Source organism: Flagellimonas lutimaris (genome assembly GCF_051494225.1).
Classification (GTDB): Bacteria; Bacteroidota; Bacteroidia; order Flavobacteriales; family Flavobacteriaceae; genus Flagellimonas; species Flagellimonas lutimaris_A.
This window is the reverse complement of record NZ_JBNPYE010000006.1, coordinates 115343-228621: the sequence shown is the minus strand read 5'-3', so window position 1 is coordinate 228621 and position 113279 is coordinate 115343. Positions and strand designations below refer to the sequence as shown.

The 113279-nt window shown below is 40.0% G+C and carries 120 protein-coding genes and 2 tRNA genes (2 of these 122 running past the window's edge); 81 read left to right on the top strand and 41 right to left on the bottom strand.

Annotated elements, in window-relative coordinates; genetic code table 11:
* Positions 1–939: the 5' portion of an acyl-CoA dehydrogenase gene (locus ACQQ5U_RS13230; protein WP_437398197.1), read on the bottom strand. 204 nt of this gene lie to the left of the window's left edge; the window shows 939 of its 1143 coding nt (coding positions 1–939); it begins with the start codon at positions 937–939; its stop codon lies beyond the left edge, outside the window.
* 235 nt (positions 940–1174) lie between these two features.
* Between ACQQ5U_RS13230 and nhaD the strand changes: the two genes are divergently transcribed.
* The 8 genes from nhaD to ACQQ5U_RS13190 all read left to right on the top strand — a co-directional run bounded on the left by nhaD (position 1175) and on the right by ACQQ5U_RS13190 (position 10774).
* On the top strand, positions 1175–2560 hold the full coding sequence (gene nhaD, locus ACQQ5U_RS13225; protein WP_437398195.1) for a sodium:proton antiporter NhaD: 1386 nt from the start codon (positions 1175–1177) through the stop codon (positions 2558–2560).
* Positions 2561–2617: 57 nt separating this feature from the next.
* Positions 2618–3310: a MotA/TolQ/ExbB proton channel family protein gene (locus tag ACQQ5U_RS13220; protein ID WP_437398194.1), complete on the top strand. Its 693-nt coding sequence runs from the start codon at positions 2618–2620 to the stop codon at positions 3308–3310.
* A gap of 9 nt (positions 3311–3319) precedes the next feature.
* Positions 3320–3706 (top strand): ExbD/TolR family protein, encoded by a 387-nt coding sequence (locus tag ACQQ5U_RS13215; RefSeq protein WP_100816272.1) that lies wholly within the window; start codon positions 3320–3322, stop codon positions 3704–3706.
* The gene (locus tag ACQQ5U_RS13210; protein WP_437398192.1) at positions 3706–4584 is read left to right on the top strand and encodes an energy transducer TonB; all 879 of its coding nucleotides are present in this window, start codon (positions 3706–3708) and stop codon (positions 4582–4584) included. The genes ACQQ5U_RS13215 and ACQQ5U_RS13210 overlap by 1 nt, the downstream gene beginning before the upstream one ends.
* The gene (locus tag ACQQ5U_RS13205) at positions 4584–5795 is read left to right on the top strand and encodes a bifunctional folylpolyglutamate synthase/dihydrofolate synthase (RefSeq protein ID WP_437398190.1); all 1212 of its coding nucleotides are present in this window, start codon (positions 4584–4586) and stop codon (positions 5793–5795) included. The genes ACQQ5U_RS13210 and ACQQ5U_RS13205 overlap by 1 nt, the downstream gene beginning before the upstream one ends.
* Positions 5796–5865: 70 nt before the next feature.
* Positions 5866–5940 (top strand) — tRNA-Val (locus ACQQ5U_RS13200).
* Between the two features lie 188 nt (positions 5941–6128).
* The gene (locus ACQQ5U_RS13195; RefSeq protein WP_437398188.1) at positions 6129–10070 is read left to right on the top strand and encodes a BspA family leucine-rich repeat surface protein; all 3942 of its coding nucleotides are present in this window, start codon (positions 6129–6131) and stop codon (positions 10068–10070) included.
* Positions 10067–10774, top strand: coding sequence for a hypothetical protein (locus ACQQ5U_RS13190; RefSeq protein ID WP_437398187.1), 708 nt, complete (start codon positions 10067–10069; stop codon positions 10772–10774). Before ACQQ5U_RS13195 ends, ACQQ5U_RS13190 begins: the two co-directional genes overlap by 4 nt.
* Positions 10775–10829: 55 nt before the next feature.
* Here ACQQ5U_RS13190 and ACQQ5U_RS13185 read toward each other — a convergent pair whose 3' ends face one another.
* Positions 10830–11513: a metal-dependent hydrolase gene (locus tag ACQQ5U_RS13185; RefSeq protein ID WP_437398185.1), complete on the bottom strand. Its 684-nt coding sequence runs from the start codon at positions 11511–11513 to the stop codon at positions 10830–10832.
* Between the two features lie 178 nt (positions 11514–11691).
* On the opposite strand from ACQQ5U_RS13185, the gene ACQQ5U_RS13180 reads away from it, so the two are divergent.
* A complete protein-coding gene (locus ACQQ5U_RS13180) occupies positions 11692–12105 on the top strand; it encodes a 6-carboxytetrahydropterin synthase (RefSeq protein WP_437398183.1) in 414 nt (137 codons plus the stop codon).
* Positions 12106–12131: 26 nt separating this feature from the next.
* Positions 12132–12206 (top strand) — tRNA-Val (locus ACQQ5U_RS13175).
* A gap of 6 nt (positions 12207–12212) precedes the next feature.
* Here ACQQ5U_RS13175 and ACQQ5U_RS13170 read toward each other — a convergent pair.
* The gene (locus tag ACQQ5U_RS13170; RefSeq protein WP_437398182.1) at positions 12213–12374 is read right to left on the bottom strand and encodes a hypothetical protein; all 162 of its coding nucleotides are present in this window, start codon (positions 12372–12374) and stop codon (positions 12213–12215) included.
* Positions 12375–12539: 165 nt separating this feature from the next.
* On the opposite strand from ACQQ5U_RS13170, the gene ACQQ5U_RS13165 reads away from it, so the two are divergent.
* Entirely contained in the window at positions 12540–12746 is a 207-nt protein-coding gene (locus ACQQ5U_RS13165) for a helix-turn-helix transcriptional regulator (protein ID WP_437398180.1), read from the top strand.
* Positions 12747–12766: 20 nt separating this feature from the next.
* On the opposite strand, the gene ACQQ5U_RS13160 is transcribed toward ACQQ5U_RS13165, so the two are convergent.
* Together ACQQ5U_RS13160 and gldJ are read right to left on the bottom strand one after the other, a co-directional pair.
* Positions 12767–14041, bottom strand: a complete 1275-nt coding sequence (locus ACQQ5U_RS13160) for a UDP-N-acetylmuramoyl-tripeptide--D-alanyl-D-alanine ligase (RefSeq protein WP_437398178.1) — start codon at positions 14039–14041, stop codon at positions 12767–12769.
* A 63-nt stretch (positions 14042–14104) separates the two neighbouring features.
* Complete coding sequence (gene gldJ, locus ACQQ5U_RS13155; protein WP_437398176.1) at positions 14105–15754, bottom strand: gliding motility lipoprotein GldJ; 1650 nt, start codon at positions 15752–15754, stop codon at positions 14105–14107.
* 385 nt (positions 15755–16139) lie between these two features.
* On the opposite strand from gldJ, the gene porV reads away from it, so the two are divergent.
* The 9 genes from porV to ACQQ5U_RS13110 all read left to right on the top strand — a co-directional run bounded on the left by porV (position 16140) and on the right by ACQQ5U_RS13110 (position 25605).
* Positions 16140–17285: a type IX secretion system outer membrane channel protein PorV gene (gene porV, locus ACQQ5U_RS13150; protein ID WP_437398174.1), complete on the top strand. Its 1146-nt coding sequence runs from the start codon at positions 16140–16142 to the stop codon at positions 17283–17285.
* A 77-nt stretch (positions 17286–17362) separates the two neighbouring features.
* Positions 17363–17854 carry a cytidine deaminase gene (cdd, locus tag ACQQ5U_RS13145; RefSeq protein ID WP_437398172.1) on the top strand — a complete coding sequence of 164 codons (492 nt, stop codon included), beginning with the start codon at positions 17363–17365 and terminating at the stop codon, positions 17852–17854.
* Positions 17855–17936: 82 nt separating this feature from the next.
* Positions 17937–18935, top strand: a complete 999-nt coding sequence (gene pdhA, locus ACQQ5U_RS13140; protein WP_437398171.1) for a pyruvate dehydrogenase (acetyl-transferring) E1 component subunit alpha — start codon at positions 17937–17939, stop codon at positions 18933–18935.
* A 4-nt stretch (positions 18936–18939) separates the two neighbouring features.
* On the top strand, positions 18940–20574 hold the full coding sequence (locus ACQQ5U_RS13135; RefSeq protein ID WP_437398169.1) for a 2-oxo acid dehydrogenase subunit E2: 1635 nt from the start codon (positions 18940–18942) through the stop codon (positions 20572–20574).
* Between the two features lie 109 nt (positions 20575–20683).
* A complete protein-coding gene (locus ACQQ5U_RS13130) occupies positions 20684–21664 on the top strand; it encodes a M28 family metallopeptidase (protein ID WP_437398167.1) in 981 nt (326 codons plus the stop codon).
* A gap of 41 nt (positions 21665–21705) precedes the next feature.
* On the top strand, positions 21706–22383 hold the full coding sequence (locus ACQQ5U_RS13125; RefSeq protein WP_437398165.1) for an SDR family NAD(P)-dependent oxidoreductase: 678 nt from the start codon (positions 21706–21708) through the stop codon (positions 22381–22383).
* Positions 22384–22429: 46 nt separating this feature from the next.
* On the top strand, positions 22430–23041 hold the full coding sequence (locus tag ACQQ5U_RS13120) for a SprT-like domain-containing protein (RefSeq protein ID WP_437398163.1): 612 nt from the start codon (positions 22430–22432) through the stop codon (positions 23039–23041).
* 26 nt (positions 23042–23067) lie between these two features.
* Entirely contained in the window at positions 23068–24147 is a 1080-nt protein-coding gene (locus ACQQ5U_RS13115; protein ID WP_437398162.1) for a mannose-1-phosphate guanylyltransferase, read from the top strand.
* Between the two features lie 3 nt (positions 24148–24150).
* Positions 24151–25605, top strand: a complete 1455-nt coding sequence (locus ACQQ5U_RS13110) for a DUF389 domain-containing protein (protein WP_437398161.1) — start codon at positions 24151–24153, stop codon at positions 25603–25605.
* Positions 25606–25636: 31 nt separating this feature from the next.
* Here the strand turns inward: ACQQ5U_RS13110 and ACQQ5U_RS13105 are convergent, their stop codons facing one another.
* Positions 25637–26404 carry an ABC transporter ATP-binding protein gene (locus ACQQ5U_RS13105; protein WP_119606741.1) on the bottom strand — a complete coding sequence of 256 codons (768 nt, stop codon included), beginning with the start codon at positions 26402–26404 and terminating at the stop codon, positions 25637–25639.
* Positions 26404–27141 carry an MlaE family ABC transporter permease gene (locus tag ACQQ5U_RS13100; protein WP_437398159.1) on the bottom strand — a complete coding sequence of 246 codons (738 nt, stop codon included), beginning with the start codon at positions 27139–27141 and terminating at the stop codon, positions 26404–26406. The genes ACQQ5U_RS13105 and ACQQ5U_RS13100 overlap by 1 nt, the downstream gene beginning before the upstream one ends.
* A gap of 116 nt (positions 27142–27257) precedes the next feature.
* Here ACQQ5U_RS13100 and pafA point away from each other — a divergent pair, with 116 nt between their 5' ends.
* Complete coding sequence (gene pafA / locus ACQQ5U_RS13095) at positions 27258–28934, top strand: alkaline phosphatase PafA (protein ID WP_437398157.1); 1677 nt, start codon at positions 27258–27260, stop codon at positions 28932–28934.
* Here the strand turns inward: pafA and ACQQ5U_RS13090 are convergent, their stop codons facing one another.
* The 4 genes from ACQQ5U_RS13090 to gcvP form a co-directional block, all read right to left on the bottom strand.
* A complete protein-coding gene (locus ACQQ5U_RS13090; RefSeq protein WP_437398156.1) occupies positions 28935–29777 on the bottom strand; it encodes a glycosyltransferase in 843 nt (280 codons plus the stop codon).
* Positions 29778–29814: 37 nt separating this feature from the next.
* The gene (locus tag ACQQ5U_RS13085; RefSeq protein WP_437398154.1) at positions 29815–30342 is read right to left on the bottom strand and encodes a methyltransferase; all 528 of its coding nucleotides are present in this window, start codon (positions 30340–30342) and stop codon (positions 29815–29817) included.
* Complete coding sequence (locus ACQQ5U_RS13080; RefSeq protein ID WP_437398152.1) at positions 30343–31401, bottom strand: 3-oxoacyl-ACP synthase III family protein; 1059 nt, start codon at positions 31399–31401, stop codon at positions 30343–30345. It lies immediately after the preceding gene.
* A 169-nt stretch (positions 31402–31570) separates the two neighbouring features.
* Positions 31571–34423: an aminomethyl-transferring glycine dehydrogenase gene (gcvP, locus tag ACQQ5U_RS13075; protein WP_437398150.1), complete on the bottom strand. Its 2853-nt coding sequence runs from the start codon at positions 34421–34423 to the stop codon at positions 31571–31573.
* A 125-nt stretch (positions 34424–34548) separates the two neighbouring features.
* Between gcvP and ACQQ5U_RS13070 the strand changes: the two genes are divergently transcribed.
* Positions 34549–35373, top strand: coding sequence for a hypothetical protein (locus ACQQ5U_RS13070; protein ID WP_437398148.1), 825 nt, complete (start codon positions 34549–34551; stop codon positions 35371–35373).
* On the opposite strand, the gene ACQQ5U_RS13065 is transcribed toward ACQQ5U_RS13070, so the two are convergent.
* The 6 genes from ACQQ5U_RS13065 to ACQQ5U_RS13040 form a co-directional block, all read right to left on the bottom strand.
* Positions 35370–35600 (bottom strand): hypothetical protein, encoded by a 231-nt coding sequence (locus ACQQ5U_RS13065; RefSeq protein ID WP_437398146.1) that lies wholly within the window; start codon positions 35598–35600, stop codon positions 35370–35372. The genes ACQQ5U_RS13070 and ACQQ5U_RS13065 overlap by 4 nt on opposite strands.
* Before the next feature lie 2 nt (positions 35601–35602).
* Positions 35603–36157, bottom strand: coding sequence for a sigma-70 family RNA polymerase sigma factor (locus ACQQ5U_RS13060; RefSeq protein ID WP_437398145.1), 555 nt, complete (start codon positions 36155–36157; stop codon positions 35603–35605).
* 545 nt (positions 36158–36702) lie between these two features.
* The gene (locus ACQQ5U_RS13055) at positions 36703–38730 is read right to left on the bottom strand and encodes a M3 family metallopeptidase (RefSeq protein WP_437398144.1); all 2028 of its coding nucleotides are present in this window, start codon (positions 38728–38730) and stop codon (positions 36703–36705) included.
* A gap of 5 nt (positions 38731–38735) precedes the next feature.
* Complete coding sequence (locus ACQQ5U_RS13050; RefSeq protein WP_437398142.1) at positions 38736–39128, bottom strand: hypothetical protein; 393 nt, start codon at positions 39126–39128, stop codon at positions 38736–38738.
* A gap of 18 nt (positions 39129–39146) precedes the next feature.
* The gene (gene purE, locus ACQQ5U_RS13045) at positions 39147–39638 is read right to left on the bottom strand and encodes a 5-(carboxyamino)imidazole ribonucleotide mutase (RefSeq protein ID WP_437398140.1); all 492 of its coding nucleotides are present in this window, start codon (positions 39636–39638) and stop codon (positions 39147–39149) included.
* A gap of 3 nt (positions 39639–39641) precedes the next feature.
* Positions 39642–40796, bottom strand: a complete 1155-nt coding sequence (locus ACQQ5U_RS13040) for a 5-(carboxyamino)imidazole ribonucleotide synthase (RefSeq protein ID WP_437398138.1) — start codon at positions 40794–40796, stop codon at positions 39642–39644.
* A gap of 117 nt (positions 40797–40913) precedes the next feature.
* Between ACQQ5U_RS13040 and ACQQ5U_RS13035 the strand changes: the two genes are divergently transcribed.
* The 6 genes from ACQQ5U_RS13035 (at position 40914) to ACQQ5U_RS13010 (ending at position 45927) form a co-directional block, all read left to right on the top strand.
* The gene (locus tag ACQQ5U_RS13035) at positions 40914–42020 is read left to right on the top strand and encodes an adenylate kinase (RefSeq protein WP_437398206.1); all 1107 of its coding nucleotides are present in this window, start codon (positions 40914–40916) and stop codon (positions 42018–42020) included.
* Between the two features lie 34 nt (positions 42021–42054).
* On the top strand, positions 42055–43056 hold the full coding sequence (gene obgE / locus ACQQ5U_RS13030; RefSeq protein ID WP_437398136.1) for a GTPase ObgE: 1002 nt from the start codon (positions 42055–42057) through the stop codon (positions 43054–43056).
* A 64-nt stretch (positions 43057–43120) separates the two neighbouring features.
* The gene (locus ACQQ5U_RS13025) at positions 43121–43645 is read left to right on the top strand and encodes a DUF4136 domain-containing protein (RefSeq protein ID WP_437398134.1); all 525 of its coding nucleotides are present in this window, start codon (positions 43121–43123) and stop codon (positions 43643–43645) included.
* 236 nt (positions 43646–43881) lie between these two features.
* A complete protein-coding gene (locus ACQQ5U_RS13020) occupies positions 43882–44091 on the top strand; it encodes a hypothetical protein (protein WP_437398132.1) in 210 nt (69 codons plus the stop codon).
* A gap of 166 nt (positions 44092–44257) precedes the next feature.
* A complete protein-coding gene (locus tag ACQQ5U_RS13015) occupies positions 44258–45205 on the top strand; it encodes a sensor histidine kinase (protein WP_437398131.1) in 948 nt (315 codons plus the stop codon).
* Positions 45202–45927, top strand: coding sequence for a LytR/AlgR family response regulator transcription factor (locus ACQQ5U_RS13010; protein WP_437398129.1), 726 nt, complete (start codon positions 45202–45204; stop codon positions 45925–45927). The genes ACQQ5U_RS13015 and ACQQ5U_RS13010 overlap by 4 nt, the downstream gene beginning before the upstream one ends.
* 2 nt (positions 45928–45929) lie before the next feature.
* On the opposite strand, the gene ACQQ5U_RS13005 is transcribed toward ACQQ5U_RS13010, so the two are convergent.
* Positions 45930–46715, bottom strand: coding sequence for an SDR family oxidoreductase (locus tag ACQQ5U_RS13005; protein WP_437398128.1), 786 nt, complete (start codon positions 46713–46715; stop codon positions 45930–45932).
* 2 nt (positions 46716–46717) lie between these two features.
* The gene (locus ACQQ5U_RS13000; protein ID WP_437398126.1) at positions 46718–47029 is read right to left on the bottom strand and encodes a cupin domain-containing protein; all 312 of its coding nucleotides are present in this window, start codon (positions 47027–47029) and stop codon (positions 46718–46720) included.
* Between the two features lie 95 nt (positions 47030–47124).
* Between ACQQ5U_RS13000 and ACQQ5U_RS12995 the strand changes: the two genes are divergently transcribed.
* Positions 47125–48018 carry a Mur ligase domain-containing protein gene (locus ACQQ5U_RS12995; RefSeq protein ID WP_437398125.1) on the top strand — a complete coding sequence of 298 codons (894 nt, stop codon included), beginning with the start codon at positions 47125–47127 and terminating at the stop codon, positions 48016–48018.
* Positions 48019–48295: 277 nt separating this feature from the next.
* Here the strand turns inward: ACQQ5U_RS12995 and ACQQ5U_RS12990 are convergent, their stop codons facing one another.
* Positions 48296–48748, bottom strand: coding sequence for a DUF1569 domain-containing protein (locus tag ACQQ5U_RS12990; protein WP_437398123.1), 453 nt, complete (start codon positions 48746–48748; stop codon positions 48296–48298).
* A 54-nt stretch (positions 48749–48802) separates the two neighbouring features.
* Between ACQQ5U_RS12990 and radC the strand changes: the two genes are divergently transcribed.
* Genes radC through ACQQ5U_RS12960 form a run of 6 tightly spaced genes read left to right on the top strand, consistent with a single transcriptional unit; the run spans position 48803 to position 54407 of the window.
* Positions 48803–49501: a RadC family protein gene (radC, locus tag ACQQ5U_RS12985; RefSeq protein WP_437398121.1), complete on the top strand. Its 699-nt coding sequence runs from the start codon at positions 48803–48805 to the stop codon at positions 49499–49501.
* Between the two features lie 3 nt (positions 49502–49504).
* Positions 49505–50800, top strand: coding sequence for a polysaccharide deacetylase family protein (locus ACQQ5U_RS12980; RefSeq protein ID WP_437398119.1), 1296 nt, complete (start codon positions 49505–49507; stop codon positions 50798–50800).
* A complete protein-coding gene (locus tag ACQQ5U_RS12975; protein ID WP_437398118.1) occupies positions 50793–51482 on the top strand; it encodes a YjjG family noncanonical pyrimidine nucleotidase in 690 nt (229 codons plus the stop codon). The genes ACQQ5U_RS12980 and ACQQ5U_RS12975 overlap by 8 nt, the downstream gene beginning before the upstream one ends.
* Positions 51483–51539: 57 nt before the next feature.
* Positions 51540–52088 (top strand): hypothetical protein, encoded by a 549-nt coding sequence (locus ACQQ5U_RS12970; protein WP_437398116.1) that lies wholly within the window; start codon positions 51540–51542, stop codon positions 52086–52088.
* A complete protein-coding gene (locus ACQQ5U_RS12965; protein WP_437398115.1) occupies positions 52088–53545 on the top strand; it encodes a DUF5723 family protein in 1458 nt (485 codons plus the stop codon). The genes ACQQ5U_RS12970 and ACQQ5U_RS12965 overlap by 1 nt, the downstream gene beginning before the upstream one ends.
* Before the next feature lie 13 nt (positions 53546–53558).
* Positions 53559–54407 carry a hypothetical protein gene (locus ACQQ5U_RS12960; RefSeq protein ID WP_437398113.1) on the top strand — a complete coding sequence of 283 codons (849 nt, stop codon included), beginning with the start codon at positions 53559–53561 and terminating at the stop codon, positions 54405–54407.
* Here the strand turns inward: ACQQ5U_RS12960 and ACQQ5U_RS12955 are convergent.
* On the bottom strand, positions 54404–55681 hold the full coding sequence (locus ACQQ5U_RS12955) for a replication-associated recombination protein A (protein ID WP_437398111.1): 1278 nt from the start codon (positions 55679–55681) through the stop codon (positions 54404–54406). The genes ACQQ5U_RS12960 and ACQQ5U_RS12955 overlap by 4 nt on opposite strands.
* A gap of 119 nt (positions 55682–55800) precedes the next feature.
* Between ACQQ5U_RS12955 and ACQQ5U_RS12950 the strand changes: the two genes are divergently transcribed.
* On the top strand, positions 55801–56523 hold the full coding sequence (locus tag ACQQ5U_RS12950) for a rhomboid family intramembrane serine protease (protein WP_437398109.1): 723 nt from the start codon (positions 55801–55803) through the stop codon (positions 56521–56523).
* A gap of 3 nt (positions 56524–56526) precedes the next feature.
* Here ACQQ5U_RS12950 and rlmB read toward each other — a convergent pair whose 3' ends face one another.
* The 7 genes from rlmB to ACQQ5U_RS12915 all read right to left on the bottom strand — a co-directional run bounded on the left by rlmB (position 56527) and on the right by ACQQ5U_RS12915 (position 69061).
* On the bottom strand, positions 56527–57267 hold the full coding sequence (gene rlmB / locus ACQQ5U_RS12945) for a 23S rRNA (guanosine(2251)-2'-O)-methyltransferase RlmB (protein WP_437398107.1): 741 nt from the start codon (positions 57265–57267) through the stop codon (positions 56527–56529).
* A 66-nt stretch (positions 57268–57333) separates the two neighbouring features.
* The gene (locus ACQQ5U_RS12940) at positions 57334–58074 is read right to left on the bottom strand and encodes a hypothetical protein (RefSeq protein ID WP_437398105.1); all 741 of its coding nucleotides are present in this window, start codon (positions 58072–58074) and stop codon (positions 57334–57336) included.
* A 59-nt stretch (positions 58075–58133) separates the two neighbouring features.
* Positions 58134–61469: a VCBS repeat-containing protein gene (locus ACQQ5U_RS12935; protein ID WP_437398103.1), complete on the bottom strand. Its 3336-nt coding sequence runs from the start codon at positions 61467–61469 to the stop codon at positions 58134–58136.
* 103 nt (positions 61470–61572) lie between these two features.
* On the bottom strand, positions 61573–62922 hold the full coding sequence (locus ACQQ5U_RS12930; protein ID WP_437398101.1) for an aryl-sulfate sulfotransferase: 1350 nt from the start codon (positions 62920–62922) through the stop codon (positions 61573–61575).
* A gap of 284 nt (positions 62923–63206) precedes the next feature.
* Positions 63207–64148, bottom strand: a complete 942-nt coding sequence (locus ACQQ5U_RS12925) for a hypothetical protein (protein ID WP_437398100.1) — start codon at positions 64146–64148, stop codon at positions 63207–63209.
* Positions 64149–64165: 17 nt separating this feature from the next.
* A complete protein-coding gene (locus ACQQ5U_RS12920) occupies positions 64166–65812 on the bottom strand; it encodes a SusD/RagB family nutrient-binding outer membrane lipoprotein (RefSeq protein WP_437398098.1) in 1647 nt (548 codons plus the stop codon).
* Between the two features lie 24 nt (positions 65813–65836).
* Positions 65837–69061 (bottom strand): SusC/RagA family TonB-linked outer membrane protein, encoded by a 3225-nt coding sequence (locus ACQQ5U_RS12915; RefSeq protein ID WP_437398096.1) that lies wholly within the window; start codon positions 69059–69061, stop codon positions 65837–65839.
* 528 nt (positions 69062–69589) lie between these two features.
* On the opposite strand from ACQQ5U_RS12915, the gene rpsL reads away from it, so the two are divergent.
* From rpsL to ACQQ5U_RS12735, 36 genes are all read left to right on the top strand, one after another.
* Positions 69590–69964, top strand: coding sequence for a 30S ribosomal protein S12 (gene rpsL / locus ACQQ5U_RS12910; protein ID WP_014032016.1), 375 nt, complete (start codon positions 69590–69592; stop codon positions 69962–69964).
* A gap of 19 nt (positions 69965–69983) precedes the next feature.
* Entirely contained in the window at positions 69984–70460 is a 477-nt protein-coding gene (gene rpsG / locus ACQQ5U_RS12905; RefSeq protein WP_014032015.1) for a 30S ribosomal protein S7, read from the top strand.
* Positions 70461–70468: 8 nt separating this feature from the next.
* Positions 70469–72595, top strand: coding sequence for an elongation factor G (gene fusA / locus ACQQ5U_RS12900; protein ID WP_437398093.1), 2127 nt, complete (start codon positions 70469–70471; stop codon positions 72593–72595).
* 11 nt (positions 72596–72606) lie between these two features.
* Complete coding sequence (rpsJ, locus tag ACQQ5U_RS12895; RefSeq protein WP_014032013.1) at positions 72607–72912, top strand: 30S ribosomal protein S10; 306 nt, start codon at positions 72607–72609, stop codon at positions 72910–72912.
* Between the two features lie 165 nt (positions 72913–73077).
* Positions 73078–73695, top strand: coding sequence for a 50S ribosomal protein L3 (gene rplC / locus ACQQ5U_RS12890; protein ID WP_437398092.1), 618 nt, complete (start codon positions 73078–73080; stop codon positions 73693–73695).
* The gene (gene rplD / locus ACQQ5U_RS12885) at positions 73695–74324 is read left to right on the top strand and encodes a 50S ribosomal protein L4 (protein WP_437398090.1); all 630 of its coding nucleotides are present in this window, start codon (positions 73695–73697) and stop codon (positions 74322–74324) included. Before rplC ends, rplD begins: the two co-directional genes overlap by 1 nt.
* A 7-nt stretch (positions 74325–74331) precedes the next feature.
* On the top strand, positions 74332–74622 hold the full coding sequence (rplW, locus tag ACQQ5U_RS12880; protein WP_119606780.1) for a 50S ribosomal protein L23: 291 nt from the start codon (positions 74332–74334) through the stop codon (positions 74620–74622).
* A gap of 9 nt (positions 74623–74631) precedes the next feature.
* On the top strand, positions 74632–75456 hold the full coding sequence (gene rplB, locus ACQQ5U_RS12875; protein ID WP_437398089.1) for a 50S ribosomal protein L2: 825 nt from the start codon (positions 74632–74634) through the stop codon (positions 75454–75456).
* 11 nt (positions 75457–75467) lie between these two features.
* Positions 75468–75746: a 30S ribosomal protein S19 gene (rpsS, locus tag ACQQ5U_RS12870; RefSeq protein WP_014032008.1), complete on the top strand. Its 279-nt coding sequence runs from the start codon at positions 75468–75470 to the stop codon at positions 75744–75746.
* Between the two features lie 7 nt (positions 75747–75753).
* Positions 75754–76161: a 50S ribosomal protein L22 gene (gene rplV / locus ACQQ5U_RS12865; protein ID WP_163626142.1), complete on the top strand. Its 408-nt coding sequence runs from the start codon at positions 75754–75756 to the stop codon at positions 76159–76161.
* A 9-nt stretch (positions 76162–76170) separates the two neighbouring features.
* Positions 76171–76881: a 30S ribosomal protein S3 gene (gene rpsC, locus ACQQ5U_RS12860; RefSeq protein WP_437398086.1), complete on the top strand. Its 711-nt coding sequence runs from the start codon at positions 76171–76173 to the stop codon at positions 76879–76881.
* A gap of 20 nt (positions 76882–76901) precedes the next feature.
* Positions 76902–77321, top strand: a complete 420-nt coding sequence (rplP, locus tag ACQQ5U_RS12855; protein ID WP_119606784.1) for a 50S ribosomal protein L16 — start codon at positions 76902–76904, stop codon at positions 77319–77321.
* A 19-nt stretch (positions 77322–77340) separates the two neighbouring features.
* Positions 77341–77532: a 50S ribosomal protein L29 gene (rpmC, locus tag ACQQ5U_RS12850; RefSeq protein WP_100816201.1), complete on the top strand. Its 192-nt coding sequence runs from the start codon at positions 77341–77343 to the stop codon at positions 77530–77532.
* A 13-nt stretch (positions 77533–77545) separates the two neighbouring features.
* On the top strand, positions 77546–77803 hold the full coding sequence (gene rpsQ, locus ACQQ5U_RS12845) for a 30S ribosomal protein S17 (protein ID WP_014032003.1): 258 nt from the start codon (positions 77546–77548) through the stop codon (positions 77801–77803).
* A 2-nt stretch (positions 77804–77805) separates the two neighbouring features.
* On the top strand, positions 77806–78174 hold the full coding sequence (gene rplN / locus ACQQ5U_RS12840; RefSeq protein ID WP_014032002.1) for a 50S ribosomal protein L14: 369 nt from the start codon (positions 77806–77808) through the stop codon (positions 78172–78174).
* A 16-nt stretch (positions 78175–78190) separates the two neighbouring features.
* Entirely contained in the window at positions 78191–78502 is a 312-nt protein-coding gene (gene rplX, locus ACQQ5U_RS12835; protein WP_437398083.1) for a 50S ribosomal protein L24, read from the top strand.
* A 2-nt stretch (positions 78503–78504) separates the two neighbouring features.
* Positions 78505–79056: a 50S ribosomal protein L5 gene (gene rplE / locus ACQQ5U_RS12830; protein WP_108246819.1), complete on the top strand. Its 552-nt coding sequence runs from the start codon at positions 78505–78507 to the stop codon at positions 79054–79056.
* 1 nt (position 79057) lies between these two features.
* Complete coding sequence (gene rpsN / locus ACQQ5U_RS12825) at positions 79058–79327, top strand: 30S ribosomal protein S14 (protein WP_014031999.1); 270 nt, start codon at positions 79058–79060, stop codon at positions 79325–79327.
* Between the two features lie 18 nt (positions 79328–79345).
* Positions 79346–79744, top strand: a complete 399-nt coding sequence (gene rpsH / locus ACQQ5U_RS12820; RefSeq protein WP_119606786.1) for a 30S ribosomal protein S8 — start codon at positions 79346–79348, stop codon at positions 79742–79744.
* A 19-nt stretch (positions 79745–79763) separates the two neighbouring features.
* Complete coding sequence (gene rplF, locus ACQQ5U_RS12815) at positions 79764–80306, top strand: 50S ribosomal protein L6 (RefSeq protein WP_437398081.1); 543 nt, start codon at positions 79764–79766, stop codon at positions 80304–80306.
* An 11-nt stretch (positions 80307–80317) separates the two neighbouring features.
* The gene (gene rplR, locus ACQQ5U_RS12810; protein ID WP_414460910.1) at positions 80318–80671 is read left to right on the top strand and encodes a 50S ribosomal protein L18; all 354 of its coding nucleotides are present in this window, start codon (positions 80318–80320) and stop codon (positions 80669–80671) included.
* A gap of 6 nt (positions 80672–80677) precedes the next feature.
* Positions 80678–81202, top strand: coding sequence for a 30S ribosomal protein S5 (gene rpsE / locus ACQQ5U_RS12805; protein ID WP_119606789.1), 525 nt, complete (start codon positions 80678–80680; stop codon positions 81200–81202).
* A gap of 12 nt (positions 81203–81214) precedes the next feature.
* Positions 81215–81394 (top strand): 50S ribosomal protein L30, encoded by a 180-nt coding sequence (gene rpmD, locus ACQQ5U_RS12800; protein WP_119606790.1) that lies wholly within the window; start codon positions 81215–81217, stop codon positions 81392–81394.
* Positions 81395–81407: 13 nt separating this feature from the next.
* The gene (rplO, locus tag ACQQ5U_RS12795) at positions 81408–81860 is read left to right on the top strand and encodes a 50S ribosomal protein L15 (RefSeq protein WP_437398079.1); all 453 of its coding nucleotides are present in this window, start codon (positions 81408–81410) and stop codon (positions 81858–81860) included.
* A gap of 10 nt (positions 81861–81870) precedes the next feature.
* Positions 81871–83214 carry a preprotein translocase subunit SecY gene (gene secY, locus ACQQ5U_RS12790; protein ID WP_437398077.1) on the top strand — a complete coding sequence of 448 codons (1344 nt, stop codon included), beginning with the start codon at positions 81871–81873 and terminating at the stop codon, positions 83212–83214.
* 3 nt (positions 83215–83217) lie between these two features.
* On the top strand, positions 83218–83433 hold the full coding sequence (gene infA / locus ACQQ5U_RS12785) for a translation initiation factor IF-1 (protein ID WP_014031991.1): 216 nt from the start codon (positions 83218–83220) through the stop codon (positions 83431–83433).
* A 4-nt stretch (positions 83434–83437) separates the two neighbouring features.
* Positions 83438–83554, top strand: coding sequence for a type B 50S ribosomal protein L36 (ykgO, locus tag ACQQ5U_RS12780; protein WP_010519235.1), 117 nt, complete (start codon positions 83438–83440; stop codon positions 83552–83554).
* Between the two features lie 2 nt (positions 83555–83556).
* Positions 83557–83931: a 30S ribosomal protein S13 gene (gene rpsM, locus ACQQ5U_RS12775; protein ID WP_437398074.1), complete on the top strand. Its 375-nt coding sequence runs from the start codon at positions 83557–83559 to the stop codon at positions 83929–83931.
* A 102-nt stretch (positions 83932–84033) separates the two neighbouring features.
* A complete protein-coding gene (rpsK, locus tag ACQQ5U_RS12770; protein WP_437398072.1) occupies positions 84034–84426 on the top strand; it encodes a 30S ribosomal protein S11 in 393 nt (130 codons plus the stop codon).
* A gap of 108 nt (positions 84427–84534) precedes the next feature.
* Positions 84535–85140, top strand: a complete 606-nt coding sequence (gene rpsD / locus ACQQ5U_RS12765) for a 30S ribosomal protein S4 (protein WP_437398071.1) — start codon at positions 84535–84537, stop codon at positions 85138–85140.
* A 21-nt stretch (positions 85141–85161) separates the two neighbouring features.
* Positions 85162–86154, top strand: coding sequence for a DNA-directed RNA polymerase subunit alpha (locus ACQQ5U_RS12760; protein ID WP_437398070.1), 993 nt, complete (start codon positions 85162–85164; stop codon positions 86152–86154).
* 60 nt (positions 86155–86214) lie between these two features.
* The gene (gene rplQ, locus ACQQ5U_RS12755) at positions 86215–86721 is read left to right on the top strand and encodes a 50S ribosomal protein L17 (protein ID WP_437398069.1); all 507 of its coding nucleotides are present in this window, start codon (positions 86215–86217) and stop codon (positions 86719–86721) included.
* Positions 86722–86818: 97 nt separating this feature from the next.
* On the top strand, positions 86819–87931 hold the full coding sequence (carA, locus tag ACQQ5U_RS12750; protein WP_437398067.1) for a glutamine-hydrolyzing carbamoyl-phosphate synthase small subunit: 1113 nt from the start codon (positions 86819–86821) through the stop codon (positions 87929–87931).
* A 117-nt stretch (positions 87932–88048) separates the two neighbouring features.
* Complete coding sequence (gene eno, locus ACQQ5U_RS12745; RefSeq protein WP_437398065.1) at positions 88049–89341, top strand: phosphopyruvate hydratase; 1293 nt, start codon at positions 88049–88051, stop codon at positions 89339–89341.
* 119 nt (positions 89342–89460) lie between these two features.
* Positions 89461–90999, top strand: coding sequence for a glycogen synthase (locus ACQQ5U_RS12740; protein ID WP_437398064.1), 1539 nt, complete (start codon positions 89461–89463; stop codon positions 90997–90999).
* A 119-nt stretch (positions 91000–91118) separates the two neighbouring features.
* A complete protein-coding gene (locus ACQQ5U_RS12735; protein ID WP_437398063.1) occupies positions 91119–92402 on the top strand; it encodes a citrate synthase in 1284 nt (427 codons plus the stop codon).
* Between the two features lie 63 nt (positions 92403–92465).
* Here ACQQ5U_RS12735 and ACQQ5U_RS12730 read toward each other — a convergent pair whose 3' ends face one another.
* Positions 92466–92933: a hypothetical protein gene (locus ACQQ5U_RS12730; protein ID WP_437398061.1), complete on the bottom strand. Its 468-nt coding sequence runs from the start codon at positions 92931–92933 to the stop codon at positions 92466–92468.
* Between the two features lie 285 nt (positions 92934–93218).
* On the opposite strand from ACQQ5U_RS12730, the gene ACQQ5U_RS12725 reads away from it, so the two are divergent.
* The 3 genes from ACQQ5U_RS12725 to ACQQ5U_RS12715 all read left to right on the top strand — a co-directional run bounded on the left by ACQQ5U_RS12725 (position 93219) and on the right by ACQQ5U_RS12715 (position 95808).
* On the top strand, positions 93219–94133 hold the full coding sequence (locus ACQQ5U_RS12725; protein ID WP_437398059.1) for a dimethylarginine dimethylaminohydrolase family protein: 915 nt from the start codon (positions 93219–93221) through the stop codon (positions 94131–94133).
* 81 nt (positions 94134–94214) lie between these two features.
* The gene (gene ctlX / locus ACQQ5U_RS12720) at positions 94215–95120 is read left to right on the top strand and encodes a citrulline utilization hydrolase CtlX (RefSeq protein ID WP_437398204.1); all 906 of its coding nucleotides are present in this window, start codon (positions 94215–94217) and stop codon (positions 95118–95120) included.
* A gap of 70 nt (positions 95121–95190) precedes the next feature.
* Complete coding sequence (locus tag ACQQ5U_RS12715; protein ID WP_437398058.1) at positions 95191–95808, top strand: Pr6Pr family membrane protein; 618 nt, start codon at positions 95191–95193, stop codon at positions 95806–95808.
* Positions 95809–96106: 298 nt separating this feature from the next.
* Here the strand turns inward: ACQQ5U_RS12715 and ACQQ5U_RS12710 are convergent, their stop codons facing one another.
* The 3 genes from ACQQ5U_RS12710 to ACQQ5U_RS12700 all read right to left on the bottom strand — a co-directional run bounded on the left by ACQQ5U_RS12710 (position 96107) and on the right by ACQQ5U_RS12700 (position 98582).
* Positions 96107–96298 carry a hypothetical protein gene (locus ACQQ5U_RS12710; RefSeq protein WP_437398057.1) on the bottom strand — a complete coding sequence of 64 codons (192 nt, stop codon included), beginning with the start codon at positions 96296–96298 and terminating at the stop codon, positions 96107–96109.
* Between the two features lie 140 nt (positions 96299–96438).
* Entirely contained in the window at positions 96439–97950 is a 1512-nt protein-coding gene (locus tag ACQQ5U_RS12705; RefSeq protein ID WP_437398056.1) for a carboxypeptidase-like regulatory domain-containing protein, read from the bottom strand.
* 206 nt (positions 97951–98156) lie between these two features.
* A complete protein-coding gene (locus ACQQ5U_RS12700) occupies positions 98157–98582 on the bottom strand; it encodes a hypothetical protein (protein ID WP_437398055.1) in 426 nt (141 codons plus the stop codon).
* Positions 98583–98675: 93 nt separating this feature from the next.
* Here ACQQ5U_RS12700 and argS point away from each other — a divergent pair, with 93 nt between their 5' ends.
* The gene (gene argS / locus ACQQ5U_RS12695) at positions 98676–100454 is read left to right on the top strand and encodes an arginine--tRNA ligase (protein ID WP_437398054.1); all 1779 of its coding nucleotides are present in this window, start codon (positions 98676–98678) and stop codon (positions 100452–100454) included.
* A 56-nt stretch (positions 100455–100510) separates the two neighbouring features.
* On the opposite strand, the gene ACQQ5U_RS12690 is transcribed toward argS, so the two are convergent.
* The 4 genes from ACQQ5U_RS12690 to ACQQ5U_RS12675 form a co-directional block, all read right to left on the bottom strand.
* Positions 100511–100879, bottom strand: a complete 369-nt coding sequence (locus tag ACQQ5U_RS12690) for an endonuclease domain-containing protein (protein WP_437398052.1) — start codon at positions 100877–100879, stop codon at positions 100511–100513.
* 92 nt (positions 100880–100971) lie between these two features.
* Positions 100972–103539: a TonB-dependent receptor gene (locus ACQQ5U_RS12685; protein WP_437398050.1), complete on the bottom strand. Its 2568-nt coding sequence runs from the start codon at positions 103537–103539 to the stop codon at positions 100972–100974.
* On the bottom strand, positions 103517–104431 hold the full coding sequence (locus ACQQ5U_RS12680) for a FecR family protein (protein ID WP_437398048.1): 915 nt from the start codon (positions 104429–104431) through the stop codon (positions 103517–103519). Before ACQQ5U_RS12680 ends, ACQQ5U_RS12685 begins: the two co-directional genes overlap by 23 nt.
* 77 nt (positions 104432–104508) lie before the next feature.
* On the bottom strand, positions 104509–105009 hold the full coding sequence (locus ACQQ5U_RS12675) for an RNA polymerase sigma factor (protein ID WP_437398047.1): 501 nt from the start codon (positions 105007–105009) through the stop codon (positions 104509–104511).
* A 113-nt stretch (positions 105010–105122) separates the two neighbouring features.
* On the opposite strand from ACQQ5U_RS12675, the gene ACQQ5U_RS12670 reads away from it, so the two are divergent.
* The 3 genes from ACQQ5U_RS12670 (at position 105123) to folD (ending at position 109270) form a co-directional block, all read left to right on the top strand.
* On the top strand, positions 105123–106889 hold the full coding sequence (locus tag ACQQ5U_RS12670) for a hypothetical protein (RefSeq protein WP_437398045.1): 1767 nt from the start codon (positions 105123–105125) through the stop codon (positions 106887–106889).
* A 106-nt stretch (positions 106890–106995) separates the two neighbouring features.
* Positions 106996–108324: a signal recognition particle protein gene (ffh, locus tag ACQQ5U_RS12665; RefSeq protein WP_437398043.1), complete on the top strand. Its 1329-nt coding sequence runs from the start codon at positions 106996–106998 to the stop codon at positions 108322–108324.
* Positions 108325–108391: 67 nt separating this feature from the next.
* The gene (gene folD, locus ACQQ5U_RS12660) at positions 108392–109270 is read left to right on the top strand and encodes a bifunctional methylenetetrahydrofolate dehydrogenase/methenyltetrahydrofolate cyclohydrolase FolD (RefSeq protein ID WP_437398041.1); all 879 of its coding nucleotides are present in this window, start codon (positions 108392–108394) and stop codon (positions 109268–109270) included.
* Positions 109271–109274: 4 nt separating this feature from the next.
* Here folD and ACQQ5U_RS12655 read toward each other — a convergent pair whose 3' ends face one another.
* Positions 109275–109427 (bottom strand): hypothetical protein, encoded by a 153-nt coding sequence (locus ACQQ5U_RS12655; RefSeq protein ID WP_437398040.1) that lies wholly within the window; start codon positions 109425–109427, stop codon positions 109275–109277.
* A gap of 120 nt (positions 109428–109547) precedes the next feature.
* Here ACQQ5U_RS12655 and ACQQ5U_RS12650 point away from each other — a divergent pair, with 120 nt between their 5' ends.
* On the top strand, positions 109548–110174 hold the full coding sequence (locus ACQQ5U_RS12650) for a DUF2306 domain-containing protein (RefSeq protein WP_437398039.1): 627 nt from the start codon (positions 109548–109550) through the stop codon (positions 110172–110174).
* 1 nt (position 110175) lies between these two features.
* On the opposite strand, the gene ACQQ5U_RS12645 is transcribed toward ACQQ5U_RS12650, so the two are convergent.
* Together ACQQ5U_RS12645 and ACQQ5U_RS12640 are read right to left on the bottom strand one after the other, a co-directional pair.
* Positions 110176–110598: a VOC family protein gene (locus tag ACQQ5U_RS12645; RefSeq protein ID WP_414460884.1), complete on the bottom strand. Its 423-nt coding sequence runs from the start codon at positions 110596–110598 to the stop codon at positions 110176–110178.
* Positions 110599–110631: 33 nt separating this feature from the next.
* On the bottom strand, positions 110632–111471 hold the full coding sequence (locus ACQQ5U_RS12640) for an alpha/beta hydrolase (protein WP_437398037.1): 840 nt from the start codon (positions 111469–111471) through the stop codon (positions 110632–110634).
* A 97-nt stretch (positions 111472–111568) separates the two neighbouring features.
* On the opposite strand from ACQQ5U_RS12640, the gene ACQQ5U_RS12635 reads away from it, so the two are divergent.
* Positions 111569–111991: a winged helix-turn-helix transcriptional regulator gene (locus ACQQ5U_RS12635; protein WP_437398035.1), complete on the top strand. Its 423-nt coding sequence runs from the start codon at positions 111569–111571 to the stop codon at positions 111989–111991.
* 11 nt (positions 111992–112002) lie between these two features.
* Here ACQQ5U_RS12635 and ACQQ5U_RS12630 read toward each other — a convergent pair whose 3' ends face one another.
* Both ACQQ5U_RS12630 and ACQQ5U_RS12625 read right to left on the bottom strand, forming a co-directional pair.
* Positions 112003–112551, bottom strand: a complete 549-nt coding sequence (locus ACQQ5U_RS12630; protein ID WP_437398033.1) for a hypothetical protein — start codon at positions 112549–112551, stop codon at positions 112003–112005.
* Between the two features lie 5 nt (positions 112552–112556).
* A protein-coding gene (locus tag ACQQ5U_RS12625) for a helicase HerA-like domain-containing protein (protein ID WP_437398031.1) crosses the window boundary here: on the bottom strand, positions 112557–113279 show its final stretch. The gene runs 786 nt beyond the window's last position; 723 of the gene's 1509 nt are visible here — the last part of the coding sequence; the start codon falls outside the window, past its right edge; the stop codon is at positions 112557–112559.

The window sequence follows — 113279 nt, the reverse complement described above, 5'->3', positions numbered from 1 at the left end:
TGTGTAATCGTTTCCAGCATCTTTATCACATGCGGCTTGATAAACCAAATGGCGCGCCGCTTGGATTTTGGTGTGCATATCGGCCAATTTAAAGGCAATGGCCTGGTGGTTCGAAATTTCTGTACCAAAAGCTTTTCGCTGTTTGGAATACTTTAGTGCAAGTTCGTAAGCTCCAGCAGCTATTCCAAGTGCCTGTGCAGCAATACCAATTCTTCCTCCAGCTAAGGTCTTCATAGCGAACTTGAAACCGAAGCCATCTTCGCCGATGCGGTTTTCCTTGGGTACTTTTACATCGTTGAACATTAAGGAGTGGGTATCGCTACCTCTTATACCCAACTTATTTTCTTTGGGCCCAATGTCGAAACCTTCTGTGCCTTTTTCAACAATCAAGGCATTTATACCACGGTGACCTTTTTCTCTGTCTGTTTGTGCTATGACCAAATAGACTTCGGCTTGATTTCCATTGGTTATCCAATTTTTGGTTCCATTTAATAGGTAGTGGTCCCCTTTGTCTATAGCTGTTGTTTTTTGAGAAGTAGCATCGCTTCCCGCTTCGGGTTCGGACAAACAGAACGCGCCAATTATTTCACCTGATGCCAATCGGGTCAGGTACTTTTCTTTTTGTTCTTCTGTTCCGTATGCTTCCAGTCCCCAACATACCAAGGAATTATTCACCGATACCATTACTGAAGCAGATGCATCAATTTTGGATAATTCTTCCATGGCTATTACGTAAGAGAGGGTTCCAAGGCCGCTTCCACCATATTTTTCGTCAACCATCATCCCCAAAAAACCTAGTTCTCCCATTTTTCTTACTAGCTCACTAGGGAATTTTTGAGTTTCATCTCGCTCGATAACACCAGGTAAAAGTTCGTTTTGGGCAAAATCTTTTGCCGCTTGTTGTATCAGTAACTGTTCTTCGGAAAGTGTGAAATCCATAAAACTGAATAATATTTAAAAACTGGCTACAAATATAGCTTTCAAATATTAATATTCTATGGATATGACCAAATAAATGAGAATGATTGAATTTTTAACGATTTTTTCAATATCAGTGTTTTGTCTTCACATATTTTTATAGCGATAAGATTATGCGGAAATATTCATTTTGAATATCTTTAGCAACTCAGATAACTACTCAAAAATTTTATTCCTTAATTAAACCAAACTTAACATGGAAACCCTCTTAGTTGTCATTTTTGTAATTGGATATTTGGCAATTACCCTAGAACATAATTTAAAAATAGATAAACTTATTCCGGCTTTGGCCATGATGGCGGTGATGTGGGCCCTTATGTCATTTGGAATCGATGGTTTTACCACTTGGTTCGATTCTGGCGAACACCATTTGTTGGAAAATTTCGGCACCTTTGGGCATGCTGAAAAGATGGAGCTTTTGGAGGAAACTCTACTGCACCATCTAGGAAAGACCTCTGAAATATTGGTGTTCCTCCTAGGAGCAATGACCATTGTGGAAATTATTGACTATTTCGATGGCTTTTCTACTATAAAGTCTTTTGTAAAGACTAGAAGCAAAAGGAAAATTCTTTGGATCTTTTCATTCTTGGCCTTTATTCTTTCAGCAATTATAGATAACCTGACCGCAACTATTGTGCTTATTTCCATTCTTCAAAAAATTGTAAAGGACAGGAACGTAAGGCTTTGGTATGCAGGTCTTATTATTATAGCGGCCAATGCTGGCGGTGCTTGGTCACCAATCGGCGATGTAACCACTACCATGTTGTGGATCGGTAAAAAAGTAACTACCGCTAACCTAATCGAGCATTTGCTCATACCTTCATTGGTGTGTATGGTCGTTCCTTCGTTGATTGCATCATTCCTGCCTGCTTTCAAGGGCAAAATCGAGGCTGAGGAAGAAGAGCCGTCAAAATCTAAATTTGGGGCAAATATGCTTTATTTAGGTTTAGGTGCTATCATATTTGTACCGATATTTAAAACTATTACCCATTTGCCACCTTATGTTGGAATGATGCTCTCCTTGGCAGTGGTTTCAACTTTTGCGGAAATATATAGTAGTTCAAAGTTTTCCATTTCCAATGTGGACCATGAAAGCGATGAGGCTTCCCATCATAGTCCCGTACACAAAGCACTTACAAAAATTGAGTTACCAAGTATTCTTTTCTTCTTGGGTATTTTAATGGCGGTGGCGTCATTGGAATCTTTAGGTATGCTTTTCAATTTTGCAGAGGGCCTAAAACAAGGAATGCCTTTGATGGGTACGGAAATGGCCGGCACACAGGTCTCCGATTTGGTGATATTGTTGCTTGGGGTTGGATCAGCGGTGATAGATAATGTTCCGTTGGTAGCTGCCAGTTTAGGAATGTTCTCTGAGCCGATGAATGACCAGTTATGGCACTTCATTGCATATTCAGCTGGAACCGGAGGTAGTATGTTGATTATTGGCTCCGCTGCTGGTGTTGTAGCTATGGGTATGGAAAAAATTGACTTCTTTTGGTATCTTAAAAAAATATCGTGGTTGGCTCTTATCGGATTCGTTTCAGGATCTATTTGCTATATGCTGATGCGAAATTTGTTCTAAAAAATACTTTAGTTCAAAAATCTCCGTTATAATTGCAACTTAAATTGGGGATTTTATATGAATATGTTTCAAGAAGTGACGGAAGGCGTTGAGGCAACTGCCTCTATTTCCGAAGAAAAGACCTTGTCCGTAATAGATCTTATTGTCAACGGTGGAACAGGAAGTATTGTCATTATTATGGTACTTTTTGTTCTTCTGTTTGTAGCTATGTACATATATTTTGAACGCATTTTTGCAATAAAAGCTGCGTCCAAGATAGATAAGAATTTCATGAACCAGATTCGTGATCATGTGATGAACGGAAAGTTGGAAGCTGCAAAACTGCTGTGTGCCCAAACGGACTCACCCGTAGCCCGACTTACTGAAAAGGGGGTGGCTAGGATCGGAAAGCCGTTGGATGACATCAATACGGCAATTGAGAACGCAGGTACACTCGAAGTGTACAAGCTCGAAAAGAACGTGAGTGTCTTGGCAACCGTTGCCGGTGCTGCACCTATGATAGGTTTCTTGGGAACCGTAATCGGTATGATTTTGGCATTTCATGAAATGGCAAGTAGCGGAGGTCAGGCGGAAATGGGATCTTTGGCATCGGGTATTTATACTGCAATGACCACAACAGTTGCTGGTCTGGTGGTTGGTATTATCGCATATATCGGTTACAACCACTTAGTGAACAGAACTGATAAGGTGGTGCATCAAATGGAGGCCAATGCGGTAGAGTTTTTGGATTTGTTGAACGAACCTATATAACCTTTAGCTATGAAACTGAAGGGAAGAAACAAAATAAGCCCGGAATTCAGCATGTCATCAATGACGGACATTGTGTTCCTATTGTTGGTGTTTTTCATGCTGACGTCCAATGCGCCGAATGCGTTGGATTTGCTCTTGCCAAAGGCAAAGGGAAAATCAACCAATACACAGAATGTTTCGGTTACAATTGATAAGAACCTGAAATATTTTGTGAACAACGAGCAGATCAACAAAGAATACATTGAAATTGAATTAAAAAAGGCACTTGAAGGTCAAGAAAAGCCGACAATCATCCTCAGAGCAGAAGAAAACGTGGCCATTAAAGAAGCGGTCAACGTAATGGACATTGCCAATAGGAACAGTTACAAGGTTATCTTGGCAGTGCGGCCAAAATAATGTCCTTTTTAGATACGAGACACAAGAAAAAATCCTTTACGCTTACAACACTTTTGTTAAGCGCACTACTCCTGTTGCTTTTTTATATCGGCCTTACTTACCTCGACCCACCCATTGAAAACGGGATTGCCGTCAATTTTGGTACCATGGATTTTGGAAGTGGGGAAGTACAACCTAAAGAACCAGTAAAGTCTGAACCAAGGGAAGTCGAAAGCCAACCCGAACCGCAAGAAGTGACAGAGCCTGCCGAACCTAAAGAAGCAGTTGTAGAAGAAGCTCCCGTGGAGGAGGTTTTGACCAGTAATGATGAGGAAACCATCAAGCTGAAACAACGGCAAGAGGCCAAGCGTAAAGCGGAAGAAGAGGCCGAAAAAGCCAAGGCGGAGGCCGAGCGAATCGCTCGTGAGAAACGTGAAGCCGAAGAGCGCCAAAGACAAGAGCAAGAAGCCAAGAAAAAAAGCGTTGATGCCCTAATCGGTGGTATCGGTAAATCCGATGGTACAACCACAGGCAGCGAAGGTGACGATAATCTGGCAGGAGATAAAGGTCAACCAGATGGAGACCCTTATGCTTCATCTTATTATGGTTCACCAGGAAGTGGAACTGGCGGCTATGGCTTAAGTGGAAGGTCGTTGGCCAATAAAGGCAAAGTACAGCAAGAATGTAACGAAGAAGGTAGGGTTGTCGTAAGGATTACCGTTGATAGGTCAGGTAAAGTTGTCAAGGCTGAACCTGGTGTAAAAGGTACCACCAACAACGCTCCCTGTCTTTTGGAACCAGCTCGTAAAACAGCACTTCTCCATCAATGGAACTCCGATTCCAATGCACCTGCGCAGCAAATAGGTTTTGTAGTGGTCAACTTTAAATTGGGGCAGTAGTGACCTATAAAGAGACTTTGGACTGGATGTTTGGACAACTTCCGATGTACCAGCAAAAGGGAGCGGTGGCCATGAATGCCAAGTTGGATAACATTATTCACTTTTGTAATGTCCTGGACAATCCTGAGAAAAAATTTAAAAGTATCCATGTTGCTGGAACCAACGGGAAAGGTTCCAGTAGCCATATGTTGGCTTCTATTCTTCAGGAAGCTGGATATAAGGTCGGATTGTACACTTCTCCTCACTTAAAGGATTTTCGGGAACGTATCAAAATAAATGGAAAAGTTGTCAGTAAGCGGTTTGTGAAGGATTTTATTGAACAGCACAAACCTTTTTTAGAGTACAATAGGCTTTCTTTTTTTGAAATGACCGTTGGGATGGCCTTTACGTATTTCGCTGAAGAGAAAGTGGATATTGCGGTGATAGAAGTCGGTTTGGGAGGAAGGTTGGATTCTACCAACATTATAGTTCCAGAGGTTTCTTTAATCACCAATATTGGAATCGACCATACTCAGTTTCTGGGAGATACCCTTGAGAAAATTGCATTGGAAAAAGCGGGAATCATTAAAAGAAAGGTTCCAGTGGTAATTAGCGAGACCCAGCCTGAGACTAAAATGATTTTCAACTTGATTGCCCATCAGCTTAAATCCAATATTGTTTTTGCTGATAATGAACCTGCAGTAGTCTATGAAACTGATTTGTTGGGGGAATACCAACAAAAGAATATCAATGGAGTGGTGGCATGTATTCACCAATTGAAAAATTTTGAGGTTCCGGAGAAAGCAATTGTCGCAGGACTTAAAAAAGTTGTGGCAAACACAGGACTTTTGGGAAGATGGCAGGTGTTACAAAACAATCCTTTAGTGGTTTGTGACACTGCGCATAACAAAGAGGGACTTCAATTGGTTTTAAAACAGATTGAAAAGCAATCCTACGATCAACTTCATATCGTGCTTGGTTTTGTAAAGGATAAAGATGTGAATTCAGTTCTTGCACTTTTTCCAAAGGATGCAAAATATTATTTTGTTAGGCCAAGTATCCCGAGAGGGATGGATGCCCTAGTGCTTCAAGAATTGGCTAAGGAATTGGGGTTGAGCGGTGTAGTGTGCAAGTCTGTAAAAAAGGGATTCAAAAAAGCATTGAATTGTGCTGATAACAAGGATATGATCTATGTTGGGGGGAGTACTTTTGTTGTAGCGGAAGTAGTGTAATTTTTTTTCATTTTTTGTTTTTTAAATGAAAAACAGTGTTATATTTGCACTCCCATTTAGGAAATTGAATGGGCGCTTAGCTCAGTTGGTTCAGAGCACCTCGTTTACACCGAGGGGGTCGGGGGTTCGAATCCCTCAGCGCCCACAACTAGAAAAAAGCCTTCGAGAAATCGAAGGCTTTTTTTGTTTGTGTCAGGAAAAAATTGAGAGTGATGGTGGATTGCCAAAAGTATTTTTTCTCAAAGCATCATAATAGGAAAAATATTACTTTTTGTCGAAATATTTTTTTCGATTCCCAATAATAAATGTATGTTGCTAGAACTAAACTAGCACATGAAAAAAATACTAACCTCTATCCTTTTGGGTTTGGTACATTTCTTGGTATCTGCCCAAACGGAATTCATCACGACTTGGAAAACTGACAATCCCGGAGTATCAGCGGACAACCAAATTACAATACCAACTTTTACGGGAGAAACTTATAATTATACTGTTGATTGGGGTGATGGAAATTCAGACACCAATGTTACCGGAAGTATTACACATACCTTTAATGTCCCGGGCATATATCAGGTTTCGATTGAAGGGACATTTCCCAGAATTTATTTCAACGAAACAGGAGATAAGGATAAAATCCTGAACATTAAACAATGGGGGGGTATTCAATGGACTTCTATGGATTCAGCATTTGCTGGATGCACCAATATATCAGTCGGGGCTAATGATGTACCCAACCTATCCAGTGTCACGAGTTTGAGGAGAATGTTCTTCTATTGTACTTATTCATTTAATTATACGAATCGTGAGTACCCTAATTTTAATGGCATAGAAAATTTTAATGATTGGGACGTAAGCACAATTACCGATATGTCCAATATGTTTGATAAATCATCATTCTATCAGGATATATCTGCATGGGATGTAAGCAACGTTATTGATATGTCCTATATGTTTTTTAGTAGCCCCTTTAATCAGGATATAAGCAATTGGGATGTCAGCAGCGTACAAAACATGAGCGGAATCTTTGGTGCTAGTTCATTTCGAGGGGATGTAACGGGATGGGATGTTGGGAATGTTACAAATATGGATTACATGTTCAACAGTACCTTTTTTGATCAGGATATATCTTCTTGGGATGTGAGCAATGTTACTACTATGCGTTACATGTTTAGCCAATGCAGTTTCAACCAGGATATTAGCGATTGGAATGTGAGTAATGTTGTAGATATGTCAAATATATTTGACGACAATGATCTCTCTCGGGAAAATTATGATAAGATCCTGATTGCTTGGAGCCAGTTACCTTCATTACAAAATGGAACCATATTAGGGGCAAAGGACGTACAATATTGTTTGGGAAAGGAGGCACGAGAGTTCCTTATTTCCAATTATAATTGGGTCATCATCGATCAAGGAGAAAACTGTGAGGAGGAACGCCCCTTTATTACCACATGGAAAACTGACAACCCTGGATTTTCCGAGGACAATCAAATTACCATACCTACAAATTCGAGAGAGGTGTATAACTATAACGTGGACTGGGGAGATGGCACGAGCGATACCGGGGTAACTGAAGACATTACCCATACATACGCTGTTCCAGGCACATACCAAGTATCAATAACGGGTAGGTTTCCGCATATATTTTTTAATAATAGCAATGCAGATTACCCTTATCAATACCCTAGAAATACTTCCGATACGGATAAGATCATTTCCATAGATCAATGGGGCACCAATCGGTGGATATCCATGGCCTTTGCTTTTGCTGGATGTACCAATTTGGATGTTCTGGCTACAGATTCACCTGATTTTTCGAAGGATGTACGCTTAAACCATATGTTTTATGGTTGCTCATCCCTAAAAGGGAATAAAAGTATGGCAGACTGGGATTTAAGCTATATAACCTTTTTAGGGAATAACATGTTCGATAATGCTCCACAATTTAATCAGCCCATTGGGGATTGGGATGTCAGCAACATTCGTTATCTGAACGAGATGTTCCAAAATGCCACTTCGTTCAATCAAAATTTAGAAAAATGGGATATAGGCAAAGCAGAAAGGTTGAATGCCATGTTCGATGGTTCCGGAATATCAGTATCAAATTATGACAAGATTCTAAATGCTTGGAGTAAGCTGCCTTCCCTGCAAGAAAATATTGAGTTCGGCGCAAAAGATACCCACTATTGCAATAGTGAAGCGGCCAGACAATTACTTATCGATACTTACAATTGGGAAATAACAGACGCAGGAAAAGACTGTTCGAGCACCTATTTCATAACAACTTGGAAAACAGACAACCCTGGAATTTCAGCGGATAATCAAATTACGATTCCGACATTTTCAGGTGAGACCTATAACTACACTGTAGATTGGGGCGATGGAAATTCAGATACAAATGTTACTGGCGATATTACACATACCTATGCAACTGCAGGTACTTATCAAGTTTCTATTAGCGGCGGTTTTCCAAGGATTTATTTTGATGATTTATCCTTCGATGAAACAACCAATGATAGTGATAAATTAATGGAAGTGAATCAATGGGGCTCTATCGAATGGACATCAATGGAATCTGCATTTCATGGTTGTGCTAATTTGGATGTTACAGCTTTGGATCTTCCAGATTTTAGTCGGGTCACTAGTCTAGTGTATATGTTTAGGGGATGTAGGTCACTCATAGGAAACGAATCGATGAATTCTTGGGACGTATCCAATATCACCAATCTAGCAGCTGCATTCAACACAACGGATTTATTCAATCAAGACATTTCGAATTGGGATGTTTCCAATGTCACCAGTTTAAATGGAACCTTTGCGGAAGCCAAGGCTTTTAGTCAAAACTTAAATGACTGGGATGTCAGCAGCGTAACCAACCTTGGAGTTGTTTTTGGATATGCATCTTCCTTTGATCAACCCTTGAACAATTGGGATGTTTCGAAAGTATCGGATTTTCATTCGGCATTTGCTGGGACACCTTTTAATCAACCTTTGAACAATTGGGATACCTCAAGTGCAAGCACAATGGGTGGAATGTTTTCGGATGCCGTCAATTTTAATCAAGATATTGGAAATTGGAATGTGTCTTCAGTGGAATATTTTGGAGCGATGTTTCAAAATGCCAGTTCTTTTAATAAAGATATTTCAAATTGGGATACCTCAAGTGTAATCGAAATGAGTGGAATGTTTGATGGTGCAACTTCTTTTGACCAAAACTTAGGAGAGTGGGAAATAAGTAATGTGACCAATATGGATTACCTTTTTTTAAATGCAGGATTATCCTTGGATAATTATGACAAAACATTGATTGGTTGGAATAGCTTGCCCTTAAAACAAAGCAATGTTGTTTTGAACGCTGGCTCAAGTCAATATTGTGATTCTGAAGAAGCACGACAGAGCTTAATTGATGGTTTTGGGTGGACCATTGTTGATGGAGGTAAAGCGCCATTGTGCAACGAGGACAATGATGCCGATGGAGTTTTAGATCATTTGGACCTTTGTTTGGATACCCGGCCAGATGCTGTTGTGGATGATTATGGCTGTGAAATCATTCCCGTAGATGCCATCCAGGTGTATGTATTGACTCCAAGTTGTATTGGTAGTTCGGATGGAGCTGTAACTATTTTAATGAGTACAACTGGACATTTGATGGATATTTCCATTATAGGGGATTCCTACACCAATCAATTTGATGATGTAGCCTCTGGGCAGGAATTTGAAATAGGAAATCTTTCCGAAGGTATCTATACCATCACAGTTTCAATACCAGAAATCCTTTTTGAACAAACCTATGGAGTTATTGTAAACGAATTGGCATCCGTAACAGGTAAAAGAGCATCTACGGATTCCAAAATGGGTACTGTTGTTTATGAAGTGGCAGGAAGTAAAAATTACAATGTTCAGGTGAATGATGAGATACGAAATTACACTTTTGAAAACATCGGTCAGCAGACCATTGTCCTGAACAACTTACATGGGCAGACTGAAATCGCGATTTCTGGAGAAAGTGACTGTCAAGGTATTGTATCCGATAGCTTTTTTATTGGGGATACGATTCAGGTTTACCCAACAATAACCTCGGCAAGTGTAAACATTTTATCCACTGATACCACATTTAATGTTCAAGTTTTTGGTATTGATGGAAGACTGGTCAAGGAGTTTCAGTATAATGATAACGATAAAATAATGGATGTTTCTACTCTAAAATCTGGTATCTACTTGCTGCAAATGGAAATTAACGGACGTATGGAAACTGTAAAGATTGTAAAACGATGAAAAAGGTAAGATTAATCTCCCGAACTCTATTTGTTGTAATAATACCCCTGTTTCTATCATGTGGAGGTGGAGGAGGGGGTGAACAACCACTACCAGAACCCGAACCAAGCAATGATTTGCCCGCTCGAGTTTTGGGTGCGTTACCAGCCAATGGAGAACCCTGTTCCGATTATGAGGAAGTGCCTTCGGATGAATCCAAAGTTTTAATTGCCTTTAACTGGAATGCTGCCCAATACGCAGATAGTTATGAGTTGGTGGTGCTGGAAAATAATTCGGAAGTGTTTAGGGACACCTATTCCAATTTAGAAACCCAAGTGGAGTTACAACGAGGCAAAACATATACTTGGTCCGTAAATTCTATCAATGAGTTTGGGGAAACATCGGGAAATACGTATTCCTTTACTACCCCGGGTACGCCTGTTGGGAATTATGCTCCTTATGCTGCTGAAATCTCAATTGAATTTAATACTGGAACAATGGAAATGTCCATAGGTTGGATTGGTAACGATGAGGATAATGATGTGCTCACCTATGATGTGAAAGTATGGGAAAACGAAAACCTTCTTATGGAAGAAGCGAATTACGCTTTAGATTTATTGGAACCGGTTTTGTTTTTAAATGGTGAGAATTATTCGGTGGAGGTAGTATCTAAGGACACTTCAGGTAATTTCTCCATTTCAACAATGAGCGTAGAGGCTCCATGAGATAATTAATCAAGTTAAATAAAAAAGCCTTCAAGAAATCGAAGGCTTTTTTGTTTTATACCGTTATTGACTCTCCAATATCCGGTAACATTAATTTCTTTCCTTTATTTTCAAAGTGCTCTACAGCTTTTGTTTTGTCAATCTTAATAGGCGGAAATGTGTCGTAATGACACCCAATTACTTGGTCGCATTCCACATAGTCGCTTGCAATAGCGGCATCTTCATACCCCATAGTAAAATTGTCGCCAATGGGCAAAACGGCAATATCCAATTTTGGACATGTTTTGGGAATCAGCTCCATATCCTTGGTCAATGCGGTGTCCCCGGCAATATAGATGCATTTTGATTCATCGTACAGCACAAATCCACCTGGGTTTCCACCGTTGCTGCCATCGGGCAACATACTGGAGTGAACCGCATTTACATATTTTGCTGTCCCAAAGTCAAATGTGTACTTTCCTCCGTGGTTCATAGGGTGTCCTTGAACACCTTTCTCCGCAAACCATGTAACAATTTCAAAGTTGGAGACCAACAAGGCATCAGGATTGTTCTTTGCAATGGCCTCAACATCGAGTACATGATCTTGATGTCCGTGAGTCGCAAAAATATAATCCACCTTAAGGTTGTCAATATCAATTTCCGATGCCATTTCATTGCCGGTGATAAACGGGTCAAAAAGTATCTTTTTTCCATTCATCTCAAGGAGCAAAGTGGCATGGCCCAAATAGGTAATTTTCATAGTATATATTTTTTATTTGCTGTTAGATAAATTTTACGGTTGAAAGCTTATCTGCCTGTTGCATAAAGTTAGGAAGAACGCTTGTGAATTTCAATTCAAAACAGGGGATTTAAGTCGTTGCACATAAATTTTTGAATCCATGAATATTGAATGAGGAAAAAGAGATTAACTTTGCAGCATGATTGCTACAATTTGCAGAAAAGCCCATTTTAATGCCGCCCATAGGCTCCATAATCCCAAGTGGAGCAAGGAGAAGAACATCGAAGTGTTCGGTAAGTGCAACAGTCCAAGTTTTCATGGTCATAATTTTGATTTGGAAGTAAGGATCAAGGGTGAGGTTGACCCGGATACCGGTTTTGTGATGGACCTTGCGGAATTGGGAACTTTGGTCAGGGATGAGGTGGAAGAACGTTTTGATCACAAGAACTTGAACGAAGATTGCCCGGAGTTCAAGGATTTGCTTCCAACAACGGAGTATTTTGTAAAAGTGATCTACGATATCCTAAAGCCCAAGCTACAAAAGGGTCAGTTACTGCATATTACCTTGCACGAAACATCAAAGAACTCCGCAGAGTATGGAGATTGGGATTAATTTCCGATATTGCAGCCCATTTTAACGGGATATTAGCTCAGTTGGTTTAGAGCGCTGCCTTGACAGGGCAGAGGTCACTGGTTCGAATCCAGTATATCCCACTTTTTCTACTCGTATTTAGATATCCTTTTTCTTAGTTTTTGGTTACTGCGCTCCAAACGTTCGTTTTGGTGCCGCAAACTGCCCAATGCCTTTTGCATGGCCTGTAGGCTCTCTTGCTGAAGTGCAATGATCTTTTCCAGGTCGGATTTGGTGTGTTGTTTGCTCATAATTTTGTTCTTATCTTCTAATAAAAACTTTAAAAGTTTATTTATCTCCTTTTAAAGCATTTCAAAATTATATAAAGATTTTTAAATCTCCTAATAAGACATATTTTAATGCTTATAGCATTTACTTTTCTTAATTATTTTTATAACTGAATCATAGCATTTACTATGGATAAACCAGTCTATAATAGAGTTAAGGCAGTTTTAGCTGAAAAGGGAAAAACCAATAAATGGTTGGCCGAAGAATTGGATATGAATACCAATACTATTTCAAAATGGTGTAGGAATGATATGCAGCCGCGGGTTGAAACCCTGTTTCAGATTGCCAAAGTTTTGGATGTAGACGTGAGAGAACTCCTTGTCTCTACCAAATAACGTTCAAATAAACGATGGATTTATAATAATTCCAACACTCGTTCCAAGGCCATTCCACGGGAGCCTTTGATCAGTAATGCTCCTTTTTTCAAAGGATTCTTCAGGAGATGATCTTTCAGATCATCAAACGATTTACATTGTGTTGATGAGGTTTTGGTTTTAAAGAAATTTTCACCTACCAAGTAGATGTCGTCAAATTGGAGTTTTTCTGCAAAATCCGCAATTGCTTGATGTTCCTTGTTCGCGGTGTTCCCAAGTTCGAACATATCGCCTATAATTATGGTTTTCCTATCAGCTTTCATTAAGCTAAAGTTCTCCAGGGCAGCTTTCATACTTGTGGGGTTGGCATTATAGGCATCCAGTACAATCTCAAAACCATTTTTGGAAAGTATCTGTGATCTATTGTTTTGGGGGCGATAGTTTTCAATGGCCGATTTAACGTCTTCTATTGGCACATTAAAATATTTTCCCATCAAAATGGCGGCACAACAATTTGGAAAGTTGTACTTGCCCACAAGTTGGGTGTGTATGTGTACTCCTTCAACTTCCAAGTTAACGTAGGGGTCGGCCCCAAGAAACTTGATATTGTAGAATTGATGATTACTAGTGCTAAACCCTATTTTTTTGGTATAACTCGCTAATTTCTCTTTTTGAATAGGATCATCAGCGTTAAAAAAAACATGTTTGTCGTGTGTGGTGAGGTAGTAGTACAATTCACTTTTCCCTTGAATAACACCTTCCACACTTCCAAAACCCTCTAAGTGGGCTTTCCCAAAATTGGTGATGTATCCGAAGTCGGGTTGGGCAATCTTGCACAAAAACTCAATTTCGCCTATGTGGTTGGCACCCATTTCTACAATGGCCATTTCCGTATCTGGTTGTATGGACAACAAGGTCAATGGAACACCAATATGGTTGTTTAGATTGCCTTGTGTTGCTATGGTCTTGTATTTTCTTGAAATTACGGCATTGATGAGTTCCTTGGTCGTGGTTTTTCCATTGCTGCCCGTTAATGATATAATTTTTGCCTTGCAATGGTTCCTGTGGTAAGTGGCCAACCGTTGTAGGGTTTCTAAAACATTATCACAAAGTATGAGGTTGTCAGAGGTCTTGAAACTCTCCTCGTCTATTATTGCATAAGCGGCTCCTTTATCCAAAGCGTTTTGTGCAAAGGCATTTCCATTAAAATTAGGGCCCTTTAGGGCAAAGAACAGACAGTTTTCGGTAATTTTCCGAGTGTCGGTACATATTGTAGGGTGCTCTATGAACAGAGCGTGTAACTCTTCCATTGTCATAAACCGAAGATAAAAAAAAGCCCCGACCTAGGTCGGGGCTTTTTAAAATACTCAATAAGTTTTTTATTTTGCTTTTTTGTGTCGTACGGTTTTCTTGGTTCTGGACTTAGATCCAACTCTGGACATGGCGCATCTAAAACCAATATCATCTGTTGCCATATATTGTGGCAAGTATCTACGTTGTGTAGGGTCTAACCAGTAAGCTCTGTCTCTCCAGGATCCACCTTTGTACACTCGAACTTCGTTGTTGATCAAAGATGTTCTGAAGTTGGACTCGTCATATTGGCGAACTAGCTCACCTTCTTCATTTCGTTCAACAGAGTGTTTAGGGGAATCGTACATTTTACGGTTGTCTTCCTCATCACTAAATCGACTAAAGAATCTTGAGGAACCTGGGTCACCATCTCTGAAACCTCGGTTGTCACTCTTATCAAAATTGGTTCTTAAGTAAGTCTCTTCTTCCGTTACCGGTACTTCTTTGATTTCTCCTGGAAGATTGATGGCCACAATTTTACCATTTGGCAATGTGTCATAAACAATTTTATCTGTCAAGATTTCAACTTTTCCATCTTCTCCGATGGCTTTTTTCATGAATACGTTTCCACGGTAGTAGTTGAAGTCACTGATTTCGTCATCTACGATAGGACGGTATACATCAGCCACCCATTCGTTTACGTTTCCGGCCATATCATATAGACCAAAATCGTTGGGTTTGTATGATTTAACCTCTCCAGTAATATCGGCACCATCGTCGGACCATCCTGCAATACCGCCGTAATCACCCTTACCTTGTTTAAAGTTGGCCAATTGGTCTCCTCGACCTACACGTTGACCGTTACGGGTATAGTCACCTTCCCAAGGATATTTTTTTCGACCTCTATAGTTATTGTACTCTCTTGTTCCAACAAGTGCTTGTGCTGCATATTCCCATTCGGTTTCAGTTGGCAACCTATAAGCAGGCATAATAATACCGCTACTTCTTTTGGCAAATGCATTAATGGAATCTCGTTTTTGTTTGCCTTGTAGGGAATCAATTTCGCCGCCATAAACGGATTCTGGGTTGTTCAAATAAGCTTCTGTGCTAAAAGTACCTTCCAATTCGCCGTTCAATACTTTGTATTTGGTGTCTTCTGCCAAATACCCTTCTCTTTCCAACATAACTTCGTTCACCCTGTCTGTTCTCCATTCAGCATATTGGGTGGCTTGCACCCAGTTAACACCTACAACAGGATACTCCGCATAAGCAGGGTGTCTTAGGTAATTGTTGGTCATTGTTTCGTTAAAGCCCAATCGGTTTCTCCAAACCAAGGTATCCGGTAGGGCACCTTTATAAATATTGGCGTAATTGGGGTTGTCCGGAGGATAAACTTCCTTAAGGTAATCCAAGTACTCTAAGTACATTACATTGGTTACCTCGGTTTCATCCATATAGAAGGACTGTACATGTTGTTGGGTCGGTGTATTGTTCCAATCATGCATTATATCATCCTGGACTTTTCCTTTGGTAAAAGTTCCACCTTCCACAAATACAGTTCCCGGAGGGGTTTCTTGCTCTTTGAAGTCTGAGTTATATTGAAATCCCCCTTCTTTGGCATTAATTTTCCAACCAGTGGCTCTGGAGACATTCTTGGATGAGGAAGAGTTTTTACAACTGGTAAAACTTCCCATCACAACGACGCAAGAAAGTACAACTTTGAATAAGTGTTTTTTCATAATTTGGGCTTGAGTACTTTGAAACTCAGGGCTGTATACCCTCAGTAACTTCAACTTGTTTTGATTTTTAAAATCCTTCAATGGCATTAAAACGGTGTTTTTACCATTATATTTTGTGCTCATTAAATATTTCTGGCAATGTGTTGATTGGCACATGCTACACTTCTGTAACGGAGAAGGGGCCAAATTAGTATGGAGACCTTCGTTTTTAACGATAAAAGGGTTGTCCATGGTTAATGTTGAAATTGGAATTTTTATTCGGGTTTGCCGTATGTTTTAAAAAACACACTTATAATTACACGAATTTGTGGAAAAGAACGTTAACATGTAATATATCCAAAAGCATATTTTGGACTATGAACTTTACTAAACGTAAATACTTATAATGAAAAAGTTACTCGTATTGGTAGTGTTGCTTGCCTTTGCCCCACTGGTGAGTGCGCAGCAAGAAAGGGCAATTACAACAGCCGTACCATTTTTGACCATAGCCGCCGATGCAAGGGCATCCGGTATGGGGGATATGGGTGTAGCAACCTCTTTTGATGCATATTCCCAACAATGGAATCCTGCCAAATATGCTTTTGCAACCCAGAAATCTGGTGTTGGCATCAGTTATACCCCTTACTTGGAAACTATTGTCAATGATGTTTCCTTATTGAATGCTAATTACTATAACAAACTTAATGATCGCAGTGCATTTGCCTTCGGACTTCGATATTTTGGTTTGGGGGAAATAGAACTGAGACAAACCATAGAACAACAGCCTACATTGGTAAAGCCAAGCGAGTTTGCCTTGGATGGTTCTTACTCCTTAAAATTAAGTCAATCATTCTCAATGGCCGTTGGTGGTAGGTTTATTAGTTCCAATCTAAGGTTTCAAGATGGTACCCAAGATTCACAGGCGGCAAATGCTTTTGCTGTAGATATTGCGGGATTTTATAGATCTCCGGAAATTGCTTATAGTAATTATGATGGTCGATGGAGGTTTGGTTTCAATATTTCCAATATTGGTGGTTCGCTTCAATACGATGAAGGAGGACAGGAAAACTTTTTACCAACAAACTTAAAGTTTGGAGGTGGTTTCGATTTTATTTTTGATCAAGATAACGTTTTGGCCATCAGTACAGAATTCAATAAACTTTTGGTACCGACCCCAAGAGATTTTAACGGGGACGGTGATATAACGGTTGAAGATAATGATGAATATCAAAATATTAGCTTCTTTAATGGAATTTTCGAATCTTTTGGTGACGCTCCTGATGGCTTTAGCGAAGAACTGAAAGAAGTAACCTGGGCACTTGGGGCCGAATATAGGTTTAGAGAGGCTTTTATGTTGCGAAGTGGCTATTTTAACGAGAGTGAAGAAAAAGGCTCTCGAAAATTCTTCACCCTAGGTGCGGGCTTCAAGTATAAATCAGCACAAATAGACCTTTCCTATCTTTTCTCGACCTCACAGGTTAGAAACCCGTTGGAAAACACATTGCGATTCTCACTTACCTTTAGTTTTGGTGAAGAGTTCTACAATGATTAAGAAAGTATAAATTAAATAGGAAACAACCTGTCCCTTGGGCAGGTTTTCTTATTTTTGAGATAGACCATTGAGTTTACATGGAAAAAAAGAAAATTGGTTTTGAACTGTTCATTTTTGAGAATGAATCAGAGTTGTCACAAAACGACCAAAAATTGTTACAGGATGCGGTGGCGGCCAGAGAAAATGCGTATGCACCTTATTCAAAGTTTAAGGTGGGTGCGGCAGTCCTGTTGGAAAATGGAGAGGTGGTTATCGGCAACAATCAGGAAAATGCATCTTATCCTTCAGGTCTGTGTGCTGAGCGTGTTGCGGTTTTCCATGCAGGAGCTAAATACCCTGGTGTTACTATAAAATCCATCGCTATCAGTGCCTCGTCTTCCGGCCACGAAGTGGAAGAGCCAGCAGCCCCGTGTGGTAATTGTAGACAAGCTATTGTGGAGTATGAGCAAAAGCAGAATTCGCCAATATCATTGTTGCTTGGGTCCGAGAAAGGACCAGTTTATAAATGTAGTTCCGTAGCGGACATTTTACCTTTGGCATTTAATAGTTCATTTTTGGGCGATTCTTAATTCAAATCTTTTTCCAAAACAGATATATATGTATTTTTGCTTTTCCCTACCACAGGAGGGAATTCATTTAATACAACTGTAGATGAAAAAAATCACCAAAGAAGTTTACCTTAAATGGTATGAGGACATGTTTTTCTGGAGGAAATTCGAGGATAAACTTGCCGCAGTATATATTCAGCAAAAAGTTAGAGGCTTTCTACACCTATATAATGGTCAGGAAGCAGTTCTGGCAGGTGCGTTGCATGCAATGGACCTGGATAAAGATCGCATGATCACTGCTTATCGAAACCACGTTCAGCCCATCGGTATGGGTGTGGACCCAAAAAGAGTAATGGCGGAACTTTATGGAAAGGTAACCGGAACATCAAAAGGAAATGGCGGCTCCATGCATATTTTCTCAAAAGAACACCGTTTTTATGGTGGACATGGAATTGTGGGTGGACAAATTCCTTTAGGTGCTGGATTGGCCTTTGGCGATAAGTATTTTAAAAGGGATTCTGTTACCTTGTGTTATATGGGAGATGGTGCTGTCCGACAAGGTTCACTTCATGAGGCTTTTAACTTGGCTATGTTGTGGCAATTGCCCGTAGTTTTCATTTGTGAGAATAACGGTTACGCCATGGGAACTTCTGTAGCACGTACTTCATATTCCACAGATATTTGGAAATTGGGGCTTGGCTATGAAATGCCATGTGGTCCCGTGGATGGAATGGATCCTGCCATTGTTGCCAAAGAAATGGATAAGGCCATTGAGCGCGCAAGAACAGGTGGAGGACCTACTTTCTTAGAGATGAAGACATACCGATATCGTGGACACTCCATGTCGGATGCGCAACATTATAGAACAAAAGAAGAAGTTGAAGAGTATAAAAAGATAGATCCGATTACTCAGGTGAAAGATGTAATCCTTGAGAAAGGATATGCATCCGAAGACGACCTAAAACAAATTGATAAAAGGGTGAAGGACTTGGTGAAAGAGTGTGAGAAATTTGCAGAAGAATCGAATTTCCCACCAAAAGAACAATTGTACGACACCGTTTACGAGCAAGAAGACTATCCATTTTTACAACATAAATTATAATTAGATGGCAGAAGTAATCAACATGCCTAGATTGAGCGATACCATGGAAGAAGGAACCGTGGCAAAATGGCTCAAAAACGTAGGGGACAAAGTCGAAGAAGGAGATATTTTGGCTGAAATCGAAACGGACAAAGCCACCATGGAATTTGAATCTTTTCATGAAGGGACTTTGCTTCATATCGGAATAGAGGAAGGTGATGGTGCCCCGGTTGATTCACTTTTGGCCATAATCGGTGAAGAAGGAGAGGATATTTCCGGTCTATTGAATGAGTCTGGAAGTTCTTCTGATTCAGTAAAAGAAGAAGATGCTGCGGAACCAGAAGCAAATGAAAGTTCAGCTCCGGCAAGTGCGCCGGCCGATATTCCAGAAGGAGTAGAGATTGTGACCATGCCGAGATTGAGCGATACTATGGAGGAAGGAACCGTGGCCAGCTGGTTAAAAAATGTTGGTGACACAGTTGAAGAAGGAGATATCTTGGCCGAGATAGAGACCGACAAGGCCACAATGGAATTCGAATCATTTTACTCCGGAACTTTGTTGCACATTGGTATTCAAGAAGGTGAAGGTGCTCCGGTAGATTCCCTATTGGCCATTATTGGTCCAGAAGGCACCGATGTTGATGCTGTGTTGCAGGCACAAACATCAGGAGGTTCTGCCACAAGTGCTCCAAAAGCCGAAGTAAATAAGGCCGAAGCTCCAAAAGCTGAGGAAACAACCACTAAGGAGGTAGCAGCAAGTTCTCAAAACGGACAACGCGTATTGGCTTCTCCTTTGGCTAAAAAGATAGCCAGTGAAAAAGGAATTAACTTGGCCGATGTGAAAGGAACCGGTGACAATGGAAGAATTGTCAAAAAAGATGTTGAAAATTATCAGCCATCCCAAGCAGTTCCAGTCGCTGAAAAATCGGTCGAAGCTGCTGCAGCGCCAGTTACACCTGTAAGTTTGCCCGTTGGAGAGGAAAGTATCGAGGAGGTTAAAAACTCCACCATGCGCAAGGTAATTGCCAAGCGTTTGGGTGAATCCAAATTTTCAGCACCTCACTACTATCTTACAATAGAAGTGGACATGGACAATGCAAAGGCGTCACGTTCACAGATAAATAATTTGCCAGATACCAAAGTGTCTTTCAACGACATGGTATTGAAAGCTTGTGCGATGGCACTTAAAAAGCATCCACAGGTAAATACTTCTTGGAATGGTGATTCTATGTTGTACAAACATCATATACACATGGGTGTTGCGGTAGCAGTGGACGAAGGTCTTGTGGTTCCGGTAATCAAATTCGCAGATCAGTTGAGTTTGACCCAATTGGGTACTGCAGTTAAAGATTTGGCCGGAAGGGCAAGAAACAAGAAAATCAAGCCGGACGAAATGGAAGGAAGCACCTTTACCGTATCCAATTTGGGGATGTTCGGTATTTTGGAATTCACTTCCATTATCAACCAACCGAATTCAGCAATTTTGTCGGTTGGAGCTATTGTTGAAAAACCAGTGGTGAAAAATGGGGAAATTATACCAGGAAGCACAATGAAAATTACATTGGCCTGTGATCACAGAACAGTAGATGGTGCTACAGGAGCACAGTTCCTTCAAACATTGAGGGCATACTTGGAAAATCCTGTGACCATGTTGGCATAGTTTTAATGTCACCTTGAGCGAAGTCGAAAGGGACATTCAATAACACAAATCAAAAGCATCCTTTTTAGGATGCTTTTTTTATCTTTAAAAAATTCAAAAAGCGAAAATTATGAAGACATTACTCTATGTCATGGTAACTCTGTTTGCAATGAACTGTGGTTCCATCCAGGTTGCCGAATCCAGCAAAATGGAGTCGCCTGCCCTACCAGTATCCGAAGAAACCTTCACTAATGGAGAACGAATAGGGGACATGATGAATTACTTGGCTTCCAATGACATGAAAGGAAGGGATTCGGGTAGTGAGGGAATTGAAATGGCCGCAAAGTATATCGAAAACTATTTCAAATCCTATAGACTTCAACCTTATTTTGAATCCTATCGAGATACGTTATCAAACTTCAAGAAACCTTCGTATAACATTGTCGGGGTTGTTGAGGGAAATGATCCTAATTTAAAAGAGGAGTATATTTTAATTGGAGCACATTACGACCATATCGGAACCATAGGGCCAGAGAATGGTGATTTTATTGCAAATGGGGCCAACGATAATGCTTCGGGAACTTCTACAGTTTTGGAGATGGCCCGTTATTTTGGAACGCAAAAAACCAATAAACGTACTTTGATTTTTGCTCTTTTTAGTGCCGAGGAAAAAGGTTTATTGGGATCTAAACATTTGGCTAAAAAATTAAAGGAGCAGGATTTGAACCTGTACACTATGCTAAATTTTGAAATGACGGGTGTTCCCTTAAAGGATAAAGACTATTTTATGTACATCACGGGATATGACATGTCCAATTTGGCAGAGGTGAGTAATAAATATGCTGAGGAGAATCTGGTGGGTTTTCTGCCAACCGCGAAAGAATTTAATCTTTACCAACGCTCGGACAACTATCCGTTCCATGAAGAATTTGCAGTGCCATCACACACATTTTGCACTTTTGATTTTACCAATTTTAATCATTATCATAAAGTAGGGGATGAACCTGAACTTATGGATTTTGAACATATGGCTACTTTGGTCAACAAGACTATTCCGGTAATAGAGGGTATTGCCAATGCACCAACACAAGAAATACAATTAAAAAAGTAATTTAAAACTGTCATCTCGAGCGCAGTCGAGGGATTTCACTTATGGCAAACATTATAATAACGGGAACAAGCAGAGGTATAGGTTTTGAACTGGTCAAACTTTTTGCCCAAGAAGGGCATCAAGTTCTAGCATTGTCACGTAATGTTGGGCCAGTTGATGATTTAGGACTATCCAATGTGCATGCATTTCCTTTTGATTTGGGAAATCCATCCGATTTTGAAAAGGTAAGCCGTTTTCTGGAACAATGGCATGTGGTGGATGTGCTGATCAATAATGCTGGGCGATTATTGAACAAGCCTTTTTCGGAAACCACGGCCCAGGAATTTGAAGCTGTTTACAAAGTGAATGTGTTCGGGGTAGCCGAAATGACCAAGACCGTGCTCCCAATGATGGGCAAAGAAGGGCATGTGGTAACCGTGAGTTCCATGGGTGGAGTACAGGGCAGTATGAAATTCCCAGGGCTTTCTGCATATAGCTCAAGTAAAGGAGCGGTAATCACCTTGACCGAACTATTGGCCGAGGAATACAAAGAAACGGGTCCAAGTTTTAATGTCCTGGCTTTGGGGGCTGTACAAACCGAAATGTTGGAAGAAGCATTCCCGGGATACAAAGCTCCGGTAACTGCATTGGAGATGGCCACATACATCAAAGATTTTGCCTTGACAGGACAAAAACTCTATAACGGTAAGCTGTTGCAAGTGAGCAATAGTACTCCCTAGAGCAATTTAGGAAGCATTGTATGGATAAACTTGTAACTTTATCCCAGTGAACAATACCCTTCAAAAATATCTTCCCGAGCTTGCAGTAGCTCCTTGTTTTGAGCTCATCAAAACCAATGGAGTACATTTAAAGATTGTGAGCCATAGGGTTACAAGGCATGGTGATTACCGAAGGTTGCCCAATGGGTTGCATCAGATTACCGTAAATGCCTCGTTGAACAAATATCGATTTCTGATTACACTCATTCACGAAATCGCGCATTTAGTAGCCTTTGAAACCTATGGTCGTCGAATAAAACCGCACGGATTGGAATGGAAGCGTACTTTTCAGCATTTAATGGTGCCATTTATTCGACCCGAGGTGTTTCCATCACAGTTATTGCCAATAATTGCCAGTCATTTTAGAAACCCAAAGGCGAGCAGTAGTACGGATGCACGATTGTCCATCGCACTCAAGGCTTTTGACATTGAAGAGAGAGAGCATAGTTATGTGTACGAATTGCCACAGGGAAGTGTTTTTAAATTGTACAATGGTCGGTTGTTCAAGAAGGGAAATAAGAAAGTTAAACGGTACGAATGTGTGGAGTTATCAACGGGGAGATTATATTTGTTTCAGCCCAATGCCGAAGTTGAGCTGGTTCAAGATGTACATAGTTAACAGGCATAAAACTTAAAAGTAGCAACATGAACAAGAATTATTACGCAGTTTTAATGGCAGGTGGAGTAGGTTCGCGATTTTGGCCGGTTAGCACAACATCCAACCCAAAACAGTTTCACGATATGTTGGGAACGGGCAAAACTTTGATTCAAAAAACTTTTGATCGTTTAAACAAATTTATCCCCACCGAAAATATTTTAATTCTCACCAACGAGCGTTACAATGATTTGGTTTTAGAACAATTGCCTAAGGTAAAACAAGACCAGGTTGTGCTCGAACCCGCAATGCGAAACACTGCGCCATGTATTTTGTATGCTTCTTTAAAGATTCAAAAAATGAACCCTAATGCAGTGATGATCGTGGCGCCCAGTGATCACTGGATTGAAGATGAAGCTGCATTTGAAAAGGATGTCATAGCTTGTTTTGATAAATGTGAAAAGGAAAATGCGCTTTGTACTTTGGGAATCCAGCCTACGTTTCCCAACACTGGCTTTGGATACATTGAATTTGAAAAGGGAAGTGACGAAAAACTGAAAAAGGTGTCCCAGTTCAGGGAGAAACCGGATTATGAAACAGCAAAGGAATTTTTGGCACAAGGCAACTTTCTCTGGAACGCAGGTATATTTATGTGGAGTGTAGAAACCATTGTGGACGCTTTCAAAAAGTATCAGCCAAGTCAATATGAATTGTTTGGCAAAGGAATTTCCTCCTATAACACAGAAGAAGAGAGAGTTTTTATTCAAGAAAATTACGCCAAAGCGGAAAACATATCCATCGATTATGCTATCTTGGAACAGTCCAAATCCATTTATACACTGCCTGCGACCTTTGATTGGAACGATTTGGGGACTTGGGGTGCACTCTATGATAAATTAGATAAGGACGAAAAAGAAAATGCAGTGGTAAACGCCAAAGTGCTTTTGGAAGATGCCAAAGGCAATATGATCCGTTCCCCTAAAGACAAAGTTGTTGTGGTCGATGGTTTGGAAGATTATATTATTGTGGATAAAGAAGAAGTACTCTTGATCTATCCAAAGGCAAAACAGCAGGATATTAAAAAAGTATTGAACCAAGTAAAGGAAAAATTCGGCGATCAGTTTGCATAATACATGAGCGAAGACCAAAAAAATATGGAAACGTCTCCTGGCCAAGATAGTGGGGATGAAGTAAAAAAGGATTTTAAGGGGCTATTGGGAAGTATACGCAAGTTCCTTTCGGATTTATTGGAAATTCGTTCCAATACCGATGCTGTAGCTACCAAGGAATCCATTATAGCGGATATCCCTTTTAAGGGGCATACTTCGTGGATTTTGGTATGTTCCATTTTTATAGCATCCATTGGGTTAAATGCAAATTCAACCGCTGTAGTTATTGGAGCCATGTTAATTTCTCCTTTAATGGGTCCCATTTTGGGCATGGGTATGTCCTTGGCCATTAACGACATTGATACTTTGCGAAGGTCTCTTAAGAACTTTGCCGTGATGGTAGTTTTGAGTGTTATTACAGCATTTCTTTTCTTCTATCTATTTCCCCTTCGGGATGAATCTTCGGAATTACTCGCCCGGACCAAACCGGACATTCGAGATGTATTGATTGCATTTTTTGGTGGACTTGCCCTTGTTATCGCCAGGGCCAAAAAGGGTACTATTGCCAGTGTTATTTTTGGAGTAGCCATCGCAACAGCTTTAATGCCACCGCTTTGCACGGTAGGCTTTGGCTTGGCGATTGGAAAACCTTGGTATGCAGCTGGGGCTATGTATCTGTTTATTATCAACACTATTTTTATTGGTTTGGCAACCTTTTTGGTCATCAAATTCCTGAGGTTTCCCATGGTTCGTTATGCCAATTCACAACGTAGAAGACTTATTGCACGTTTGGCTTCCATTACAGGTATTTTGGTGATGATTCCAGCCGGATTTACCTTTTACAAGGTGTTTCAAGAATCACTTTTTATGAAACAGGCCCAAGGGTTTTTACAAGAAACTGTGGAAGTGTATCAGTTTGAAGGTTCGGGACGATATGTGGATAACCTTACCAAACTCGATTATGTAGATGATGGTGCTTCATTGATCGAAGTCGTGTTCATGGGTGATGAACTGGTTCCCGAGAACGTAATTAATACATGGAGGACACAGAAGAACCAATACACTAGATTGAAAAATGCAGAATTGCACATTATACAGGGTGGCAAGGACGATTCGGAAGAAAAGTTCAATTACGTTAGTGAGCTCTATGAAAAAAACAAGGCGGAATTGTTGAATAAGGATGAACAAATTCGACTGCTAGAAGAAGAATTATCCACTTTGACCAAAAATGCGGGCAAGCAGATTCCCTTCCAGAATATTAGTGCAGAGGCCAAGGCCAATTATGAGAATATTGATGCAATAGGTTTTTCATACCAAATTCGCACCGATTTTAAGAAAATGGACACCGTTCCAGTTTTTGAGATAGATTGGAAAGATGGGGTGAGTTCCAGTAAAAAAGCTGAAGACTCAAAAAAAATGTTGACTTGGTTAAAGCTTAGGCTTCAAGACTCCACTTTGGTGATTAAAGAAATAGATTGATTTTTTACATGTCTGATGTCTGATGTCTGAATCAATTCCGTTCCTCAATATACATTTGCCGCACTTTTTTAAATAGTTCAGAAGAGTAGACAAAATCGGTTACGGCTTTATTATCCGTTTTAAAAATTTCTTTGTTGGTTCCTTCCCACTCTTTAAACCCATTTTTAAGGAATATAATTTTTTCCCCGATTTCCATTACGGAGTTCATGTCGTGAGTGTTGATTACTGTTGTAATATCGTATTCCTGGGTAATCTCTTGTATCAGGTTGTCAATTAAAATAGCTGTTTTTGGGTCTAGTCCAGAGTTGGGTTCGTCACAGAACAAGTATTTGGGATTCATTACAATGGCTCTAGCAATGGCCACCCTTTTTTGCATTCCCCCAGAAATTTCTGCAGGATATCTTTTATGGGCATCGATCAGGTTAACCCGTTTTAAAACAAAATCTACACGATCTTGCTTTTCCGATTGTGACTGGTTGGTGAACATATCCAAAGGGAACATTACATTGCCCTCCACTGTCATGGAATCGAACAGTGCACTTCCTTGGAACACCATGCCCATTTCTTGACGTAGGTTTCTTCTTTCTTTGGTCGAAAGCTTGGAATAGTATTGGCCGTTATAACAAATTTGTCCTTCGTCGGGCTCAAAAAGGCCAAGCAGACATTTGATAAAAACCGTTTTACCCGAGCCACTTTGCCCAATAATCAGGTTCGTCTTTCCCTTTTCGAATACTGTGGAAATACCTTTTAGAACGTGATTGTCCCCAAACGATTTATGTATATTTTCTACTTCTATCATCAGCCTAGCAACAATTGGGTTAATACATAGTTCACAATGATAATCACCACACTTGTCCATACAAAAGATGTTGTACTGGCTTTTCCTACTTCCAAAGCACCACCTGTCATATAATATCCATGGTAAGAAGGGACCGTAGCGATTACGAAGGCGAACACAATCGATTTAATAAAGGCATAGGTTACATGGTACGAATCAAAATCCATTTGCAGTCCCTGTATAAAATCACCGCTTGGAGCAAAGCCCCCAAATACGGCTGCCACCCAACCTCCTAAAATACCGACAAACATGGAAATCGCAACGGCAAAAGGGTACAGCATGGTGGCCACAATTTTAGGAAATACAAGGTAGTTGAGTGAGTTGATACCCATAACTTCGAGAGCATCAATTTGTTCCGTTACTCGCATTGTTCCTATACTGGATGTGATGTATGACCCGACCTTACCTGCCATTATTATTGAGGTGAAGGTTGGAGCGAATTCCAAAATCACCGATTGTCTTGTGGCGAATCCAATTAAACTTTTAGGTAGAAGGGGATTGTTTAGGTTGAGCGCTGTTTGAATCGTAACTACACCCCCAATAAAAAAGGAGATAAAAATAATGATGCCCATCGCTCCAAAAATCAGCTCATCGATTTCCTTGAGAATCAAGGTTTTCATAATGCGCCACTTGGTAGGTTTTTTAAATACTTCCCAAATCATGATGAAGTATTTTCCAATCGCTTCTAGGTATTTCATGCGTTTTATGGACTTGAGGTGATAAAAATAAGAATATTGTTAAGCATTTAACCTTCATTTAAATTTTTAAACAGGAGAAATCAATAGTTTTGTTGTTATTTGATTAAAACCTTAGCATGAGAACAACGAATCTTATAGTTTCAATTTTAGCATTGTGCATGATCAGTATTTCATATGGTCAGCGTAGAAAAAAGAGTATAGAGGAGCCACAACAAGAGCTTATTTCCCAAACACCTAAACTTGTAGTTGGGATTGTGGTGGACCAAATGCGCTATGATTATTTGACCCGTTTTTGGGGCCAGTATGGCAATGGAGGTTTTAAAAGAATGGTAAATGAAGGGTTCAATGCCAAAAACAACCATTTTAACTATGCGCCCACCAGTACAGGGCCAGGCCATACCTCGGTTTATACAGGAACTACGCCATCTATGCACGGTATTATTGGCAATAATTGGTACGACAAGGCAACCGATAAAGAAGTGTATTGTGCAGGGGATGATAGCTACTCTTCTGTTGGGACCACTTCCGATGCAGGAAAAATGTCACCGCATAGAATGCTTACCACTACCATTACCGATCAGCTAAGATTGCACACCCAACAAAGAGGAAAGGTGATTGGTGTGGCATTAAAAGATAGGGGCGCCATATTACCTGCCGGACATTCGGCCAATGCAGCATATTGGTTCGAGGGAGGAGAAACTGGAAACTGGATCACGAGCTCCTACTATATGGATGAGTTGCCACAGTGGGTGGAGGATTTTAATACGTCCAATATTGTTGAAGCCTATAAAAAACCATGGAATACCTTAAAACCTATTGAAACCTATGTGGAAAGTGGTTTGGATGTCAATAACTATGAAGGGTTGCAAAAAGGGGAATCAACGAATGCCTTCCCGCATGATTTTCCAACAATATGGGGGCAAAATGGTCAATTTGATTTATTGCGCAGAAGCCCTTATGGTAATAGTATTACCGCGGATTTCGCTTTGGCGGCACTCGAAGGTGAAGAATTAGGTCAGGATGCCATAACCGATTTTTTAGCTATCAGTTTTTCCAGTACCGATTATGTGGGGCATTTTTATGGAGTCAATTCCAAGGAAGTAGAAGATACATACATAAGACTTGACCAGGATTTGGCCCGAATTTTTTCTGCTTTGGATGAAAAAGTAGGTGAAGGTGAATACACAGTTTTCTTAACTGCGGACCATGCAGCCATTAATGTGCCTTCCTACTTGAAAGATCAAAAAATACCTGCGGGTTATCTTGATATGAAAGGTATTGGTGAAAAGTTTGATGATTTTTTACAATATAAATATGGAACCACAGATGTGGTCAAAAACCTTTCGAATTATCAAGTGTTTTTAGATCATAAAATTTTGACCAATTTGGATATTGACATTGTAATAGCCCAAGAAGAAATAGCCCAAGAACTGTTATCGTACGAAGGTATTGGCCAAGTATATACAGGTCACCAAATGTGGGCCAATGACTATACCCAGGGCATTCCATACATTTTACAGAACGGATATAACCAAAAACGCTCGGGCGATGTGCTTATCGTACCCGATCCTGGATATATTTCATATAGCAGAACAGGTTCTACACACGGCTCTCCTCAAATTTATGATACCCATGTGCCTTTATTGCTATTTGGTAAAGGAGTTAAACAAGGTAGTACGGTAAACCGCACGGAGATACCGGATATTGCTCCTACCATTGCCACTTTGTTGGGTATTGCATTCCCGAATGGAACAACCGGACAACCAATTGGGGAGGTTTTGGAGTTTAAATGATTACAATTTCGACCAAATCCCTTTCCAGCGAAAACTTCGGATAAATTTTCCTTCTTTTTTGGAAACGTACTTTGGTTGTTGTTGGAAGAATGCTTTAAGGTAACCCAAAACTGCTTGAATGTATAAGCTAGGGCTTTTGGCCTGCCATGCCATTTTTAAGGCCGCAATTTTGGTAAGTACAATGCCATACCGCATTTTGTACATGGCCATTCCTTTGGCTTGATAGTTTTTGGAACTATACCCATGCCCCGTAGGGCGGAGGTGCTTTACGTGAAGTTCTGGGAGGGTCAAGGTGTCAAAATCGTGGTATTTGGACAAAAGGGTATCCATGGTGTCCCAGCCTACACCAGGACGCAATCCGCCTATTTTATTGAAACAAGCTCTATGGTACAACTTTATGGGACCTCGGATATGAGATTTGTCCGCGATGTTTTCATACACCCAATCTTCCCCTTTTTTAATGAACAGGAGTCCAGAGCACATGCCCAGTTTCCAATTGGCCTGAAATTGATTGACGATAAGTTCAAAATAATTTGGAGGTAACACAATGTCTGCATCAAACTTTCCGATGAGGTCGTATTCCGAAGTGTGTTTTAAACCAAAATTAAAGGTGTCCACTACTTTTTTTCCGGGAATATGCTCGTCAATTGATTTGCGCTGAAGCACTTTTATCCAGTCATGTTGCTTTGCAAAACTTTGGGCAATTTTAAAAGTACCGTCCGAAGAATTATCATCCACTACAATTACCTCATTGGGCAAATAGGTTTGAGACACAAATGAGTCCAAGCAGTCCTTTAAATAAGATGCCTCATTGTGTGCTGGGATGACGATACTTATACGCATGTGTTAAAAGTCTAAAAATTCGGGCATTTATCCCAAATTACTTTTGGGTCCTTTCAGCATAAACAATATAATACCTGTTTGTAAAGTATCTAAGGATAGGGCGTATTCCAATTTTTTTGGTTGGATTTGTCCATTTGGCCGTGTCTTTGATCGTCCAACCTGCTTTTTCCAAAAGCCAATCAAATTGCCAATCTTCAAATTCGTGGTAATGACGATCCCATGGGTCGGTCTTGCTTCGGTAAGCTGGTGAAAACCATAATCGCATGGGAATGCTTGCTACTAGTTTCTCTGCTTTGATTTCTTTGAGGACATTAAAAGGGGCCACCAAATGTTCAAATATTTCAAAGGCAGTTACTACATCGGTATTGGTTTGTGCGACATTTTGAAAATCTACATCCAAATCTTCACCCGAGGTATTCTTTACATTATACCCCTTGGATTTCATTATTTCTGAAAAAGGATTTTCGACCCCGAGGTCCAAAATGGATTCAGTAGTATCAATATGTTTCTGTAGAAACGCTAAAGTATGCTTGTAGCGTTTGTTGGGAAAGTTGTTTTCGTACATTTAGTATCTATAGACAATGGCATTGATGTTCATTCCGGCACCAACGCTTGCAAAGATAATAACATCTCCCTTTTTTACTTCATGTTCGGGTAGTTTGCCCTTAAGAACCATATCATATAAAGTGGGAATTGTGGCTACGGAACTATTGCCCAAATCCTGAATGCTCATGGGCATTATATTTTCGGGCACCGTTTTCCCATAGATTTTATAAAATCTTTTTATAATGGCCTCATCCATTTTTTCATTGGCCTGATGGATGAAAATCTTCTTGACATCATCAATATCAATACCGCTATCATCTAAACAGGAAGCCATGGCTTTTGGTACATTAAGGCAAGCGAATTCATAAATTTTTCTCCCTTGCATTTTAATATATCGGGTATCCTCGCATGCAGAAGGGCTATTGGACTTGTCAAAGTATAGATAATAGGCTTCCTCATTGGCATAGGTTAGCGATGCATGTGACAATATTTCACCATTTGACGTATTGGATTCCAAAATAGTGGCTCCAGCCCCATCGGAAAAAATCATACTGTCCCTATCATGATGGTCTACTACCCTGGAAAGCGTTTCTCCTCCAATGACCAAGCATTTTTTGGCCATTCCGCTTTTAATGAATGCAGTGGCTTGTATCACACCTTCAATCCATCCTGGACAACCAAAAAGTACATCGTAGGCAACACATTTTGGATTTTGGATACGTAGCAAATGTTTTACTCGGGAGGCAAGGCTAGGTAGGGTGTCTCCTTGGATTTTTCCGGGTGTAAGATCCCCAAAATTATGTGCAAATATGATGTAATCCAGTTCTTCTTTGTCGATTCCGGCGTTTGAAATGGCTTCTTCGGCTGCCAAAAAACCAATATCAGAAGTTTTTAAATCGGGTTTGGCGTACCGTCGGTTGGCTATACCTGTAATAGCCTTGAATTTTTCAATGATCACGTTGTTCTGGTGTTCAAAAGCCGACCCATCGGTCTCCATAAACTCATGATTCAAAAAATCTTCGTTTTTGGTTATAATGGATGGAATATAGCTTCCGGTACCTGTAATGCCAATCTTCATTTTGTAAAGAGGTTTTTAATATACAACAAGTTAAGGTATTAAGATAAGTGGTATTATGCGTGCATGACAATTGTTACAATGTTCAAAAGGTAGCCTTTATATTGCGGTATATAAAAAAAGCCCTGATCTAATTTTAGAATCAAGGCTTTTTCAATGTTTACAATGGTTTTTAGGCTTCCATATACTCTTCAATCGGCGTACAGGTGCACATTAAATTACGATCCCCAAACGCTTCATCTGTTCTTCTAATACTTGGCCAAAACTTATTCTCAGCTACATACGGTAATGGGAAAGCTGCCTTTTCCCTGCTATATGAATGACTCCAAGAGTCACTCGTTAACATTCCCAATGTGTGGGGGGCATTTTTCAGTACATTATCGGTTTCGTCGGCAGAAGCTTCATCAATTTCTTCTCTGATAGATAGCAATGCATCACAGAAGCGATCTAGCTCGGCTCGGCTTTCACTTTCCGTTGGTTCGATCATTAACGTTCCTGCAACGGGGAAAGAAACCGTAGGCGCATGGAAGCCGTAATCGATAAGGCGTTTGGCAATATCGGTTACTTCAATGCCATTTGCTTTAAAAGGTCTACAGTCAATGATCATCTCATGGGCCGCACGTCCACGTTCACCGGTATAAAGCACATCGAACTTGCCCTTTAAACGGTCTTTAATATAATTAGCGTTTAAAATAGCAGCTTCAGTAGCTTTGGTAAGTCCTTTAGAACCTAACATTTTAATGTATCCGTAAGAAATCAGACAAACCAATGAACTTCCCCAGGGTGCACCGGAAATTGCAGTTATCGCATTTTCTCCGCCAGTTTCAATTACTGGGTTGGAAGGAAGGAAAGGTTTTAATTGCTCCGCAACACAAATAGGTCCAACTCCAGGGCCTCCACCGCCATGTGGGATGGCAAAGGTCTTGTGCAAGTTCAAGTGACAAACGTCGGCTCCTATGGTCGCAGGATTGGTCAATCCCACTTGGGCATTCATATTGGCACCGTCCATATATACTTGTCCACCATTATCATGGATGAGTTTTGTAATCTGTTTGATGGATGATTCAAAGACACCATGAGTGGAAGGGTAGGTGACCATTAATGCAGCTAAGTTGTCCGCATATTGCTCTACTTTTGCAGTCAGGTCGCCCATGTCGATGTTTCCTTTTTCATCGGTTTTGGTCACAACCACTTTCATGCCCGCCATTACAGCTGATGCAGGATTGGTTCCGTGAGCAGAGGCTGGAATTAAGCAGATGTTTCTGTGTTCTTCACCTCTTGATTTGTGATAGGCACGGATCACCATAAGTCCGGCATATTCTCCTTGTGCTCCAGAATTGGGTTGAAGCGAGGTGGCAGAAAATCCGGTAATTACGTTCAATTGTTCTTCAAGCGATTTCAGTACCTCTTGATACCCTTCGGCTTGGTTTATCGGAACAAAAGGGTGAATGTTGCCCCATTCTGCCCAACTTAAGGGCAGCATTTCCGAAGCAGCATTCAGTTTCATGGTGCAGCTTCCCAAAGAAATCATGGATTGGTTCAATGCTAAATCCTTACGCTCCAATTTTTTGATGTAACGCATCAATTCTGTTTCGGAATGATAGGAATTGAACACTTCGTGCGCCATAAATGGAGTTTTTCTTTGTAAATCGAATGGAATGGCTTCATCCAATTCAATCTCGCCCAAAGATTTCTCTTTTAAGCTGTGAGACTCCAAGAAGCATGAAATTAATACATCCAAATCGCTGTTGGAAACAGCTTCGTTCAATGAGATGGAAACGGTGCTGTCATCAATATAATGCAGGTTGATGCTTTTGCTTTCTGCTACTTCCTTAAGTTGCTTTGTATTTTTAACTTTTACCTGAATGGTATCAAAGTAAGCGCTGTTTAATTGTTCAAACCCATAGGCTTCCAATGTTTTGGCCAGCTTTTTGGTGTTGTTATGCACTTTGTTGGCAATATATTTTAAACCTTCTGGTCCGTGATAAACAGCGTACATTCCAGCCATAACGGCCAAAAGTACTTGAGCGGTACAGATGTTGGAAGTTGCTTTATCCCTCTTTATGTGTTGCTCCCGAGTCTGAAGTGCCATACGAAGGGCCGGATTGCCATCCGTATCTTTGGTGATTCCGATTATTCTGCCGGGAATGTTTCTTTTGTATGCTTCTTTAGTGGCGAAAAATGCGGCGTGTGGGCCACCATAGCCCAATGGAATCCCAAAACGTTGTGTGGTTCCCACTACTGCATCCACTTCCCATTCTCCCGGAGGAGTCAGCATTACCAAACTTAAAATATCTGCGGCAACGGCTACTTTAATTTCTTTGGCCTTGGCTTTTTCCACAAAGGAGGCATAGTCGTTTAATTGACCATGTTTTCCCGGGTATTGCAATAACGCACCAAAGAATTCATCGGAAAAATCAAAATCTTCATGATTGCCCAAAACCAACTCTATACCTAAGGGCGTAGCACGTGTTTCGAGCAAACTTATGGTTTGGGGAAGTATTTCCTCTGAGACAAAGAATTTTACGACGTCTCCCTTTTTTTGTTGGCGGCTACGCACCTCGAACAACATGCTCATGGCTTCGGCGGCAGCGGTACTTTCGTCCAAAAGAGAGGCATTGGCAAGTTCCATACCTGTAAGGTCGCTCACCATGGTTTGGAAGTTTAAAAGAGCCTCCAATCTACCTTGGGCAATCTCAGCTTGGTACGGTGTGTAAGCGGTATACCACCCTGGATTTTCCAGAATATTTCTTTTGATGGCCGATGGCGTCAGGGACTCATGGTACCCTAAACCAATATAGGTTTTAAAAACCTTGTTCTTTTTGGCTAAATCTTGCAGGTGGTTTAGGAACTCATGTTCGCTAATCCCTTCGGGAAGATCTAGTGGTTTTTTTAATTTGATGTCATCGGGAATGGTCTCATTAATGAGTTGTTCCACATTTTCCACCCCAATGGTTTCGAGCATCTGGGGTAAGTCTCTTTCTGTGATGCCAATGTGTCTGGCGGCAAAAACCTCTGTGTTCATGTTCAATCCAATAAAGTGCACAAAATTAGGGATTAATTCGATGAAAATGGTCAATTTTGAAAGACTCTGAACCAAAGTTGTTAACCACAAGTTAACCTTTGGCAAAATGCACAATATTTTACTCCATGCGAACCCTAAAGGCTATTTTTAATTTTTATCTTGATGCAAGCATTCATGTGGCTGTGGCGGTGATTGCTATGGCTGGGGTTACCTTTCATCTTTTGGGGAGTTCATCGGACATTAACCTTCTGGGGTTTATTTTTTTTAGCGTGATTGTTTGTTACAATTTTATCAAGTATGGAGTGGAAGCCTACAAATACCTGATTGTGTCCAACGCCTACCATAAAATCATTCAAATATTTAGTTTTATAGCCTTTGCATTTGCCATTTACTTTTTGATTCAATTGGATGAAGAAATTTGGGTGGCTACCATTATTTTGGGTGTGCTTTCCGCCCTGTATGCGGTACCACTGTTGCCAAGAGCTAAGAACTTAAGGAATTTGGCAGGATTGAAAATATATATTGTAGCCTTTGTTTGGGCCGGTTTTTCCGTTTTACTACCAGTTCTGGATGCCAATATGTCTTTACATTGGGACTTTTCGGTAACGTTTATTCAAAGGATGCTATTGGTTTTAGTACTTATTCTACCTTTTGAGATTAGGGATGTGCAATGGGACCATAAAAGTCTCCGGACATTGCCTCAAGTACTTGGAATTAAAAATACGAAGCGATTGGGAATTGGTATTACCCTGATGTTTTTCCTATTGACTTTCTTGAAGGATGAAATACATCAGCTTGAAATTGTACTTCGGTTAGTTTTGTCAGCAGCCCTTGTTCTTGTACTTTGTTCTGGAAAGCGATTACACTCGAGATACTTTGTAATGTTTTGGGTGGAGGCAATACCGATTTTCTGGTTTCTTCTGTTTTGGTGGACTGAAAATTATTTTTAGATCTTATCTTCTAGATCCCTTTTCATTTTTTTCTTGTCATCATCCGATAGCATGGTAAGCCCAGCTCTATCACATAGTGAAGTTAGTTCGCTATTCTTTTTGGAGTACGCGCGGCAAACCTTGCAATAAGATAGATGGATGCGAAGTTTAATGATGTCCAACCAACTAGCTTCCTTATATTGGGACTTGTCACAAATACCTGATGCCTCTTTACATGAAATCTTCATACCTAAAACCAATTTTCGTTTAAACAACCCATGAGTGCCGTTCTTGCTCTATGGATCATTACCCACAGATTGGACGGATTTATATCGAGTTCATTACAAACATCTTCAGTGCTCATGCCCTGAATTGTTTTCAATTTGAACACCAAAGCCTGTTTTTGAGGTAGTTTTGTGAGACAATCTTGAATTGCGGATCCCAATTCTTCATTTTCAAGCACATTGTCACCATCTTTGCTATAGGGGTCGGCCACTTGCTGTTCCAGCCAATCTCCTTCAGCCTCCGATTCAGAACTGTAGTTCATGCGTACTTCTGCTTTTCCTTTTTTGGAGTTTACTTTTCGGTAATGGTCTATTACTTTTCGTTTAAGTATAGATACCAACCATGTTCGTTCGGCAGCATCACCTTTATAGTTCTTGGCCGAGTTGAGACCTGCAAAAAAGGTTTCCTGCACCAAGTCTTTTGCAATTTCAGCATCGCTTACACGAGAAACTGCATAGTTGAACAGGTAATCCGCATACTGGTCTACCCAATTGTCTGGTTGAAGTTTGTGTTTGGCCATATTCCTATCGAATTACCAAATGTAGTGGTTTTTGGACATATAATTCTATAGTCAAAAACGAGTTAGACTGCTCATTAAACCTTTTTTAACGGGTTTTTACAAAGTTTAACTTTCTTTTGGCATTTGGGTATTATTTATTCGAATCGTAGAGCTTTTTGATGTAAAACTATATAACTCAAAGTAAATCAAATAATTATAAAAAATTGATTCTATTTTTTTCTATGGTTCTATTGTTACTGTAGTTATCGAAGATTAGATTCTACAAGTAATGATTATAAGATTGGGGAAAAATATGAGGTCAAGGAAGGTAATGGTAAGTCAGAAAAAGTAACCATTAAAGAAGTGGCCAATTCCACTATTGATGTAATCCAACATAAAAATGAGATTACTCTTCAGAAGTCAATGATAACCGAAGCTAAACTAATGAAAATATCCCTGGGCAAAACTATATCGGTGTCGGTTTTGACACTAGGCTTGGTTATAGCCGTTGTAGGCATAGTCACCTTTACAAATGGAGATGGCCCAGGTTTAACGTTCGCAGTCGATTAGGATTTACTTTCCAAAAGCCCAGCACGCTCTAACAATGCATCAATATTGGGTTCGGCGCCTCTAAATCGTTTGTACAGTTCCATAGGGTTTTCGGTACCACCTTTGGATAACACATGCTCCTTGAATTTGTCCGCCACTATTTTACTGAAAATTCCGTTTTCCTTGAAATAGGCAAAGGCGTCTGCATCCAAAACTTCGGCCCATTTATAACTATAGTAGCCAGAAGAATACCCACCTTGGAAAATATGGGCGAACGATGTGCTCATACAGGTTTCTGGTGTTTCAGGGAACAAATTGGTGCTCTCAAAAGCCTTGGTCTCGTAGGTTTTTACATCTTTTATGTTTGACGGGTCTTTTCCGTGCCAAGCCATATCCAACAGTCCAAAACTTAATTGACGGACAGTTGCCATACCTTCTTGAAAAGTGGCAGACTCCTTGATTTTTTCTACTAATTTCATAGGAATCAATTCACCGGTTTCGTAATGATGGGCAAAAAGTTCCAGGGCCTCTTTTTCGTAGCACCAGTTCTCCATCACTTGACTTGGAAGCTCTACAAAATCCCAGTACACAGAGGTTCCGGATAAGCTTGGATAGGTAGTGTTGGCCAACATTCCGTGCAAGGCGTGCCCAAATTCGTGGAATAGTGTGGTTACCTCATTAAACGTTAACAAGGATGGTTTTGAGCTGGTAGGTTTTGTAAAATTGCACACATTGGAAATATGTGGTCTACTGTTTTTTCCACCCAAGGTATATTGTGGTTTGAAGGAGGTCATCCAAGCGCCACCACGTTTTCCGGGTCTAGGGTGGAAATCGGCATAAAATAAGGATATGAAGTTATCATTTTCATACACTTCAAAGGTTTTTACTTCTTCGTGGTATTTGTCCACATCGTCAACTTCTTTAAATGTAAGTCCGAACAACTTTTCTGCAACTTTGAACACCCCACTGATCACATTTTCCAGTTTGAAATAAGGTTTCAACTTTTCATCGTCCAAATTGAACAATTTCTGCTTCAATTTTTCGGAATAATAAGCGCTGTCCCATTTTTCCAAATGGTCAATACCGTCGAGTTCTTTGGCAAAGCCTTCCAGTTCCGTAAACTCTCTTTCCGCAGCCGGCTTTGCTTTTTCTAAAAGTTCGTTTAAAAAATCCAATACCTTTTCCGGGGTTTCGGCCATACGTTCTTCGAGTACAAAATGAGCATGGGTCTTATAACCCAAAAGATTGGCTCGTTCAAAGCGAAGATTCACAATGCGTTTTACATTTTCTTGATTATCCAACTCATCATTGTGGAAGCCTTTGCTGCCAAATGCCAAAGAAAGTTCCTTGCGCAATTCCCTGTTCTTGGCGTATTTCATAAACGGGATATAGCTTGGATAATCCAAAGTAATCAACCAACCCTCTTTGCCTTTGGATTCGGCCAATTGAACTGCAGCTTCTTTAGCTCCCTCGGGAAGACCTTCTATATCTTTGTCGTCCGTGAGCAACATTTCATATTTGTTGGTCTCGGCCAGAACATTTTCGCCAAATGTCAATTTTAATTTGGATAGCTCTGCATCTATTTCACGAAGGCGTTTTTTATCCTCTTCATTAAGGTTGGCTCCGTTTCTACTGAAATTCTTGTATTTTTTTTCCAGAAGTGTTTCCTGTTCTTTCGTTAAATCCAACGAATCTCGTTGTTCATAAACAGTTTTGATGCGCTCAAAAAGCCCTTCGTTTAAAGTGATGTCGTTGCTGAACTCCGACAATAGGGGGGATACTTCTTGGGCAATTTTCTGAATTTCCTCATTGGTCTCGGCAGAATTCAAGTTAAAAAATACACTGGAGATACGGTCCAATTGTTGTCCGGAAAAATCCAAAGCTTCCAAAGTATTTTTAAAAGTCGGTGGCTCTGGGTTAAGCACAATAGTATCGATTTCCTTTTTGGTGTCCTCAATGGCCTGAAGAAAAGCAGGTTTAAAATGTTCGTTTTTTATTTTTGAAAATGGAGCTTGATTAAAAGGCTCCAAAAGTGGATTGCTCATACTTTTTAATTCTGTTCTTTGTTTTTAAAACGTGTTACGGCCCAATCGCTCACTAAGTAGGCGAAACCAATAATGGAAGAAAATACGGCCATGGTCAGAGGTGCATATAATCTAATATTTGCTCCATAGGTTCTCCGGTTCATGGCTTTGATCGCTTCATCGGAATATTCGTTTATATCTACAAAACCATTTCCGTTCAAATCAAATTTACTGGCATAGTCCGAAATAAATTGCCATCGTATTTCTATATAAATTAAGAGGGCGGCATATATGGTAAAAACCAAAAGGGCACTATTCCAAATCCCTTTTAGATAAGGGTTGCTCACTTTTTTTACCGTAAATCCAAAAAAGGCGATGGCAAAAATCCCCAACAATATGCCAATTTGATTGTAGTTCATAAGTGAACAAAGTTTGCGTTAGAATGCTTTCTTTACTTCTTCGGCACCTTTAATGACTTTTTCCTTAAGCCCTTCTTTATAAGAAATAATGTTGTCCATAATTTCACGATTGGAGCTTCCTATTATTTGTGCAGCGAGTATACCTGCATTTTTTGCACCGTTCAAAGCTACGGTAGCTACGGGAACTCCACCGGGCATTTGTAAAATGGACAAAACTGAATCCCAACCATCAATGGAATTGCTGCTTTTTACCGGAACTCCGATAACGGGTAGGGGTGATAAAGATGCCACCATACCTGGTAAATGTGCTGCGCCACCTGCTCCAGCAATAATGGCGGAATAGCCATTGGTATGGGCGCTCTTGCCAAAGCTGAACAATTTTTCTGGTGTTCTGTGGGCGGAAACAATATCCACATCCACATCAACGCCCAATTCTTTCAATATATCAATGGCTTCTTGCATAACGGGAAGGTCGCTTGTACTTCCCATGATTACGGCTACTTTGCTCATATCTTATTTGCTTATCACTTTAATGGTTTCTTTTACCTGCTGTGCCACTTCTCTGGCTCTGTCCATATTTTTGTCAACAATGGTTACATGGCCCATTTTACGAAAAGGCCTTGTTTGTTTTTTACCGTAAATGTGCGGGGTAACTCCATCCATCCCCAGTATTTTTTCCATGTTTTGGTAAACTACTTCTCCAGTATGTCCTTCGGCCCCCACCAAGTTAACCATAATTCCAGCTACTTTGCTATCGGTTTTGCCAAGGGGCAAGCCTAAAATGGCACGGATATGTTGCTCAAACTGGTTGGTGTACGCTGCTTCAATACTGTAATGTCCGCTATTGTGTGGTCTCGGGGCAGATTCGTTCACCAAAATTTGGTCGTCTTTGGTCTGGAACATTTCTACGGCCAACAATCCCACATGCTTCATATGTTCTGAAACTTTCAAGGCAATTTCCTGGGCCTTTTTGGCCACGGCATCATCAACTCTTGCGGGGCAGATTACATATTCTACTTGATTGGCCTCTGGATGAAATTCCATTTCCACCACAGGATACGTTTTTACTTCACCTTTGGTATTCCGTGCTACCACTACGGCCAGTTCATTTTTAAAATCGATCATTTTTTCGGCAATGCACTCCACATTGGGCAAGTCTTTGAGGTCCTCTATCTTGCGGATCACCTTAACACCTTGTCCATCGTAGCCAAATTGGGCGCTCTTCCAAACAAAAGGTAATGAAACCCCTCCGTTGCTTATACTATCTTTGATTTCAGAAGTATAGGCAAATCGTGTAAAGGCAGCGGTTGGAATATCGTGGTCGGTATAAAATAATTTCTGGACCCCTTTATTTTGAATGGTTCGCAAAGTTTTGGTTGGGGGATATACTTGAACTCCCTCATGTTCCAATTTTTCAAGGGCATCCACGTTCACATTTTCAATTTCAATCGTGAGCACGTCCACATCTTTTCCGAAATCATGAACGGTATCAAAATCCATTAAACTGCCTTGAACAAACTCGTTGCATGCTATCTTACAAGGTGCTTCTTCCGAAGCATCCAATACCTTGGTTTGGATATCCCATTTTCTGGTTTCGTAAAGCATCATTTTGCCTAACTGTCCACCACCTAAAATTCCTAAAGTAAAGTCGGAAGAGAAAAATTGCATTGTTTTGTAAATTGAATGTGAGCAAAAATACGTGAAATCCACGAGGCTATAAAAGATGTGAGGGCTTAGCAGCTTTAAAAATATTATCTTTGCCAACCTGACCATAACTTGAACACATTGATTAAGCTCCACGACAAGATTTTTAAACCATATCTAAAGGAAGGGGAAATCCTTGCGGCCATAGATAAAATGGCCGAGGAGATTGCTGAAGATTATAAAGATGAAACACCCTTGTTTGTAGGTGTGCTCAATGGTGCTTTTATGTTCGTGGCGGATTTTTTAAAAGCATACCAACATCCTTGTGAAGTTTCTTTTGTGAGATTGAGCTCCTATCAAGGTTTGACTTCAACAGGGATTGTGGAGACACTTTTGGATGTGCCAGAAGATATCGAGGGCAAGAGTGTTATTATTTTGGAAGATGTGGTAGATACCGGTCGCACCTTGAAGCAGTTGGTGCATTTGTTCTCCAATACTAATGTAAAAGAATTTAAGATCGGAACACTTTTTTATAAATCCGATGTGTACAACGGTGAATACCCCATTGATTATGTAGGTCTGGAGATCCCCGACCATTTTATTGTGGGCTATGGGCTGGACTATAACGAGCTCGGCCGAAATCTTAGAGAAGTTTACGAATTAAATCAAACAGATATGATCAACCTAGTGCTTTTTGGAAAGCCAGGAGCAGGAAAAGGTACCCAAGCAGGGTTCCTAAAGGAAAAGTATAATTTGAAACACATTTCTACGGGAGATGTTTTCCGCTACAACATTAAAAATGGAACCGAACTTGGAAACTTGGCCAAATCCTATATAGATAAAGGTGATTTGGTGCCCGATGAGGTGACAATAGATATGCTTAAGGCTGAAGTGGAAAAAAATCCAGATGCAGCAGGCTTCATTTTTGATGGATTTCCACGAACTGCAGCACAAGCAGAAGCATTGGACAATTTCTTGGAGTCCAAGGATATGAAAGTAAATGCTACCATCGCCCTTGAAGCTGAGGATGATATTTTAGTCGCCCGTCTATTGGAAAGAGGTAAAAGCAGTGGCCGTTCCGATGATCAAGATGAAAGCAAGATTCGCAATCGTTTTGATGAGTACAATCAAAAAACAGCTCCTTTAAAAGCCTACTACGAAAAGCAAGATAAATTCCATTCTGTAAACGGTATAGGGGAGATTGATGAGATTACCGAGCGTTTGAGCAAGGTAATTGACGCTCTATAATTGATTTTCAATACATACTTTTTTAAATTAGAATATGACCGAAGGAAATTTTGTCGATTATGTAAAGGTGCACATTTCTTCTGGAAACGGGGGTAAAGGTTCTGCGCATTTACGTCGTGAAAAATATGTGGCCAAAGGTGGCCCCGATGGTGGTGATGGTGGTCGCGGAGGTCATGTTATTGTGAAGGGGAACAAAAGCTTATGGACGCTGGTCCATTTCAAATTTAAAAAGCACTTTAAAGCCGGTCACGGAGAGCACGGGAGTAAAAGCCGCAGCACAGGTGCCGATGGTGAAGATGTTTATATGGAAGTACCATTGGGTACTGTGATTCGAGATACCGAAACCAATGAGATACTTTTTGAAATCACCGAAGATGGTGAAGAAAAAATTGTATTGGAAGGTGGAATGGGTGGTCTTGGAAACTGGCACTTTAAAAGTTCCACGAACCAAACCCCAAGGTATGCACAGCCGGGAATAAAGGGGCAAGAGGGAGATTTGACCCTGGAGCTTAAGGTTTTGGCCGATGTTGGCCTTGTAGGTTTTCCAAATGCAGGAAAATCCACGTTACTTTCGGTAATGACCTCGGCTAAGCCAAAAATTGCCAATTATGAGTTTACTACCCTAAAACCCAATTTGGGCATTGTGGAATATCGGGACTTTCGAAGTTTTGTAATGGCCGATATTCCTGGAATTATTGAAGGCGCTGCGGAAGGAAAAGGTCTGGGACACTATTTTTTACGCCATATAGAACGAAATGCTACACTCTTATTTTTGATTCCTGCCGATAGTAAGGATATCAGCCAAGAATACCAAATCCTGTTGGATGAGCTGAGACGATACAACCCAGAGCTATTAGACAAGGCAAGACTTGTAGCAATCTCTAAATGTGACATGTTGGATCAAGAGCTTATAGATGAAATGGATGCCGATATGAAAGAGGATTTTAAGGATGTCCCCTATACCTTTATATCATCAGTGAGCGGGTTGGGTATCCAGGAACTTAAGGATAGGCTTTGGCAGTTGTTGAACGAATAATGGGCATTCTTCTACCTATCTAATCAATATATTGATTAAATTTAGGTGGACCCAAATATCCATCATGCGCTATTTACTTTCCATAGTGTTGGTTTTTATCCTAACGTCTTGTAGTTCTGTCAAGGTAAATTATGACTACGATAAGGCGGTGGACTTTTCAAGTTACTCTACCTATAATTATTTTTCTGACATGGAATCCGGTTTAAATCAGTTGGATGAAAGACGTCTGCTCCGAGCTTTGGATTCAACGTTGAAATCTCGAGGTTACCGATTGGCCGAAGAACCAGAACTCTTTATCAATATTATGAGTGATGAGTACAAAAGTGCTCCAAGAAATAATGTTGGTGTTGGCATTGGGGGTAGTGGACGTAATGTTGGTGGAGGTATTTCCGTAGGATTGCCCTTAGGCGGTTCCAACTTGCAGCGCAGTATACAGTTCGATTTAGTCGATGCCCAAAGAGATGCCCTTGTTTGGCAAGCGATAGCGGAGAGTGGGTTCCGCGAGAATGCCTCGCCCAGCGTAAAGGAAAATCAACTACGGGCTTTGGTTAAAAAGGTGTTTTCACAATTTCCGCCAAAAGCAAAATAGCGTTTGAAATCAGCATTTTAGGTTTTCTTGTATAAAAACAAACTGCTTTTACCGTTCGGTTGGGCTAAATTACCACTTGTCATAAATCACTTCATAAGACAAGTGTTGTCCATTACTTTAGCATCGGAATTAAAATCTAAAACCGAACAATCATGATAGCACTAGCAAAATTCATTATTTCACTTTTAGTAAGCATTATTTTATAATCCGCTTAAACGAATAAAAAATTCATCAATATGAGAAAACTGAACACGAAACAAAAAGTAGTATTTGCCATGGGTGTCCTTGGCGTATTAATAGGAATCTACGGTAGATTCAATGCGTGGGAATATATGGAATACTTTCCCTTTTTCTATACAGGTTCAACCATGATGTGGATTGCATTTTTACCTCAAAAAAAGTCATGTAGCAATCCATTTAGGAGAAAATCGGCACAAAATTCTTAGTATAGTTTATACCGTTAAAGTTTAATGTAAATTTGGGCAATTCACGCTCAACATAATGGAGTTAAGTTCAAGGAAAAGAAATATTGCATTTTGGGTTCTTCAATTGCTGGGTTGGGGTTTTATTAACTCCATAGCAGCTCTGATTCCCCAGAATGTTAGTTTTGAGATGACCTTATTCTCAATCATCGTTGGGATTTTCATAGGTGTATTTTCTACTTCGATATTACGTTGGTACCTTAAAAGAAACGTGCATTTTGATTCCTTTGGAGGTAAAGAGGTGATCAAAATCATAGTATCCACATTAGTGGCCTCTGCAATTTTTGGCCTTTTAAATGTCTTCTTTGGGTATATCTATGTAAAATTTGGTCCGGAACTCACCGAGGCTGAAATGCACTTGTTCGAGGGGTACGACAAAATTATGGTCCAGGTACTGAACTCCGTCTTCTTGGTCGGATCATGGGTGATCACATACTTAGTGATTAAATTGCTTTTGAAACTGAATCAGAATAGGATAGAGCGTTTGGAATTGAATACGACTCTTAAGCAGGCCCAATTGAACACCTTGAAGGGTCAGATTAATCCACATTTTATGTTCAATAGCCTCAATAATATTCGTGGACTTATGCTGGAAGATGTGGACAAATCGAGAGAAATGCTCACTAAACTTTCCGAAATTATTCGATATTCCCTGACCAAAAATAACATCAACGATATTCCGGTTCATGAAGAATTGGAAGTGGTGGATAATTATATCGATTTGTCAAAGATTCAATTTGAAGATCGTTTGGAATTTGTTAAACAAGTAAACGATGATACGTTGGATTTAAGAATACCTCCAATGGTGATTCAATTACTAATTGAAAACGCAGTAAAACATGGCATCTCCAATCTTAAAAATGGAGGGCGAATTTTGTTGGCCATTTTCAAAATGGACAATGACCTTTATATCGAAGTTAGGAATGCCGGAAATTTGAAGATTTCAAAGGATTCTACGCAGCTAGGGTTAAAAAATATTGAACAAAGGCTGAAATTGTTGTATGCTGACCGTGCATCTTTTAAATTGGAGGAAATATCCGATGAGGTGGTGGCGCAAATAAAAATTCCTTTGACATGAAAATCAGAGCGGTGATAGTTGAAGACTCCAGATTAGCACGGAATGAGCTGAAAGAGCTCATCAAACTTCATGATGATTTGGAGCTGGTGGGTGAAGCCGGTAATGTGGACGACGGGGTTGAATTGATTCAATCCGAATCTCCTGATTTGTTATTGCTCGATATCAACATGCCCGAAAAAAATGGCTTTGATCTATTGGAAATGTTGGATGATGTTCCCATTACCGTTTTTACTACAGCGTACGATGAATATGCCATAAAATCGTTCGAGTACAACGCATTGGACTATCTGCTTAAACCCGTAAGCAATAAACGCTTTGATATGGCTTTGGAAAAGGTGCGCTCCAAAATGGCCTCGAAGGAAGAAATCTCATCGACTGCAAAAAAATTAACGGACAACAGTCAGATATTTATAAAGGATGGTGAATCCTGTTGGTTGGTCAAGATTGGTGATATTTCTTTGTTCGAAATTGTGGGTAATTATACCCGCGTATTTTTTGAGGACAAGAAACCTATGTTGTATAAATCGCTCAATCAAGTAGAGGACAAATTGCCCGAGGATTCTTTTTTTAGGGCCAATCGCCAACAAATCATCAATACCAATTACATAGAAAATGTGGTGCCTTGGTTCAATGGAAAATTAAAGCTCACCATGAAAAACGGAGAAGAAGTTGAGGTTTCCCGCCGCCAATCCTACATATTTAAAGACCGCATGAGTCTTTAAAATCACATTGATTTTAAAAGTCCACCATCAATGGGAATATTTGTCCCAGTTATGAAAGCTGCTTTGTCCGAAGCCAAAAACGTCACCAAATAACCATATTCTTTAGGGTCCCCAATACGTTTTACGGGTACTTGTTCTTCCATGTTGGAACGAACCTTGTCCGGAGAGATTCCCAGCTTTTCTGCTTTTTTTGAATTTAATTGAGCAATACGGTCCGTATCAAAATAACCTGTCAGGGTATTGTTCACGGTAATGCCATCTTTGGCCACATCATAAGCCAAACTTTTGGCCCAGGTAACCACCGCAGCCCTTATGGTATTGGAGAGCGCTAAATAATTCAAGGGCTCCTTCACGGAAATAGAAGCGATATTAATAATTCGACCCCATTTGTTTTCTTGCATATGTTTTAAGGCAAGCTCGGTAGTAAAAACAACAGATTTGAAAAGTAGGTCAAAAGCATTTTGATAGTCCTCCACATTTTTTTCCAATGCGCCACCACCTGCAGGTCCTTGGGTATTGTTCACCAAAATGTCTATGGTATTGGTCTCGAAGAATCCCGATATTTTTGCTTTGTAGGCATCAAAGTTGGTAAAATCAACGGTTAGATATTGATGTTTTTGCCCTTGGGAGCTGTCCATTTCATCAGTCAGTTCTTTCAAACGTGTTTCGCTTCTGGCCATTATGGTCACATTGGCGCCACTTTCGGCCAATTGCCGTGCAATCGCTTTACCAATTCCTTTGCTGCTCCCGCCTACAAGGGCGTTCTTTCCTTTAAGTGATATCTTCATAGCTATCGGTATTCGTCTCTTGTGGGACTAAAAATATCCATCAACTTACAAGGGGTCAAGGCCTTGCCACTATGTGGAGCATTGGATGGGATTATTAAAACATCTCCTGGTTTGTAGATGCCTTTTTTACCATCTAGAGTAAATTCAAAAGTGCCCTCCACTACATGCATGATCTGTTCATGGTCGTGTTGATGTTCCGGTACTTGGGCATCTTGGTCCACATCCCAAAACACCCAGCTCATACGTTCGCCATGAACCAATTTTCCATGGTAACCCGGCATTATTTCCTTTGATTCGATTTCTGATAGGTTCATTGTTCTCAAATTTAGCACCAAGATAGAAATTAATATAAAGTTTTGGGTTTGGAATGGTAACGGCTTTGGCTATTTTTGAACTTTAAATTGAACTGATGCAGGTACATTTTATAGGTCTAGGTGAAGTCAATCTGTATAATTTGGCTGCCGCTCTACATAAAAAAGGGGAAACTGTTACCGGTAGTGATGATGTATTTGATGAATCACTCAAAACAATGATGGAGCAACAGGGATTGTTATCCGATGGCAAAGGGTGGTCTTCCAACAAGATCCATGCGCAATTGGATGCCGTGGTAGTAGGGTCAAAAGTAAAAAAAGATAATCCAGAGTTGATAAAGGCCGAAGAACTTGGTTTAAGCATCTTTTCCTTTCCAGAATTTCTGTACCAACAAACCCAATATAAAACTAGGGTTGTAGTCTCAGGTAGTCAGAACAGGGCCATGGTTGCTTCAATGATTTTACATGTTTTGGAATACAATGATGTTGAGGTTGATTATGCATTGGAAACTCCAAACGGAGTCCAACTGACTGAGGAAAATGATTTTATCGTTATTGAGGGAGGAGACAATCCTTCATCTATGATAGATACCACTCCGCAGTTTCAATTATATCAACCAAACATAGCTTTGTTGAGTGATGTTGAGTTTACTGACAATGGAAATTATTCAACTATTGAAAGCTATACTGAGCAATACGGTGTTTTTGTGGATAGTATTGTAAAGGGAGGTAGTATTACCTATAACGATGAGGACGCAGAAGTGAAAAAACTCGTGGAATCATCCGAAAATCCGATTAGAAAGTTCCCTTATGTCACTCCAGAATATCAGGAAGATAATGGAGAAGTGTTCTTGGATACACCCGATGGTGAAATGCCTTTGGAAATTTCAGGAGCCACAAGTTTAAGAAATATGGCAGGCGCCAAGTGGATATGCCAGCAAATGGGTGTTGATGAGGTTGAGTTCTATGAGGCCATGGCCACTTATCAATAGCAGTTCAACTTTAAAGATAACTAGGTGACCAAATGTAATTTTGTCAGTAGCTTATTTTGGGAACGATAGTTGTCTGATAATCTGTATGAAAAGGCACTTCCATTTTTACTTTTTCTTCCTTAAACGATTAGTGTCTGTTTCATTTCTTGCGTTCATGTTGGGAATCTCCAACGTTTTTTTACAGGAGGATAGAATGATAAATGATTCGAGAAAAAAAGTTGAACTAAAAGAGGTTCAGAATGAAGACGACCAACTCTAATCTTAACTCTAAACAGAATTATACATTAAATTGCCTTAAATGATGATCCAAATGCTTGTATTGCATTTGCCCCCATTGTTCGTGGGTAAATGAGCCGAATATTGGGTGAGGGTCCCAATGCTGCTTATTCTTTTCTTGATGAAAATCATTGATCAAATCAATCAAGACCTCTTTCTCGTCAACAAAATTTTTGTCCTCAACCACTTTCAATGCTTTGGCCGTGGGTAAATTTTGCCGCCAGGGCTTATCGTTGTAAAGGCTTTTTTTGAACAGTTTGCCCATCAACTTCAACATTAAGTTGGGCTTATTGTTGGGATTGTATCTTCCTAAAGAAATTTTTATGGGATATTGACAATGGTGAAGCATTTGGCCTACCTTCATTTTCCCCCATTGACCTTCTGAGGAATCAGAAAGTTTGTCGATGCGAGATAAAATTTCTTCATGGGCCTCAGTGTTGAAAAGGGATTTCATTTTGAAATGATTTATCATGAAAAATACATAAAATTATTCTCCTATCTTTAGCCCATGCAAGAAAAGCTAGCTTCCTTTTCCATTAAAAACTGGGCCGATGATGATAGGCCAAGGGAAAAACTGGTGCAAAAAGGCAGTTTTGTACTGTCCGATGCCGAGCTGATTGCCATTTTAATCGGTTCAGGAAGTAGGGATGAGAGCGCCGTGGAACTTTCCAAACGGATATTGGCCTCTGTAAACCACAATTTGAATGAATTGGGCAAATTGTCCGTAAACCATTTGATGCGGTTCAAAGGAATTGGGGAGGCCAAAGCAGTAACCATTGCAGCTGCATTGGAGGTAGGTAGGCGAAGAAGGATGGAGGATACCTCAAAAATCACCAAAATAAAAAGCAGTCACGATGTTTTTGAGTTGCTTCACCCTTTAATAGGGGAGTTGCCACATGAGGAGTTTTGGATTGTTTATTTGAACAATTCCAATAAGGTTGTCCATAAGGCACAGTTAAGCAAAGGAGGTATTACAGGTACTTTAGTGGATGTTAGGTTGGTATTGAAACAAGCTTTGGAATTGGGTGCTGTTGGAATTATTCTTGCTCACAATCACCCATCCGGGACATTACAACCAAGTACTGCAGATAAACAGATAACACAGAAATTAAAAGTGGCTTCGGAAGCTTTGGATATAAAGGTTTTGGACCATTTGATTTTGTCCCAACATGAATATTTGAGTTTTGCGGATAAAGGAATACTATAGCCCATGTTGTTGATTTTTACCCATAAGGTAACCAACCGATTAACTTATACTGCCAAGCAGGTTTTTGAAAAAATCTTAGGCGTTGAGATGTCTTTTACCACCAAGGTTGAGGATTTTATTAAGCATAATGGGCCAAAGATGACCTACTCTAAGCAGCCCTTGCAAAACGAATTTTTTGTACGAAGCAACGACTTGTTGTTCGAGCAAGGTATCAATGATTTGGAAATCAAGGTATCGGATTGGGATGGTGTTCCCTGTTTTTTCTCTTCTGGGGAGAAGAGTACTATTCCTTTCGATATTTTTTCGGCCAGCTTTTTTCTTTTGAGTCGGTATGAAGAATATCTACCGCATGTAAAGGATAGTGTTGGCAGATTTCCGGTCAAGGAAAGTATTGCCTATCAAAACAACTTTTTGGAACTGCCGGTAGTAGATCTTTGGGCTTACAAATTTTTAGATGCCCTTAAAGAACGTTTTCCTGACTTGGAGACCAAAGAAAAGAGTTATCATTTTACCTCGATTATTAACGTAACCACTTCACATGCATACGCCATGCGTGGTTTTGCAAGAACAATAGGTGGTTTTTTGCTGGATTTGGGAAATTTTAAGTTCAGAAACGTTTGGGAGCGTTTTTCGGTGTTGTTGAGGTTAAAAAAAGACCCTTACGATAATTTCTTTGAACTTGTTGATATCCATAAAAAATTTCCGATTAAGACAATGTTCTTTTTTCAATTCGCCAAGCATTCGGCTCACGATAAGAACGTATCAACAAATAATAATAAGTTCCGTAATTTAATTAAATCCGTTGCTGATTACAGTGTAGTCTCCTTAAGTACTTCGTTTGTATCCTCTTTGGATAAAACTGTGCTGCGGGAAGAAAAAAAGCAGTTGGGAAATCTCATCAACAGGCCCATAAACTATGCAAGACTCCGTTATAACAAGGTAAATGTTCCCGCAACATATAGAAATTTAGTGGAGACTGAGTTTACCGATGATTTTTCCATGGGATACACTCACGAAATTGGATTTAGGGCAGGTACATGTACGCCATTTTATTTTTATGATATCAATACTGAGGTAAGGCAACCCATAAAAATACATCCCTTTACTATGCACGATTATGCCTTGGTCAAGTATAAGAAAAAAGACGAGGTCTTTGAGAAAATGGATAGAGTATATCGTACAGTGAAACAGGTAAAAGGCGATTTTATTTTGGTTTTTTCCAACGAGCTCTTGGGGGGCAAGCAACAGTTGGATTGGATGGAGCTCTATCAATCTATTTTAAAGCGCTACTATGTTTGATTATAAAGTGACCGATATTTTTTTTGATTTGGACCACACCCTTTGGGACTTTGAGAAAAATTCGGCCCTTACTTTTGCTAAAATTTTGGTGGATAATAAAGTAAAAGTTGATCTTGATAGGTTTTTAGAAGTGTATGCGCCCATAAATTTCCAAATGTGGGCATTGTACCGAGAGAATCGAATTAGTAAGTCTGACTTGCGATATCAGCGTTTGAAGCAAACTTTTGATGTACTTGAAGTAGAGGTTTCAGATGATGTGATTGATGTCTTGGCGCACGATTATATAGCTCATTTGTCTTCCTTCACACATTTGTTGCCCAATACTGTTCAAACTTTGGAATATCTCTTTCCAAAATACAAACTTCATATCATTACCAATGGTTTTCAGGAAGTTCAAGAAAAAAAACTGAGAGGTAGCAGTATAGATCATTATTTTCAAAAAATCATCAATTCTGAAATGGCGGGGGTAAAGAAACCGGATCCTTATATTTTTGAATTGGCTCTGGATATGGCCGCGGTTGATGCTCAAAACTCATTGATGATAGGAGATAATTTAGAAGCGGATATTTTGGGAGCAAAGGCTATGGGAATGCAAGTTTTGCATTACAATTTCCATAACGATTCCGAGCATGGTGTATGTACAATGATTAACGATCTTATTGAAATAAAAAACATTTTATAGAGTTATATAAAGAGCGGTTTTGCATCACCCTCTCGACACTAGAAAATGTTTTTTGCTATGAAAAGATTATTCTACTTCGCCCTCTTGTCAGTGGGCTTTCTATTTTTAACCATATCCTGTGCTGAAGAACAAGATTTCAGTCAGATAGACGACTTACGGATAACGCCTACACTGGCAACTGGTCTTTTTTATTTTGAATCCGATGAGGAGACCATAAATTCAGCAGGAGCCCTAAATACTTTCTATTCTCAAGAGGTGAATTTTGATGCCTTCAACGAAGAATACGTGGCTGAACACCTTTTGGAGGGAACAATCACTTATGAAATAGAAAATACCACGAGCAAGCAACTTCAAATAACTATTGAGTTTTTGGATGAAGCAGGTCAGGTAATTGACAGGGAGTCTTTTAGTATAGGTCCCGATCCTTCGGGTGTTTTTATTAAAGAGGTGTTTTACGGACCTGGTGGAACGAGCATCGATATACTGGCTAACATCTCGAGCCTAAGGGTTACAGCAATTAATTTGAGTGATGCTACAAGTGTTTCGTCTGCCGAAGACCCAAAAATCATACTTCGGTCTGGGGCAGAATTTTTATTTGAACATTAATGAGAATAGTTTCAAAATTTATTTGGGTCATCTTGTTTTGTGGTGTGAATGCCTTTGCCCAAAACAAAGAACTCCTATATGATTTTTACGAAATTTCCCAATCTTTGATGACAAATCCAGGGGTTAAGACATCCCAAAAATGGCATACGGGTATTCCCTTTATGTCCGGGTTATTTGCTCAAGGTGCAACAAGCGGGGTTACAGTGAACGATCTCTTTGCTAACGATGGTGTTGATTTTACCACAAAAGTTCAGGAAAGGTTGTTGGATGTAATGAGGAATAAGGACGATTTCAGTTCCACAAGCCAGATAGAAGGGATTACTGTGGGTTTTAGAGGTAAAAACAGAACTGATGATTATTATTCCTTTGGAGTGTATGGGGAAACAGATATCATCTCTTATTGGCCAAAGGATTTGGCCATTTTAGCCTTTGAGGGTAATGGCGGCAATAATATAGGCCGAAGTTTTGATCTTGGTGATTTAAACTTTCGTGGTGAAATGGTCAATGTTTTTCATTTTGGTATCAATAGAAAGATGAGTACAGCACTTACTTTGGGTGCACGGGCCAAAATCTATTCCAGTGTTTTTCAATTCCAATCTATAAATAATTCAGGTTCTTTTACTACAAGACAAGGTCAAGATAATGTTTACGAGAGCTCTATTAATACAGATATGCAACTACAAACGGCAGGGGTAAGGGAGATTTATGATATTTTGGAAGAAGATAGCAATACCACACAAAAGGATTTGGCAAGCTTATTCTCGAAAAGAGTCCTATTGGGTGGAAATCTTGGGTTTGGTGTTGATTTTGGGTTTAGCTACAGTCTAAATCCGCAAACCACGATAACTGGGAGTATTTTGGATGTTGGTTTTATTAACAACTCCAAAGATATTTGGAACTATACTATTAAGGGAAATACAACCACTGATGGTATTTCAGTGTTCCTTCCAGAGGATATAGATAATGTGAACAACGATTTGTGGCAAGAGTTGATAGATCAAATAGATGAGGCCTTACCGCATGGTGAGAACGAATCCAGCTATATTTCATGGAGACCTGTTAAGGTTTATGGTTCAATCAGGTACGATTTTGGAGAAGGGGAGAGTCCGTTGGCAGAAAATTGTGGATGTGCTGTAAACGGAGGTGGAGGTAGAAATCAAGGTGATTACAGAAACAGCGTAGGAGGTCAATTGTTTATGATGAAAAGACCTCTTGGGATTCAAGCAGCATTGACCGGGTTTTATCAAAGAAGGTTTGGTAGAACCTTTTCTTTGAAAACTACATATACGATAGATAAATATTCATTTACAAATATGGGTTTGGGGGCAAATCTTCAATTGGGACCTGTTAATTTTTATGTTCTAGCGGATAACCTTTTAAGTTACTCAAATATTGCGGACAGTCATTACGCTTCTTTACAGTTCGGATTTAATATTATATCTTGGAACAATAATTGAGTACTATTACTATATGAAATCTAAAGTTGTATACATATTGCTTTTTGCAATGGGATTAAGTGGTGCTGTCAACGCACAGCTGAACAATTATAAATACATTATTGTTCCCAAGAAATTTGATGCGTTCAAATCTCAAAACCAGTATCAGACCAGTACTTTGGTGAAATACTATTTTACAGAAAACGGATTTACCGTGGTTTACGATGATGCTCTTCCTGTAGATTTAGCTGCCGATAGATGTTTGGGGCTTTTGACAGACATTATCGACGATTCCTCTATGTTTACCACAAAAGTCAGTATTACACTAAAGGACTGTAATAATATTGAAGTATTTAGGTCTATCGAGGGAACAAGCAAGATTAAGGAATACGATGAATCATATAAACAGGCCATTCAAAACGCGTTTGTTTCCTTTTCTGGAATGATATATAAGTATGAGCCCAAACAACAAAATGAGGTAACGGAAAACGCTGGTCCAGTTACTGTAAGCTTTAAAGATGATGTGAAATCGGTGGAAGAAAAGCCCAAAGAACATGTTTTGGAACAAAAAGCTACTCAAGAAGAACAAGTGTATAAAAGTGTGGAGCCAAAACCTACCAATATTGTGAAAGCCGTTGGTGAAGAAAAAATGGAACCGGTTCCTTCAAGTACTTTATATGCTCAGCCTATTGAAAGAGGTTATCAACTTGTGGATAGCACTCCAAAAATTGTGCTTAAACTTGTTGAAACTTCCATAGAGAATGTTTTTATGACCGATTTTCAGGGTAATAATGGTGTAGTTTTCCTTCAAGACGGGAAATGGGTGTTGGAATATTCAGAGAATGGTAAAAAAGTTCAGAAAGAGCTGAACATCAAGTTTTAAAAATCATATTTGTTGTTCCATCTTTTCTTCAAAAAGTCCTTCATGGAATTTTCCCTTGGATTATTTCCGGGTCTGTAAAAAGTGGTGCCCGAAATTTCATCCGGTAAAAATTCAAGATTTACAAAATTGTTTTCGTAATCATGTGCGTACGCATACCCTTGGCCATACCCTAAATCCTTCATCAGTTTGGTGGGAGCATTTCTTAGGGGAATTGGTACGGATAAATCCCCCGTTTGACGTACTTTCTGTTGAGCTTCGTTAATGGCCATGTAGCTGGCATTGCTCTTAGGTGAACTAGCCAAATAGGTTGCGCATTGGCTCAAAATTATTCTTGCTTCGGGATATCCAATGGTAGTGACCGATTGGAATGTAGTATTGGCAAGTACCAATGCCGTTGGGTTGGCATTTCCAATATCTTCGGATGCCAATATGATCATTCTCCGCGCAATGAACTTTACATCCTCACCACCTTCGATCATACGGGCCAACCAATACACGGCGGCATTGGGGTCGCTCCCTCGAATACTTTTTATAAAAGCAGAAATGATATCGTAGTGCTGTTCTCCAGTTTTGTCGTACAACACTGTGTTTTTCTGAACCTTGTTCAGTACCAAATCATTCGTTATGGCAATTTTGTCGCTGGCCTCTGAATTGATAATTAATTCAAAAATATTAAGCAATTTTCGCCCATCTCCTCCGGATAAACGTAATAGTGCTTCCGTTTCTTTGAGGTCAATTTGTTTTTTGGAAAGGTTGGAATCCGTTTTAATGGCTCTTTCCAAGAGTGCTATTAGGTCATCTTTGCCAAATGAGTTCAAAGTATATACTTGGCACCTGGATAAAAGTGCTGGAATTACTTCAAAACTTGGGTTTTCAGTGGTTGCGCCAATAAGTGTTACCCAGCCTTTTTCTACGGCACCGAGTAGTGAATCTTGCTGTGATTTACTAAATCGATGAATCTCATCAATAAAAAGAATCGGATTTTTGGAAGTGAACAGCCCTCCACTTTGTTTAGCCTTGTCGATCACCTCACGAATATCTTTTACTCCACTGCTTATAGCACTTAAGGTATAAAACGGTCTTTGGCTTTCTGAAGCAATTATATTGGCCAATGTAGTTTTTCCCGTTCCGGGCGGTCCCCAGAAAATCAAGGAAGGGATTACACCATTTTTAATTTGATTGGTCAATGCACCTTGCTTTCCCACCAAATGTTGCTGACTAATATAATCCTCTAAGGTTTTTGGACGTATGCGTTCTGCCAAGGGTTCGTTCATAGAGTAAAAATAAAATAAATTTGATGGTCTATTGTTCTAGTTAGTGAAAGGATTTTGTAGATAACCTGACAATTTGTATAAATTTAGGATTGTGGCGGGATGTTTGATTTTATGAACACATGAGTAAGGATTCATTTAAATTTTCTAATGTGGTAGTATTGGCACCATTGGTGGCTGTACTAGCCATTTGGATTGTTTTTTGGGTTGAGGTTCAATTTGGCATCAACCTTAATGACTATGGCGTGTACCCTCGAAGATTATTTGGGTTGAAAGGAGTGTTGTTCAGTCCGTTTATTCATGGTTCCATAGCACATTTGTACAACAACACCATTCCTTTGGCAGTATTGACGGCATTCTTGTTTTATTTCTATCAAAGTGTGGCGTTGAGGGTACTATTGTTTGGTACGCTTGCTTCTGGTTTGCTCACATGGGCCATTGCACGTCCATCATACCATATTGGTGCTAGCGGTGTGATTTATTTACTGGCCAGTTTTATTTTCTTCAAAGGAATCTTGGCTAAAAATTATCGTTTGGTGGCCCTATCGTTGATTGTTGTTTTTATTTACGGGAGCATGATATGGTATATCTTTCCCGTAAAGGATGGAATTTCTTGGGAAGGCCATTTGTCCGGATTTATTATTGGACTGATACTGGCATTTGTGACCAGGGTTCGTGTTCCAGAAGTTCGAAAATACGACTGGGAACGAGACGACTTCAACGAGGAGGATGACCCTTTTCTAAAACATTTTGATGAGCATGGTAAATTTATCGAAACCACAACGGGAGAAGCCGAGGAAAAAATCGAAATTAAATACCACTATAAGGAATCCGATAGAGATTGATTTCTATGTGGTTCTTTGCCGCACCACTTCATAAAGAAACACACCACAGGCCACGGAAACATTCAAAGAACCGATTTTCCCCATTAGCGGCAGTTTTGCTTGGTGATCTATACTGCTAAGGGTAGAAGGGGAGATGCCCTTTTCTTCGGAGCCCATTATAATTGCAGTAGGTTGCTTAAAATCCACTTGGTAAATATCGTTTTCCGCCTTTTCAGTAGCTCCAGTTATGACAATACCCGAGGATTGAAGATAGAAGATAGCATCTTTTAAATGGTCCACCTTGGCAATAGGTACATTAAAAGCTGCTCCAGCGGAAGTTTTTACGGTATCGTCCGTTATGGGGGCGGCACCGTTTTTGGGAACGATAATTCCGTGTACGCCCGAACATTCGGCTGTTCGGATGATAGCGCCAAAATTTCGAACATCGGAAACCCCATCGAGCAATAGGAACAAAGGAAGTTCTTCTTTGGCAAGAACTTGTTCCACCAACGTTTCGAACTGTTGAAATTCAACTGGCGATATCTGTGCCACCACACCTTGATGGTTGTTGTTTCGTGTAAGACGGTTCAATTTTTCGATGGGAACATAGGATAGGCCGATACCACTTTTGCGAACGGATGACTCCAATTCCTTGTATAGCTCGCCTTTAAGGCCTTTTTGGACAAATATCTTGTTGATGGGCTGGTCGGCATTAATGGCTTCTAATACTGCACGTACTCCGTAGATCAGTTGTGAGTCTTTCATGTGGTAAAGTTAAAAAAAAGCCCATCATATGATGGGCTTTTTATACCGTAGTTAGGTTATTTTAATTTATTGGTTATTCAAAAAGTTGAAAGCTTTTAAAAGGTCGGCCTCATTTTTGATGTTAAGGTCGTTTGTCTTTAAATAAGCTTTTAGTTTGGCTTCGGTATCTTTATCCAAAAGCTTGAGTAAATGCTTGTTTTTTAATTTTATTTCGTCCATTCTATTAACCCCTTTTTTTTGGAAATAGTATTCTGTAAATGGGGTGAATCTGTTGGGTACTGCTTTTACAAAAGAATTAGCCGCTGGCTTACCCTCTGTAAATTTCACATAATTTCTTTTGTAAAGGTCATAGGTTTTACCATCAATAATCGTGGTAAGATAACCATTTACAGTATTGTTATTGGAAGTGGTAAAAGTTTTAAAGCTCATTCTCTTTCCGTTTGAAAGGATGCTGATTTTTTTATCTCTGGAAAGCCCCTGAACAGGTAAATCATCGTTATTATATCTTTTGATTTCAATTTCTTCGTTCAGCGCATTATATCTATAATAAATATTTCCCACATTTTCATCACCATAAAAGATGGTTGCAGGTAAAAAAGTTTCTGAGATATAGGGAGATCCCTGAAAGTTGACATATTTGTCTTCAGTCTTCTTGTTCCGCTCACTAATGGGCCCCATTAGATCATAAATTGCACCTTGGGCTCCAGTACCACCCCCCGCCGACATATTGGAAGAGGCACTTCCGGCATATTGTCCAAAGCAGATAGTTGCCGATGTGAGTGATAAGATAAAAAGTATTTTTTTCATAGTTTTTGTTTTGTGTTTAAATGTAATAATTAATGATTAATAAAAAGATTTTTTTGGAGTTAATTGGATGTCAATTCATAGGATATCAGGTTGTTGTCATTATTTGTTGAGATTAACAAAGGATGATTGTCAAAGTTCACCATTATGATGTCTTTTGTGTCTTTTTCGAGATAGATCCCCGATTTTTTGTAATCCATGGCCTTATAGCCATCCTTTTTGTTTGATAACAAGACTACACCTGAAACAGCATCCAACCTTGGCGTTTCGACTTCCGTATCAAAGATGTTGCCGGCGACAATACAGTCTTCGTAGCCATCATCGTTTACATCATAAAAAGCAATGTTCATGATCGGAAATTGTTGTGATAGAATAGGTAAGGGTTTTGATTCGTATTTTCCATTGCCTTTGTTGACCAAAATCAACGATTGAAACTGTGTAGTCTCCTTTTCATATGAGGTTTCAAGTTTTTCACCGTAAATATCAACAAGGGTGGCATTGGCAAAAGAAGAATAACTTTTAAATTTATCTTTTATGAATGGCATTTGTTGGGAAGTACATTCCCTTCCTCTTACCGGAACATATTCACCTTTGTACTGTTTACTGAGGACCACATCATTTATACCATTGTTGTCAAAGTCATTGGAGTAAATTTTAAAAGGTTTTTTATCACTGGCCTTGAATTTTAGGTTAAGACCAACATTCCCGACCACATAATCTTTAAGACCATCGTTGTTTATATCAGTTTCTTCCACTGAAAACCACCACCCTTTTTCATTAAAGGCATCAACATCTTGAACCAGTTTAAAGGTGCCCCCATGATTCTTGAAAAAGCCTATGGATGTCCATTCTCCAACTGCAATAAAATCATTCCAACCATCATTATCAAAATCGGTGGTCAAAATACTGTTTATTATCCCAAAACTTTCTAGTTCTGGCGCAATCTTTTGGGTGACGTTTTCCAATACACCACCTTTGTTCTCATAGATTGTGGAAGGACTATGTTGAGGATATTTCTGTGGTATGGACCTATTGCCCACCAAAATATCCAAATCTCCATCTTTATCATAATCTATAACACTTACTGCTTTTCCATTTTTTGAGAAAGATTGTAAAGCCGCTTCATCGTGTTTTATAAAATTACCTTTGCCATCATTAAGATAAATTCGGTCCTGGTAGTACGATGAATTATCATCATATTGATTTCCTCCACTTACAACATAAAGATCAAGGTCTTCGTCGCCGTCGAAATCGAAGAGGACAGATTCCATATCTTCAAAATAAGCATCATCGATAAATGCTTTTGGAACTATTTTTTTAAAGTTGTTTTCCGTTTGAAGAAATATGCTCCCTGGCTGATTTGTGCCCCCGCCAATATATAGGTCTTCCTTACCATCGCTGTTGACATCACCTTTGGAGACAAATGGACCAAAAGTAGATTGTTTATAAGGTAATAAGATCTCAGTGGCAAAATCATCAAAATTGTTTTCCTTGTGGATATAGTCCAGACCCAGCTTGGAGGGATTTATCTCCTTGAAATACGGATTGACCTTTTTTGACTTCTTAGTGGATTGTTCAGCATTTTGTATGTCCGCAACCAATGTAGTATTGGCATTTACATTATAGAATTCTTGACTTTTTCCATTGAGCCAGTTAATGATGACCGTATCTATTTTACTATTGTTCCCAACTCCAAAATGAATGTCCGTATCCTGGGCCGACATGTAGCCGCGAACCCTTTTTTGTTCAACTTGTTGAGATTTATCGCCATAGGTTATTTTAACCGTACAGTAGGGTTCGGACGTTTCGCCCTTGGTCTTGATTTTTAGATAGTTTCCCGCGTTTTTTTCGACCGTCATGTTTTTGTATAGAAAGGTATTTTCGTCCATATTGTTCACAATGAGGTCCAAATCCCCATCGTTGTCCAAATCTCCTTGGACAGCTCCATTACTAAAGGTAAAATCACCCAATCCCCAGTTAGCAGCTTTTTCCGAAAACTCCAGAGCTCCTTCATTTTGAAAAAGCATGTTCTGTAATTTTTCAGATGGCATGGATTCATATAGCTGTCGCTTAACTTCCAACGGCACATTTTTGCCAAATTTTTGTTTGGCCGTATAAATTTTGTTCTGTAGGTCGTTATCCTTGCCATATCTCCTGTAGCCATTGGTAATGTAGATGTCGTTGTCCTCGTCATTATCAAAATCGGACATGAGGACGGACCAACTCCAGTCTGTATTGGCCGTATGGGTGAGTTGGGCAATATTGTTGAATTTATTATGTCCCAGGTTGAGCTGTAGACTATTGTACATGTATTGATAATGAAATCCGGCCGTAACGGTGAGGTAATCAAACCTTGCTGTATTCATGGATGCCATTAAGGTCTTGGATCTCACATGGTCACTTGATGACATGTCCAGAACGAAAATATCATCCATCAAATCAGAATTTATATCGGCAATATCGACACCCATCCCATAATGTGGAATTTGGTGGGTGTATTCCTTGATCCTATCGGTAAAGGTGCCATTACCATTGTTAATATACAAGGCGTCGGGAATATAGTAATCACTGGCCATGTAAATATCCAAAAAGCCATCTTTATTAATATCGCTGATGCATAATCCAAGTCCAAAAATTGGAGTTTGTAATCCAGCGGTTTCCGTAACATCCACATATTTACCATCTTCATTTTTATAAATGTGGGAGCTGTTGAAATAATCAACCTCATTGCTTTTCCCTATCATTTTATAGAAGTTTATGGGGTCTACGCCATATATCTCATTTTCGTTCATCACTACACAGTCCAAATCTCCATCGTTGTCATAATCCAAAAAAGCCGATTGCGTTGATAAGCCCATATCTGCTATACCGTACTCTTCAGCTTTTTCGGTAAAAGTGAGGTCTTGGTTGTTTATAAATAGAAGGTTTTTCCGATTTTCCCGCTGATTGGGACCACCTTGTGAAATGTAGATATCTTTATAGCCGTCGTTGTTTATATCGACAAAGGTAACTCCGTTGGACCATTGTTTTCCGGTATTGATGCCCGACGTTAGTGTTATGTCCTCAAACACTAGATTGCCTTTGTTCAAGTACAGTTTGTTATCAACTTGGTTTCCACAAAAAAATACATCCAATAAGCCATCATTGTTCAAGTCTTCCACACCAACACCGGCACCATTATAGAAATAGTCGAAACTAAATAGGTTTTCCATGGTTTCGAGATTTTCTGTTATGGTGTTGGCAAATTGTAGATGGCTTACCTCGCTCTTTACTTTTTCAAAAACAGGATTGGTTTCTATGTTTCCTACAATTTCTCCATTTTTAGAGGACTTATCAGTGGTTTCTTTGGAATTGCAGGATACTATTAAAAGGACTATCGTAAAGAATATTTTTTTCATCTTCTTAGTTTTTTGAAAGCTGAACCACCTTTTTGAAAATTTATGAAATGATATTGAATCGGACATTTGGATCAATTTAAGATGCAGAGAATTTAATGAACATTTATAACCCTAACAAATTAATCTCCGGAGCATCTTTTAAATAATGATAACCTCTCCAAAAAAATCCTTCAGCATGGAATTTCCAGATAACCTCTTTTTCTCTTGTTACTTCCCAAAATCCGAAGTCGCCCTCTGTTATTAGAATATTACCGTTTTCCAAGATAACTGCTCCAGAAACTTTACCGGAATATAAATTGGGATCTGTAAAGCTCCAAGTAATCGATGGCTCATTATTAAAATTCGGTTTCAAATCAAAAGTAGTAGGCAATTCCAGTTCATATACAGTTGATTGTTTAATATCATTACCATTGGAAAAAATAAGTAGTTTCCCCTGATTTTCTCCTTTAAGCAAATTTGGAAAATGGTTATTGTGAAACAAGCGATCCCCTTCAGGGTTTTTGTAGGTTTTTGGATTGCCAAAGCGGTATATTAAGTCGCCACCTTTACCGTAATTGCCCCCCGCATGTGTTGCGGCTTCTTCCGTAGTAGTGCTATGATCAATGAACCACACCTCAGAATATGAGTTTACGCTAATGACAATAATATCGTTGACTTCGTCATAAGCTATGGCGTTTGCATGCATAATGTCTCCGCTGACGGGAGGTAACGAGTCGTCTTGAGGGGTGTAGTTGAGGTCTATTAATTGTGGGTTTTCTGAAACTGTTCCATAATTATTCTTAGTGTCATCATAATCCTGGATTAAGTGGTCCATTGAATTCCATTCCCAGACAATTTCGTCGGTATCTGGATTTATTTCTATTACCGATTCCGGATATATGGCTTCATCTAACATGAAACCTTCATTTAGTGCATCTTCCGGGTTTATTTTATTCCATACAAGGGCAATTATATTGCCATTCGGTAATATTTCTATATCGTGGTGTAGTTCCCTATACTCCGTGGATAGGATATAATCCCATGAGATAGTTCCATCGGGTTCTACAAATTGTATTCTACCGCCTTTTCCTCCCCAAGGCATTTTTGGATCATCGGATTCTAAAGCAGCCAATAATTTTCCGTTTGGTAATAAAACCACATCGTTCCCAATATTGTTGGATAGGCTCCATTCATGGATTAATTTAGCTTCCTTGTTCATAAGATATACGCGATTGGCCTTAGCATCATTTACCAAAATGTAATTGTCATCAATTTTGGTTTCATCAAATACCTCAATGATCCCAATGGGCGTAAAGCTATTGTCCTCTATTGGTTCTTCATCTTTTACTTCCTCAATTTGAATTGTTTCCTCTGGTTCCAAAGTATTGTCATCCTGTGAACACGAAAACAAATTTGGAATTAGTAAAAAGAGTATGATGAATTTTTTAAAAATGAGTTTAGTGTCGATGTTCATATTTTTTTAATCAAAAAAATGAGAAATTAAACTTTGTCTATTACTAATGGCCCGCGTAAATAAGTGATAGTTCTTATTGATTGCCCTGATTTTACTCAATCAGAGGAGTTAGGGCTTAAAAACGATATTATGTTTTTGGGACAGTTTTACCTTGTTATAGTTTTAATATAATTATATGTAATCTACTGTATTAAGTAAACCGTGTTGTGGAATTTTAATTAAAAAGCCACCTCTTTGAGGAGGTGGCTTTTATTAAATATCCGTCAAAGATCAATGAAATTACATTAATCTTTACAAAAATCTATTGTAATAGGTCCAGCTTCTACACCTGTGTATCCACCAACTACATTTCCGTTTGGAGTAACGATTTCAAAACCGATTTCACCATAATTGTCTCCTGGGAAATACCATTCTGCACTTTGTGTACCCACTGGTATAGTAATTGTTCCAGTTCCACTAAAGCCATCATTTGGAGTACAGTCTCCACTTCCAAGGAAAGTTCCTTCTGCGCTAGTATAAGGCGAACAAAGCCCTACTTCCAATACAGTACCATCGTCTAGGGTAACTGTAATACCAGAACCTCCGTTATCGTCGTCGGTTTGCCATCCATCACCGTACGAATCGGTCATGTTGATGGTCCATTCACCGGGAGTTGGCGCTTTTGGTGGGCAAACCACCGTGGCAGTGTAAAGGAAAGGTGAAGAAAAATAGGAACCTGTCAACGTACCTGAATTCTGAGCAAAGGAGAATGTGCGACCATCTACCATTACTATTTCAAAACGGATTCTAAATTGGTCGCTACCATCAATTTCACTTGCAGAAACACCTGTTGCACCCAACAAGTCACCAAGTGTAGCAGAGAAAGAAATTGTAGGTAAACCTCTATCTCCTGTACCAAAATCGGAAGAAGGTATGGAAGTCAGCAATGATTCAGCAACATCACCTGGTCCGTTGCTGGGATCTGCATCCAAAAAGCTTACATATACGTCTACTGCGCTTACCAAAGTACCATTTTCTTGACTTTGTACTTCCAAATCTACAGCGAACACTCCCGTGTCATCTCCAATCGGTAATTCGTCGGAATTGATTTGTAATGTTCTTAAAATAGCCCCACGCTCGGTGTTCGCTACTACATCATCTACTACAGCATCTCCATCGTCGCATGAATAAAACATCAGCGAAGTAAAGAGAAGAGCTGCAAAAACTTTATAATTTATTTTCATCATTTTAAGTTTTTTATTAATTAATTCGCCGGTGGAAACGCTGGACTAGCAGGATTGGTATCCCAAAATACCTGATTTGTTAGCGATGTTTTTTGCGTCAAATTCGGATTTGTTATCACTTCATTCTGTGGATATAAGAATGTTCGTGGGAATGGTCCCGGATCTGGTTCCCAGTTAGGAGCAAGTGTAGTTGGGAATCCTGTTTTTCTATAGTAGTTATAGGATTCTCCACCACCACCATAAAGGGCTATCCAATATTGCTCTGCAAAGATATTTTCCTTGTCATCTCCTGTTGCAGCATTGAAATCGGCCACAATACCGGCAATATAATCCGCCACTTCGGTTTCCGTTGGCTCAAAGGATTTATCGGCGCTTGCATCCAATGCAGCGAAGGTTTGTACTTTTGCTATTGACTTCTTCATTCCTGCCTCCATAAATGTGGCCTTGTCAGTATCATTTGTAGCCATTTCCGCTTGCCAAAAATCTACCCACGAAGCTAGAAGCATTGGTTCGATACCTGCTCCGCCTCCTCCAAGACCTAGACCGACTACATCGAAACTATTATCGTCAAAGCGACCTCCTGCAGGATATACACCTGAAGCGGTTCTTTGAAAACCATCTGGAGGAGTACCCTCATCGTTTCCGTGAGAACGACCCCAGTAACCATTATCGACACTACAATAAACATAACCTCCGTCTATATAGTGTTGAGGTGGGATAACCAATGAACACGCCAATTCCTCTTCGTTGGGATCAACAGGGTCTCCATTGATATCCAGTGCACCTGGTGTGCCATCAGATTGACGATAGAAATAATAACGAAGTCTAGGGTCATCTTTTTGCAGCATATTGTTCATCAACCAGTTGGACCTGTATAAGTTGGCACCACTTGGTGTATAATCGTTAGCGTAATCTGGATGACGCGTATCTGGCTGCAATTCATTGGTTCCATAATCGAACTGAAGGTCATCTTCCGTGCTACTGATGTAAGTTTCATTCGCAATAATAGCATTGAATGCTGCAGTATCACCAGTTTGCTTGTAGGCTTTCAACTTGATAGTGTTGATTACCTTGATCCATTTAGAAGTATCACCGTTGTAATAAAAATCAGTTGCTCCTTGTGTTCCAGAGGATGAATTCATTAAACTTTTGGCTTCGTCCAATATGCTCAAAGCCGCTGCATAAACAGACGCTCCATCATCTAAAAGAGGTGCCGGAAACTCTGCTGGATTTACAGCTTCAGAATATGCAGCCTCACCCATCAAATCAACCAAAATAATCAGACTATGGGCTTGGGCAATTTTCCCCAAAGCAACATGAAAGCTATAGTCAATATCAGAATTTTCGTTGATTCTTTCGATTTCCTGAAGGTTGGTGAATATATTGGTATAGGTTTGTCCCCATACATTGTTCGTTGTAGGTCCCTGGAAGTTATTAAAATAATCCCTTCCACCCATAAGTTGAATTCTGGTCAATTGCCCACCAAGATTGTTGAATGTGGCCACATTGTTTCTGTACCCTAGCTGAATGTTGTTCAGCAATAGGTTTGGGTCCCCCGAAGTCAGTATATTCGGGTTATCTCTTAAATCTAGATCTGTGGTGTCACAGGAGTTGAGAAAACTACCTGTTATGACAACCATCAGCATATATTTAATTATTTTTTTCATAATATATCTTGTTATTAGCAATTTTTAAAAGGTCATCTTTACACTCAAACCATATCTTCTGGTACTTGGACCATTCAAGAAGTCAAATCCTCTTCCGTTCCCAACACCAATACCTGCTACGTTTGGATCAAAGTTCGCACCTTTGGGTGTATTGTAAGCATCATACCAAAGGTTAAAACCTTGTAGTGTGAATGAAAGACTTCCGAAAGGTGTTTTTTCCAAGAATTTTTTAGGTATTGAATAACCTAAAGACACTTCTTGCAGTCTTATTACAGAAGCGTCATAAATTTTCGCCTCGGCCGGACCGAACAATAAGTTGCTGAAATAATATGTTGAATTATTCAATTGCACATCATTTGGCTCCCCTGTTGTTTGGTTAACACCTGGTAAAATATAGGTATCCAAACGGTTTTCGGTTTCCGTAATCAAACCTCTACCCAATAGCGTTGCAATGGTACTGGACATAATGTCTCCACCTTTAATATGGTTTATTTGAAAACCTAGGGTCAAGTTTTTATATGACAAGGAGTTGATGAAGTTCATCGTGTAATCTGGAATTGCATCTCCAATGATTGGCGTCTTCCCATCTAGATCAGACTCGGTAATTACATAGTTACCGGCTGCATTGGTCAATAAATCGCCATTCTCGTTTCTTGCGAATGCCGTACCTACGATACTACCTAATGATTCACCTTTTATAGCGGCATTACCACCAACGAACAAGGCGGTACTACCTGCATAGATAATAATGTCCTGCTCCTGCTCTTCGACAACTTCTTTATTGGTAAAGAAATTAACACTGGACCTCCAGCTGAAACCTTCAGGATTTCTGAACAAGTCAACTCCCAAATCAGCTTCATATCCTTTGTTGCTGATTTGTCCAATGTTACTTTGAGTCAAAGAAAATCCGGTAGATGGTGAAAGAGGCTCGCTCACAATCAAGTCGTCCGTTCTTCTATCGTAATAAGTTACATCCAACGACACTCGGTTGTTAAAGAACTTACTTTCGAAACCTACTTCAAATTCCTTCAATAATTCTGGTTTTAAATCAGGATTGGCCTTAAAGCCACTAATGTTGTTTAAGGTAACAGGACCAAATGCACCACCTGATTGTTGGGTAAATTGATCAACTCCACTTCTCGTTGGATAATCGGTAGGGAAATTTGCAGAGGTACCATAACTACCTCTCAATTTCAAGTAATTAAGTCCTCCTTGTGATTGCAAACCAGTAAAGGCCGCTGTTGGAAGAAATGATAAACTTGCCCCAGGATAAGTTAAGCTTCTGTTATCCTTAATCAAGTTGGAAACCCAATCCGTACGGCTACTTAGGTTTAAGAACAAGAAATTATCATAATCAAAACTTACATCTCCAAAGATACCTACGATATTTCTTTTTCTTGAGAATTGAATAGGCAATTGATTTTCGTAATTGAAGTGTCTTCGTACGCCAAAAACAATTTGTCCAGTACTCGCAACACCTTGTCTGTCATATTCATCAGACCTTGCATTGGTACCTACGTTAAATGTCATGCCAATTTTATCGGAAATATCATAATTTCCATTAAAGCTTAAAGTATGATCCCAAATTGTGTTGTTGTTGTCAAACGTATTTAAGAAGCCAAAGATATCGGAGTTGAATTCTACACCACCCCTATCAGAAAATTGGGTGTTCCTCTCATTGTAAAAGTCTAAACCAGTTCTCCATGTTACTCCAAGGTTCTCATTAATATCATATGACAATGAAGTGTTGAAGTAGAACCTATTCGTCAACTGGTTGAACTTGATATGTTTGGTTACCCATCTAGGGTTTATAATATCATTACCGTTTCTATAATAAACACTACCACCAGTAACAGGATTTTCAAAAGGTAATCCCATCAGGTCAACGTTTCTAGGCGTAAAAAGCACTGCTCCGTATACAGAGTTGGAACTAATACCACCGTTCCCCCTACTTGCTGAAATTGGTGGGGTGTCATAATCCGTTCTTGAATAGTTCATTGTACCTGAGACGGTAAACTTGTTAGATAGTTTGGAGCGACCACCAACAGAAAAATTAAGACGTCTTAGTTGGTTGCCGGGGGTAAACCCAACATCGTTCAAATGGCCAAGGTTTGCATTAAAAGTAGTGTTGCCGTCTTGGGAACCACCTGAAAAGTTAACCGATGTATTGGTTACGTATCCTGGAGAGAAAAAGTCTTCTACAGAATCATAAGGTCTCCATGCGTAACGAGCGCCTTGCAACTCTGGGAACGCGTCTCTTGTCGATTGAATCGAAGTTGTAGAGTATGGGTGTTCCAAAGTTCCATTGTCATCAATGGCAGACTGGGCACCCCATCCAGCAGTTCCTCCTTTGTCAAAACTTGGCCCCCAGTTACTAAAAAACCAACCGAAGGCTTGGTCAAAACCACCTCCGTATGAATCTTGATAGTCAGGAAGTGAAGCATACTCATTGGTGAAAAAAGAAGTGTTCACCGAAATTTCATTCTTCTTGACACCGCCTGTATTGGCAGCAGCTTTGGTTGTAATAAGGATAACACCGTTCTTACCCAATGTACCATAAAGGGTTGTTGCAGCCAAACCTTTTAGCACCTCTATGTTCGCAATATTATTAGGGTCGATATCCAGAAAACGAGATGATCCAGTGTTTCCGGAAAGGAAATCACCACCACTATTGGTGTCATTACTAAAAGGAACCCCATCTACTATGAATAAGGCCTGGTTACTCCCACTAAAGGAACTTAACCCCCTAATTGTGACACTGGTAGCCGAACCGGACATACCGCCACCAGAGGTAATGTTAACACCTGCCGCTTTACCAGATAGAACACGCGCAACATCTCCTTCAGCTCTAGATTCCAACGCTTCCTGTCCCACTGAACTTGTAGCATACCCGAGCGCTTTCTTTTCACGCTTAATACCTTGAGCGGTAACAACTACCTCTTCAAGGGCTTGGGTATCTGCCTCCATTTGAACATTGATTACGCTGCTAGCGCCGACAACTTTTGTCGAGGGTCTTTGCCCAATATAGGTAAAAAGCAATGTTTGCCCTTCACTTGCACTGATGGCGTAATTTCCATCAAAATCTGTTTGGGTACCAGTCGTGGTCCCTTCAACGACAATATTGACTCCAGGCAGTGGGAGGCCATCGGCATCCGTAACTGTACCTGTAATCGTCTTGTCTTGCGCATAGGATATATGCACAACAAACGCCAATAATAGCGTTAACAATCCATTAAGTTTTGTTCTCATTGTTAAATTATTTGAATTAGCTGATTGCTAAAATCATAATTTCATGTTAATAATCCAAACTAATTTTATAAAATCTTTAAGAATGACCTTTTAAATGAAGTAACCGCAAAATCATTAAAATTCATTATGAAGTATATAATTTGAAGGGGTTAGAATTGTTCTTAATGCAAATAATTTTTCTTATTGCCCTGTTTTCGGTATGGGAGGGTGTTTTTCAATCTCATTTTCTATTTTCACCAACTGTTTTTTTTTGCTTCATACATTATGGTAAAGAAATGTTAAGGGGCTATAAATTTTTCACATTGGAAATTTATACCTTAATATATAATAGGTTTTAGTTGTTTCTTTTGTATTGCGTCTTTGGATTATTGAGATCTTTTCTTGGGTGGAGTGTTGGATTTTTGGTGGACATTCAAACTTTTTTTGGTTTAGCTCTAAATTTAATTGCCTTGGATTTGAATTATTAGGAATTATCATTACATTTGCAGCCCTCAAAAAGAGGGTTATTTAGTTTTTAAAAGAAATTTAATGCCAACAATTTCACAATTAGTACGAAAAGGAAGGGCCACGATTACCAAGAAGAGTAAATCGGCTGCTTTGGATTCGTGTCCTCAAAGAAGAGGGGTTTGTACGCGTGTTTACACTACTACGCCAAAGAAACCAAACTCTGCAATGCGTAAAGTTGCAAGGGTAAGGTTGACCAATGGTAAAGAGGTCAACGCATATATCCCCGGTGAAGGTCACAATCTCCAGGAGCACTCGATAGTATTGGTTAGGGGCGGAAGAGTAAAGGATTTGCCTGGTGTGCGATATCATATCGTTCGTGGTGCATTGGATACCGCAGGTGTTGCGGGAAGAACGCAACGTCGATCTAAGTATGGTGCAAAGCGTCCTAAAAATTAATCATTTTTAAGAAGAAGAGATGAGAAAAAAGCAGGCAAAAAAGAGACCGTTATTACCGGATCCAAAATTTAACGATCAACTTGTTACACGCTTCGTTAACATGATGATGTGGGATGGTAAGAAGTCAGTTGCATTTAAGATTTTCTACGATGCGATTGAGATCGTTGACGAAAAAAATACAGACGAAGAAAAAACAGGATTGGAATTGTGGAAAGATGCTCTTTCCAATGTAATGCCACACGTAGAAGTTCGTAGTAGAAGAGTGGGGGGTGCAACATTCCAGATTCCTATGCAGATTCGTCCGGACAGAAAAATTTCCACTGCCATGAAATGGTTGATCAGCTTTTCAAGAAAGCGTAATGAAAAATCCATGGCGCAAAAATTGGCGGCTGAGATTTTAGCGGCGGCAAAGGAAGAAGGTGCGGCAGTGAAGAAAAGAGTAGATACACATAAAATGGCCGAGGCCAATAAAGCATTCTCACACTTTAGATTCTAGTCAATATAATGGGAAGAGATTTAAAATATACAAGGAATATAGGTATTGCAGCTCATATTGATGCTGGAAAGACAACTACTACTGAACGTATTCTTTTCTATACAGGTGTGAGTCATAAAATTGGTGAAGTGCACGATGGTGCCGCAACCATGGACTGGATGGAGCAAGAGCAAGAGCGTGGTATCACTATTACCTCTGCTGCTACTACATGTACATGGAAGTTTCCAATGGAGAATGCGCAAGCATTGCCTGATACGAAAGATTACCACTTTAATATTATTGATACTCCCGGACACGTGGACTTTACGGTTGAGGTAAACCGTTCCCTTCGTGTATTGGATGGGTTGGTGTTTTTGTTCAGTGCCGTTGATGGTGTTGAGCCACAATCCGAAACCAACTGGAGATTGGCCGATAACTATAAAGTACCTAGAATTGGATTTGTTAACAAAATGGATCGTCAAGGTTCTAATTTCTTGGCTGTTTGTAAGCAGGTCCGTGAAATGTTAGGTTCCAATGCTGTGCCGATTGTATTGCCAATTGGTGATGAGGCTGATTTTAGAGGGATTGTTGACTTGGCCAAGAACAGAGCTGTTGTATGGCACGAAGATAACTTCGGTTCAACATTTGATGTTGTCGATATTCCTGAAGAAATGAAGGATGAGGTTAGAGAATACAGAGCTGCCTTGATCGAAGCTGTTGCGGAATATGATGAGGAGTTGATGGAAAAATTCTTCGAAGATGAAGATTCCATTACGGAAGATGAAGTGCATGCTGCTTTGCGTGCTGCTGTTATGGACAGGGCCATCATTCCAATGATTTGTGGTTCTTCTTTTAAAAATAAAGGGGTTCAATTCTTATTGGATGCGGTTTGTCGTTACTTGCCATCACCTTTGGATAAAGATGATATTGTAGGTACTCATCCTGATACTGGAGAGGCTATCACAAGAAAACCAGACCCAAAAGAACCGTTTGCGGCTCTTGCTTTTAAAATTGCTACCGATCCTTTTGTAGGTCGTTTGGCATTCTTTAGAGCATATTCCGGTCGTTTGGATGCAGGTTCATACATTTTGAATAACCGTTCAGGTAAAAAAGAACGTATTTCACGTATCTACCAAATGCACTCCAATAAACAAAATTCCATCGATTATATCGAAGCTGGGGATATTGGTGCGGCTGTAGGATTTAAAGATATCAAGACAGGGGATACAATGTCTGATGAAAAGGCTCCGATCGTTTTGGAGAGTATGGACTTCCCTGATCCCGTTATCGGTATCGCAGTTGAACCCAAAACTAAAGCTGATGTTGATAAATTGGGTATGGCTTTGGCTAAATTGGCCGAAGAAGATCCAACGTTCCAGGTAAAAACAGATGAGGCATCTGGTCAGACCATTATTTCTGGTATGGGTGAACTTCACTTGGATATTATCTGTGATCGTCTTAAGCGTGAGTTTAAGGTGGATGTTAATCAAGGTCAACCTCAGGTAGAGTATAAGGAAGCTATTACCGGAACAGCTGATCATAGAGAAACATATAAGAAACAGACTGGTGGACGTGGTAAGTTTGCGGATATCGTATTTACTATGGAGCCTGCTGAAGAAGGTACATCAGGTCTTGAGTTTGTAAACGTGATCAAAGGTGGTAATATTCCAAAAGAATTTGTCCCATCTGTTGAGAAAGGATTCAAAGAGGCTATGAAGAATGGTCCTTTGGCCGGTTTCGAAATGGATTCTATGAAAATTACACTTAAAGATGGTTCTTTCCACCCTGTGGATTCCGACCAACTTTCTTTCGAGCTTGCTGCAAAATTGGGTTACAAGGAAGCAGCTAAGAAAGCAAAAGCAGTAATCATGGAGCCGATCATGAAGTTGGAGGTTCTTACTCCAGAAGAAAACATGGGGGATATTGTTGGTGACTTGAACCGAAGAAGAGGTCAGGTGAGCAATATGTCAGATAGAGCAGGGGCCAAGGTTGTCAAGGCTGAGGTGCCACTATCCGAGATGTTTGGTTATGTTACTTCCTTGAGGACTTTGTCTTCAGGTCGGGCAACATCCACAATGGAATTTTCACACTATGCGGATACTCCTTCCAATATTGCGGAGGAAGTTATTAAGGCAGCAAAAGGAATAACCGCTTAATTTTCAGCAAGATGAGTCAAAAAATTAGAATAAAATTGAAATCTTACGATCACAATTTGGTGGACAAATCTGCTGAAAAGATCGTAAAGACAGTAAAAACAACGGGTGCTGTGGTAACTGGACCAATTCCTTTACCAACACGCAAAAAAATATTTACGGTTTTGCGTTCGCCTCACGTGAACAAAAAGTCTAGAGAGCAGTTCCAATTGAGCTCTTACAAGAGATTATTGGATATATACAGCTCTTCGTCAAAAACCATTGATGCCCTTATGAAGTTAGAGCTTCCAAGTGGTGTTGAGGTTGAGATCAAAGTCTGATAGTGTTTCTGCCCTAGGTGGGAGCAACATGTCCCGAACGATGGTTCGGGAAAAACGGAGAAAGAAAAAAATCTGGGTCAGAACAGAATGTTTTTCTTGACCCAATTTTTTTGCCAAGAAATTGGCTAGAGTTATAAAAAGTAAATAATTGTTAATTAATTAAATATGTCTGGGTTAATAGGTAAGAAAATCGGTATGACCAGCATTTTCGACGAGAATGGAAAGAACGTTCCATGTACCGTATTGGAAGCTGGGCCATGCGTGGTTACCCAAGTCAGAACCGAAGAGGTGGACGGGTACAGTGCCCTTCAACTTGGTTTCGATGACAAGGCAGAAAAACGTGCTAACAAGGCCGAAACAGGTCACTACAAAAAAGCAGGTGCTTCTCCTAAAAAGAAAGTCATTGAGTTCCAGGGGTTTGAAGGAGAATACAAATTAGGAGATACCGTAGGTGTCGATTTATTTGTAGAAGGAGAATTTGTTGATGTAATTGGTACATCAAAAGGAAAGGGATTCCAGGGTGTTGTAAAACGCCATGGTTTCGCTGGAGTTGGTCAAGCGACCCACGGTCAGCACAACAGATTGAGAGCTCCAGGTTCCATCGGTGCAGCATCTTACCCTTCTAAAGTTGTGAAAGGTATGCGTATGGCCGGTAGAATGGGTGGTGATAGAGTGACAGTTCAAAACTTGAAAGTATTGAAAGTGGTTCCTGAGAAAAATCTTTTGGTAGTTAAAGGATGTGTTCCAGGTCATAAGAATGCTTACGTAACAATTGAGAAGTAATGAAGGTTGCAGTTTTAGATATCAAAGGAAAAGAGACAGGTAGAAAGGTAGACCTTTCTGACGATGTTTTCGCCATAGAGCCTAACGAGCACGCTATTTATTTGGATGTAAAGCAGTACCTGGCCCATCAGAGACAGGGAAATCACAAAGCCAAAGAAAGAGCGGAGATCGCTGGTAGTACCAGAAAGATCAAAAAACAAAAAGGTACTGGTACTGCGAGAGCAGGTAGTATTAAATCACCTGTATTTAGAGGTGGTGGTAGAATTTTTGGTCCTAGACCAAAGGATTACACCCAAAAGTTGAACAAGAATATGAAGCGATTGGCAAGAAAATCTGCCTTGAGCTTAAAGTCTAAAGAAAAATCTTTAGTGGTTGTGGAAGACTTCAGTTTTGAGGCTCCGAAGACCAAGGACTTTGTTAAATTCTTGTCCTCCTTGGGGATAGAAAATAAAAAGTCCCTTATTGTGTTGGGCGATTCAAATAATAACGTATATTTGTCGTCGCGTAATTTGGAACGTTCCGAAGTTGTAACAGGCTCAGAATTAAATACTTACAAAATTGTTAACGCAACAAGTTTAGTATTGACCGAAAGCGCTTTGGAAGGAATTGAATCGAACCTAAAGAAATAAAAGTATCATGAGTGTGTTGATAAAACCGATAATTACGGAGAAAATGACCGCTGACAGCGAGCTTTTCAATCGCTATGGTTTCTTTGTTAACCCAAGTGCTAACAAGTTGGAAATCAAAGAAGCGGTAGAGGCTACTTATGGTGTTTCTGTTGAAAAGGTAAGAACCATGAACTATGGTCCAATGCGTAAGAGTCGTTATACAAAAACCGGAATTCAGCATGGCAAAACAAATGCGATCAAAAAAGCAATTGTTGATGTGGCTGAAGGTGATATTATTGATTTTTACAGTAATCTATAAAGACGAGAGATGTCAGTTAGAAAATTAAAACCGATAACCCCTGGACAGCGTTTTAGAGTAGTAAACGGATTTGACGCGATTACTACTGATAAGCCGGAAAAAAGCTTGCTTGCTCCGTTAAAAAAGTCAGGTGGTAGGAACAGTCAAGGAAAAATGACCATGCGTCACAGAGGTGGTGGTCATAAGAGAAGATATCGAATCATCGATTTCAAAAGGGATAAACAAGGTGTAGAAGCTACTGTGGTTTCTATCCAATACGATCCTAATAGAACTGCATTTATCGCCTTGGTGGAATACAAGGATGGTGAAAAAAGATATGTAGTTGCTCAAAACGGATTGCAGGTGGGTCAGACAGTTACATCTGGTTCTGGATCTGCGCCTGAGATTGGAAACGCACTTCCATTGAGTGAGATTCCATTGGGTACTATTGTGTCTTGTATAGAATTAAGGCCTGGTCAAGGAGCAATTATGGCGCGTAGTGCTGGAACTTTTGCTCAGTTGATGGCGAAGGATGGTAAGTTCGTGACCTTGAAATTGCCTTCAGGAGAAACAAGATTGATTTTGGCTACTTGTTTGGCCACTATCGGGGCGGTTTCCAACTCCGACCACCAATTACTGGTTTCCGGTAAAGCTGGTAGAAGCAGATGGTTGGGTAGACGACCAAGAACTAGACCTGTAGCTATGAACCCTGTCGATCATCCAATGGGTGGTGGTGAAGGTAGGGCTTCAGGAGGTCATCCAAGATCTAAGAACGGTATTCCTGCTAAAGGATTTAGAACTCGTTCCAAGACTAAGGACACCAATAGATATATCATAGAACGTAGAAAGAAATAAAAGAAAAGTAAATGGCACGTTCGTTAAAAAAAGGACCATACGTTCATTTTAGTCTGGAGAAAAAAGTCCAGGCCAATATAGAATCAGGTAAAAAATCAGTTATCAAAACATGGTCTAGGGCCTCAATGATAACGCCAGACTTTGTTGGGCAAACCATCGCGGTACATAACGGTAGACAATTCGTTCCTGTTTTTGTTACTGAAAATATGGTGGGTCACAAACTTGGGGAATTTTCACCTACACGATCTTTTAGAGGTCATGCAGGAGCTAAAAACAAAGGTAAAAAGTAAGTAAGCTATGGGAGTTCGTAAAAGAGAAATGGCCGAAAGGTTAAAAGAAGAGAAGAAGCAACTTGCTATTGCAAAGCTTAACAATTGCCCAACTTCTCCAAGAAAAATGCGTTTGGTCGCTGACTTGGTAAGAGGGAAGCAAATTGAGATGGCATTGGCTACCCTAAGGTTCAACCCAAAAGAAGCATCCAGAAAGCTAGAAAAACTTTTACTTTCTGCTATTGCTAACTGGGAAGCTAAAAATGAGGGTGCTGATATCGAAGCTGCTGATCTTTACATCAAAGAAATTCGTGTAGACGGAGGGACTATGTTGAAAAGGTTGAGACCAGCTCCACAGGGTAGAGCACATAGAATCAGAAAGCGTTCCAATCATGTTACTATGATTTTGGAGGCCAATAACAACGTTCAAAGCTAGAAGAATATTATGGGACAGAAGACCAATCCAATAGGAAATCGCTTAGGAATTATCAGAGGATGGGAATCCAACTGGTATGGAGGAAATGATTACGGCGATAAACTGGCTGAAGACGATAAAATCAGAAAATACCTATATGCACGTTTGGCGAAGGCTAGTGTATCTAGGGTTATTATAGAGAGAACCTTGAAATTGATCACCATTACCATTACCACGTCCAGACCTGGTATTATTATCGGTAAAGGTGGACAAGAGGTGGATAAACTTAAGGAAGAGCTTAAGAAGATTACCAACAAAGAGGTTCAAATCAATATTCACGAGATTAAGAGACCTGAACTTGATGCAAACTTGGTAGCTGCAAGTGTTGCAAGACAAATTGAAAGCAGGATTTCATACAGAAGAGCTATTAAAATGGCTATCGCAGCAGCAATGCGTATGAATGCTGAAGGTATCAAGATTCAGATTTCCGGACGTTTGAACGGCGCTGAAATGGCGCGTTCCGAATCTTACAAAGAAGGAAGAATTCCATTATCTACTTTCCGTGCAGATGTGGACTATGCCTTGCACGAAGCTCACACTACTTACGGTAGATTGGGCATTAAGGTATGGATCATGAAAGGAGAGGTATATGGTAAAAGAGATCTTTCCCCATTGGTAGGATTGAGCAAGAGTCAAGGAAAAGGCGGGAAGGATAACAAGAAATCCCGTCGTAGAAAGTAATTAAGATAAAGTAAGGTAAAATGTTACAGCCAAAAAGAACAAAATTTCGTAAAGCCCAGAAAGGGCGTATGAAGGGAATCTCCCAGAGAGGACACCAGCTTTCCAATGGAATGTTCGGTATCAAGTCTATGGATTCGCACTTCATTACTTCCCGTCAGATAGAGGCTGCACGTATCGCTGCGACAAGATACATGAAAAGACAAGGTCAGTTGTGGATCAAAATATTCCCGGACAAGCCTATCACCAAAAAACCTCTTGAGGTTCGTATGGGTAAAGGTAAAGGTGCTCCAGAATATTGGGTTGCCGTAGTTAAGCCTGGAAGAATCATGTTCGAGGTCGGTGGTGTACCCATGGATGTTGCTAAGGAAGCCTTGAGGCTGGCAGCACAAAAACTACCGGTTAAAACCAAGTTTATTGTGGCTAGGGATTATTCCGCCTAATTTTTAATTGAGAAGAAAGATGAGACAATCAGAAATAAAAGAACTTTCAATTGAAGAGCTAAAGGAGAGATTGGCTGAGTTGAAAAAACAACACGCTGATCTTAAAATGGCACACGCTGTTACTCCTTTGGAAAATCCTTTACAGATCAGAAAGACAAGAAGGACGGTAGCAAGACTTGCAACTGAATTAACTAAAAGGGAATTACAATAATCGGTTCTGCCTTATGGAAAACAGAAATTTAAGAAAAGAAAGAATAGGCGTTGTTACCAGCAACAAAATGGAGAAATCGATAGTGGTTTCTGAGGTAAAAAGAGTGAAGCACCCTATGTACGGGAAATTCGTTCTGAAGACCAAGAAGTATGTTGCCCACGACGAGAAGAACGATTGCAACGAAGGTGATACCGTTAAAATAATGGAAACTAGGCCACTCAGTAAGACAAAGTGCTGGAGGTTGGTAGAAATCCTAGAAAGAGCTAAATAATTATGGTACAGCAAGAATCAAGATTAAGAGTTGCGGACAATACCGGTGCAAAAGAAGTATTGACCATCCGCGTACTAGGAGGAACAAAGAGGAGATATGCTTCCTTAGGTGACAAAATTGTTGTTACCGTAAAAGAAGCTACTCCAAACGGTACTGTAAAGAAAGGTTCTGTTTCTACAGCAGTTGTTGTAAGAACTAAGAAGGAAGTGAGAAGACCAGATGGTTCTTACATCCGTTTCGACGATAACGCATGTGTGTTGTTGAACCCGACAGGGGAGATGAGAGGAACTCGTGTATTTGGTCCTGTTGCCAGAGAGTTGAGGGACAGACAATTCATGAAGATTGTTTCATTGGCGCCTGAAGTGCTATAAAAGAAATATCACAGAGATGAAGTTGAAAATAAAAACAGGGGACACGGTAAAAGTCATTGCGGGAGACCACAAAGGCAGTGAAGGTAAAGTACTTCAAGTAGACCGTGAAAAGAACAAGGCTATCGTGGAAGGCGTCAATGAGGTGTCCAAACACGAAAAGCCAAGTGCTAACAACCCTCAAGGAGGCATAACAAAAAAGGAAGCTCCAATACACATTTCCAATCTTTCCTTGATGGATCCAAAATCTGGTGAAACCACTAGAGTAGGATACGAAGTAAGGGATGGTAAGAAAGTAAGGTTTTCCAAAAAATCCAATGAAGTAATTTAGTCATGAGTTACATTCCAAGATTAAAGCAAGAGTATAAGGAGCGCGTGATCAAGGCGCTAACCGAAGAATTTGGTTACAAGAACGTAATGCAAGTTCCTAAGTTGCAAAAAATAGTAGTTAGCCGTGGAGTCGGTGCTGCTGTTTCCGATAAGAAATTGATTGATCATGCAGTAGATGAATTGACCAACATTACAGGTCAAAAAGCGGTCGCTACCCTTTCCAAGAAGGACGTTGCTACGTTCAAATTGAGAAAAGGAATGCCAATTGGCGCTAAAGTGACCCTAAGAGGAGAACGCATGTACGAGTTTTTGGATAGATTGATTACAAGTGCCCTTCCTAGGGTTCGTGATTTCTCTGGTGTTAAAGCTACAGGTTTCGACGGTAGAGGTAACTACAATTTGGGAGTTACCGAACAAATCATCTTTCCAGAAATCAATATAGATAGAATTAACAGAATCAACGGAATGGACATCACATTTGTTACTTCCGCTGAAACTGATAAAGAAGCAAAATCATTGTTAACCGAACTGGGAGTACCCTTTAAAAAGAACTAGTATGGCCAAGGAATCAATGAAAGCCCGTGAAAGAAAAAGGGCTAAAATGGTAGAAAAATACGCCGAAAAAAGAAAGGCTCTTAAGGAGGCGGGAGATTATGAGGCTTTGCAGAAGTTGCCAAAGAACGCTTCTCCTGTTCGCATGAGAAACCGTTGTAAATTAACAGGTAGACCTCGTGGTTACATGAGAACTTTCGGTTTATCGAGAGTAATGTTCAGAGAAATGGCCAATAAAGGGTTGATTCCTGGAGTTAAAAAGGCAAGTTGGTAATTTAGATAAAGAAAAGAAATGCTTACAGATCCAATTTCAGATTATTTGACCAGATTGAGAAATGCCAACATGGCAGGTCATAGGGTTGTAGATATCCCTGGTTCCAATCTAAAGAGACAGATTACCAAAATATTGTTCGATCAAGGATATATTTTGAGCTATAAATTCGAGGAAGATAAAGTACAGGGCAATATTAAAATAGCCCTTAAGTACGATAAATTTACCAAGGAGCCTATCATTAAAAAATTGCAGAGGGTAAGTAAACCCGGTCTGCGTAAGTATTCAAACTCTAACGATTTGCCTAGAGTATTGAATGGCTTGGGAATCGCCATCGTGTCTACTTCTCACGGAGTAATGACAAGTAAGCAGGCCCAGCATGAGAACGTAGGTGGCGAGGTATTGTGCTACGTATATTAATTGAGAAAAGAGAAGAAAAATGTCAAGAATAGGTAACAGTCCAGTTAAAATTCCTGATGGAGTCACTATAGAAGTAAAGGATTCCGTTGTTACTGTAAAAGGTAAATTGGGAGAACTTACCCAAGAGTTTTCGGGAATTGACATAAAAGTTGAGGACGGAAACGTTGTTTTGGAAAGACCTTCTGATTCCAAGGAAACTAAATCAAAGCATGGTTTATACCGCGCTCTTATCAATAATATGGTAGAAGGTGTATCCAATGGATGGACCAAGGAATTGGAACTTGTAGGGGTTGGTTACAGAGCCAGCAACCAAGGACAAAAATTGGATTTGGCCCTAGGATTCTCTCATAACATTGTTTTGGATATCGCTCCAGAAGTTAAGATTGAGACTATCTCTGAAAAAGGGAAGAACCCTATCGTAAAACTAACATCTCACGACAAGCAATTGGTAGGTCAGGTAGCCGCTAAAATTAGAGGTTTCCGTAAGCCAGAACCTTACAAAGGTAAAGGTGTGAAGTTTGTAGGTGAGCAATTAAGAAGAAAAGCAGGTAAATCAGCTTAATAATTAAGACTATGGGATTATCTAAGACTGAAAGAAAATTACGCATCCGAAGAAGAATACGAAAAGTATCCTTCGGAACTGAAGCAAGACCAAGGTTGTCTGTGTTCAGAAGCAATAAAGAAATATACGCACAGTTGATTGACGACGATAAAGGTGTAACTTTGGCGGCGGCTTCATCCAGAGACAAGGATGTCGACTCCAAAGGATCTAAGTCCGAGATTGCAACCAACGTGGGTAAGGCCATAGCTGAAAAAGCTCTTAAGCTTGGTGTTGAAGCCGTAGCTTTTGATAGGGGAGGAAACCTATATCACGGAAGAATAAAATCATTGGCTGAAGGAGCTAGGGAAGCAGGACTAAAATTCTAATAAACTATGTACCAGAAATACAAAAACGTAGAAACAGTAAAGCCAGGTGGACTGGAGTTGAAAGACCGTTTGGTTGGAGTACAAAGGGTTACCAAGGTAACAAAAGGGGGTAGAGCCTTTGGTTTTTCAGCAATTGTTGTTGTTGGTGATGAAAACGGAGTTGTTGGACATGGTTTGGGAAAATCCAAAGAAGTTGCCACAGCTATCGCTAAAGCTATCGAGGATGCCAAGAAAAACTTGGTTCGTATTCCATTGAACAAAGGAACACTGCCTCACGAGCAAAAAGGGAAATACGGTGGAGCACGCGTTTACATCAAGCCTGCATCACATGGTACCGGGGTAATTGCCGGTGGAGCTGTAAGAGCCGTATTGGAAGCTGTAGGTGTACAGGATGTACTGTCTAAATCACAAGGATCTTCCAACCCGCACAACGTTGTAAAAGCTACTTTCGATGCATTGTTGCAATTGAGAAGTGCTGACACCGTTGCAAAGCAAAGAGGAGTTTCTTTGGAAAAAGTCTTTAAAGGATAAATAAAGGATATTATGTCAAAGATTAAGGTTAAACAAGTAAAGAGCGGCATCAAAAAGCCACAGAACCAAAAGAGAACTTTGGAGGCTCTTGGATTGCGTAAGATCGGACAGGTAGTTGAACACGAGGCAACACCTAGTATCCTTGGAATGGTAAATAAGGTAAAACACTTGGTTTCCACAGAGGAAGCTTAAAATATAAAGGCACATGGATTTGAATAATCTAAAACCAGCGGATGGCGCTGTGCACAGAGAAGGAAAACGTGTAGGACGTGGAGAAGGTTCCGGTAAAGGAGGTACTTCTACCCGTGGACACAAAGGAGCCAAGTCTAGATCTGGTTACTCCAAGAAGATTGGTTTCGAAGGTGGTCAGATGCCGTTGCAAAGACGTGTACCTAAGTTTGGTTTTACAAACATAAATAGGAAAGAGTACACGGGTATCAACTTGGGCAAACTTCAAGAATTGGTGGACAAAGGAACCGTGAAAAACGAAGTAACTTTGGAAACACTAATCGAAAACGGTTTGGCCCACAAAAACGATTTGGTAAAGATATTGGGAGACGGTGAATTGAAAGCTTCTCTAAAAGTATCTGTACATAAATTTACTGCTTCCGCTAAAGCTGCTATTGAGTCGGCTGGAGGTGAGGCAATAAATTTATAAGAAATATAGCATGAAGAAATTTATTGAGACCATATCCAATATTTGGAAGATAGATGAACTAAGACAACGAATCATCCTTACACTAGGATTGTTATTGGTATACCGATTCGGAGCCCAAATTGTTCTTCCTGGTATTGATACTGCCCAATTGGCCCAATTATCCTCAAATACAGAAAACGGTATTTTGGGTATTCTTAATGCTTTTACGGGTGGTGCTTTTGCGAATGCCTCGGTGTTCGCTTTGGGTATTATGCCCTATATCTCTGCCTCTATTGTGGTGCAATTAATGGGAATTGCGATTCCTTATTTACAAAAACTACAAAAAGAAGGAGAGAGCGGTAGAAAAACCATCAATCAGATAACTCGTTGGTTAACGATAGGTATCTGTATTGTTCAGGCCCCTGCCTATTTGTACGGTCTTGGCGCCCTAGGTGTTCCAGATAGTGCATTTGTTTTGGGTAAAGGTTTGGATTTTATCGTGCCGGCTGTTATTATATTGGTAACAGGATGTGTATTTGCAATGTGGTTGGGTGAGAAAATCACCGATAAGGGAATCGGAAACGGTATTTCTTTATTGATTATGGTTGGTATCATCGCAACATTGCCACAAGCATTTGCACAAGAATTTGTTTCAAGAACGACCAACAATACCGGAGGAATCATGTTTATGTTGATCGAGGTAATAGTTTGGTTCTTGGTAATCTTGGCCAGTGTTTACTTGACAATGGCGGTTAGACAAATTCCTGTTCAGTACGCAAGGAGAACAGCTTCTGGCGGATACGAAAAGAACGTAATGGGAGCACGTCAGTACATTCCACTTAAATTGAATGCGTCTGGAGTAATGCCCATTATTTTTGCACAGGCAATTATGTTCGCACCAAGTTTAATTGGTAGAACGTTTAACGATACTGCTGCAGGACAATGGATGGAAGTGCAGTTCGCTGATATTTTTGGGTTGGCTTACAACCTCCTATTTGCAGTATTGATTATAATATTCACATACTTCTATACGGCAATCACCGTGCCTACCAATAAAATGGCAGATGATTTAAAGAGAAGTGGTGGTTTCATCCCGGGTATTCGCCCAGGAAAAGAAACAGGAAACTATTTGGACAAAATAATGTCCTTGATTACATTACCTGGTTCTGTCTTTTTAGCACTGTTGGCCGTGTTGCCTGCGGTGGTTGTAAAATTGATGGACGTACAGGCCGGATGGGCATTGTTTTATGGAGGTACATCACTGTTAATTATGGTTGGTGTGGCGATAGATACTGTACAGCAAGTAAATTCTTATTTGTTGAACAGGCATTACGACGGCTTAATGAAAACCGGTAAAAACAGAAAAGTAGCATAATTTATGGCAAAGCAACCAGCAATAGAACAAGACGGGACTATTATTGAAGCATTGTCTAATGCAATGTTCAGAGTAGAATTAGAAAATGGGCACGTGGTAACGGCACACATTTCCGGGAAAATGCGTATGCACTACATTAAGTTGCTTCCTGGGGATAAGGTAAAGTTGGAAATGAGTCCATACGATTTAACAAAAGCAAGAATTACTTATAGATACTAGTTACATGAAAGTAAGAGCATCAATAAAGAAGAGGAGTGCCGACTGCAAAATTGTTCGCAGAAAGGGCAGATTGTACGTAATCAACAAAAAGAATCCTAGATTTAAACAAAGACAAGGGTAATTATGGCAAGAATTGCAGGGGTAGATATACCTAAACAAAAGCGTGGCGTTATTTCGCTTACCTACATTTTCGGGATAGGTAAAAGTAGGGCGCAAGAAATTTTGGCAGCAGCCCAAGTAAGTGAAGATACTAAGGTTTCTGATTGGACTGATGATGAAATCGGAAAAATCAGGGAAGCCGTAGGGTCTTTCACAATTGAAGGTGAGCTTCGCTCAGAAACTCAAATGAACATCAAGCGTTTGATGGACATTGGTTGTTACCGAGGAATTCGCCATAGATCTGGATTGCCTTTAAGAGGTCAACGTACCAAGAACAACTCTAGGACCAGAAAAGGAAAAAGAAAAACTGTTGCTAACAAGAAAAAGGCAACTAAATAATACGGATAGTAGTCATTAGTATTTAGACGTTAGAAGAATCTGTTTGAAATGTAAAAGTCTAGGATTCCAATAACTAAAAGCTAACACTAGAAACTAAAAAATATGGCAAAGGCAAGTACTAAAACAGCTAAGAAGCGTAAAGTAGTGGTAGAATCTACAGGAGAGGCGCACGTTGTTGCATCTTTCAACAACATCATTATTTCCCTTACCAATAAGAAAGGTGATGTTATTTCATGGTCTTCCGCTGGGAAAATGGGATTCCGAGGTTCAAAAAAGAACACTCCTTACGCAGCTCAGGTTGCAGCAGAGGATTGTGCTAAAGTTGCTCACGAAGCAGGTTTGAGAAAAGTGAAGGTTTATGTAAAAGGACCTGGTAATGGTAGGGAATCAGCTATCCGTTCCATTCACAACTCAGGAATAGAGGTAACAGAAATCATAGATGTTACCCCACTTCCACACAACGGTTGTAGACCACCAAAAAGAAGAAGAGTTTAATTATCATTTAATTAATAATGGGCCCCAAAAGGGTCTTCACCCGAAGGTGCAGTTAGATTATCGAAGGATAAGCCTTAATTCATAATCGCACTTTCAAACTAAAAGAAGATGGCAAGATATACAGGACCAAAAACAAAAATCGCTAGAAAATTTGGAGAAGCGATTTTCGGAGACGACAAGTCATTCGAAAAGAAAAATTACCCTCCAGGACAACACGGTAACAACAGGCGTCGTGGTAAGAAGTCTGAATATGCAATCCAGTTGATGGAGAAGCAAAAGGCAAAATACACTTATGGTATTTTGGAGAAGCAATTCCGTAACCTTTTTGCGGAAGCCAAAAGAAAAGAAGGTGTTACAGGTGAGGTTTTACTTCAGTTGTGCGAATGTCGTTTGGACAATGTAGTATACAGAATGGGAATCTCCCCTTCAAGAAGAGGAGCGCGCCAATTGGTATCCCACCGTCATATTACAGTAAATGGACAGGTAGTAAACATTCCATCCTATTCACTAAAAGCAGGCGATGTTGTTGGTGTTAGGGAAAAATCAAAATCCGTACAATCTATTGAGGACTCGTTGGCTAACAATAGCAGCGTTTACGAATGGATCACATGGAACTCTGAAAAGAAAGAAGGTACATTTGTTGCCGTTCCAGAAAGACTTCAGATCCCTGAGAATATCAAGGAGCAGCTGATCGTCGAATTATACTCTAAATAAGAATTCAACATTAATCCAATTATGGCATTACTTAATTTTCAGAAGCCCGATAAAGTTATAATGATAGATTCAACAGATTTCGATGGGAAATTTGAATTTCGCCCGTTGGAACCTGGCTATGGATTAACAGTTGGGAATGCGCTGAGAAGGGTATTACTTTCCTCTTTGGAAGGTTTTGCCATCACTTCTGTACGCATAGATGGAGTTGAACATGAATTTTCTGTTATACCTGGCGTTGTTGAAGACGTGACAGAAATGATTTTGAACCTTAAACAAGTTAGGTTCAAAAGACAGATTGATGATGTTGAGAGCGAAACTGTATCTATTTCCGTTAGTGGAAAAGAACAAATGACCGCCGGTGACTTCCAGAAGTTCATCTCGGGATACCAAGTGTTGAATCCAGATTTGGTAATCTGCAACATGGATCCTAAAGTGAGCATCAACATGGAAATTGTTATCGAAAAAGGTCGTGGTTATGTTCCTGCAGAGGAAAACAAAAAATCCAATGCACCTTTGGGAAGCATTGCGGTTGATTCTGTTTATACTCCTGTAAAGAACGTTAAATACAGCATCGAAAACTATAGGGTAGAGCAAAAGACCGATTATGAAAAATTGGTTTTCGAAATCATCACCGATGGTTCTATTCACCCAAAAGATGCTTTGACCGAGGCTGCTAAAGTTTTGATTCACCACTTTATGTTGTTCTCTGATGAGCGCATTACGTTGGAAGCCGACGAAATCGCTCAAACCGAGACCTACGATGAGGAATCATTGCATATGCGTCAGTTGTTGAAAACTAAATTGGTAGACATGGACTTGTCCGTAAGGGCGTTGAACTGTCTTAAAGCTGCCGAAGTGGATACTTTGGGAGATTTGGTTTCCTTCAACAAAAACGATTTGATGAAGTTCAGAAACTTCGGTAAAAAATCTTTGACCGAATTGGAAGAATTAGTAATCAATAAAGGCCTACAATTTGGTATGGACCTTTCCAAATACAAATTAGATAAAGATTAATAATCATATTTTGCTCTCCTGATTAACTGGGATTTGGTAGCAAGATGATAACTTAGAACAATGAGACACGGAAAGAAGTTTAATCACTTAGGTAGAACAGCCGCCCACAGAAAGGCTATGTTGGCCAACATGGGTAGTTCCCTAATAGAGCATAAAAGAATCAATACCACGGTTGCAAAAGCCAAAGCATTGAAAAAGTTCATCGAGCCTTTGATTACTAAAGCAAAGATTGAGAACAACCAAACTACCGAAAAAGGTACGCATAACAGAAGGGTTGTTTTTAGTAACTTGAGAAGTAAGGAGGCCGTAACAGAATTGTTCAGCACGGTTGCCGAGAAAGTTGGCGACAGACCGGGAGGTTACACAAGGATCATTAAATTGGGTAACCGTTTGGGAGATAACGCTGATATGGCCATGATCGAATTGGTGGATTTCAACGAGATATACAACGCAGGTAAGCCTAAGAAGAAGTCGACCAGAAGAAGTAGAAGAGGAGGCGGAGGCGACAAAAAAGCTGAAGCACCAGTTCCAGCGGCCGAAACTAAAACTGACGATTCTGAAGAATAAGAAGAATGTTATTAACTATTATATTTTAGGAAAAAGGATAAGTGAAAACTTATCCTTTTTTTATGTTTTTTTATCTTAACTGAAACTAGAGCACGAAATGAAGTATCACACAAAGAAAAAAGCGTTGATTTTGTTGGCGGACGGAACCATATTTTATGGTAAGGCCGTTGGAGGAAGAGAAGGTACCGCAGTAGGGGAAGTTTGTTTCAATACTGGGATGACAGGTTACCAGGAAATCTTTACGGACCCATCTTACTACGGGCAATTAATGGTTACTACCAATGCACATATTGGTAATTATGGAACCAATGTTAATGAAATTGAATCCGATTCTATTAAAATTGCCGGTCTTATCTGTAAAAACTTCAGTTACGATTATTCAAGACCCAGTGCTGATATGAGCCTATTGGAGTTCTTGGACAAGAATAACTTATTGGCCATTTCCGATGTGGACACCCGTGCTTTGGTGAGCTACATTAGGGATAATGGAGCCATGAATGCCCTGATCTCTACAAAAGTGGACGACATTGATGCATTGAAAGAAGAGTTGAAGCAAGTACCTAGCATGGAAGGTTTGGAACTTTCATCAAAGGTTTCCACCAAAGAACCATATTACTACGGTGATGAAAACTCCGAATACAAAATTTCGGCACTTGACATAGGGATCAAGAAAAATATACTAAGAAACTTGGCAAAAAGAGGAGCCTATATAAAAGTTTTCCCTTACAATACATCTTACAATGAAATGGAGGAGTGGAATCCTGATGGATATTTTATCTCCAACGGCCCTGGTGACCCGGAACCTTTAACCGATGCCGTGGCAGCGACCAAAGAAATGATTGCTTCTGACAAGCCATTGTTCGGCATTTGTTTGGGACACCAAGTTTTGGCATTGGCCAACGGAGTTTCAACCTATAAAATGCACAATGGGCATAGAGGTATCAATCACCCTATCCTAAACCTAATGAGCGGAAAAGGAGAAATTACCTCACAAAACCATGGATTTGCTGTAAATAGGGAAGAAACCGAAGCAAATGCCGAGTTGGAAATCACCCATACGCATTTGAACGATCAAACCGTGGCTGGAATTAAAATGAAAAACAAAGATGTATTCTCGGTACAATACCACCCAGAAGCAAGTCCTGGACCACACGATGCAGATTATCTGTTCGACCAGTTCTTTGATTTGATCAAGGCTAGGAAAAACTAAAACGTTATAGTTTTGTTTTTAAGCAATTAAGTGCGTTTTGTGAGTAATTTCATGGAGTTAAAAACGACACCTTTTGTATCTTAGCCCAATAATCACAACTAAAAATATTGAATTAAAATGAGCATCATTATCAACATTCATGCAAGACAGATATTGGATTCCAGAGGAAATCCAACAGTAGAAGTAGATGTAGTAACAGAAAATGGAATTATGGGAAGGGCAGCAGTACCTTCAGGAGCCTCTACTGGAGAGCATGAAGCCGTTGAGTTGCGCGATGGTGGCGATTCCTTTATGGGTAAAGGAGTTGGTAAAGCCGTGAACAACGTAAATACCATCATAGCAGAGGAATTGATAGGTACTTCTGTTTTTGAGCAGAACTATATCGATCAAACCATGATTGATTTGGATGGTACACCAAACAAATCAAAATTGGGAGCCAACGCTATCTTGGGAGTATCCTTGGCCGCAGCAAAAGCAGCAGCCAACGAGTTGGGTATGCCGTTGTACCGTTATGTAGGGGGGGTTAGCGCCAACACGCTTCCGGTGCCAATGATGAACATTATTAATGGAGGGTCGCACTCCGATGCTCCAATTGCATTCCAAGAGTTTATGGTAATGCCAGTTAAGGCAAAAGATTTCAGCCATGCCATGCAAATGGGAACTGAGATTTTCCATAACCTTAAAAAAGTATTGCACGACCGCAACTTGAGTACTGCTGTAGGTGACGAAGGTGGTTTTGCACCTACCTTGGAAGGCGGTACCGAAGATGCTTTGGATACCATTGGAAAAGCTGTTGAAAAAGCAGGTTACAAATTGGGTGATGATGTGATGATTGCCTTGGATTGTGCCTCTGCAGAGTTTTATGTTGATGGTAAATATGATTACACCAAGTTTGAAGGGGATAAGGGAATGGTGAGAACCTCTGAAGAACAAGCTCAATACCTTGCAGACCTTTGTGAAAAATATCCAATCATTTCCATTGAGGATGGTATGGATGAGAACGATTGGGACGGTTGGAAGTTGCTTACCGAAAAAATAGGTGACAAGGTACAATTGGTTGGTGATGATTTATTTGTGACCAATGTAGAGCGTTTGTCTCGTGGAATTGAAAACGGCATCGCCAATTCAATCTTGATCAAAGTGAACCAAATTGGAACTTTGACCGAGACCATCGCTGCCGTAAATATGGCTAAGAATGCTGGGTATACCTCTGTAATGTCTCACAGATCTGGTGAAACAGAAGACAACACCATCGCTGATTTGGCTGTGGCATTGAACACTGGCCAGATTAAAACCGGTTCAGCTTCTAGGAGTGACCGTATGGCCAAATACAATCAATTATTGAGAATTGAGGAGGAGTTGGGCGACATCGCTTACTACCCTCAAGAAAAAGCCTTCAAGGTAAAATAAGCTTAATGATTTTTTAGCATAACAAAAGCCTTTTCCAAATGGGAAAGGCTTTTTTTTGTTTCACTAATAAAGTTTGGTTAAATTAAGGGTTCACTAAACTACCATACAAATTCTCCCACATGAATAACTTTCTTTTTGTTGCCGCTGAAAACGATGCTTTGGAAAATTGTAAAGCGGGCGGCATGGGCGATGTAGTCCGCGATGTGCCACGGCAGATTTCCGAACGGGGCGATAAGGTGCATGTTGTTGTGCCGGCCTATTCAAGACTTCATCACGGGGGATTGCCCAGAACTACTTTGAATTTTACCCTTCGTGGTATGGGTTACACCGCAGAATTGTATGAGGTCAAGCCCAAAAAGGAGTTTCCGAACATTTTCCACTATGTCCTGCATCATCCAGAGATAGAGGCCGGAGATATTGCACACATTTACCATAACGACCCACAAGAACCTTTCTACACCGATGCCATTAAGTATTTTATTTTTTGTACTGCGGTGGCAGAAGCCATAAAGCACGGAGCTTTTGGAGATGTTGACTTGGTACACTTACACGACTGGCATTCCAGTTTATTGTTGTTTTTAAGGGAATATCACCCAGATTACACCAATCTTAAGGATATACGCGTTGTTTACAGTATCCACAATTTGGCCATTCAGGGGATACGACCTTTTGATGGTAACTATTCATCCTTGAAAAACTGGTTTCCAAATGTACCCTTGGATTATCAAAAACTAATGGATCATAGATATCAGGATTGTATCAACCTAATGGCAGTGGGAATTCGGTTTGCCGATGCGGTGCATACCGTTTCACCTTCTTATAAAGAGGATGTACTACAACCGAGTTCCCCACCTGAATTTATTGGAGGCGAAGGATTGGAAATGGATTTGCAAGAAGCAGATAAAGAAGGTCGATTATTTGGAATTTTGAATGGATGTAACTACAAAAACATCAATAAGGAAAAGAAGGGAAACATTTACAGGAACACCGTAAAAGCCCTATTTATGTGGTTACAGGAAGAATCCAAAAAGTATAAAGCCGATTTTTTGGCCCATACAGGGGAGAAGATCATGGCATTTGTAGATGAAAGACCAAGATTTATCGCATCCAGTGTAGCCCGTTTAACAGAGCAAAAGTTTTATTTTTTCATGCGTTCACCAGAGGCTTTTGTTGAAATACTGAAAAAGCTGGAAAAGGTTGATGGTATTTTTATGTTGTTGGGTACGGGTGCCCCGGAATATGAAGAGCTTTTTCGAAAGTTGAGCTATGAACATAAGAATTTTATATTCACCAATGGTCAATCGGAAAAACTGATCGATTCCATGTATTTGGAATCCGACCTTTATTTTATGCCCAGTCTTTTTGAGCCCTGTGGAATCAGTCAAATGTTGGCCATGCGAAACGGTAACCCTTGTTTGGTTCATCACACAGGTGGATTAAAGGATACCGTAGATCACATGAAGACGGGTTTTTCTTTTGATGGAGATAGCTATGATGAAAAAATAAAAAACATGTTGGAAGCTTTGGATATTGCTTTGGATGTGTTCGAAAATGATAGACCTACCTGGAAAAAAATTCAGGCTGCAGCTAGGAAAAAGCGTTTTACTTGGAAGAAATCCGTTGATCAATATTATGATCAGCTGTATAAAATGGATTAAGTAAATTTTCTATATCATTTTAGCGTTAATATCAACTTAAATAGCGGCTGTAAATTGTTAATGGTAGTGCTTTTTCGTAATTTTCGGAATCAATTTTTACTAATCTATTAAAATATAAAATGTCGGATAAAGCTATACTCGAATATGGGGGAGAAAAGTATGAATTCCCTGTTATCAAAGGTACTGAAGATGAATTGGCCATAGATATCAAAACTTTGAGGGCCTCAACAGGAATGGTGACAATAGATCCAGGATACAAGAACACGGGATCTTGTGAGAGTGCCATAACTTTTCTGGACGGTGAGCAGGGAATATTAAGGTATCGTGGATATTCGATTGAAGATTTAGCAGAAAAAGCCGACTTTTTGGAAGTAGCTTATCTTTTGATTTTTGGGGAATTGCCCAACAAGGAGCAGCTCGAAAAATTTCATAATGATATTAAGGAAGAGTCCCAAGTGGATGAGGAAATGAAGAAAATTTTGGATGGTTTTCCAAAATCAGCACACCCAATGGGAGTACTTTCTTCGTTGACCAGCGCCTTGGTCGCTTTTAACCCATCTTGCGTGGATGTGTCTTCAGAATCAGCCATGTACAATTCCATTGTACGGATTCTGGCCAAATTCCCAGTTTTGGTAGCTTGGGCCATGCGTAAGAAAAAAGGTCTTCCGTTGGATTACGGAGATGACACCTTGGGTTATGTGGAGAACATTCATAAAATGATGTTCAAAAGACCAAATCAGGAATACAAAAAGGATAGAATTGCAATAGACGCTCTAGATAAATTACTGATATTGCACGCTGATCACGAGCAAAACTGCTCAACGTCCACTGTGCGTATTGTGGGATCGTCACACGCTGGGCTTTTTGCATCACTTTCTGCAGGTATCTCGGCACTTTGGGGACCATTGCACGGTGGTGCTAACCAAGCCGTTCTTGAAATGCTTGAAGCAATCGAGGCCGATGGAGGGGACACTAAAAAATATATGGCCAAAGCCAAGGATAAGAATGATCCGTTCAGACTAATGGGCTTTGGACACCGCGTATACAAAAACTTTGATCCACGAGCTAGAATCATTAAAAAATCTGCGGACGAAGTATTGGGCAACCTTGGTATCGATGATCCTATTTTGGATATTGCCAAAGGATTGGAAAAAGAAGCATTGGAAGACAAATACTTTGTGGACAGAAAGCTATACCCGAATGTGGATTTCTACTCTGGAATCATTTACCGTGCATTGGGTATCCCAACTGAAATGTTCACTGTAATGTTTGCCTTGGGCAGATTGCCGGGTTGGATTGCACAATGGAGAGAAATGAGACTCAGAAAAGAACCGATTGGTAGACCTAGACAAGTTTATATCGGAGAAAACTATAGAGACTTTGTTCCTGTGGAAAAAAGATAAGATTTGGGACGATAAAATAAAAAAGGGGCGATATTTTCGCCCCTTTTTTTGATAGATACAGTACTAAAGTCTTCCTACAGAGCTTTGGTTTAAAGACCTGTCGCTATCATAGCATATTCGCATAATTTCACAATGGTAGTGTTTCTGGATTTCCGAAATATCATTGTCTGTTATAGCATTTTTTGCTTTTTGAAATGTTTGATGGATAAAGTCATGTGCATCCACGGTACTCAAATTTTTCAAGGTCGAATCCAAGGATTTCCCGTATTTTCTTGCCGATTCATTGACCTTGGTAAAATACCAATCCTCATCTTCGCTCTTCATTTGTTCGGAATGTAAAGGATATCCATTTGGAAAATCACTCTCCTTGATACAGTCATCGTATTTAACCGCATAAATGGTATCAACCAGTATATTCGAATCTGCTTTGGAGACAAAACTGATTCGCTCCATTCTTTGGAAAACATCCATGCCTCCCATAACGATAAATAAGGTCGCTAATAAAATAGATGTAATTACAATATTTTTCATAAGTAGGAAAAATCTTAATACAAATGTAATCATAAAAATGAATCGATAACCTGACATTTGTCAGTTTTTTAGGTTTTGACAGTGATTTTAACTATTTGATGAACAACTTTTTGGCCTAAAATGAATTACCCTTGTTTTTAGGATTTATTCCCGAAATAAGGTGGGTGATTTTATCATTTTGATTAGTTAATAAATTCAACTAAAACATTAGATTTGCCATAGAATTTATAAGGATTTTCCTTATTGTTTTGATGGCCTGTATTTTTTGGCCCTAATACATCTTTTATGATTGAATTGAACGTTGTTGATGAGACCAGTACTTTAAAAGCTGTTATTCTGGGAACTACTCAAAGTAATGGGCCTGTTCCTACAATTGAAGAAGCTTACGACCCTAAATCAATTGAGCATATTAAGGCAGGAAAATATCCTAAAGAGGCGGATATGGTTAAGGAAATGGATGCTTTTGCCCAAGTATTCCATAAATACGGAGTTAAGGTTTACCGACCAGAGGTTCTTAAGGATTGTAATCAAATTTTTGCACGGGATATAGCTTTTGTTATTGAGGATAAGTTGTTTCATGCCAATATTTTGCCCAATCGGGAACGTGAGTTTGAAGCAATTCATGAAGTGCTCGAGAAAATAGATCCTAAAAAAATTATTAGGCCACCAGAAGAAGTTCATATTGAAGGTGGAGATGTAATGCCCTGGAACGACCATATTTTTATCGGAACCTACACTGGTGATGATTATGCGGGTTATATTACCGCAAGAACCAATATCGAAGCCGTAGAATTTATTCGGGAAATGTTTCCCCATAAAACGGTAAAATCCTTCGAGCTGCGAAAATCCAACACCGACCCAAAGGAGAATGCATTGCATTTGGATTGTTGTTTCCAGCCCGTAGGTAAAGACAAGGCAATTTTACATAAAAATGGATTTTTGGTAGAGGAGGAATACCAATACTTGGTGGATTTCTTCGGGCCAGAAAATATTTTTGAAATTGATAAAGACGAAATGTACCAAATGTTCAGTAATGTTTTTTCCATTTCCCCCGAAGTGGTGGTTTCGGAAAAGAGTTTTACTAGATTGAACAATTGGCTTAGGGACCAGGGATTCACCGTAGAGGAGATTCCCTATGCCGAAATAGCCAAACAAGAAGGCCTGCTGCGGTGCAGCACCATGCCTTTGATCAGAGCATAATTTTTAACCCTACTTCCTGCTGCCACAGGTTTGATCTAAACAGTCAAAGTATTGAGAAAACAGATTACCAACACCATTCTTATGGTGCGTCCAGTAAACTTTAGGATGAACGAGCAAACTGCGGTCAACAATTACTTTCAGGAAGACCCGCATCTAAAAAATGCCGAAATCAATAAAAAGGCACAGCAAGAGTTCGACCAATTTGTAACCGTTTTACGGGAGCACGGCGTTAATGTGATTACCATTAGCGATAATATGGAGCAGGACACCCCCGATTCTATATTTCCGAACAATTGGGTGTCTTTTCACGAGAGCGGAACCGTTTGTGTGTACCCGATGTTTGCCGAAAATCGAAGAAAGGAACGTAGGGAAGATGTTTTTGAGCTGCTGGAGGAGAATGGTTTTGTGATTAACAATGTCATGGATTATACGGCTGCCGAAGAGGAGGGAGTGTTTTTGGAAGGAACAGGTAGTATCTTAAAAGATAGAGTCAACCAAAAAGCGTATTGTGCCCTTTCCGAGCGAGCACACGAAGAACTTTTTATAGAGTTTTGCGAGGATTTTGATTGCTTCCCCGTAATTTTTCATGCCAACCAAACGGTGGATGGTAAGCGATTGCCCATTTACCACACCAACGTAATGATGGCCATGGCGGAGGACTTTGCCGTGATTTGCCTCGATTCCATTGACGATAAAAAGGAACGGAAAAATGTGGTGGAACATATAAAAATGGACGGAAAAGAGGTCATAAGGATCACGGAGGATCAAATGTGCCACTTTGCGGGCAATATGCTCCAAGTGGTGGGGGCCAACGATCAACGTTATATGGTAATGAGCACGCAAGCATATAACAGTTTGACAGAGCAACAAATAAAAGCCATTGAAAAGCATTGTGCGATCATTCACAGCCCATTGGATACCATTGAAACCTGTGGTGGTGGAAGTGCCCGTTGCATGATGGCCGAAGTGTTTTTGCCCAAGGCATAAATTGTCTCCTGGGACCTTAGGGGTGTATGTCCATTGATAATTGATTATTGTAAATTGTACAAATTCAACCATGCGCAGAAATTTTGAAATCTTGGGACTTTGCATGGGCTGGTTTGCCGTACTTGCCCAATTGTATTTAATGATTCAAAATCGAGAAGCAGGCATTGCCGAGAGCTTGGTACGATTTTTTAGCTTCTTTACGATACTGACCAATACGTTGGTGGCTCTTTTCTTTACTACCCAAGTATTTGGTGCCGACCAAAAACGATCGGCCCTTTTCCATAAAAAGACAACACCCATTGCCTTAACTACGTTTATTGTGGTGGTGGGAGTGGTGTATCAATTCGTGCTACGTAAAATTTGGGATCCAACAGGACTACAAATGGTGGTGGACGAACTGTTGCATACCATAATCCCCGCATTTATGTATGTGTATTGGCTCATGTTTTGTGCCAGGACCGTTGTTGCTTGGAAACATCTCTCCAAATGGTTGTTGTACCCTTTAGGGTATTTGGTTTTTGTGATGGTCCGAGGGCAATTCTCAGGGTTTTATCCCTATCCATTTTTAAATGTGGATGAACTTGGTTTTGGACCAACTTTGTTGAATGTCTTTTTTGTGCTCCTGCTGATGCTTTTGATTATGGTTGCGCTATACCTTTTGGGGAAACTTCTCCAGCCCAGACAATGAGCAATTGGTAATGGGCAATAAACAATCTACAATGCTCAATTTTCAATGTCATTTCGAGCTGTCACCCTGAGCGCAGTCGAAGGAACAGTCGAGAAATCTTTTTTGGTTGACACGAATTGCACGAATTATCTCAAGGTATTTTTTTGTCATTTCGAACCGACTAAAAGGAGTGTGAGAAATTTAAGGATAGTTGAGATTTCTCAATCGCTGCTTTGCATCTCATTTCGAAATGACGTCATCGTCATGTCGAACTTGCTTGCTCTGCTGTTTGATAGGAAGGTTTTCGTATTTTATAAACTTAGTAACTATTCCTCAACCCAACCACAATACCCCGAAGCGCAGCAACCACTTGTTGCACTTCTTTACGGTCGAACGTATCTTCCTCTAAATAAAACAGCATTTCTACGGCCAAATCCAGAACTTTGGCGAGTTCTTCAGGAGAGCCGTACCAATCTTCAATCCATTGCAATAAAACTTCTCCTTTTTCCATTCTTACCTTTAGGTAAGCAAGTAACAATAGTTTGGAAAATGGTTTAATGCCATAAATGGCAAGTTGCCATCAAGCCTTGGAACTCCCATTATCCGACCTCTGTAATCTAACATCTGATATCTAAGATATCTATCTGAAATCTATTCCTCTTCGGCCGTAAACCCTCGAATGGCCTGGTTAGGCTCCATAATGGTGAAGCCTTTCCAGAACTCTGGGTTGTATCGGGGCATATAGGTGGCTCGAACCGTTTTGTCTTCCTTGTAGGTTTTAAACTCGTTTTCCGCAATTTCGTCTTGGTTGAACACTACCAATTCCCACTTGTTGGTCATGTTCATACGAAAGTCAATGTTCAATTTTAGTTCGTTCTGCTTGCGGCGTCCTTTTACGTGTTTGTTCTTTTCCACCACTTTTAGTGGTCGGTCCACACCAAAGTATTTACCATCGGACAAATCCATAAACTGAAGATCGTACTTGCCATTGGATAATTTGGCAAAACGCATGGTGCCCTTGTACACTGTTTCCCGGTAGGTAATGCCCAACAATCTAAAATTTCGCAGGCGTTGGGTGTTGGTAAAGTCCAGTCGCATTACGGCAAAGTCCTCTATATTTATATAGAGGCGCCCTTTAAAGTCGGCACTGCTTCTCTTGGGCCAAAAATCCACTACATAAACACCTGCGTCGCCAATATCGGCGTAACCTGCCAGTTTAAACTCGTATCGACCGGTTTTGTCCACAAAGTCCAGTTTGGTGTCCTCCTTATAATACAATTGACTCAACATTTCCTTAAACTGCCAACGTTGGCTGTCGACCAAGCCCGAAACACTATCTTTTTCCACTTGGGCCTTTACCTTTTTTACTTGATCTATCCGTTCATCGTCCATAGTGTCCAAAATGGAATCCACTTGTATTTTTTCGCTAAAAATGCCTGATTTTATCTTTAGATAAGAGCCTGGTTTTACATTCTGTTTAAAGATTTCCTCCATATGCTCTGCCAAATCCTCAAAAGAACCCACCTCCTTTTTATCATACAGGTCGGCCGCTTTTATGATGTTGAGTTTATAATCAGTGTTGTTTTTATAGAGGTCGCCAAAACTTTCGGTATAGTGAGCTGCATTTTTTGGAATGGAATTCGAGATGCTGTCCATAAGCTCCTTGTTCAACTCTTTAATGGATGATTTTTCGAACCCAAAATCCACTTTTTGCATATTGGCCAGTTCCGATTTCCGTAGGAAAAAGCGTTGTTTTATGGGGTTTTTGTTTACGTTTTTGGGAATGTTCTCTATCATTTTTTCAATAATGTCGTCCACCTCCAGCTCCTTGTCAAAAACATAAACGCCACTCAGTTCGATCGCTTTGGCATTCAAGGGAATCAAGCTGTCCTGCATTTGCTCAAGGGTGAATCCTTTTTTTTCGTATCCCATTGAGGTTACATAAATGGAATCGGGCAGGGAAGTGCCTTCTTCCATCACAAAACTGAAACGGCCTTCCTCATTGGTGATCACTCCTTGATTTTCCCCATATTGAATAGTAGCATAGGGAATGCCCTTTTGTGTCTTGGCATCCACCAAACGAGAACTTATGGTTTGGGCAACAAGAGGAATGCTCATTAAAAGGGAAAAAGCAGTAAAGAGAATAGTCTGTTTAACGGACATAGTTGAATGTATGGTTTCATTAATAAGACACCTTTTTCGCAATAAAGGTTGCCTATTGTTTAGACGAACTCGGGGGGAATTTGTGACAAAGTGCAAAGAAAAACGGAATCACCGTTATGGCTTAATAGTATTTTAACAACGTAGGGGATTGATGCTAGGGGTTGATAAGAGGGTAAAGCACCAACCAGTAATTTATTAGAACATGTTCATAGATCTTCCAGATTGGTGGGCAGGTTGTCCGCGCGATGGTCCAATAATTTTCGAAAAAAACGTTGGATGGCCTTGGTGTCCGAACGTACTTTAATAAAGTAATGGTCCATATAAATGGAATAAATGCCAATATCCCCTTTGTACACATTCAATTTGTAATAGGGGATTATAAGACCATAGGTTTCCAAGCGGGAACGGAACCTAACGATAATGCCATTGGGGCGAATTTCAATGTTACAAGTGTTGGTACTATTGTCCAAAACGAGAAGATTGTATATATCCAAGCTGGTCTCGGTAATGTACAATTTGGGAGAACCGATACCGCCCATGGCAAAACGCTCTTTTATGGGGATGGGTTTGCCAACGGCTTCGTCAATTTTTTTGGTGATTTTTTTATCGTTGTAGGAGACGTTCAATAGCATATCTAAAAATAGCCAAATTAAAACCCACCATTTGATAATGGTGTGGGAAAAGCCCAAAAAATGCGTAGTTTTGCGCCCTGAAAAGCCTTTTAGATGAGTTTGCAAAACGATTTGAGCCAAAAAGTGATCGAGGCGGTAAAACAACTGTACCAAGTTGAGCTGCCTACGGTGGAATTTCAACCTACCCGAAAGGATTTTGAGGGTGATATTACCGTAGTGGTATTTCCGATGTTGCGTCAAATTAAAGGGAATCCCGTTCAGATTGGAACCAAGATAGGCGAGTATTTGGTCGAGAATGTTGATGAGGTGTCCAAATGCAATGTGGTGCAAGGCTTTTTGAACATTGTTATTGAGGATAGTTATTATCTGAATTTCTTCAACGCTATTTCTGATGAAACCGATTTTGGTTATGTAAAATCCCAATCCGATGATGCGGTAATGGTGGAATATTCTTCGCCCAATACCAATAAGCCCTTGCACTTGGGACACATCCGAAACAACCTTTTGGGGTATTCGGTGGCCGAAATTTTGAAGGCCTCTGGTAAAAAGGTGTACAAAACCCAAATTATAAATGACCGTGGCATCCACATCTGTAAAAGTATGTTGGCATGGCAAAAGTTTGGGGAAGGCGAAACTCCTGAATCTTCTGGATTGAAGGGAGACCACTTGGTAGGTAAATATTACGTGGCTTTTGATAAAGCATACAAAGAGCAGATTGCTGAACTAGTTGAGGCTGGGACACCAAAAGAGAAAGCTGAAAAGGAGGCTCCAATATTGTTGGAGGCCCAAGAAATGCTCCGTAAATGGGAAGCTGGAGATGATGAGGTGGTGGCCCTTTGGAAAAAAATGAACGGTTGGGTATACGATGGTTTTGATATTACATACAAAAACCTTGGCGTTGATTTTGATACGTTGTACTATGAAAGCGATACCTATTTGTTGGGTCGTGATGTGGTAAAGGATGGATTGGAACGTGGTGTTTTCTTTAAAAAAGAGGACGGTAGTGTTTGGATAGACCTCACCGAGGATGGATTGGATGAAAAAATTGTGTTGCGTTCCGATGGTACGGCAGTGTATATGACCCAAGATATCGGTACGGCCATCCAACGGGTAACCGATTTCCCGGACATCAACGGAATGGTGTACACTGTAGGGAACGAACAGGACTATCATTTTAAGGTGTTGTTCCTTATCCTTAAAAAATTGGGCTATGCTTGGGCAGAACAATTGTATCACTTGAGCTACGGAATGGTGGACTTGCCCAGTGGTAAAATGAAGAGTAGGGAAGGTACCGTAGTGGATGCGGACGACCTGATCAAAAATATGGAGGATACGGCCGAGTCTATTTCACAAGAATTGGGCAAGTTGGAAGGGTATTCCGAGGAAGAGAAAAAGCAATTGTACCGAACCATTGGTTTGGGTGCCCTTAAATACTACATTTTAAAAGTAGATCCTAAAAAGCGCATCTTGTTCAATCCTGAGGAGTCGGTAGATTTCCAAGGGAACACAGGGCCGTTTATTCAGTATACCTACGCCAGGATTCAGTCCATTCTTCGCAAGGCGAACAATGTCAGGTCGAGCGCAGTCGAGACCTCATTGGATCTGCACGAAAAGGAAAAAGAATTATTGAAACAGATTCAATTGTTTCCCGAAACGGTTCAGTTGGCAGCGGAAAACTTTAGTCCTGCCTTGATTGCCAACTACACCTATGATTTGGTGAAGGAGTTCAATTCCTTCTACCAGCAGGTATCCATTTTGGGTGAAACGGATGAGCAAAAGAAAAACTTTAGGGTACAGTTATCGCAAAAAGTGGGCGAGGTGATTCAGTCGGCGTTCCGCTTGTTGGGTATAGATGTTCCTGAGAGGATGTAATCCCTCTGTATTTTGACCTTTGGTCAAAATATGTCTCCCTTTTAAAAGGGAGAATCTTATAGGGTTTGTGTGAAATGTTCTGAGATTTCCGACAGCACGGATTCCAAGTTTTCAAATACCATTTTGTTCTCAAATCGTATTACGGTATAGCCCAATTCATTTAAAATTTTGGTGCGTTTTGCATCGTATTCTTGGGCGTGGGGTGTGTTATGAATAGCTCCGTCCAATTCTATTACAAGTTTTTCAGAAGCGCAATAAAAATCTACGATATAGTTTTTGATGCTATGTTGACGGTTGAAACGTCTTCCCTGTAATTTTTTGGCTTTTAGATGTCGCCACAGAAAGGCTTCGGCTGGAGTTAAGTTTTTCCGTAATTTTTTTCGAAACTGTTCTAGTTCCTTGCGGTTGTGGATTCGTTTTTTCATCAATCTCTACTTTAAAAGCTCCGCTCTTTGCACAAAGAGGGGTGATTCAGACTTGCTGAATCGGGGAGATTGATTTAATAAAATTACAAAATTTAAAAACTCACCCTAAAACTCACATTCGGGGTAATGCCCAATGAAAAGTTTTCAATAGTCTCGATTTCATCATTTTCATTGACTCGATAATATTTGTTGAGGGTGTTTTTTCTGTCCGTAAAATTAAGAATTGACAGTCCCGCATTGGCTCGTATGGTCCTGCTGATTTGGAAATTGTAAATAGCAGAAGCATCGGCCCGGAAATATTCAGGTAATCTACTGCTGTTCGGGGGCTGGTAATTGATTCTTGGTGGATAATAGCCTTGGTCCAACCCTTCGTCGCCCTCAACAGGCTCTGTAAACGGCTTACCGGTCCTGTAGTTCAAACCAATACTCAATTTCAGGTCCTTGTAGGTGTAGGTGCTGGCAAAGGTAACCGTGTGCCTAATGTCCAGATTGTTGGGGAAAGATTGCGGTACAATCGAATCGAAAGTGTAATCATTTTTGTTGTAGGCATAGCTCAGCCAAGTGCTGTAGTTGTCCCCTTTTTTATTGATAAGCAATTCAATCCCTTGAACATCGTAACTCCCTATTTCCCCCGAAAATTGATACTGGTTTTGGAATCCTTGGGTGCTGGTACTGATACCACCCACATTTTTGTAGAAGCCTTCGATACCCACATAAAAATTGTTTTTCTCATAATTGATGCCAAATGAGCCTTGCTTGCTTTTGGTCACGGGAAGCGTATTGTCATTGGATAGAATCCATCTGCGTTTTTCTATCCCTAAAAAGTTTTGCTCCAAATCAATAATTTGGTTGGTGGTTTGACTTTTGAATTCTCCCAACACTTCAGCTCTTAAGTAGTTGGCCAATTTGAAATTTAGGTTGATTCTTGGTTCGATCAACAATTTTTTGAAGGTGTCCAGGTTCTCAATAAAGTTAAAGCGGGCACCGATTTTTCCAATGAACTTGTTCTCAAAAGAACTATACCCAAATTCTGTGTATGGGGCATGGATTCGGGCAACCTCTATAACTTTGCTGAAGAAGTCAGGTTGATTGATTTCGGTAAAGTTTTTTATTCCCGTTTCAATATATTGATACCCATTGTTCCAACTAAATTCATCCGTTAGGATATAATTTGTGTCGAACTTGAGTGCATTTTCCGTCACTTGATTGTTCTGAAACAACTGCTGGACCTGATTGGCAAAAATGTTTTGCGCATCCAAATTGTATCTGGAGTAGTATACATTGAGGTGCGTGGAAAATCTACCCGACCACTTGCTCTGTATTTGGCCACCAACCGAAATATTGTCCTGTTTTAACAAGCTGATGTTGGTTTCATCTGCGGAAACATTCGTTTCTTCAAATTTTAAATTGTTCTTGATGCGTATGGCACTTAGTCGGATTTTATGATTTTTGTTAAGGTCGTATAGGATTTTCCCAGAAAAATCATAAAAGAAAAAATCTTCATTCCTAATGAATTCATCATCAACAGTGTTGTTGTTTTGGAGGGTGATTTCACTATCCTGAAAGGCCCTATTGATGAATTGTTTGTAGGTTGGCGTTTTTAAAAAATCGGTTGCTGAGCGTCGTGCTGAAAATTGAATTCCTAGCTTGTTGGTTATGGGCGCTTCTGCATAAACATCGCCACTTATCAAGTTAAATCCACCGCCCCCTTTAAAGGTGTCTGGGATGGTATTGCCCGTTTCCATTTGAATGACACTGCTTACGCCATCCCCGAAGTTTGCGGGGGTTCCGTTTTTGTAAATGGTCACTTTGTCTGTTTGGTAGGGGTTAAAGGCGGATATCAACCCAAAGAAATGCCCGGATTGGTACATTTTGATTCCGTTCCAAAGTATAAGGTTTTGGTCATTGGTGCCACCACGCACATTAATATCCGATACGGTTTCGTCTATACTTTTAATACCGGGCAAAGCCTGTACGGTTTGCAGAATGTCAGGCTCAATAAGTCCTGGAAGTATTCCAAACTCTGCAGTGTTGAGGGTGATACTCGCATCTTTCTCTTTTATGATTCCAGAAGTAAGGTATTTATAGACGAACACCTCATCCAATTGCTCATAATATTGTGCCAATAGAATTTTAGGGCAATCTCCCTGCTGTAATAGTGTCTCAACTTTTACATATTTGGTTATATAACCTAAGTATCTAATTTGAAGTGATGCATCTCGGGGAATATTTTCTAAAGAGAAGGCACCATTATTGTCCGTTATTTTGGCAACATCTTCTCCCAATACTTCCACAGTGGCACCCATGACCGTATTTTCGGCAAAATTGTCCAAAACAACCCCACAGATATTTACTCGATTGTCTTTGGAAAGCGTGTAGTATCTGTCGTTAAGTTTGTCAGCTTCAATTTGAAGCGAATCCTCAACGTATTGCAGAATATCTTCCAATGAGGTCAGATTTTCTGGTATTGTTATCGTAAGTCCTTCCAAATCTTCATCTATATAGGAAAACTTGATATTAAAGCGGTCTTCTAAGGATTTTATGTAGGAAATTAGGGCAAGGGGAGACTGTTGCTTTTCTTGTGCATTGATATTGCAAAACAGGAAAAACAAAAAAACCAAGGCGAGGCTTAAATGCTTATTGTAGTGTGTTCCCAGCATAAAAAAGTACGTTGTCTCCGTCTATTCTGTAATGTGTTTGGGAGGGGGTACTTATACTTTTTAACGCCATATTTAAGTCTGTGTTGTTAAAAGACCCTGTAAATAATAGGTTTGTATCTATATTTTCTGTTGATACTTTGATGTTGAATTGTCTTTCAAGTTCGGCAAATACATATTTTAAAGGAATACTTTCAAAACTACTTTCATTGTTCATCCAAGAGGGTAGAGTGCCATCAGGTGTTCCAGTACTGATAATTTTTCCGTTGATCACCAAGAAAGAGGTTCCAGCAGGTAATTTGGATTCTTTATTATTATGGGTAACGCTCACCAAACCTTCATAACAAGTTACCTCAAAAAAGCCTTTTCTGTTTTCCACGTTGAATTGTGTTCCCAATACGGCGACAGTTCCATGATCGGTGGAAACGGTGAATTTTTTTCCTTTGGCCACTTTAAAGAAGGCCTCACCTTTTAATTCAATGTTTCTTTTGTTGTCCCAATTTTTTTCGCTGTAGGATACTTGGGAATCTGCGTTCAAAAAGATTTCGGAATCATCCGGAAGCACAACTTCGGAACGTTCGGCAAATTCTGTAGTAACTCTCTCGTCTAAAGTGTTTATATAAAAATAGGAACCAGCAAGCAGTATGGCAATAACCGCAGCGACCCTAAGGAATTTCTTGAAAGGATTCAAGGAAATCACTTTTGGAGCATTCGCGATATGTTCATCTTTCAAGCGTTGCAAGGCTTTTTCCGAATCAAAATCGGGTGCCCTCAAACTGCTTGTAGCTTCCTTGAGCTTTTGGTACGAGGCATACGCTTCGGAATTTTGAAACTCCTGAAGCTCTTCCTCTGAAAGCTCATCGCTCAGCCATTTTGCCAAATAATTTTCTTGCATGGGTTCTATGCTTTACGTTATAATAACAACTACCTTTAAAAATACCCTACCTTATAATTTGTAATACACTGAAATTTTTAAATTCCATCAATTTGTTCTCGTAAACTCTTGAGAGCCAAATGCATCCTTTTTTCAATAGCTTTTACACTCACACCCTCAATTTCCGCAATATCCGCGTACTTTTTCCCGTCGATTCTATTGAGCAAAAAAGTGGTCCGTTGGTTTTCGGGCAAAGCATTCAGGGCGTTGTCCAGTTTTTCCTTGTATTCTTTTTCCTCCATTAAAAATTCTGGGGACTCATTGGTGCGGTCATTGCTTAAGCTATCAGCATGCTTCAATCTTACCTTTTCGGCCTTTATTACATTTAAATAAAGGTTGTTGGCTACTGTGTAAACATATGATTTAGCTTTCTCTGGACTGACCTTGGTGCAATTTTGCCAAAGTTTAACAAAGGCTTCCTGTACGGCATCGTGCGCCTTCTCCTCATTCCCAAACTTATAAAAGATGTAGTTGAAGACCGTTTTGGAATGGGTCTTAAAAATTTTGCTGAAAATATGATCTTCGCATACATTGCTCATGGGCAGGAGTTTGTTTGTCGACTCAAATATATTTGAAAATTTTTAAGAAAAAGTAGGGTTTTTTTTTGGCGAGTTGTTTAAAGGTTGAATTCTAACCCCAAAATTCAAACATTATGAAAAATTTGATTAGCAACATATTACGCGTAGCCCTTGTTGCACTTGTTCTTGGCTTTTCTTCTTGCCAAGAAGAATATGAAGAAATCGGAGGTGGAGATGAACAACAGACCATTGCCGCTAACTCTTCAACTGCTGTTTTAATAGAAAAAACATCATCCAATGACGGTTCTTACGATAATATTATAGATGGCGCCAGTTGTTTGGCCATTCAATTTCCCTATACAGTAAATGTCAATGGAGTTGAAGTAACCATTGATTCCGAAAGTGATTTGGAGGTGGTTGAAGAAATTTTTGATGAGCTTGACGATGACGATGACATTTTGGACATTATATTCCCCATTACTATTACCCTTTCAGATTTTAGTGAAATAACTATTGAAAACCAAGACGATTTAGAGTTGTTGGCTAGGGATTGTATTGAAGGTGGTGATGATGATGATATTGAATGTATCGATTTTGTGTACCCTATCACCTTATTTACTTTTGGGGTGGATAATCAACAATCAGGACAGGTAATTGTAGAAAGCGATCAAGGAATGAGAAGGTTCTTCGAAGAGCTTGAAGAAGGTGACCTGATTAGTATAGAATTCCCTGTTACGCTGCGAAAGCATGATGGAACTGAGGTGGTTGTAGAGAACAATACAGAATTGGCGGCAGCTTTGGAATTGGCCAAAAACCAATGTGATGAAGATGATGATGATAATTATAATGATGATGATTTCACCGAAGAAGAGTTAGATGCGTTCTTAGTTGCTTGCCCTCTTGAGGTTAGGCAGGTAATCCGTGGAGAAATGGACAATACCGAACAATATTTGGAGCATTTAATGACATTCACCGAGGATGGAAGCGTCGTAATGTCCAATTCCATGGGTGCGTCCACAACGGGTACTTGGAGTACAAGTATGACTGACAACGGAGTGTTGTTAAGCCTTGAATTCGAAGCTATGGTAGACTTTTCTTTAGAATGGTATGTTTACAAAATCGAAGAAGGAGTCATCAAATTATATAAAGATGGCGGCAATAGGATAATTCTTAAAAAGAGATGTGATATAGATCCTGCAGAAGAAGTTGATAGAGAGGCATTTATAGCACTACTTAAGGAATGCGAATGGGTAGTTAAAAAAGTTAAGAACCAAGGAGAAGAAATAGAGCGGCTTTTAGGGTATGAATTCCAATTTATGGCAGATGGAGTAGTAACACTTGGAAATGGAACAAATACTATGGAAGGGACCTGGGATATTGGTTTAAATAGTCAATTTCAGCTATCCCTAATGATTTCTATAGGAGACGAACCTGGAGTTAGTTTTGAATGGCCGATCAAGGAAATGTTTGAAAACCGATTAAAATTTAGGATTGAAGAAACAGATCACGAAATGGTATTGTTAAAAGTATGTGATGATAGTGCTGGTGATGGTGATGTTACTGAAATCAGAAATATTGCTATGGGCGGACCATGGAATGTAGCCCTTTATCAAGAAGGAGAAATGGATATGACCGCTTCCTATGCAGGAATGGATTTTAATTTCTCCACGATGTATCAAGTTGAAGTGTCTGTCAATGCCGATCCAATAGCCAATGGAATTTGGAGGGTACTAAGAGATTCAGAAGAAGGTTTGAAGTTCTATATCAATTTTGATACAGGAGACGACCTTGCAGAATTGACCGAAGATTGGAAGGTAGTTTCCATAACTTCCACCCGAATCGAACTTAAAGATGAGAACGATGATGGTTCGGTAGATACCTTGGTATTTGAGAAACCATAAAATTTTTCCCCAATCTTTTTTCCAAAAGAAGGACGGCTCTCCCCAAAGCCGTCCTTTTTCTTTTATATTATTCTTAAATTTGTCCCTCCTTTAAAACAAAGAACACATGTTCGATAATTTAAGTGAAAAATTAGATAAAGCACTTCACGTCCTCAAAGGGCATGGTCAGATTACTGAAATCAATGTAGCAGAGACCCTCAAGGAAGTTCGAAGAGCTTTATTGGATGCTGACGTTAACTTCAAAATTGCCAAGGAATTTACCAATACGGTAAAAGAAAAAGCTTTGGGCCAAAATGTACTGACCTCATTACAACCAGGTCAGCTCATGGTTAAATTGGTAAAGGACGAGCTTACCGAATTAATGGGAGGCGAAGCAGAGGAAATAGATTTATCTGGCAACCCTTCTGTAATTTTAATGTCTGGTCTGCAAGGTTCCGGTAAAACAACATTTTCCGGTAAACTTGCCAATTACCTCAAGAACAAAAAAACCAAGAAGCCACTTTTGGTAGCTTGTGATGTATACCGTCCAGCGGCGATAGATCAGTTACATGTTGTAGGTGACCAAATAGGAGTAGAGGTATATTCCGATCGTGACAATAATGACCCCGTAGCTATTGCCAAGGCAGGTATTGCCCACGCAAAAAGTACAGGGTGTAATGTGGTAATCATTGATACCGCAGGTCGTTTGGCCGTGGATGAACAGATGATGGATGAAATTTCCAACATTCATAAAGCCATAGAACCCCAGGAAACCTTGTTTGTGGTGGATTCGATGACCGGTCAAGATGCTGTGAATACCGCGAAAGCGTTTAACGATGTTTTGAACTTTGACGGTGTTATCCTTACCAAACTCGATGGTGATACCCGAGGGGGTGCTGCCATTTCCATTAAATCTGTGGTCGACAAACCCATCAAGTTTATCGGTACAGGAGAAAAAATGGAAGCCATTGATGTGTTCCATCCATCCCGAATGGCCGATCGTATTCTTGGAATGGGAGACGTGGTATCCTTGGTAGAGCGTGCCCAAGAACAGTTTGATGAAGAACAGGCTCGTAAGATTCAAAAGAAAATTGCCAAGAATAAGTTTGGGTTTGATGATTTCTTGAGCCAGATTCAGCAAATCAAGAAAATGGGGAACATGAAAGACCTAATGGGAATGATTCCAGGTGCAGGAAAGGCTTTGAAAGGATTGGATATTGATGATGATGCCTTTAAACATATTGAAGCTATTATCCATTCCATGACCCCCGAAGAAAGATCTACACCATCCATGCTAAATGCCAGCCGTAAAAAACGAATTGCTTCAGGTAGCGGAACCTCTATCCAAGAAGTGAATCAGTTGCTCAAACAGTTCAATCAAATGAGCAAGATGATGAAGATGATGCAAGGCGGAGGCGGCAAAAAGATGATGCAGATGATGCAAAATATGAGATAACTTTAGTCAGTAGTCAGTAGTCAGTAGTCAGTAGTCAGTAGTCAGAACCAAAAAGCCAATACAACCCATGGAAATCCTTGACGGAAGAAAAGTATCGAACCAGATTAAAGAAGAAATCACCGTTGAGGTGGCCCAAATGAAAGAACGGGGCGAAAAAGTTCCTCATTTGGCAGCTGTATTGGTGGGTAATGATGGGGCAAGTCTTACCTACGTGGGCAGTAAGGTGCGTTCCTGTAAAAAAATAGGTTTCGATTCCACTTTGATTCACCTTCCTGAGGAAACCACCGAGGAAGAATTACTGAAGCAAGTACATCAGTTGAACAACAATCCCGATATCGACGGTTATATTGTTCAACTTCCCTTGCCCAAACATATTGACGAGGAAAAAGTGCTGATGTCCGTAGATCCAGATAAGGATGTGGATGGTTTCCATCCTACAAATTTTGGTAAAATGGCATTGGATATGGAGACATTCATCTCTGCCACTCCATTTGGAATCATGGAACTTTTAAAGCGCTACAAGGTGGAAACCGAAGGGAAGCACACAGTGGTTATTGGGAGGAGTCATATTGTAGGAAGACCCATAAGCATTTTAATGAGTCAAAAGGGAAATCCAGGAAATTCTACCGTTACCCTTGCACATAGTAGAACCAAAAATCTAAAGGAATTGACACTTCAGGCCGATATAGTAATATCCGCTTTGGGTGTTCCAAAATTCCTCAAGGCCGATATGGTCAAGGATGGCGTGACTATCATTGATGTTGGCATTACCCGTGTTCCAGATGAAACCCGTGAAAAAGGATACTACATTACTGGGGATGTCGATTTTGAAAATGTGAGTAAAAAAGCATCTTACATTACTCCGGTTCCTGGAGGCGTGGGACCTATGACCATTGCCATGTTGCTTAAGAATACCTTATTGGCACGGGAACGCCACAGAGCATAAAACTCTAGTTTGCTTTTTCCTGCTCTAATTTTAGAGCAGCTTGTTGTTCTTCTTCCGGAGTTAGGATTTCAAAATCGGTATCTCCTTCATCATTGGTGCAGCTGGATACTGCCATAGCAGAAAAAATAAGGGTAATCAAGAGTAAAATTGTCTTCATAATAGTAGGATTTGGGAGCGGCTTGAGTGCCTAATCAGTACGTTTATAACGAATTACCATTAAAATTCTTGTCTTTATATCCAAAATATCGATAACTTACTTCGTGCTAAATCAGGCAATATGGCTCAAACGGTAAGAAATAAAGTAGCATGGGTGGTTTTTGTTTTACTGGCCATAGGAATTGGTCTTTATCCTTTGATTTACTTATTCGCCACGGATGATTTTGGACTTTTGATGAATAAATCCGAAGACTTATTGTCAAGCACGGTCTGGAATTTTGCCTTTTACGGTCATATAAGTTTTGGGGGGCTTGCACTGTTGGTCGGTTGGTCGCAATTTGTAAAAAAACTTCGCACCAAAAGGTTGAATTTGCATAGGAATCTTGGAAAAGTATATGTTATTTCTGCTTTGATCAGTGGTTTGTGCGGTGTTTACCTAGGTTTTTTTGCAACAGGGGGAATCATTTCTTCCCTAGGATTTATAAGTCTTGGAATTATTTGGCTGTTTACTACACTAAGGGCTTATGTCGCAGTAAAAAACAAAGACCTTTCCCTACATCAAGGAATGATGATTTATAGTTACGCTGCTTGTTTTGCAGCAGTTACCCTGCGCATTTGGTTGCCTTTCCTAACTATTGTATTCGGTGAGTTTTTACTCGCCTATAAAGTAGTCGCATGGCTTTGTTGGGTACCCAATATGATTTTTGCCAAGATTTGGGTAAAGAAAAAAGGCCTGACCCTCGTTTGATCTACTTGGCAAATAATTGCCCCATATCCTTAAAGGCCTTGAATTCCAAAGCATTTCCGGCGGGGTCTAAAAAGAACATAGTGGCCTGCTCTCCGGGTTCCCCTTTAAATCGGATGTAAGGTTCGATAACAAAATCAATCCCCTTTTCAATCAATTCTTTTGAAAATGTTTGAAAGGTATCCCATGGCAGAACCACGCCATAGTGAGGCACGGGTACATTTTTCCCATCAACGGGGTTGGTATGTGTCTCTTCTTCGGATTTAGGCTTATAATGAATCACAAATTGATGTCCAAAAAAGTTGAAATCTACCCATTGTTCGGCACTTCTGCCTTCTTCACATCCGAGCACATCCCGGTAAAAGGTTCTACATTCATCTAAATTATGCACAGGAACGGCAACATGGAAGGGGGTTATTTTTTGCATGGTCTATTTTTCTTGAAAATTAGGACAACTTTATCAAGCTTCCAAAAAAGAGACGATTTGATTGTTCACATCATCTTGATGCATAGAATGGCCAAGTCCCTCTGTACTGACCAAGGTGCTATCTTTCCAATTTTTATTTACTGCTACAGAAGCATGGTACGGAGTAATGTTGTCATGCTTATCATGAAACAACAACCCTTTTTTGCTTAAGGATTGTGCAAACTTGGAAGTTGAAAATTCATCTATTTTAAATCCAAACCTATTCAAAATATACTTATCCAAATGTTTCATTACTCGATTATTGAACTTTAACAAGTCCTGAAAGTGTTCCATGATTTCATGGAATTCCGATGGAGATCCAATTGTGACCATTTTTTCAACCTCATCACTTGGGTTTTTGTATTGGTTGTAGATAATGGTCATCCCACCTACGGAATGTCCAATAAGATGTTTTGGATTGTATTTTTTCACCATATAGTTTACTGCTTCTTCGTATAAAGGCACATAGAGATGTTTTCCAGTTGAATACCCATGTGATGGAGCGTCAAACGCAATGATATTAAAGTCCGCTTCCCTAAGTTTTTTGATGAGGTTGCGCCACCGAAAGGTGTTGCTCTCCCATCCATGCACCAACAAAACGGTTTCTTTATTTCCGGGCCAGTGATAGGATTGTACCTTGTGGCCGGCTATATTCTCTATGTTGAGTTTGGAACCGTCCAAATATTCGGCCTGTTCCGGTCGAACACGTCCTTTTCTTACCGTGCAAAATACATGAAAAGCATTCTCGGCAGCCTTTTTGGGTGCAATTAACGTATAGGCATTATAGTATTGCCCATAGGCCAATGGAATTATTTTATTAAGTAGTTTTTTCATGAGGTTACTTTTTGTAACTTACTCTTAATTAGAAACTAAAAGTACATATTCATTTTAGAAAAGAAAAGAAGTAGCTTATTGAAAACTAAGTGTATATATGGAAACTATTACTGATAATCAGAAAGTTAGAACGGTAAAAAAAATAGAAAAAATGTTTGGGCATATCGATTACAAGAACCCGCCCGAACTGTGCCCCGTTCGAGATGTAATGTCAGTGGCTTCTGATCAATGGAGTGTTTTGATCTTACTTTGGTTAAGCTATTTTCCAGTTCTTAGGTTCAACAAACTTAAAAAATACGTCTACGGCATATCAAATAAGGTATTGAGCCAACGCTTAAAGGTTCTTGAAGCTGACGGTTACATTGAACGTAAGGCCTACCCCGAAGTACCGATTCGGGTGGAATATAGCCTTACCGAATTTGGACAATCTTATGTGGAAAAATTGCTGGAACTTACCGAATGGATGCACGATAACAGCCCAAAAGTAATGGCTAATCGGGAAAAATACGGTTTGATTTAATGCCAAGGAAATTATTCCCAGCCCAACATCAGGTATTTGATTTTGGCATCGTCCGGTATTTGAACCGCTTCAATATCCGAAGTTGAAAATCTTAAATTCTCTGGTAGCTCCTCCTTGTCAATGGTAAAGTAAAGATTGCTTCCCTTTGGGAAAACTACAATGCTGTTCAAGGTGGTCACAATTTTTTTGATATCGTAATTGTTCTGAATATCCTTAAACGTGCTTTGTAGTCCAACACCTTTTTCTGAAACATAACGCGGATCCATAATCCTTACATTCTCGATGGTTGGAATACTGTCGGAGTTTGCCTTAAGCGTTAAAAGGTGTTTACCGCCTTTTTCATAAACCTCAATTTTTTTAGGGGAAATACCTAAATTAATTTGGGCCGTGTCTCCTACAACGGAATCTTGTACAAAAGTGGATTCCATTTCACTTACGGTAGTGGTTTGGGTCAATGGACCAACACTGCTTTCTGTAATTAAAAATCTAGTATCCTTTTTACAAGAATGGATTAACGTAATGCCGAAAATTAAGGCTATTATTTTAGTTGTCTTTTTCATATAAATTATCGAATCACTTTTTTTAGTACTCCCAAAACTCCTCTTATAAACGTAGCGCTTGTCAATACTTTGACAACAGGGTTCATTCGGGTGCTCCTTCGGCTTGATGACCTTCGGCTTGTTGATTTTACTTCTTTTTCCTTTTCGGCTTCTTTTTCAGCTTTTTCAATTTTTTCGGTGAGGATTTCGTAGGCACTCTCACGATCGATTTCCTCATTATATTTTTTAATCAGTTTGGACTTGTCCAATACCTCCTTGATTTCGGAATCGCTCAAAATATCCATTCGGCTCATGGGAGCACGCATCATGGTAGCAGCCAAGGGTGTTGGGCGTCCCTTTTCGTCCAAAGCGGATATTAGGGCCTCACCGGTTCCCAATGAGGTAAGTACTTCGGCGGTATCATAGAATTCCGAAATAGGGTAGTTCTGTGCTGTAAGCTTAATTGCTTTTCTGTCCTTGGCCGTAAACGCACGGAGTGCATGTTGCACTTTCAATCCTAACTGGGCCAGAACATCATCCGGTACATCGGTAGGGTTTTGGGTTACAAAGTAAAGTCCTATTCCTTTGGAGCGAATCAATTTTACGATACTTTCAATTTGGTCCAAAAGTGCCTTGCTGGCATTGTCAAAAATAAGGTGGGCCTCGTCTATGAACAAGACCAATTCCGGTCTGTCACTATCTCCTTGTTCGGGAAAAGTGGAATAAATCTCGGCCAAAAGGCTCAACAT

What these genes read in the sequence shown, in the direction of transcription:
- nhaD (WP_437398195.1), top strand. Translation starts at nt 1,175, where the DNA reads ATGGAAACCCTCTTAGTTGTCATTTTTGTAATTGGATATTTGGCAATT.
- ACQQ5U_RS13220 (WP_437398194.1), top strand. Translation starts at nt 2,618, where the DNA reads ATGAATATGTTTCAAGAAGTGACGGAAGGCGTTGAGGCAACTGCCTCT.
- ACQQ5U_RS13215 (WP_100816272.1), top strand. Translation starts at nt 3,320, where the DNA reads ATGAAACTGAAGGGAAGAAACAAAATAAGCCCGGAATTCAGCATGTCA.
- ACQQ5U_RS13210 (WP_437398192.1), top strand. Translation starts at nt 3,706, where the DNA reads ATGTCCTTTTTAGATACGAGACACAAGAAAAAATCCTTTACGCTTACA.
- ACQQ5U_RS13195 (WP_437398188.1), top strand. Translation starts at nt 6,129, where the DNA reads ATGAAAAAAATACTAACCTCTATCCTTTTGGGTTTGGTACATTTCTTG.
- ACQQ5U_RS13190 (WP_437398187.1), top strand. Translation starts at nt 10,067, where the DNA reads ATGAAAAAGGTAAGATTAATCTCCCGAACTCTATTTGTTGTAATAATA.
- ACQQ5U_RS13185 (WP_437398185.1), bottom strand. Translation starts at nt 11,513, where the DNA reads ATGAAAATTACCTATTTGGGCCATGCCACTTTGCTCCTTGAGATGAAT.
- ACQQ5U_RS13180 (WP_437398183.1), top strand. Translation starts at nt 11,692, where the DNA reads ATGATTGCTACAATTTGCAGAAAAGCCCATTTTAATGCCGCCCATAGG.
- ACQQ5U_RS13170 (WP_437398182.1), bottom strand. Translation starts at nt 12,374, where the DNA reads ATGAGCAAACAACACACCAAATCCGACCTGGAAAAGATCATTGCACTT.
- ACQQ5U_RS13165 (WP_437398180.1), top strand. Translation starts at nt 12,540, where the DNA reads ATGGATAAACCAGTCTATAATAGAGTTAAGGCAGTTTTAGCTGAAAAG.
- ACQQ5U_RS13160 (WP_437398178.1), bottom strand. Translation starts at nt 14,041, where the DNA reads ATGACAATGGAAGAGTTACACGCTCTGTTCATAGAGCACCCTACAATA.
- gldJ (WP_437398176.1), bottom strand. Translation starts at nt 15,754, where the DNA reads ATGAAAAAACACTTATTCAAAGTTGTACTTTCTTGCGTCGTTGTGATG.
- porV (WP_437398174.1), top strand. Translation starts at nt 16,140, where the DNA reads ATGAAAAAGTTACTCGTATTGGTAGTGTTGCTTGCCTTTGCCCCACTG.
- cdd (WP_437398172.1), top strand. Translation starts at nt 17,363, where the DNA reads ATGGAAAAAAAGAAAATTGGTTTTGAACTGTTCATTTTTGAGAATGAA.
- pdhA (WP_437398171.1), top strand. Translation starts at nt 17,937, where the DNA reads ATGAAAAAAATCACCAAAGAAGTTTACCTTAAATGGTATGAGGACATG.
- ACQQ5U_RS13135 (WP_437398169.1), top strand. Translation starts at nt 18,940, where the DNA reads ATGGCAGAAGTAATCAACATGCCTAGATTGAGCGATACCATGGAAGAA.
- ACQQ5U_RS13130 (WP_437398167.1), top strand. Translation starts at nt 20,684, where the DNA reads ATGAAGACATTACTCTATGTCATGGTAACTCTGTTTGCAATGAACTGT.
- ACQQ5U_RS13125 (WP_437398165.1), top strand. Translation starts at nt 21,706, where the DNA reads ATGGCAAACATTATAATAACGGGAACAAGCAGAGGTATAGGTTTTGAA.
- ACQQ5U_RS13115 (WP_437398162.1), top strand. Translation starts at nt 23,068, where the DNA reads ATGAACAAGAATTATTACGCAGTTTTAATGGCAGGTGGAGTAGGTTCG.
- ACQQ5U_RS13110 (WP_437398161.1), top strand. Translation starts at nt 24,151, where the DNA reads ATGAGCGAAGACCAAAAAAATATGGAAACGTCTCCTGGCCAAGATAGT.
- ACQQ5U_RS13105 (WP_119606741.1), bottom strand. Translation starts at nt 26,404, where the DNA reads ATGATAGAAGTAGAAAATATACATAAATCGTTTGGGGACAATCACGTT.
- ACQQ5U_RS13100 (WP_437398159.1), bottom strand. Translation starts at nt 27,141, where the DNA reads ATGAAATACCTAGAAGCGATTGGAAAATACTTCATCATGATTTGGGAA.
- pafA (WP_437398157.1), top strand. Translation starts at nt 27,258, where the DNA reads ATGAGAACAACGAATCTTATAGTTTCAATTTTAGCATTGTGCATGATC.
- ACQQ5U_RS13090 (WP_437398156.1), bottom strand. Translation starts at nt 29,777, where the DNA reads ATGCGTATAAGTATCGTCATCCCAGCACACAATGAGGCATCTTATTTA.
- ACQQ5U_RS13085 (WP_437398154.1), bottom strand. Translation starts at nt 30,342, where the DNA reads ATGTACGAAAACAACTTTCCCAACAAACGCTACAAGCATACTTTAGCG.
- ACQQ5U_RS13080 (WP_437398152.1), bottom strand. Translation starts at nt 31,401, where the DNA reads ATGAAGATTGGCATTACAGGTACCGGAAGCTATATTCCATCCATTATA.
- gcvP (WP_437398150.1), bottom strand. Translation starts at nt 34,423, where the DNA reads ATGAACACAGAGGTTTTTGCCGCCAGACACATTGGCATCACAGAAAGA.
- ACQQ5U_RS13070 (WP_437398148.1), top strand. Translation starts at nt 34,549, where the DNA reads ATGCGAACCCTAAAGGCTATTTTTAATTTTTATCTTGATGCAAGCATT.
- ACQQ5U_RS13065 (WP_437398146.1), bottom strand. Translation starts at nt 35,600, where the DNA reads ATGAAGATTTCATGTAAAGAGGCATCAGGTATTTGTGACAAGTCCCAA.
- ACQQ5U_RS13060 (WP_437398145.1), bottom strand. Translation starts at nt 36,157, where the DNA reads ATGGCCAAACACAAACTTCAACCAGACAATTGGGTAGACCAGTATGCG.
- ACQQ5U_RS13055 (WP_437398144.1), bottom strand. Translation starts at nt 38,730, where the DNA reads ATGAGCAATCCACTTTTGGAGCCTTTTAATCAAGCTCCATTTTCAAAA.
- ACQQ5U_RS13050 (WP_437398142.1), bottom strand. Translation starts at nt 39,128, where the DNA reads ATGAACTACAATCAAATTGGCATATTGTTGGGGATTTTTGCCATCGCC.
- purE (WP_437398140.1), bottom strand. Translation starts at nt 39,638, where the DNA reads ATGAGCAAAGTAGCCGTAATCATGGGAAGTACAAGCGACCTTCCCGTT.
- ACQQ5U_RS13040 (WP_437398138.1), bottom strand. Translation starts at nt 40,796, where the DNA reads ATGCAATTTTTCTCTTCCGACTTTACTTTAGGAATTTTAGGTGGTGGA.
- obgE (WP_437398136.1), top strand. Translation starts at nt 42,055, where the DNA reads ATGACCGAAGGAAATTTTGTCGATTATGTAAAGGTGCACATTTCTTCT.
- ACQQ5U_RS13025 (WP_437398134.1), top strand. Translation starts at nt 43,121, where the DNA reads ATGCGCTATTTACTTTCCATAGTGTTGGTTTTTATCCTAACGTCTTGT.
- ACQQ5U_RS13020 (WP_437398132.1), top strand. Translation starts at nt 43,882, where the DNA reads ATGAGAAAACTGAACACGAAACAAAAAGTAGTATTTGCCATGGGTGTC.
- ACQQ5U_RS13015 (WP_437398131.1), top strand. Translation starts at nt 44,258, where the DNA reads ATGACCTTATTCTCAATCATCGTTGGGATTTTCATAGGTGTATTTTCT.
- ACQQ5U_RS13010 (WP_437398129.1), top strand. Translation starts at nt 45,202, where the DNA reads ATGAAAATCAGAGCGGTGATAGTTGAAGACTCCAGATTAGCACGGAAT.
- ACQQ5U_RS13005 (WP_437398128.1), bottom strand. Translation starts at nt 46,715, where the DNA reads ATGAAGATATCACTTAAAGGAAAGAACGCCCTTGTAGGCGGGAGCAGC.
- ACQQ5U_RS13000 (WP_437398126.1), bottom strand. Translation starts at nt 47,029, where the DNA reads ATGAACCTATCAGAAATCGAATCAAAGGAAATAATGCCGGGTTACCAT.
- ACQQ5U_RS12995 (WP_437398125.1), top strand. Translation starts at nt 47,125, where the DNA reads ATGCAGGTACATTTTATAGGTCTAGGTGAAGTCAATCTGTATAATTTG.
- ACQQ5U_RS12990 (WP_437398123.1), bottom strand. Translation starts at nt 48,748, where the DNA reads ATGAAATCCCTTTTCAACACTGAGGCCCATGAAGAAATTTTATCTCGC.
- radC (WP_437398121.1), top strand. Translation starts at nt 48,803, where the DNA reads ATGCAAGAAAAGCTAGCTTCCTTTTCCATTAAAAACTGGGCCGATGAT.
- ACQQ5U_RS12980 (WP_437398119.1), top strand. Translation starts at nt 49,505, where the DNA reads ATGTTGTTGATTTTTACCCATAAGGTAACCAACCGATTAACTTATACT.
- ACQQ5U_RS12975 (WP_437398118.1), top strand. Translation starts at nt 50,793, where the DNA reads ATGTTTGATTATAAAGTGACCGATATTTTTTTTGATTTGGACCACACC.
- ACQQ5U_RS12970 (WP_437398116.1), top strand. Translation starts at nt 51,540, where the DNA reads ATGAAAAGATTATTCTACTTCGCCCTCTTGTCAGTGGGCTTTCTATTT.
- ACQQ5U_RS12965 (WP_437398115.1), top strand. Translation starts at nt 52,088, where the DNA reads ATGAGAATAGTTTCAAAATTTATTTGGGTCATCTTGTTTTGTGGTGTG.
- ACQQ5U_RS12960 (WP_437398113.1), top strand. Translation starts at nt 53,559, where the DNA reads ATGAAATCTAAAGTTGTATACATATTGCTTTTTGCAATGGGATTAAGT.
- ACQQ5U_RS12955 (WP_437398111.1), bottom strand. Translation starts at nt 55,681, where the DNA reads ATGAACGAACCCTTGGCAGAACGCATACGTCCAAAAACCTTAGAGGAT.
- ACQQ5U_RS12950 (WP_437398109.1), top strand. Translation starts at nt 55,801, where the DNA reads ATGAGTAAGGATTCATTTAAATTTTCTAATGTGGTAGTATTGGCACCA.
- rlmB (WP_437398107.1), bottom strand. Translation starts at nt 57,267, where the DNA reads ATGAAAGACTCACAACTGATCTACGGAGTACGTGCAGTATTAGAAGCC.
- ACQQ5U_RS12940 (WP_437398105.1), bottom strand. Translation starts at nt 58,074, where the DNA reads ATGAAAAAAATACTTTTTATCTTATCACTCACATCGGCAACTATCTGC.
- ACQQ5U_RS12935 (WP_437398103.1), bottom strand. Translation starts at nt 61,469, where the DNA reads ATGAAAAAAATATTCTTTACGATAGTCCTTTTAATAGTATCCTGCAAT.
- ACQQ5U_RS12930 (WP_437398101.1), bottom strand. Translation starts at nt 62,922, where the DNA reads ATGAACATCGACACTAAACTCATTTTTAAAAAATTCATCATACTCTTT.
- ACQQ5U_RS12925 (WP_437398100.1), bottom strand. Translation starts at nt 64,148, where the DNA reads ATGATGAAAATAAATTATAAAGTTTTTGCAGCTCTTCTCTTTACTTCG.
- ACQQ5U_RS12920 (WP_437398098.1), bottom strand. Translation starts at nt 65,812, where the DNA reads ATGAAAAAAATAATTAAATATATGCTGATGGTTGTCATAACAGGTAGT.
- ACQQ5U_RS12915 (WP_437398096.1), bottom strand. Translation starts at nt 69,061, where the DNA reads ATGAGAACAAAACTTAATGGATTGTTAACGCTATTATTGGCGTTTGTT.
- rpsL (WP_014032016.1), top strand. Translation starts at nt 69,590, where the DNA reads ATGCCAACAATTTCACAATTAGTACGAAAAGGAAGGGCCACGATTACC.
- rpsG (WP_014032015.1), top strand. Translation starts at nt 69,984, where the DNA reads ATGAGAAAAAAGCAGGCAAAAAAGAGACCGTTATTACCGGATCCAAAA.
- fusA (WP_437398093.1), top strand. Translation starts at nt 70,469, where the DNA reads ATGGGAAGAGATTTAAAATATACAAGGAATATAGGTATTGCAGCTCAT.
- rpsJ (WP_014032013.1), top strand. Translation starts at nt 72,607, where the DNA reads ATGAGTCAAAAAATTAGAATAAAATTGAAATCTTACGATCACAATTTG.
- rplC (WP_437398092.1), top strand. Translation starts at nt 73,078, where the DNA reads ATGTCTGGGTTAATAGGTAAGAAAATCGGTATGACCAGCATTTTCGAC.
- rplD (WP_437398090.1), top strand. Translation starts at nt 73,695, where the DNA reads ATGAAGGTTGCAGTTTTAGATATCAAAGGAAAAGAGACAGGTAGAAAG.
- rplW (WP_119606780.1), top strand. Translation starts at nt 74,332, where the DNA reads ATGAGTGTGTTGATAAAACCGATAATTACGGAGAAAATGACCGCTGAC.
- rplB (WP_437398089.1), top strand. Translation starts at nt 74,632, where the DNA reads ATGTCAGTTAGAAAATTAAAACCGATAACCCCTGGACAGCGTTTTAGA.
- rpsS (WP_014032008.1), top strand. Translation starts at nt 75,468, where the DNA reads ATGGCACGTTCGTTAAAAAAAGGACCATACGTTCATTTTAGTCTGGAG.
- rplV (WP_163626142.1), top strand. Translation starts at nt 75,754, where the DNA reads ATGGGAGTTCGTAAAAGAGAAATGGCCGAAAGGTTAAAAGAAGAGAAG.
- rpsC (WP_437398086.1), top strand. Translation starts at nt 76,171, where the DNA reads ATGGGACAGAAGACCAATCCAATAGGAAATCGCTTAGGAATTATCAGA.
- rplP (WP_119606784.1), top strand. Translation starts at nt 76,902, where the DNA reads ATGTTACAGCCAAAAAGAACAAAATTTCGTAAAGCCCAGAAAGGGCGT.
- rpmC (WP_100816201.1), top strand. Translation starts at nt 77,341, where the DNA reads ATGAGACAATCAGAAATAAAAGAACTTTCAATTGAAGAGCTAAAGGAG.
- rpsQ (WP_014032003.1), top strand. Translation starts at nt 77,546, where the DNA reads ATGGAAAACAGAAATTTAAGAAAAGAAAGAATAGGCGTTGTTACCAGC.
- rplN (WP_014032002.1), top strand. Translation starts at nt 77,806, where the DNA reads ATGGTACAGCAAGAATCAAGATTAAGAGTTGCGGACAATACCGGTGCA.
- rplX (WP_437398083.1), top strand. Translation starts at nt 78,191, where the DNA reads ATGAAGTTGAAAATAAAAACAGGGGACACGGTAAAAGTCATTGCGGGA.
- rplE (WP_108246819.1), top strand. Translation starts at nt 78,505, where the DNA reads ATGAGTTACATTCCAAGATTAAAGCAAGAGTATAAGGAGCGCGTGATC.
- rpsN (WP_014031999.1), top strand. Translation starts at nt 79,058, where the DNA reads ATGGCCAAGGAATCAATGAAAGCCCGTGAAAGAAAAAGGGCTAAAATG.
- rpsH (WP_119606786.1), top strand. Translation starts at nt 79,346, where the DNA reads ATGCTTACAGATCCAATTTCAGATTATTTGACCAGATTGAGAAATGCC.
- rplF (WP_437398081.1), top strand. Translation starts at nt 79,764, where the DNA reads ATGTCAAGAATAGGTAACAGTCCAGTTAAAATTCCTGATGGAGTCACT.
- rplR (WP_414460910.1), top strand. Translation starts at nt 80,318, where the DNA reads ATGGGATTATCTAAGACTGAAAGAAAATTACGCATCCGAAGAAGAATA.
- rpsE (WP_119606789.1), top strand. Translation starts at nt 80,678, where the DNA reads ATGTACCAGAAATACAAAAACGTAGAAACAGTAAAGCCAGGTGGACTG.
- rpmD (WP_119606790.1), top strand. Translation starts at nt 81,215, where the DNA reads ATGTCAAAGATTAAGGTTAAACAAGTAAAGAGCGGCATCAAAAAGCCA.
- rplO (WP_437398079.1), top strand. Translation starts at nt 81,408, where the DNA reads ATGGATTTGAATAATCTAAAACCAGCGGATGGCGCTGTGCACAGAGAA.
- secY (WP_437398077.1), top strand. Translation starts at nt 81,871, where the DNA reads ATGAAGAAATTTATTGAGACCATATCCAATATTTGGAAGATAGATGAA.
- infA (WP_014031991.1), top strand. Translation starts at nt 83,218, where the DNA reads ATGGCAAAGCAACCAGCAATAGAACAAGACGGGACTATTATTGAAGCA.
- ykgO (WP_010519235.1), top strand. Translation starts at nt 83,438, where the DNA reads ATGAAAGTAAGAGCATCAATAAAGAAGAGGAGTGCCGACTGCAAAATT.
- rpsM (WP_437398074.1), top strand. Translation starts at nt 83,557, where the DNA reads ATGGCAAGAATTGCAGGGGTAGATATACCTAAACAAAAGCGTGGCGTT.
- rpsK (WP_437398072.1), top strand. Translation starts at nt 84,034, where the DNA reads ATGGCAAAGGCAAGTACTAAAACAGCTAAGAAGCGTAAAGTAGTGGTA.
- rpsD (WP_437398071.1), top strand. Translation starts at nt 84,535, where the DNA reads ATGGCAAGATATACAGGACCAAAAACAAAAATCGCTAGAAAATTTGGA.
- ACQQ5U_RS12760 (WP_437398070.1), top strand. Translation starts at nt 85,162, where the DNA reads ATGGCATTACTTAATTTTCAGAAGCCCGATAAAGTTATAATGATAGAT.
- rplQ (WP_437398069.1), top strand. Translation starts at nt 86,215, where the DNA reads ATGAGACACGGAAAGAAGTTTAATCACTTAGGTAGAACAGCCGCCCAC.
- carA (WP_437398067.1), top strand. Translation starts at nt 86,819, where the DNA reads ATGAAGTATCACACAAAGAAAAAAGCGTTGATTTTGTTGGCGGACGGA.
- eno (WP_437398065.1), top strand. Translation starts at nt 88,049, where the DNA reads ATGAGCATCATTATCAACATTCATGCAAGACAGATATTGGATTCCAGA.
- ACQQ5U_RS12740 (WP_437398064.1), top strand. Translation starts at nt 89,461, where the DNA reads ATGAATAACTTTCTTTTTGTTGCCGCTGAAAACGATGCTTTGGAAAAT.
- ACQQ5U_RS12735 (WP_437398063.1), top strand. Translation starts at nt 91,119, where the DNA reads ATGTCGGATAAAGCTATACTCGAATATGGGGGAGAAAAGTATGAATTC.
- ACQQ5U_RS12730 (WP_437398061.1), bottom strand. Translation starts at nt 92,933, where the DNA reads ATGAAAAATATTGTAATTACATCTATTTTATTAGCGACCTTATTTATC.
- ACQQ5U_RS12725 (WP_437398059.1), top strand. Translation starts at nt 93,219, where the DNA reads ATGATTGAATTGAACGTTGTTGATGAGACCAGTACTTTAAAAGCTGTT.
- ctlX (WP_437398204.1), top strand. Translation starts at nt 94,215, where the DNA reads ATGGTGCGTCCAGTAAACTTTAGGATGAACGAGCAAACTGCGGTCAAC.
- ACQQ5U_RS12715 (WP_437398058.1), top strand. Translation starts at nt 95,191, where the DNA reads ATGCGCAGAAATTTTGAAATCTTGGGACTTTGCATGGGCTGGTTTGCC.
- ACQQ5U_RS12710 (WP_437398057.1), bottom strand. Translation starts at nt 96,298, where the DNA reads ATGGAAAAAGGAGAAGTTTTATTGCAATGGATTGAAGATTGGTACGGC.
- ACQQ5U_RS12705 (WP_437398056.1), bottom strand. Translation starts at nt 97,950, where the DNA reads ATGTCCGTTAAACAGACTATTCTCTTTACTGCTTTTTCCCTTTTAATG.
- ACQQ5U_RS12700 (WP_437398055.1), bottom strand. Translation starts at nt 98,582, where the DNA reads ATGCTATTGAACGTCTCCTACAACGATAAAAAAATCACCAAAAAAATT.
- argS (WP_437398054.1), top strand. Translation starts at nt 98,676, where the DNA reads ATGAGTTTGCAAAACGATTTGAGCCAAAAAGTGATCGAGGCGGTAAAA.
- ACQQ5U_RS12690 (WP_437398052.1), bottom strand. Translation starts at nt 100,879, where the DNA reads ATGAAAAAACGAATCCACAACCGCAAGGAACTAGAACAGTTTCGAAAA.
- ACQQ5U_RS12685 (WP_437398050.1), bottom strand. Translation starts at nt 103,539, where the DNA reads ATGCTGGGAACACACTACAATAAGCATTTAAGCCTCGCCTTGGTTTTT.
- ACQQ5U_RS12680 (WP_437398048.1), bottom strand. Translation starts at nt 104,431, where the DNA reads ATGCAAGAAAATTATTTGGCAAAATGGCTGAGCGATGAGCTTTCAGAG.
- ACQQ5U_RS12675 (WP_437398047.1), bottom strand. Translation starts at nt 105,009, where the DNA reads ATGAGCAATGTATGCGAAGATCATATTTTCAGCAAAATTTTTAAGACC.
- ACQQ5U_RS12670 (WP_437398045.1), top strand. Translation starts at nt 105,123, where the DNA reads ATGAAAAATTTGATTAGCAACATATTACGCGTAGCCCTTGTTGCACTT.
- ffh (WP_437398043.1), top strand. Translation starts at nt 106,996, where the DNA reads ATGTTCGATAATTTAAGTGAAAAATTAGATAAAGCACTTCACGTCCTC.
- folD (WP_437398041.1), top strand. Translation starts at nt 108,392, where the DNA reads ATGGAAATCCTTGACGGAAGAAAAGTATCGAACCAGATTAAAGAAGAA.
- ACQQ5U_RS12655 (WP_437398040.1), bottom strand. Translation starts at nt 109,427, where the DNA reads ATGAAGACAATTTTACTCTTGATTACCCTTATTTTTTCTGCTATGGCA.
- ACQQ5U_RS12650 (WP_437398039.1), top strand. Translation starts at nt 109,548, where the DNA reads ATGGCTCAAACGGTAAGAAATAAAGTAGCATGGGTGGTTTTTGTTTTA.
- ACQQ5U_RS12645 (WP_414460884.1), bottom strand. Translation starts at nt 110,598, where the DNA reads ATGCAAAAAATAACCCCCTTCCATGTTGCCGTTCCTGTGCATAATTTA.
- ACQQ5U_RS12640 (WP_437398037.1), bottom strand. Translation starts at nt 111,471, where the DNA reads ATGAAAAAACTACTTAATAAAATAATTCCATTGGCCTATGGGCAATAC.
- ACQQ5U_RS12635 (WP_437398035.1), top strand. Translation starts at nt 111,569, where the DNA reads ATGGAAACTATTACTGATAATCAGAAAGTTAGAACGGTAAAAAAAATA.
- ACQQ5U_RS12630 (WP_437398033.1), bottom strand. Translation starts at nt 112,551, where the DNA reads ATGAAAAAGACAACTAAAATAATAGCCTTAATTTTCGGCATTACGTTA.